Source organism: Bacillus sp. FJAT-22090 (genome assembly GCF_007676755.1).
Lineage (GTDB): Bacteria > Bacillota > Bacilli > Bacillales_A > Planococcaceae > Psychrobacillus.
This window is the reverse complement of the sequence record NZ_VEBK01000002.1, coordinates 171,139-283,722: the sequence shown is the minus strand read 5'-3', so window position 1 is coordinate 283,722 and position 112,584 is coordinate 171,139. Positions and strand designations below refer to the sequence as shown.

At 33.3% G+C, this 112,584-nt stretch carries 163 protein-coding genes and 1 pseudogene (1 of these 164 only partly in view); 91 read left to right on the top strand and 73 right to left on the bottom strand.

Annotated elements, in window-relative coordinates; genetic code table 11:
- Positions 1-103: 103 nt before the first annotated feature.
- Complete coding sequence (gene mscL, locus FS486_RS04150) at positions 104-481, bottom strand: large conductance mechanosensitive channel protein MscL (RefSeq protein ID WP_144510033.1); 378 nt, start codon at positions 479-481, stop codon at positions 104-106.
- A 197-nt stretch (positions 482-678) separates the two neighbouring features.
- On the opposite strand from mscL, the gene FS486_RS04145 reads away from it, so the two are divergent.
- A complete protein-coding gene (locus tag FS486_RS04145) occupies positions 679-1,377 on the top strand; it encodes a lytic transglycosylase domain-containing protein (RefSeq protein ID WP_144510031.1) in 699 nt (232 codons plus the stop codon).
- Positions 1,378-1,405: 28 nt separating this feature from the next.
- On the opposite strand, the gene FS486_RS04140 is transcribed toward FS486_RS04145, so the two are convergent.
- The 3 genes and pseudogenes from FS486_RS04140 to FS486_RS04130 all read right to left on the bottom strand — a co-directional run.
- Positions 1,406-1,654, bottom strand: a complete 249-nt coding sequence (locus FS486_RS04140) for a GlsB/YeaQ/YmgE family stress response membrane protein (RefSeq protein ID WP_144510030.1) — start codon at positions 1,652-1,654, stop codon at positions 1,406-1,408.
- Positions 1,655-1,747: 93 nt separating this feature from the next.
- Positions 1,748-2,017 (bottom strand): hypothetical protein, encoded by a 270-nt coding sequence (locus tag FS486_RS04135; protein WP_144510028.1) that lies wholly within the window; start codon positions 2,015-2,017, stop codon positions 1,748-1,750.
- A gap of 381 nt (positions 2,018-2,398) precedes the next feature.
- Positions 2,399-2,857 (bottom strand): annotated as a pseudogene (locus FS486_RS04130) (radical SAM/CxCxxxxC motif protein YfkAB); the annotation flags it as partial.
- A gap of 74 nt (positions 2,858-2,931) precedes the next feature.
- On the opposite strand from FS486_RS04130, the gene FS486_RS04125 reads away from it, so the two are divergent.
- Positions 2,932-4,467 carry a recombinase family protein gene (locus tag FS486_RS04125; RefSeq protein ID WP_260858011.1) on the top strand — a complete coding sequence of 512 codons (1,536 nt, stop codon included), beginning with the start codon at positions 2,932-2,934 and terminating at the stop codon, positions 4,465-4,467.
- Between the two features lie 161 nt (positions 4,468-4,628).
- Positions 4,629-4,856 carry a hypothetical protein gene (locus FS486_RS04120; protein WP_144510025.1) on the top strand — a complete coding sequence of 76 codons (228 nt, stop codon included), beginning with the start codon at positions 4,629-4,631 and terminating at the stop codon, positions 4,854-4,856.
- Between the two features lie 128 nt (positions 4,857-4,984).
- Here FS486_RS04120 and FS486_RS04115 read toward each other — a convergent pair whose 3' ends face one another.
- Genes FS486_RS04115 through FS486_RS04105 form a run of 3 tightly spaced genes read right to left on the bottom strand, consistent with a single transcriptional unit; the run spans position 4,985 to position 6,589 of the window.
- The gene (locus FS486_RS04115; protein ID WP_144510023.1) at positions 4,985-5,203 is read right to left on the bottom strand and encodes a hypothetical protein; all 219 of its coding nucleotides are present in this window, start codon (positions 5,201-5,203) and stop codon (positions 4,985-4,987) included.
- 44 nt (positions 5,204-5,247) lie between these two features.
- A complete protein-coding gene (locus tag FS486_RS04110) occupies positions 5,248-5,547 on the bottom strand; it encodes a hypothetical protein (protein ID WP_144510022.1) in 300 nt (99 codons plus the stop codon).
- The gene (locus tag FS486_RS04105; protein ID WP_144510020.1) at positions 5,540-6,589 is read right to left on the bottom strand and encodes a ParM/StbA family protein; all 1,050 of its coding nucleotides are present in this window, start codon (positions 6,587-6,589) and stop codon (positions 5,540-5,542) included. The genes FS486_RS04110 and FS486_RS04105 overlap by 8 nt, the downstream gene beginning before the upstream one ends.
- Positions 6,590-7,036: 447 nt before the next feature.
- Here FS486_RS04105 and FS486_RS04100 point away from each other — a divergent pair, with 447 nt between their 5' ends.
- From FS486_RS04100 to FS486_RS04085, 5 genes are read left to right on the top strand one after another with little or no spacing between them, the layout of a single operon-like run.
- Positions 7,037-7,507 (top strand): hypothetical protein, encoded by a 471-nt coding sequence (locus FS486_RS04100; RefSeq protein ID WP_144510018.1) that lies wholly within the window; start codon positions 7,037-7,039, stop codon positions 7,505-7,507.
- Positions 7,508-7,530: 23 nt separating this feature from the next.
- On the top strand, positions 7,531-7,944 hold the full coding sequence (locus FS486_RS04095) for a hypothetical protein (RefSeq protein ID WP_144510017.1): 414 nt from the start codon (positions 7,531-7,533) through the stop codon (positions 7,942-7,944).
- A 47-nt stretch (positions 7,945-7,991) separates the two neighbouring features.
- Complete coding sequence (locus FS486_RS20050) at positions 7,992-8,144, top strand: hypothetical protein (protein ID WP_186321355.1); 153 nt, start codon at positions 7,992-7,994, stop codon at positions 8,142-8,144.
- Between the two features lie 17 nt (positions 8,145-8,161).
- Positions 8,162-11,059, top strand: a complete 2,898-nt coding sequence (locus FS486_RS04090; protein WP_186321354.1) for a type IV secretory system conjugative DNA transfer family protein — start codon at positions 8,162-8,164, stop codon at positions 11,057-11,059.
- Positions 11,008-11,898 (top strand): replication-relaxation family protein, encoded by an 891-nt coding sequence (locus tag FS486_RS04085; protein ID WP_144510014.1) that lies wholly within the window; start codon positions 11,008-11,010, stop codon positions 11,896-11,898. Before FS486_RS04090 ends, FS486_RS04085 begins: the two co-directional genes overlap by 52 nt.
- A gap of 65 nt (positions 11,899-11,963) precedes the next feature.
- On the opposite strand, the gene FS486_RS04080 is transcribed toward FS486_RS04085, so the two are convergent.
- The 21 genes from FS486_RS04080 to FS486_RS03995 form a co-directional block, all read right to left on the bottom strand.
- On the bottom strand, positions 11,964-13,187 hold the full coding sequence (locus FS486_RS04080) for a zinc-ribbon domain-containing protein (protein WP_186321353.1): 1,224 nt from the start codon (positions 13,185-13,187) through the stop codon (positions 11,964-11,966).
- Positions 13,188-13,393: 206 nt separating this feature from the next.
- A complete protein-coding gene (locus tag FS486_RS04075; RefSeq protein ID WP_144510011.1) occupies positions 13,394-14,581 on the bottom strand; it encodes a hypothetical protein in 1,188 nt (395 codons plus the stop codon).
- Positions 14,582-14,612: 31 nt separating this feature from the next.
- On the bottom strand, positions 14,613-14,795 hold the full coding sequence (locus tag FS486_RS04070; RefSeq protein ID WP_144510009.1) for a DUF5659 domain-containing protein: 183 nt from the start codon (positions 14,793-14,795) through the stop codon (positions 14,613-14,615).
- A gap of 218 nt (positions 14,796-15,013) precedes the next feature.
- The gene (locus tag FS486_RS20395; protein ID WP_260858010.1) at positions 15,014-15,142 is read right to left on the bottom strand and encodes a CD1375 family protein; all 129 of its coding nucleotides are present in this window, start codon (positions 15,140-15,142) and stop codon (positions 15,014-15,016) included.
- A 55-nt stretch (positions 15,143-15,197) separates the two neighbouring features.
- Positions 15,198-15,308: a CD1375 family protein gene (locus FS486_RS20265; protein ID WP_222122574.1), complete on the bottom strand. Its 111-nt coding sequence runs from the start codon at positions 15,306-15,308 to the stop codon at positions 15,198-15,200.
- Between the two features lies 1 nt (position 15,309).
- The gene (locus FS486_RS04065) at positions 15,310-15,495 is read right to left on the bottom strand and encodes a hypothetical protein (protein WP_144510007.1); all 186 of its coding nucleotides are present in this window, start codon (positions 15,493-15,495) and stop codon (positions 15,310-15,312) included.
- Entirely contained in the window at positions 15,495-19,250 is a 3,756-nt protein-coding gene (locus FS486_RS04060) for a BppU family phage baseplate upper protein (RefSeq protein WP_144510005.1), read from the bottom strand. The genes FS486_RS04065 and FS486_RS04060 overlap by 1 nt, the downstream gene beginning before the upstream one ends.
- A gap of 68 nt (positions 19,251-19,318) precedes the next feature.
- Complete coding sequence (locus FS486_RS04055; protein WP_144510004.1) at positions 19,319-19,714, bottom strand: hypothetical protein; 396 nt, start codon at positions 19,712-19,714, stop codon at positions 19,319-19,321.
- Positions 19,707-20,096, bottom strand: coding sequence for a hypothetical protein (locus tag FS486_RS04050; protein ID WP_144510002.1), 390 nt, complete (start codon positions 20,094-20,096; stop codon positions 19,707-19,709). Before FS486_RS04050 ends, FS486_RS04055 begins: the two co-directional genes overlap by 8 nt.
- A 50-nt stretch (positions 20,097-20,146) precedes the next feature.
- A complete protein-coding gene (locus FS486_RS04045) occupies positions 20,147-20,602 on the bottom strand; it encodes a DUF1617 family protein (protein WP_186321352.1) in 456 nt (151 codons plus the stop codon).
- A gap of 36 nt (positions 20,603-20,638) precedes the next feature.
- Positions 20,639-21,553: a peptidoglycan DD-metalloendopeptidase family protein gene (locus tag FS486_RS04040; RefSeq protein ID WP_144509999.1), complete on the bottom strand. Its 915-nt coding sequence runs from the start codon at positions 21,551-21,553 to the stop codon at positions 20,639-20,641.
- The gene (locus FS486_RS04035; protein ID WP_144509997.1) at positions 21,546-21,926 is read right to left on the bottom strand and encodes a hypothetical protein; all 381 of its coding nucleotides are present in this window, start codon (positions 21,924-21,926) and stop codon (positions 21,546-21,548) included. Before FS486_RS04035 ends, FS486_RS04040 begins: the two co-directional genes overlap by 8 nt.
- The gene (locus FS486_RS04030) at positions 21,910-22,209 is read right to left on the bottom strand and encodes a hypothetical protein (protein WP_144509996.1); all 300 of its coding nucleotides are present in this window, start codon (positions 22,207-22,209) and stop codon (positions 21,910-21,912) included. Before FS486_RS04030 ends, FS486_RS04035 begins: the two co-directional genes overlap by 17 nt.
- A 60-nt stretch (positions 22,210-22,269) precedes the next feature.
- Positions 22,270-22,452 (bottom strand): hypothetical protein, encoded by a 183-nt coding sequence (locus tag FS486_RS04025; RefSeq protein WP_144509994.1) that lies wholly within the window; start codon positions 22,450-22,452, stop codon positions 22,270-22,272.
- A 20-nt stretch (positions 22,453-22,472) separates the two neighbouring features.
- Positions 22,473-22,619 (bottom strand): hypothetical protein, encoded by a 147-nt coding sequence (locus tag FS486_RS20045; protein ID WP_186321351.1) that lies wholly within the window; start codon positions 22,617-22,619, stop codon positions 22,473-22,475.
- A 14-nt stretch (positions 22,620-22,633) separates the two neighbouring features.
- Positions 22,634-25,651, bottom strand: coding sequence for a phage tail protein (locus tag FS486_RS04020; protein WP_186321350.1), 3,018 nt, complete (start codon positions 25,649-25,651; stop codon positions 22,634-22,636).
- A gap of 17 nt (positions 25,652-25,668) precedes the next feature.
- Positions 25,669-26,445 (bottom strand): phage tail domain-containing protein, encoded by a 777-nt coding sequence (locus tag FS486_RS04015; protein WP_186321349.1) that lies wholly within the window; start codon positions 26,443-26,445, stop codon positions 25,669-25,671.
- 2 nt (positions 26,446-26,447) lie between these two features.
- Positions 26,448-31,805, bottom strand: a complete 5,358-nt coding sequence (locus FS486_RS20560) for a transglycosylase SLT domain-containing protein (protein ID WP_144509990.1) — start codon at positions 31,803-31,805, stop codon at positions 26,448-26,450.
- Between the two features lie 332 nt (positions 31,806-32,137).
- Positions 32,138-33,766, bottom strand: coding sequence for a phage tail tape measure protein (locus FS486_RS04005; protein WP_186321348.1), 1,629 nt, complete (start codon positions 33,764-33,766; stop codon positions 32,138-32,140).
- A gap of 114 nt (positions 33,767-33,880) precedes the next feature.
- Entirely contained in the window at positions 33,881-35,161 is a 1,281-nt protein-coding gene (locus FS486_RS04000; RefSeq protein ID WP_144509986.1) for a PDDEXK family nuclease, read from the bottom strand.
- On the bottom strand, positions 35,158-35,424 hold the full coding sequence (locus tag FS486_RS03995; protein ID WP_144509985.1) for a hypothetical protein: 267 nt from the start codon (positions 35,422-35,424) through the stop codon (positions 35,158-35,160). Before FS486_RS03995 ends, FS486_RS04000 begins: the two co-directional genes overlap by 4 nt.
- 175 nt (positions 35,425-35,599) lie before the next feature.
- Here FS486_RS03995 and FS486_RS03990 point away from each other — a divergent pair, with 175 nt between their 5' ends.
- Positions 35,600-35,776, top strand: a complete 177-nt coding sequence (locus FS486_RS03990; protein ID WP_144509983.1) for a ribbon-helix-helix domain-containing protein — start codon at positions 35,600-35,602, stop codon at positions 35,774-35,776.
- Between the two features lie 47 nt (positions 35,777-35,823).
- Here FS486_RS03990 and FS486_RS03985 read toward each other — a convergent pair whose 3' ends face one another.
- From FS486_RS03985 to FS486_RS03850, 28 genes are all read right to left on the bottom strand, one after another.
- On the bottom strand, positions 35,824-36,399 hold the full coding sequence (locus FS486_RS03985; RefSeq protein WP_144509981.1) for a hypothetical protein: 576 nt from the start codon (positions 36,397-36,399) through the stop codon (positions 35,824-35,826).
- Between the two features lie 277 nt (positions 36,400-36,676).
- A complete protein-coding gene (locus tag FS486_RS03980; RefSeq protein WP_186321347.1) occupies positions 36,677-37,708 on the bottom strand; it encodes a homing endonuclease associated repeat-containing protein in 1,032 nt (343 codons plus the stop codon).
- On the bottom strand, positions 37,701-38,735 hold the full coding sequence (locus FS486_RS03975) for a tyrosine-type recombinase/integrase (protein WP_260858009.1): 1,035 nt from the start codon (positions 38,733-38,735) through the stop codon (positions 37,701-37,703). The genes FS486_RS03980 and FS486_RS03975 overlap by 8 nt, the downstream gene beginning before the upstream one ends.
- A 60-nt stretch (positions 38,736-38,795) precedes the next feature.
- Positions 38,796-39,266, bottom strand: a complete 471-nt coding sequence (locus FS486_RS03970) for a hypothetical protein (RefSeq protein ID WP_144509978.1) — start codon at positions 39,264-39,266, stop codon at positions 38,796-38,798.
- Complete coding sequence (locus tag FS486_RS03965) at positions 39,259-39,816, bottom strand: hypothetical protein (RefSeq protein ID WP_144509976.1); 558 nt, start codon at positions 39,814-39,816, stop codon at positions 39,259-39,261. The genes FS486_RS03970 and FS486_RS03965 overlap by 8 nt, the downstream gene beginning before the upstream one ends.
- Before the next feature lie 111 nt (positions 39,817-39,927).
- The gene (locus tag FS486_RS03960; protein ID WP_144509975.1) at positions 39,928-41,253 is read right to left on the bottom strand and encodes an HNH endonuclease; all 1,326 of its coding nucleotides are present in this window, start codon (positions 41,251-41,253) and stop codon (positions 39,928-39,930) included.
- Between the two features lie 232 nt (positions 41,254-41,485).
- Positions 41,486-42,220, bottom strand: a complete 735-nt coding sequence (locus FS486_RS03955) for a hypothetical protein (RefSeq protein ID WP_144509973.1) — start codon at positions 42,218-42,220, stop codon at positions 41,486-41,488.
- A gap of 77 nt (positions 42,221-42,297) precedes the next feature.
- Complete coding sequence (locus FS486_RS03950) at positions 42,298-43,035, bottom strand: hypothetical protein (protein ID WP_144509972.1); 738 nt, start codon at positions 43,033-43,035, stop codon at positions 42,298-42,300.
- An 11-nt stretch (positions 43,036-43,046) separates the two neighbouring features.
- Entirely contained in the window at positions 43,047-43,553 is a 507-nt protein-coding gene (locus FS486_RS03945) for a hypothetical protein (protein ID WP_144509970.1), read from the bottom strand.
- Positions 43,553-44,215: a hypothetical protein gene (locus tag FS486_RS03940; protein ID WP_144509968.1), complete on the bottom strand. Its 663-nt coding sequence runs from the start codon at positions 44,213-44,215 to the stop codon at positions 43,553-43,555. Before FS486_RS03940 ends, FS486_RS03945 begins: the two co-directional genes overlap by 1 nt.
- 4 nt (positions 44,216-44,219) lie before the next feature.
- Entirely contained in the window at positions 44,220-44,534 is a 315-nt protein-coding gene (locus FS486_RS03935; protein WP_144509967.1) for a hypothetical protein, read from the bottom strand.
- Complete coding sequence (locus tag FS486_RS03930) at positions 44,531-44,962, bottom strand: hypothetical protein (RefSeq protein WP_144509965.1); 432 nt, start codon at positions 44,960-44,962, stop codon at positions 44,531-44,533. The genes FS486_RS03935 and FS486_RS03930 overlap by 4 nt, the downstream gene beginning before the upstream one ends.
- A gap of 15 nt (positions 44,963-44,977) precedes the next feature.
- Positions 44,978-45,535: a hypothetical protein gene (locus FS486_RS03925; RefSeq protein WP_144509963.1), complete on the bottom strand. Its 558-nt coding sequence runs from the start codon at positions 45,533-45,535 to the stop codon at positions 44,978-44,980.
- A 63-nt stretch (positions 45,536-45,598) separates the two neighbouring features.
- The gene (locus tag FS486_RS03920; RefSeq protein WP_144509962.1) at positions 45,599-46,576 is read right to left on the bottom strand and encodes a hypothetical protein; all 978 of its coding nucleotides are present in this window, start codon (positions 46,574-46,576) and stop codon (positions 45,599-45,601) included.
- 51 nt (positions 46,577-46,627) lie between these two features.
- Positions 46,628-47,086, bottom strand: coding sequence for a hypothetical protein (locus FS486_RS03915; RefSeq protein ID WP_144509960.1), 459 nt, complete (start codon positions 47,084-47,086; stop codon positions 46,628-46,630).
- 29 nt (positions 47,087-47,115) lie between these two features.
- The gene (locus tag FS486_RS03910) at positions 47,116-48,474 is read right to left on the bottom strand and encodes a hypothetical protein (protein WP_144509959.1); all 1,359 of its coding nucleotides are present in this window, start codon (positions 48,472-48,474) and stop codon (positions 47,116-47,118) included.
- 47 nt (positions 48,475-48,521) lie between these two features.
- On the bottom strand, positions 48,522-50,003 hold the full coding sequence (locus tag FS486_RS03905; RefSeq protein ID WP_144509957.1) for a hypothetical protein: 1,482 nt from the start codon (positions 50,001-50,003) through the stop codon (positions 48,522-48,524).
- 44 nt (positions 50,004-50,047) lie between these two features.
- The gene (locus FS486_RS03900; RefSeq protein WP_186321346.1) at positions 50,048-51,838 is read right to left on the bottom strand and encodes a terminase large subunit domain-containing protein; all 1,791 of its coding nucleotides are present in this window, start codon (positions 51,836-51,838) and stop codon (positions 50,048-50,050) included.
- Complete coding sequence (locus tag FS486_RS03895) at positions 51,825-52,718, bottom strand: hypothetical protein (RefSeq protein WP_144509955.1); 894 nt, start codon at positions 52,716-52,718, stop codon at positions 51,825-51,827. The genes FS486_RS03900 and FS486_RS03895 overlap by 14 nt, the downstream gene beginning before the upstream one ends.
- Before the next feature lie 43 nt (positions 52,719-52,761).
- Entirely contained in the window at positions 52,762-53,796 is a 1,035-nt protein-coding gene (locus FS486_RS03890; RefSeq protein ID WP_186321345.1) for a hypothetical protein, read from the bottom strand.
- Positions 53,797-53,988: 192 nt separating this feature from the next.
- Positions 53,989-54,582 (bottom strand): ClpP family protease, encoded by a 594-nt coding sequence (locus tag FS486_RS03885; protein ID WP_144509953.1) that lies wholly within the window; start codon positions 54,580-54,582, stop codon positions 53,989-53,991.
- 165 nt (positions 54,583-54,747) lie between these two features.
- A complete protein-coding gene (locus tag FS486_RS03880; RefSeq protein ID WP_144509952.1) occupies positions 54,748-55,128 on the bottom strand; it encodes a hypothetical protein in 381 nt (126 codons plus the stop codon).
- A 36-nt stretch (positions 55,129-55,164) separates the two neighbouring features.
- Positions 55,165-56,364 carry a metallophosphoesterase gene (locus FS486_RS03875; protein ID WP_144509951.1) on the bottom strand — a complete coding sequence of 400 codons (1,200 nt, stop codon included), beginning with the start codon at positions 56,362-56,364 and terminating at the stop codon, positions 55,165-55,167.
- A gap of 4 nt (positions 56,365-56,368) precedes the next feature.
- Complete coding sequence (locus FS486_RS03870) at positions 56,369-56,563, bottom strand: YonK family protein (protein WP_144509950.1); 195 nt, start codon at positions 56,561-56,563, stop codon at positions 56,369-56,371.
- 381 nt (positions 56,564-56,944) lie between these two features.
- Positions 56,945-57,667, bottom strand: a complete 723-nt coding sequence (locus FS486_RS03865; protein ID WP_186321344.1) for a PhoH family protein — start codon at positions 57,665-57,667, stop codon at positions 56,945-56,947.
- A gap of 134 nt (positions 57,668-57,801) precedes the next feature.
- Positions 57,802-58,113 carry an HU family DNA-binding protein gene (locus FS486_RS03860; protein ID WP_144509948.1) on the bottom strand — a complete coding sequence of 104 codons (312 nt, stop codon included), beginning with the start codon at positions 58,111-58,113 and terminating at the stop codon, positions 57,802-57,804.
- Between the two features lie 142 nt (positions 58,114-58,255).
- A complete protein-coding gene (locus tag FS486_RS03855; RefSeq protein WP_144509947.1) occupies positions 58,256-58,621 on the bottom strand; it encodes a hypothetical protein in 366 nt (121 codons plus the stop codon).
- Positions 58,622-58,681: 60 nt separating this feature from the next.
- Positions 58,682-59,221 (bottom strand): RNA polymerase sigma factor sigma-70 region 4 domain-containing protein, encoded by a 540-nt coding sequence (locus FS486_RS03850; protein WP_144509946.1) that lies wholly within the window; start codon positions 59,219-59,221, stop codon positions 58,682-58,684.
- A gap of 210 nt (positions 59,222-59,431) precedes the next feature.
- Between FS486_RS03850 and FS486_RS03845 the strand changes: the two genes are divergently transcribed.
- The 4 genes from FS486_RS03845 (at position 59,432) to FS486_RS03830 (ending at position 64,452) form a co-directional block, all read left to right on the top strand.
- Positions 59,432-61,720: an AAA family ATPase gene (locus FS486_RS03845; RefSeq protein WP_260858021.1), complete on the top strand. Its 2,289-nt coding sequence runs from the start codon at positions 59,432-59,434 to the stop codon at positions 61,718-61,720.
- Positions 61,721-61,766: 46 nt separating this feature from the next.
- Positions 61,767-62,522, top strand: coding sequence for a hypothetical protein (locus FS486_RS03840; protein ID WP_144509944.1), 756 nt, complete (start codon positions 61,767-61,769; stop codon positions 62,520-62,522).
- 218 nt (positions 62,523-62,740) lie between these two features.
- Positions 62,741-63,289: an excalibur calcium-binding domain-containing protein gene (locus tag FS486_RS20555; RefSeq protein ID WP_313956968.1), complete on the top strand. Its 549-nt coding sequence runs from the start codon at positions 62,741-62,743 to the stop codon at positions 63,287-63,289.
- 29 nt (positions 63,290-63,318) lie between these two features.
- Positions 63,319-64,452 carry a hypothetical protein gene (locus FS486_RS03830; protein WP_144509942.1) on the top strand — a complete coding sequence of 378 codons (1,134 nt, stop codon included), beginning with the start codon at positions 63,319-63,321 and terminating at the stop codon, positions 64,450-64,452.
- A gap of 1,946 nt (positions 64,453-66,398) precedes the next feature.
- On the opposite strand, the gene FS486_RS03825 is transcribed toward FS486_RS03830, so the two are convergent.
- The 16 genes from FS486_RS03825 to FS486_RS03770 form a co-directional block, all read right to left on the bottom strand.
- A complete protein-coding gene (locus FS486_RS03825) occupies positions 66,399-66,614 on the bottom strand; it encodes a hypothetical protein (RefSeq protein ID WP_144509941.1) in 216 nt (71 codons plus the stop codon).
- A 77-nt stretch (positions 66,615-66,691) separates the two neighbouring features.
- Positions 66,692-66,997: a hypothetical protein gene (locus tag FS486_RS03820; RefSeq protein ID WP_144509940.1), complete on the bottom strand. Its 306-nt coding sequence runs from the start codon at positions 66,995-66,997 to the stop codon at positions 66,692-66,694.
- A gap of 68 nt (positions 66,998-67,065) precedes the next feature.
- The gene (locus tag FS486_RS03815) at positions 67,066-67,278 is read right to left on the bottom strand and encodes a hypothetical protein (protein WP_144509939.1); all 213 of its coding nucleotides are present in this window, start codon (positions 67,276-67,278) and stop codon (positions 67,066-67,068) included.
- 103 nt (positions 67,279-67,381) lie between these two features.
- The gene (locus tag FS486_RS03810; RefSeq protein ID WP_144509938.1) at positions 67,382-67,573 is read right to left on the bottom strand and encodes a hypothetical protein; all 192 of its coding nucleotides are present in this window, start codon (positions 67,571-67,573) and stop codon (positions 67,382-67,384) included.
- Between the two features lie 39 nt (positions 67,574-67,612).
- Positions 67,613-68,137, bottom strand: coding sequence for an ADP-ribosyltransferase-containing protein (locus FS486_RS03805; protein ID WP_144509937.1), 525 nt, complete (start codon positions 68,135-68,137; stop codon positions 67,613-67,615).
- Positions 68,138-68,190: 53 nt separating this feature from the next.
- Entirely contained in the window at positions 68,191-68,454 is a 264-nt protein-coding gene (locus tag FS486_RS03800) for a hypothetical protein (protein WP_144509935.1), read from the bottom strand.
- A 144-nt stretch (positions 68,455-68,598) separates the two neighbouring features.
- Positions 68,599-68,769 (bottom strand): hypothetical protein, encoded by a 171-nt coding sequence (locus FS486_RS20035; RefSeq protein WP_186321342.1) that lies wholly within the window; start codon positions 68,767-68,769, stop codon positions 68,599-68,601.
- Between the two features lie 121 nt (positions 68,770-68,890).
- Positions 68,891-69,043, bottom strand: coding sequence for a hypothetical protein (locus tag FS486_RS20030; protein ID WP_186321341.1), 153 nt, complete (start codon positions 69,041-69,043; stop codon positions 68,891-68,893).
- A 2-nt stretch (positions 69,044-69,045) separates the two neighbouring features.
- Complete coding sequence (locus FS486_RS03795; RefSeq protein ID WP_144509934.1) at positions 69,046-69,282, bottom strand: hypothetical protein; 237 nt, start codon at positions 69,280-69,282, stop codon at positions 69,046-69,048.
- Positions 69,283-69,354: 72 nt separating this feature from the next.
- On the bottom strand, positions 69,355-69,516 hold the full coding sequence (locus tag FS486_RS20025; protein ID WP_186321340.1) for a hypothetical protein: 162 nt from the start codon (positions 69,514-69,516) through the stop codon (positions 69,355-69,357).
- Between the two features lie 103 nt (positions 69,517-69,619).
- The gene (locus FS486_RS20380) at positions 69,620-69,745 is read right to left on the bottom strand and encodes a hypothetical protein (RefSeq protein WP_260858008.1); all 126 of its coding nucleotides are present in this window, start codon (positions 69,743-69,745) and stop codon (positions 69,620-69,622) included.
- A gap of 26 nt (positions 69,746-69,771) precedes the next feature.
- The gene (locus FS486_RS03790; protein ID WP_144509933.1) at positions 69,772-69,990 is read right to left on the bottom strand and encodes a hypothetical protein; all 219 of its coding nucleotides are present in this window, start codon (positions 69,988-69,990) and stop codon (positions 69,772-69,774) included.
- Between the two features lie 42 nt (positions 69,991-70,032).
- Entirely contained in the window at positions 70,033-70,251 is a 219-nt protein-coding gene (locus FS486_RS03785; RefSeq protein WP_144509932.1) for a hypothetical protein, read from the bottom strand.
- Positions 70,252-70,291: 40 nt separating this feature from the next.
- Positions 70,292-70,480 carry a hypothetical protein gene (locus FS486_RS03780; protein ID WP_144509931.1) on the bottom strand — a complete coding sequence of 63 codons (189 nt, stop codon included), beginning with the start codon at positions 70,478-70,480 and terminating at the stop codon, positions 70,292-70,294.
- Positions 70,481-70,534: 54 nt separating this feature from the next.
- Positions 70,535-70,720: a hypothetical protein gene (locus tag FS486_RS03775; RefSeq protein ID WP_144509930.1), complete on the bottom strand. Its 186-nt coding sequence runs from the start codon at positions 70,718-70,720 to the stop codon at positions 70,535-70,537.
- A 141-nt stretch (positions 70,721-70,861) separates the two neighbouring features.
- Positions 70,862-71,071, bottom strand: a complete 210-nt coding sequence (locus FS486_RS03770; RefSeq protein ID WP_144509929.1) for a hypothetical protein — start codon at positions 71,069-71,071, stop codon at positions 70,862-70,864.
- A 607-nt stretch (positions 71,072-71,678) separates the two neighbouring features.
- Here FS486_RS03770 and FS486_RS20375 point away from each other — a divergent pair.
- The 41 genes from FS486_RS20375 to FS486_RS03595 all read left to right on the top strand — a co-directional run bounded on the left by FS486_RS20375 (position 71,679) and on the right by FS486_RS03595 (position 91,610).
- Positions 71,679-71,804 carry a hypothetical protein gene (locus FS486_RS20375; RefSeq protein ID WP_260858007.1) on the top strand — a complete coding sequence of 42 codons (126 nt, stop codon included), beginning with the start codon at positions 71,679-71,681 and terminating at the stop codon, positions 71,802-71,804.
- On the top strand, positions 71,783-72,172 hold the full coding sequence (locus FS486_RS20645) for a SprT-like domain-containing protein (protein WP_395940833.1): 390 nt from the start codon (positions 71,783-71,785) through the stop codon (positions 72,170-72,172). The genes FS486_RS20375 and FS486_RS20645 overlap by 22 nt, the downstream gene beginning before the upstream one ends.
- Before the next feature lie 142 nt (positions 72,173-72,314).
- On the top strand, positions 72,315-72,704 hold the full coding sequence (locus FS486_RS03760; RefSeq protein WP_144509928.1) for a hypothetical protein: 390 nt from the start codon (positions 72,315-72,317) through the stop codon (positions 72,702-72,704).
- 15 nt (positions 72,705-72,719) lie between these two features.
- Positions 72,720-72,866 (top strand): hypothetical protein, encoded by a 147-nt coding sequence (locus tag FS486_RS20020; RefSeq protein ID WP_186321339.1) that lies wholly within the window; start codon positions 72,720-72,722, stop codon positions 72,864-72,866.
- A 388-nt stretch (positions 72,867-73,254) separates the two neighbouring features.
- Positions 73,255-73,431 (top strand): hypothetical protein, encoded by a 177-nt coding sequence (locus FS486_RS20015; RefSeq protein WP_186321338.1) that lies wholly within the window; start codon positions 73,255-73,257, stop codon positions 73,429-73,431.
- Positions 73,432-73,502: 71 nt separating this feature from the next.
- A complete protein-coding gene (locus tag FS486_RS03755; protein WP_144509927.1) occupies positions 73,503-74,291 on the top strand; it encodes a hypothetical protein in 789 nt (262 codons plus the stop codon).
- A 402-nt stretch (positions 74,292-74,693) separates the two neighbouring features.
- Positions 74,694-76,154: a DEAD/DEAH box helicase family protein gene (locus FS486_RS03750; protein WP_144509926.1), complete on the top strand. Its 1,461-nt coding sequence runs from the start codon at positions 74,694-74,696 to the stop codon at positions 76,152-76,154.
- A 421-nt stretch (positions 76,155-76,575) separates the two neighbouring features.
- Positions 76,576-76,722 carry a hypothetical protein gene (locus FS486_RS20010; RefSeq protein WP_186321337.1) on the top strand — a complete coding sequence of 49 codons (147 nt, stop codon included), beginning with the start codon at positions 76,576-76,578 and terminating at the stop codon, positions 76,720-76,722.
- Between the two features lie 26 nt (positions 76,723-76,748).
- Positions 76,749-77,003 carry a hypothetical protein gene (locus tag FS486_RS03745; RefSeq protein ID WP_144509925.1) on the top strand — a complete coding sequence of 85 codons (255 nt, stop codon included), beginning with the start codon at positions 76,749-76,751 and terminating at the stop codon, positions 77,001-77,003.
- A 63-nt stretch (positions 77,004-77,066) separates the two neighbouring features.
- On the top strand, positions 77,067-77,267 hold the full coding sequence (locus tag FS486_RS03740) for a hypothetical protein (protein ID WP_144509924.1): 201 nt from the start codon (positions 77,067-77,069) through the stop codon (positions 77,265-77,267).
- A gap of 91 nt (positions 77,268-77,358) precedes the next feature.
- On the top strand, positions 77,359-77,484 hold the full coding sequence (locus FS486_RS20370; protein WP_260858006.1) for a hypothetical protein: 126 nt from the start codon (positions 77,359-77,361) through the stop codon (positions 77,482-77,484).
- 19 nt (positions 77,485-77,503) lie between these two features.
- Positions 77,504-77,704, top strand: a complete 201-nt coding sequence (locus FS486_RS03735) for a hypothetical protein (protein WP_144509923.1) — start codon at positions 77,504-77,506, stop codon at positions 77,702-77,704.
- Between the two features lie 134 nt (positions 77,705-77,838).
- Positions 77,839-78,081 carry a hypothetical protein gene (locus FS486_RS03730; RefSeq protein WP_144509922.1) on the top strand — a complete coding sequence of 81 codons (243 nt, stop codon included), beginning with the start codon at positions 77,839-77,841 and terminating at the stop codon, positions 78,079-78,081.
- A 60-nt stretch (positions 78,082-78,141) separates the two neighbouring features.
- A complete protein-coding gene (locus FS486_RS03725) occupies positions 78,142-78,339 on the top strand; it encodes a hypothetical protein (RefSeq protein WP_144509921.1) in 198 nt (65 codons plus the stop codon).
- 181 nt (positions 78,340-78,520) lie between these two features.
- A complete protein-coding gene (locus FS486_RS03720) occupies positions 78,521-78,778 on the top strand; it encodes a hypothetical protein (RefSeq protein ID WP_144509920.1) in 258 nt (85 codons plus the stop codon).
- A 133-nt stretch (positions 78,779-78,911) separates the two neighbouring features.
- Positions 78,912-79,121: a hypothetical protein gene (locus FS486_RS03715; RefSeq protein WP_144509919.1), complete on the top strand. Its 210-nt coding sequence runs from the start codon at positions 78,912-78,914 to the stop codon at positions 79,119-79,121.
- 43 nt (positions 79,122-79,164) lie between these two features.
- The gene (locus FS486_RS03710; protein ID WP_144509918.1) at positions 79,165-79,542 is read left to right on the top strand and encodes a hypothetical protein; all 378 of its coding nucleotides are present in this window, start codon (positions 79,165-79,167) and stop codon (positions 79,540-79,542) included.
- A gap of 46 nt (positions 79,543-79,588) precedes the next feature.
- Entirely contained in the window at positions 79,589-79,786 is a 198-nt protein-coding gene (locus FS486_RS03705; RefSeq protein WP_144509917.1) for a hypothetical protein, read from the top strand.
- 14 nt (positions 79,787-79,800) lie between these two features.
- Positions 79,801-80,034, top strand: coding sequence for a hypothetical protein (locus tag FS486_RS03700; protein WP_144509916.1), 234 nt, complete (start codon positions 79,801-79,803; stop codon positions 80,032-80,034).
- Between the two features lie 75 nt (positions 80,035-80,109).
- On the top strand, positions 80,110-80,376 hold the full coding sequence (locus FS486_RS03695) for a hypothetical protein (protein WP_144509915.1): 267 nt from the start codon (positions 80,110-80,112) through the stop codon (positions 80,374-80,376).
- 32 nt (positions 80,377-80,408) lie between these two features.
- Positions 80,409-80,555 carry a hypothetical protein gene (locus tag FS486_RS20005; protein WP_186321336.1) on the top strand — a complete coding sequence of 49 codons (147 nt, stop codon included), beginning with the start codon at positions 80,409-80,411 and terminating at the stop codon, positions 80,553-80,555.
- Positions 80,556-80,592: 37 nt separating this feature from the next.
- Positions 80,593-80,886, top strand: coding sequence for a hypothetical protein (locus tag FS486_RS03690; RefSeq protein WP_144509914.1), 294 nt, complete (start codon positions 80,593-80,595; stop codon positions 80,884-80,886).
- 104 nt (positions 80,887-80,990) lie between these two features.
- Positions 80,991-81,221, top strand: coding sequence for a hypothetical protein (locus tag FS486_RS03685; protein WP_144509913.1), 231 nt, complete (start codon positions 80,991-80,993; stop codon positions 81,219-81,221).
- Between the two features lie 109 nt (positions 81,222-81,330).
- A complete protein-coding gene (locus FS486_RS03680) occupies positions 81,331-81,921 on the top strand; it encodes an HNH endonuclease signature motif containing protein (protein WP_144509912.1) in 591 nt (196 codons plus the stop codon).
- Between the two features lie 61 nt (positions 81,922-81,982).
- Positions 81,983-82,222: a hypothetical protein gene (locus FS486_RS03675; RefSeq protein WP_144509911.1), complete on the top strand. Its 240-nt coding sequence runs from the start codon at positions 81,983-81,985 to the stop codon at positions 82,220-82,222.
- A 19-nt stretch (positions 82,223-82,241) separates the two neighbouring features.
- Positions 82,242-82,436: a hypothetical protein gene (locus FS486_RS03670; RefSeq protein ID WP_144509910.1), complete on the top strand. Its 195-nt coding sequence runs from the start codon at positions 82,242-82,244 to the stop codon at positions 82,434-82,436.
- 113 nt (positions 82,437-82,549) lie between these two features.
- The gene (locus FS486_RS03665; RefSeq protein ID WP_144509909.1) at positions 82,550-82,912 is read left to right on the top strand and encodes a hypothetical protein; all 363 of its coding nucleotides are present in this window, start codon (positions 82,550-82,552) and stop codon (positions 82,910-82,912) included.
- Between the two features lie 218 nt (positions 82,913-83,130).
- On the top strand, positions 83,131-83,556 hold the full coding sequence (locus FS486_RS03660; RefSeq protein ID WP_144509908.1) for a Spx/MgsR family RNA polymerase-binding regulatory protein: 426 nt from the start codon (positions 83,131-83,133) through the stop codon (positions 83,554-83,556).
- The gene (locus FS486_RS03655; protein WP_186321335.1) at positions 83,553-83,744 is read left to right on the top strand and encodes a hypothetical protein; all 192 of its coding nucleotides are present in this window, start codon (positions 83,553-83,555) and stop codon (positions 83,742-83,744) included. Before FS486_RS03660 ends, FS486_RS03655 begins: the two co-directional genes overlap by 4 nt.
- A 288-nt stretch (positions 83,745-84,032) precedes the next feature.
- Complete coding sequence (locus FS486_RS03650) at positions 84,033-85,046, top strand: tyrosine-type recombinase/integrase (protein ID WP_144509906.1); 1,014 nt, start codon at positions 84,033-84,035, stop codon at positions 85,044-85,046.
- Positions 85,047-85,221: 175 nt separating this feature from the next.
- Positions 85,222-86,547 (top strand): DNA sulfur modification protein DndB, encoded by a 1,326-nt coding sequence (locus tag FS486_RS03645; protein WP_144509905.1) that lies wholly within the window; start codon positions 85,222-85,224, stop codon positions 86,545-86,547.
- A 68-nt stretch (positions 86,548-86,615) separates the two neighbouring features.
- Positions 86,616-87,620 (top strand): phage lytic cycle repressor MrpR family protein, encoded by a 1,005-nt coding sequence (locus FS486_RS03640; protein ID WP_395940832.1) that lies wholly within the window; start codon positions 86,616-86,618, stop codon positions 87,618-87,620.
- A 283-nt stretch (positions 87,621-87,903) separates the two neighbouring features.
- A complete protein-coding gene (locus tag FS486_RS03635) occupies positions 87,904-88,089 on the top strand; it encodes a hypothetical protein (RefSeq protein ID WP_144509903.1) in 186 nt (61 codons plus the stop codon).
- Between the two features lie 342 nt (positions 88,090-88,431).
- The gene (locus FS486_RS03630) at positions 88,432-88,689 is read left to right on the top strand and encodes a hypothetical protein (protein ID WP_144509902.1); all 258 of its coding nucleotides are present in this window, start codon (positions 88,432-88,434) and stop codon (positions 88,687-88,689) included.
- 285 nt (positions 88,690-88,974) lie between these two features.
- Positions 88,975-89,331, top strand: a complete 357-nt coding sequence (locus FS486_RS03625; protein WP_144509901.1) for a hypothetical protein — start codon at positions 88,975-88,977, stop codon at positions 89,329-89,331.
- 325 nt (positions 89,332-89,656) lie between these two features.
- On the top strand, positions 89,657-90,277 hold the full coding sequence (locus tag FS486_RS03620; protein WP_144509900.1) for an HNH endonuclease signature motif containing protein: 621 nt from the start codon (positions 89,657-89,659) through the stop codon (positions 90,275-90,277).
- Between the two features lie 49 nt (positions 90,278-90,326).
- Positions 90,327-90,557 carry a hypothetical protein gene (locus FS486_RS03615; protein ID WP_144509899.1) on the top strand — a complete coding sequence of 77 codons (231 nt, stop codon included), beginning with the start codon at positions 90,327-90,329 and terminating at the stop codon, positions 90,555-90,557.
- A 34-nt stretch (positions 90,558-90,591) separates the two neighbouring features.
- Positions 90,592-90,840, top strand: coding sequence for a hypothetical protein (locus FS486_RS03610; protein WP_144509898.1), 249 nt, complete (start codon positions 90,592-90,594; stop codon positions 90,838-90,840).
- A 34-nt stretch (positions 90,841-90,874) separates the two neighbouring features.
- Positions 90,875-91,093, top strand: coding sequence for a hypothetical protein (locus FS486_RS03605; RefSeq protein ID WP_144509897.1), 219 nt, complete (start codon positions 90,875-90,877; stop codon positions 91,091-91,093).
- A gap of 30 nt (positions 91,094-91,123) precedes the next feature.
- On the top strand, positions 91,124-91,366 hold the full coding sequence (locus tag FS486_RS03600; protein ID WP_144509896.1) for a hypothetical protein: 243 nt from the start codon (positions 91,124-91,126) through the stop codon (positions 91,364-91,366).
- Positions 91,367-91,391: 25 nt separating this feature from the next.
- Positions 91,392-91,610 carry a hypothetical protein gene (locus FS486_RS03595; protein WP_144509895.1) on the top strand — a complete coding sequence of 73 codons (219 nt, stop codon included), beginning with the start codon at positions 91,392-91,394 and terminating at the stop codon, positions 91,608-91,610.
- A 7-nt stretch (positions 91,611-91,617) separates the two neighbouring features.
- Here the strand turns inward: FS486_RS03595 and FS486_RS03590 are convergent, their stop codons facing one another.
- Entirely contained in the window at positions 91,618-92,043 is a 426-nt protein-coding gene (locus FS486_RS03590; protein WP_144509894.1) for a hypothetical protein, read from the bottom strand.
- A gap of 296 nt (positions 92,044-92,339) precedes the next feature.
- On the opposite strand from FS486_RS03590, the gene FS486_RS03585 reads away from it, so the two are divergent.
- The 37 genes from FS486_RS03585 to FS486_RS03430 all read left to right on the top strand — a co-directional run.
- A complete protein-coding gene (locus FS486_RS03585) occupies positions 92,340-92,579 on the top strand; it encodes a hypothetical protein (RefSeq protein ID WP_144509893.1) in 240 nt (79 codons plus the stop codon).
- A 51-nt stretch (positions 92,580-92,630) separates the two neighbouring features.
- Complete coding sequence (locus tag FS486_RS03580; RefSeq protein WP_144509892.1) at positions 92,631-92,957, top strand: hypothetical protein; 327 nt, start codon at positions 92,631-92,633, stop codon at positions 92,955-92,957.
- Between the two features lie 22 nt (positions 92,958-92,979).
- Positions 92,980-93,411, top strand: a complete 432-nt coding sequence (locus FS486_RS03575) for a hypothetical protein (protein ID WP_144509891.1) — start codon at positions 92,980-92,982, stop codon at positions 93,409-93,411.
- 93 nt (positions 93,412-93,504) lie between these two features.
- A complete protein-coding gene (locus FS486_RS03570) occupies positions 93,505-93,906 on the top strand; it encodes a hypothetical protein (RefSeq protein WP_144509890.1) in 402 nt (133 codons plus the stop codon).
- Between the two features lie 65 nt (positions 93,907-93,971).
- Positions 93,972-94,508: a hypothetical protein gene (locus FS486_RS03565; RefSeq protein WP_144509889.1), complete on the top strand. Its 537-nt coding sequence runs from the start codon at positions 93,972-93,974 to the stop codon at positions 94,506-94,508.
- A gap of 54 nt (positions 94,509-94,562) precedes the next feature.
- A complete protein-coding gene (locus FS486_RS03560; protein ID WP_144509888.1) occupies positions 94,563-94,880 on the top strand; it encodes a hypothetical protein in 318 nt (105 codons plus the stop codon).
- Positions 94,881-94,922: 42 nt separating this feature from the next.
- A complete protein-coding gene (locus tag FS486_RS03555) occupies positions 94,923-95,291 on the top strand; it encodes a hypothetical protein (protein ID WP_144509887.1) in 369 nt (122 codons plus the stop codon).
- A 77-nt stretch (positions 95,292-95,368) separates the two neighbouring features.
- Positions 95,369-95,740 carry a hypothetical protein gene (locus FS486_RS03550; protein ID WP_144509886.1) on the top strand — a complete coding sequence of 124 codons (372 nt, stop codon included), beginning with the start codon at positions 95,369-95,371 and terminating at the stop codon, positions 95,738-95,740.
- Between the two features lie 380 nt (positions 95,741-96,120).
- The gene (locus FS486_RS03545) at positions 96,121-96,747 is read left to right on the top strand and encodes an HNH endonuclease (protein ID WP_144509885.1); all 627 of its coding nucleotides are present in this window, start codon (positions 96,121-96,123) and stop codon (positions 96,745-96,747) included.
- Positions 96,748-96,813: 66 nt separating this feature from the next.
- Positions 96,814-97,158 (top strand): hypothetical protein, encoded by a 345-nt coding sequence (locus FS486_RS03540; protein WP_144509884.1) that lies wholly within the window; start codon positions 96,814-96,816, stop codon positions 97,156-97,158.
- A 46-nt stretch (positions 97,159-97,204) separates the two neighbouring features.
- On the top strand, positions 97,205-97,459 hold the full coding sequence (locus tag FS486_RS03535; RefSeq protein WP_144509883.1) for a hypothetical protein: 255 nt from the start codon (positions 97,205-97,207) through the stop codon (positions 97,457-97,459).
- 47 nt (positions 97,460-97,506) lie between these two features.
- Positions 97,507-97,899, top strand: coding sequence for a hypothetical protein (locus tag FS486_RS03530; RefSeq protein ID WP_144509882.1), 393 nt, complete (start codon positions 97,507-97,509; stop codon positions 97,897-97,899).
- Positions 97,900-97,989: 90 nt separating this feature from the next.
- A complete protein-coding gene (locus FS486_RS03525; protein ID WP_144509881.1) occupies positions 97,990-98,586 on the top strand; it encodes a hypothetical protein in 597 nt (198 codons plus the stop codon).
- An 11-nt stretch (positions 98,587-98,597) separates the two neighbouring features.
- The gene (locus FS486_RS20000) at positions 98,598-98,819 is read left to right on the top strand and encodes a hypothetical protein (protein ID WP_186321334.1); all 222 of its coding nucleotides are present in this window, start codon (positions 98,598-98,600) and stop codon (positions 98,817-98,819) included.
- Entirely contained in the window at positions 98,741-99,070 is a 330-nt protein-coding gene (locus FS486_RS03520) for a hypothetical protein (RefSeq protein ID WP_144509880.1), read from the top strand. Before FS486_RS20000 ends, FS486_RS03520 begins: the two co-directional genes overlap by 79 nt.
- 47 nt (positions 99,071-99,117) lie before the next feature.
- Positions 99,118-99,630 carry a hypothetical protein gene (locus FS486_RS03515; protein WP_144509879.1) on the top strand — a complete coding sequence of 171 codons (513 nt, stop codon included), beginning with the start codon at positions 99,118-99,120 and terminating at the stop codon, positions 99,628-99,630.
- Positions 99,631-99,679: 49 nt separating this feature from the next.
- Entirely contained in the window at positions 99,680-99,892 is a 213-nt protein-coding gene (locus FS486_RS03510) for a DUF5662 family protein (protein WP_144509878.1), read from the top strand.
- Between the two features lie 5 nt (positions 99,893-99,897).
- The gene (locus FS486_RS03505; RefSeq protein ID WP_260858005.1) at positions 99,898-100,137 is read left to right on the top strand and encodes a DUF5662 family protein; all 240 of its coding nucleotides are present in this window, start codon (positions 99,898-99,900) and stop codon (positions 100,135-100,137) included.
- A gap of 39 nt (positions 100,138-100,176) precedes the next feature.
- Positions 100,177-100,335 (top strand): hypothetical protein, encoded by a 159-nt coding sequence (locus tag FS486_RS19995; RefSeq protein ID WP_186321333.1) that lies wholly within the window; start codon positions 100,177-100,179, stop codon positions 100,333-100,335.
- A complete protein-coding gene (locus FS486_RS03500) occupies positions 100,336-100,848 on the top strand; it encodes a crossover junction endodeoxyribonuclease RuvC (RefSeq protein ID WP_144509876.1) in 513 nt (170 codons plus the stop codon).
- Between the two features lie 143 nt (positions 100,849-100,991).
- The gene (locus FS486_RS03495) at positions 100,992-102,164 is read left to right on the top strand and encodes a hypothetical protein (protein ID WP_144509875.1); all 1,173 of its coding nucleotides are present in this window, start codon (positions 100,992-100,994) and stop codon (positions 102,162-102,164) included.
- Positions 102,165-102,229: 65 nt separating this feature from the next.
- Positions 102,230-103,222 carry an ATP-binding protein gene (locus tag FS486_RS03490; protein ID WP_144509874.1) on the top strand — a complete coding sequence of 331 codons (993 nt, stop codon included), beginning with the start codon at positions 102,230-102,232 and terminating at the stop codon, positions 103,220-103,222.
- Between the two features lie 106 nt (positions 103,223-103,328).
- Positions 103,329-103,703, top strand: a complete 375-nt coding sequence (locus FS486_RS03485) for a hypothetical protein (protein WP_144509873.1) — start codon at positions 103,329-103,331, stop codon at positions 103,701-103,703.
- Between the two features lie 12 nt (positions 103,704-103,715).
- A complete protein-coding gene (locus tag FS486_RS03480) occupies positions 103,716-104,189 on the top strand; it encodes a hypothetical protein (protein WP_144509872.1) in 474 nt (157 codons plus the stop codon).
- A complete protein-coding gene (locus FS486_RS03475) occupies positions 104,190-105,227 on the top strand; it encodes a DnaB-like helicase C-terminal domain-containing protein (RefSeq protein WP_144509871.1) in 1,038 nt (345 codons plus the stop codon).
- Positions 105,228-105,388: 161 nt separating this feature from the next.
- Positions 105,389-106,087: a GIY-YIG nuclease family protein gene (locus tag FS486_RS03470; RefSeq protein WP_144509870.1), complete on the top strand. Its 699-nt coding sequence runs from the start codon at positions 105,389-105,391 to the stop codon at positions 106,085-106,087.
- Positions 106,088-106,225: 138 nt separating this feature from the next.
- Positions 106,226-106,831 carry a hypothetical protein gene (locus tag FS486_RS03465; RefSeq protein WP_144509869.1) on the top strand — a complete coding sequence of 202 codons (606 nt, stop codon included), beginning with the start codon at positions 106,226-106,228 and terminating at the stop codon, positions 106,829-106,831.
- 18 nt (positions 106,832-106,849) lie between these two features.
- Complete coding sequence (locus tag FS486_RS03460; protein WP_144509868.1) at positions 106,850-107,968, top strand: hypothetical protein; 1,119 nt, start codon at positions 106,850-106,852, stop codon at positions 107,966-107,968.
- A gap of 12 nt (positions 107,969-107,980) precedes the next feature.
- Positions 107,981-108,148: a hypothetical protein gene (locus FS486_RS19990; protein ID WP_186321332.1), complete on the top strand. Its 168-nt coding sequence runs from the start codon at positions 107,981-107,983 to the stop codon at positions 108,146-108,148.
- Positions 108,149-108,188: 40 nt separating this feature from the next.
- Positions 108,189-108,416: a hypothetical protein gene (locus FS486_RS03455; RefSeq protein WP_144509867.1), complete on the top strand. Its 228-nt coding sequence runs from the start codon at positions 108,189-108,191 to the stop codon at positions 108,414-108,416.
- Positions 108,417-108,448: 32 nt separating this feature from the next.
- A complete protein-coding gene (locus FS486_RS19985) occupies positions 108,449-108,616 on the top strand; it encodes a hypothetical protein (protein ID WP_186321331.1) in 168 nt (55 codons plus the stop codon).
- 46 nt (positions 108,617-108,662) lie between these two features.
- On the top strand, positions 108,663-109,049 hold the full coding sequence (locus FS486_RS03450; protein ID WP_144509866.1) for a hypothetical protein: 387 nt from the start codon (positions 108,663-108,665) through the stop codon (positions 109,047-109,049).
- Positions 109,042-109,215 (top strand): hypothetical protein, encoded by a 174-nt coding sequence (locus FS486_RS19980; RefSeq protein WP_186321330.1) that lies wholly within the window; start codon positions 109,042-109,044, stop codon positions 109,213-109,215. The genes FS486_RS03450 and FS486_RS19980 overlap by 8 nt, the downstream gene beginning before the upstream one ends.
- A 38-nt stretch (positions 109,216-109,253) precedes the next feature.
- Positions 109,254-109,433, top strand: coding sequence for a hypothetical protein (locus tag FS486_RS03445; protein WP_144509865.1), 180 nt, complete (start codon positions 109,254-109,256; stop codon positions 109,431-109,433).
- Positions 109,434-109,478: 45 nt separating this feature from the next.
- Positions 109,479-111,194: a DHH family phosphoesterase gene (locus FS486_RS03440; protein WP_144509864.1), complete on the top strand. Its 1,716-nt coding sequence runs from the start codon at positions 109,479-109,481 to the stop codon at positions 111,192-111,194.
- A 39-nt stretch (positions 111,195-111,233) separates the two neighbouring features.
- Positions 111,234-111,785, top strand: a complete 552-nt coding sequence (locus FS486_RS03435; protein WP_144509863.1) for a hypothetical protein — start codon at positions 111,234-111,236, stop codon at positions 111,783-111,785.
- A gap of 209 nt (positions 111,786-111,994) precedes the next feature.
- Positions 111,995-112,584 carry the 5' end (the start) of a zinc-ribbon domain-containing protein gene (locus FS486_RS03430; protein WP_144509862.1) on the top strand. The gene runs 856 nt beyond the window's last position, so the window shows 590 of its 1,446 coding nt (coding positions 1-590); its start codon is at positions 111,995-111,997; the stop codon falls past the right edge of the window.

Genomic DNA, 112,584 nt, shown 5'->3' with positions numbered 1-112,584 from the left:
GAAAGATTAAAAGTTCAGAACGAAAGAAACAAGAATTACAGGACAGACACGCTGGCCCAAGCACGATGAAGCAGAAATACATGAACATTGAGCATTATATTTTTTATATATTGTTCTGCTTCTTCAATAAATCTCTAATTTCTTCAAGTAGAACCTCCTTAGAATCAACAGGAGGGGCCTCTTTGGTTGCCTCCACAACATCTTTTTTATGTTTAAATTTGGATAACAGACGTATAAACATAAAGATAGAAAAAGCAATAACTAGAAAGTCGAATACGGATTGGATGAAATTTCCGTATAAAATGTCTTTGTAAGCTAATGATGTAAAGTCAACATCGTTTAATAGCAAGCCTATTATTGGCATAATGATATTTTCGACGAGTGAGGAAACAATCTTACTGAATGCGGCTCCAATCACAACTGCTACTGCCAAATCGAGTACATTTCCTTTAAAAGCAAATTCTTTGAAGTCTTTCCACATATATTGTCACCTCCATAGACCATACTACAAAAATACGATTGCATTGTATAGTGCCTATTTACATTTAAGTCTACTGTTTCAAATGAAAATATGCTATGGTGTTCCTATAGGTAGCTTTATCAAAAATACATAGAATATGGCAACCGTTACAAATCCATTAGCAAAAAGTATCGAGTGGAATAGGGGAATACTACAAGATGAAACAGAAAAAGAGCATGTCCTCTAAAACAAAAGTTTGGATAATACTATTATTGCTTCCATTTACCATCACAGTTTATGTATTAGCGATTATTGGGTGGCATGAACTTCAAAAAATACCCGCGGTTAAAGAATGGACTGTAGCTATTCAACAAGGAGCTTATTCCCTTAATAATAAATTAGATATTCCTGATGAATATATTGCTATTTATAAAAAAGCGGAAGAGACATATGGGGTGCCTTGGACATTGCTTGCGGCACATCATCGAATCGAAACAAAATTTTCGACAATGGATCCCCTCCTTTCTCCAGTAGGAGCAGAAGGACATATGCAATTTATGCCTTGTACTTTCGTGGGTTGGTCGCATCCTAGTTGTGGTGGACTAGGAAAAGGAGAAATTTCTAAGGAAGACAAAGTGAATCCAGAAGTGATTGCAAAGTATGGAGGGTATGGAGTAGATGCAAATGAGGACGGAATCGCTGACCCATATGACTTGGAAGATGCTATTTTCAGTGCAGCTAATTATTTAGCTGCGAGTGGAGCTGCAGACGGAGAATTAGAAAAGGCTATTTTTAATTACAATCATAGTGATAAATATGTAAAAGACGTGTTACACTTTTACCATTTATATGAAAGCCAGTTACAAGAAATCCAGGCTGCAGCGGCTTTAGAAACGAAAAAAAAGGAAGGACTCTAATACAGATGTCCTTCCTTTTGTATTCCTATTATTTACGCATGGATTTTAATATTAGGCTTAAAATAAATACTAAAATAATGGCACCGATTAGAGCTGGGATAATTGCCATATCCCAAACAACTGGGCCAAAGTCTGGGAAGATTAATCCACCAATCCAAGCACCAATAATACCCGCTATAATATTACCGATTATCCCGCCTGGAATATCTTTACCTAAAATTAATCCTGCCAACCATCCAATAATACCACCGATTATTAAATATAAAATGAATCCCATTTTTAATTCATCTCCTTAAAATTGTTTTATAACTCTACTCTTTATATAACCATCAAGGAGAAAAGCTAAACATTCATCAATTATTTTTTATTACTAAAGCACCCATTGTGTTAGCGAATTTCCTAAAAACCACTTATGGGCTTCATCCATATTCGGCCTATAATGCACGACTTGGAATATACCGAATACTATGAGTAGAAAATAATTTTGTTTTTCATGCAAAAATATCTGGAAAAAGATCAAATCATTTCTAGACAAATGTAGATTAGTGAGTGATACAATCGCTTGTTCGATTAATTCTTCTGGCTTGCCAGAGGTAAGTGTTAGTTCATTTAAAACAAATATTGACTGTATAATCGCCAACAAGTTAAGCCTTTTTGATTATGTAACATCTACTGTATTCTTTCTTCTCATATGAATAAATGAGAATGAAAATCTACTAAAAATTCAGAAATTAAAGCTCGAAATATTTTGCATTTGAGAAAAAAGAGGAATATAATAAAAAAAAAGGAGTGGAGAATATGGACATTAAAATGACAAAAAAGCTAAATAAGCAAGGGGTATGGTTCGCGATTCTCCATACTATATTCATCTTAAATCTAGCAGCAGATATTTTTTCTATTCACTAGAAAAGAAGCAAACAAATCATGAGCGGCATATAGCCGCTCTTTTTTTCTTTATTTGTCTATAATCCACCATAAAAACAACCAGCCTTAATTATATATTCAGGCTGGTTGTTTTCTTCTATTTGACTGTTCCACTTTCAAAATTATCTTCTGCATAATACATATTTTTCACTAAAATATTAGGGCCTAAGCATTTGACAGCTGGACAATGGCAGTTGAGTGATTTTGAAAGTGGAGAAGCTAACCATTTATCAAATATTAAAGGAAGTGTATCCGTTTGAATATTTCCGAGGCGTGGTGCGTCCCCAAAATCTGTTACAATCACTTCACCTGAAAAAATGTTCACGTTTAATCTAGATCTTCCGTCTGGATCGTTGCGGACGGATACATTTTTGCTATTTTTTAATTTGTTTAAAAGCTGTAGACTTCTTTCATTTTGACTACAAGGATAAAATGGCAATGTACCAAATAGCATCCACGTGTCTTCATCCCGAAAATTTAATATTTTCTCAATCGCATCATGTGTTTCATCTAACGTAAGCGTAGTAAGCGCACTAGCAAAATCGGACGGATACATCCGAAGGTATAAATCTTGTAAGTGGATAAACCTTGTGGTATCATAGGATTTGATTAATTAGGGGAGGTTAAATTGTGAGCAAATCGACGCAAAAACAAAAGAAGCTTGTTATCATCTACGCTCGTAAGTCTAGAATAAAAAATGATGACGCAATGGAGATAGAACGCCAAATAGAACTTTGCACTAAATACGCTAATGCTAACGATTTAGAATATATAATTATATCAGAAGAAGGAAGCTCAGAGGATTGGGAAGGAAGGAAAGAACTTCAACGGATGTTGAGTCTGTTGAGAACTAATTTATATGATGGCGTTCTAGTGACCGATCAGGATAGAATCGCTCGTGATTCAGTTGATTTTGGATTGTTTAAACGACTCTGTAGAGAAGTGGGTCTATATCTTTATACTTTAAACAAAGTGTACAATTTCATGAATGATGATGACGATTTCATTACAGGAATTCAAGCTGAAATAGACAACCAATTTATGCGAGTAACGAAAAGAAAACTAATGCGTGGCAGAGTACAAGCATTAGGAAAAGGAATTTATTTTGGTGTAGCTCCTTATGGATATGATAAAGATAAGGATAAAAAACTAGTTCCTAATCCAGTAGAGTCCAAAGTAGTCCAAACCATATTCGATATGTTAGTAAATAAAGGTAAGAATGCTGTTGAAATATCAGAGACACTAAATCTGATGGGAATGAAAACAAGAGAGAACAAAGAATTCACTAATCGCTCAGTTTATTATATCATAAGTAATATAGTATATACTGGTAAATTGGAATACCAATTAAAAAATCAAGAATTAATAGAAGTATATGATGCACACCCAGCTATTATCACAAAAGATTTATTTAATGCAGCACAAGCAATGAGATTGGAAAGAAGAGTAGTTCCTCAGAATATTAAAAGAGGGAAATATATGCTTTCAAAGCTTGTAAAATGTTCGGAATGTCTAACGACACTATCTTTTTGTTATCACTACACAACCAAAGAGTCAGCACGTAACTTAGACAAAAGTAAGAGACAGTTATATTTTTTGAATTGCTATTCTTCGCTTTCTTCAGTAAAAAAACAACAGCTAAAGAAAGAAAATAGATGTAAATGCACTGGAATAAAAGCCTCTCGAATAGAAGAAGTGGTTTTTAAGGCTCTAGAAAAACAACTCTCAGTATTAGACAACGAAATAGCTATTCTTCTAGAAGATGGAGACGATTTTTTCAACGGAATCAATGATAAAATTCAAGCATATAACACTAGGCTTTCCAAGCTAAGCGAAGAAAAGAAAAAAGTTCAAGAGGGTTGGTCTATTGGAATATTCGACGCAGACGAAGCAAAAGAAAAAATAGATGAGATAAAAAATCAGCAATTATTAGTGGAAACCAAAATAAAAGAGATCGAAAAAATAGATACATCAGTCGAGATAAATAGAAAAAATGAGATGAAGGAAAAAATTCTTGGCTTATTATCAGAAGATACATTAGACGCAGAGAAAACGAACAGCACTCTTAGAGAAGTTATCGAGCAGATATACTACTACAAAGAAGAGTCAGATTTATCCGCCATCAATTATTATCCCGATTTTAAATGCAGTATTATCTTCAAATAATATAAAAGGAGCTAACAAATATGAGGGCAACGTTTGTAGACGCCAGAAAGAAAGATTGGATGAAGTAAGAAATGACAATAAGAAATAAATCATTATTCAATAGGAAGATACAATGTGTACACTGCTTAAAATTTTACAAGAAAAAGCTAGAGAGAGGTAAGGTGAAGTACATTTGCAGTAACTACGATAATTTTGGCAAGTGCGTTCGCATTCCAATTGAAGAAGAATATTTAGTGGAATTAATTGAGAATAGATTAAATGTAAAAGTGGACAGGCAGGCAATAGAGGAACATATAGAATTGATTAAAATTGAAGATGCTCATTTATTTGAAATACTTATCAAAGATCAAGAGTCTATTTTATTCTCTCGGAATGGAATTAGATACTAATTCATTTTAGGGTGACATTATAGAAATGTTGGGAAATTCAATTTGAATAGGAGGGAGGTTGAGTATACATTATAGTTGAATACGCATAAAAAGAAAGGGTGACAGAAAATCACCCTTTTTGTGTTCTTTCAATCATTGTTGACATCAATCTTATTAAACTTTTCTGCTAATAGTTCTCTCGTAAAACCACTAAATGACTCTGATGACATTAAGACTTTCTTTAATAATAACATTTGACGTTCGCTGTCTCGCCTAAAAGTGACGCTTTGAGTGATATACTTTCCTTTACCTTTTTTCATCATTTCTTCTATTAAAGCATCTACTTCTTCTTCTGATCGAATGTACATTAAATAATATCTCACCCCTTTAGTCCATTCTAAATTAATCTATATTAGAAATCTAGGCTATTTAATTTACTATCCAAGTCTATCTCGGTATCCTCTATTCCTTCTTCCGTTGGTGGAGGTGGGGATATATCCAATGGCGCAATATTTGACTTTGGTTTGACTTCAGTTAGTAATTCATTTGACTTCGGTTTGTCTTCTAATTGTAATTCATTTGAAGTTGCCCATAGACCGCTTATTATTAGCTTGCGTATAAATCTCGCTCTATCTTTAGTTGGCACTTCCATCAGTATATCATCGAGCCATTTAGTTTCTCTAGTAGTACGAAAAGTATATTGTTTAGCCAAATTTACGCACTCCCCATTTATGATACCCATTAACTACTGCCCATTGAGCATCATCTAAAAGTTCGATGTTTGGGAATTGTGGCAGAATATACGGAGCTAGAGCTATCCCTCCACCGCCAGCTAAGAGGATATGGTCAATCTCATGAATAGCCTTCCATTTGTTTGTCAACTCAGCTAGAAATTGTGTAGCAGTATTTTTATAAGCCCAATCAATTGTTTGCTGCATAGGGTAAACTTTGCCTTTATTTCTAAAATATTTAGTCTGTACAATATGCTCAATAGAGTGAAGAGGTAGTAGTATTCCATAGCGCTCCTCTATTACATTGGAAATAAGATTATATGAATGATTCATAGCTGTTTTAGTAGAAAATGTTAACTTTTCTACTGGAGACAATGAACTAGCAACATATACATCTGTAGTTCCGAATCCTGGATCTATGACAGCCACAGTCTTACCTGCAAGTGTTTTATCTTGTATAGAGCCATCATTGGCTAATACTCGATCCAGTAATGCTCCGAATGGCTGAGGTAAGAAAGTACCCTCATTGATTCTAACGCCTCCTTTGATTAATATTCCATTGTTATGAACCTCATAATTGTGAGTTTTACCTAGAAAGAGACTGCTAATGTTATCTTTGTATACATCGTAATGACTTACAGGTAATCCTGATACCACTTTAGTATCTACGAAGTCTTGACCTAAGCCTAATGCAAACGCTGTTTTAACAAGTACCTCTGTAGCTTCACTACTAAACCTATTATCCTCTAAAGAATGTATAACGATGTCAGATTGGTCAATTGCTAAATCTGATACGAAGTATTCTTGCATCCCAACTCTAGACTGAAGACGGTCTGTATTCTCTTTCTTAAATCCCATGTCCAGGTCAGCGAACCTTTGCTTTTTTGCATTGCCAACTACAGACTTCATTATTATACGTTTTCCATTAATAATAGCCTTTGTATAAAGAAAACCTAAATCAATTGCAGAAATTGTCTCCTTACATCCTTCTGATGTTTGGTTTCTTAGTAATTCTACACTCATCACTTCATCTCCTTTTAATTTTTAAGATTTCTTTTGAATAATTCATAATATGCTCCAAAACAAATTAAATTACAGCTAACAAATGGGATGAATGGCTTCTACTATTGAATAGCAACCTAATATTCTTTTTTATTTTGAATTAATCTTAAATGTTTTGAATCGTTTTGGAATATCCTTAATATAACCCACATATGATGCGTTATACAAGTAAAAAGTTAAGAAGTATTCAAAAGTATTAAGAAGTATTTTTAAATAATGCAGTGACAATCCGAAAGTGAGATGAATCACCAATATGCGAAATATCAGTCTTTGCTATTCCTATTAAGTGTCCAAATGGGTGTCTAAATAATAGTTAGGACACTTAAAACATGACAAAGCCAACCACATCAATAACCTACAGAAATTCCAATTTGCCGATTTTATATTTATAAAAGGAGTGAACGTATAATGAGGTTTAAATTAATTGATGGAAAAATGGTTCAAGTAGATGAGAAAGTTAAAGTCGAGATTCCAACTTGGACTTTTCCTACTGAGCCTACAGTTCAAAGTAAAAGAAAGATGAAAAACATTCCATTTGCTACTTTGAATAAACCAATCAGCAAAGGTTTCTATGCTAAAAGTTCTTTGGTGGCTGGATTAGGAAGTTTTTCAATAGCTGCTATTAATCCTCAAAACGGAATCTTTTGGGAAACTTTTATGATTTATCTATTCCCGTGGATGATTGATATCGCAAACTGTTACTGTATTTTGCGTATCGCACAAGCGTTCTATCAAGAAAATAGAGGTGGCAGTGATAAAGGGACTTCTATAAATGCGGTAGTGACTCATGGGAAATGGTTATTGCTATTCCACTTAATTCCATTCTTTGTCAAATTCATTGATCAATTAGGATTGAAAATGGTTAAAGATTTAGGATAAGAATACAAAAAGGAGTGTAATAAATGACAAATGTAATCACATGGTCGCCGCTACTATTTGCTAATCCTATCAATAAGAACTACAACACTAGAGAAGAATTAGAAGAAATAAGTAAGCAAATTGAGAAGTCTCAGGATGTGGGATTTATAGAAAGCACACAAAACTTTATGACTTTTATATATGACATTAAAGCAAGAGGATTATCCTATGCTCTATACGACAAACCATTTTCACAAGTATTAGCAGATACTTTTACAGAAATTGCTCGTGCGCTAGGAATATTCATTTTAGGTAATGGAGACTTGTTTTTCTTGATGCCAGCTTTGGCTGCAATGCTAGGAACATTTATAATAGGAAGGAATAAATTTACAAAATTTATAATTCCCTTGTGGTTTACGTATTTTTTATCTAGGGTGTTTTTTAGAATGTTGTTGTAGTTGAAAAGCATAAGGTAAACAAAAGACATTTAAAAGGAGAGAGTAATATGGAATATGAATTATTAGCTAAGGTTGGATTTGCTATTAGTCTAATAGTTAAAGGCGGATACGCTTTTGCTGGAAGTTACATTGTTAGAATAGGAATTAAATATGTTGGCGACTATAAAAATGCTATAGCTAATGAAAAAGGAGCGAGATAATGACTTCCTCTCCTATCGTGTGGAGCTTTCCTAACACTAACCAACCAACTAAAGAAATTGAATATCAATATCCAGCTATAATTGAAACTCCAATTGATGATGCACAAGATAATAAAAAGACTATCACATGGAAGTTTCCTAGTTTTCCTAAGAAAGATGAGTACTATCGAATTGAAGCTGTAAGAGAACCTGTTACTACCTTCTGTATCACGCCAAACAACTCACCCGAAGTCAGATATGATAGTGGATATCCTAATCGTTCTCGTAATGGATTTAATGAACACATGAGTAATAATGGTAAAAATAACAGAAATGAAACTGATTTAATACTTAATACAATTCATGGCTTATTTCAAAATTTTTATCCACCAGAACGCATTAGATTCGATAAGGATGAACTTAGAATAAAAATGAATGATGTCGTGTCTTTTAAAGTCGGCATAGAAGATGGAGTTATGAAGTTCTATTTAACAGTCCCTAAGAAGTGGTCAAAGAATTTCATTTCAGCAATTCGTCAGGATTGGGGTCAAGTCGATATCACTGAAGTAGATAATAGAGTTGTAGACTTTGATAGAACTAAAGCACAAGCAATGGAAGTACATCTACGACATCATTACGCTTTATCATTAAAACATGACAAGTTTCAAAATGACTCCTTCCTCTCTTCTATCTCCTCACTGGCTTCTACTATGAGTAAAGGAGATAAGTTGTTAATTGATTACAACATTGAGCCTACAAATGATAGTTGGAAGAACAAAGCTAATAATAAAATGAGATTATTTAAGAGTGGAAAAGTAGCTAGTAGAGACGATACTTTTACGCTAGGTGGAGTACTTGGAAAAGTATTTGATATGTTTAATGTAATATTAGATGAATTTGTTTTAGCTATTGAGGAAATTATGGGTGCAGAAAAGGAGAAAGGAAAAGCTAAAAAAGAGGAGCAACTATTCGATTTAAGATATAGCGATGAAAAATTACATGCTAACTCTAAAGGATATAAAGTTCAAATTCGTGTTATTGGTCAATCAGAAGATGAGAAAAAAGTTAAACATGCTTTTAGAAACCTAGAAACTTCTTATGGTCTGCTTGATGGAGATAACAAATATACTGTTACAAATGTTAAATCAAAGAAAAGAATCGAGAAGTTAATTAACGCTGTTGAGAAGAATGAACCGCTTTTAGGTAAGACCACTGATGTTTATTTTGAGAAGGAACTAAAAAATATTATTAAGTTGCCATCAAAAGAGACATTAAAAGAATACAATAAGGTGATTATACAGGACAGTTTCACACGAACAGAAATTGATGATGACTTTTTCAGAGATGAAGATGGTGCTATTCCATTTGGCTATACACTAGATAAAGAGCCTAAGAAGCTATTCATGGGAGGATACAAACGTGGAGATTGGTCTGAAAAAGGACGATATGTAAAGGACAAACAAGCATTAGATGATAAATCTACTTCTGTGTTGTGCTTTGGAGGAATGGGATCGGGGAAAACTAGCTTGAGTGAGAACCAAGCATTATATACATTTGGTGCTCATCTTACAGATAAAGAACAATGGAAGCGTGAGTCTAAATCTGTGGTAGTTTTCGATGTTGCAGATGGAGCAATGATTAAAAATATATATAATCATGTTCCAGATTGGCAAAAGGATAGAGTAATCGTGTTAAACCATAGTAATTTTAAGAATCCGATTGCTGTTAACAATGCCGATTTAGCTGAATTCAATACTGAAGTAATGCAAGATGATGACTATTCTTACACATTAGCTGAAATGGAATCCAAGTTGGTGTTAGAGATTTTGGGAAGTGATAAGACTATTTCGATGGATCGCTGGTTCACCTCTTCTCTTCAAGCTGTGAAGGCTGTCAATAAAGATTGGGGATATATAGAAGCTATGAGAGTGTTAACCGATGACGATTTTCGACAGGAGGAGGTTCTACCCCATCTTACGAATAAACGGCTTCAACTTGAATTAAAAAGTTACAACCAACTTGCTATGAATGGCTCAGCTAAATCAATAATTGAAACAATACAAAATCGTTTTAGTCAATTGGAAAGAGATCAAAAATTATGGGATTGTATTGCTCAAAAACCTATCAGGAATGAAGATGGAAAAGTTAAATTAAACTTCCGTCAGATGATGGATGGAGACGAAGACGGAGCTTATATGATACTGATTTATATACCAAAATCAGGTGTTTCGCAAATGTACAGGAAGTTTATATTCGCTCATTATTTCACTAAAGTATGGAATGTTTTGTTGTCAAGAGAAGTAGGATTTGGTGGGCGTGAATATCGTCCTGAGACATTAATTATTGTAGATGAAGTGCATCAAATAATTGATATTCCTATTATTGGTAAGTTATTTATTGATATATTTAAAGAAAATAGGAAGTATTCAGGTAAATTTTTCATGAGTTTGCACGGATGGTCTTCCCTTGCTAAAGCTGGGCGAGGATTAGAAGGAGACATAAAACAGTCTATTCTTGATAACGGGGCAAATTTAATATTTCTTCGTGGAGGGGCTGACGCTTTTAAATCGCTGAATAGCTTCTTGTATCCTATGACTCCAGAGGACTTTGATAATTTAATGAACATGGACTATTGTGGAATATTTGCAATCCGATGGAAGAATAAAAATCATGTGCTCCAGGCACGAATGCTTACAAGTGTAGACAATAAGGATTCAGATTTCACTAGATACCGCAATGTTGACTCAGATTTTCTTACAGAATACTGCTCTCCTTACGGGTTGAATAGAGAAGAAGTGAGAGATGATAATTTGAATAGAAGCTACAAGATGATTGAGCAAAGCATTATGAGTGGATTTGAGCAAGGCAAAGTTGGTGATGACACTTGGAGCGAAATCGAGAACATTGGTATGAAAGAACCGAGGTCAAAAAAATAACTGCTGATTGGGTTAAATTAAATTGTAAACTTACTGAACGAGAACAAGAATTATTACAATTGGTGTATGATAGGAAATTAGTTAGACGTGATCATTTAGAAACCATCAGTCCCTCTTATCGCAAATTAGGAGTAAGTAAAACAAGGTTATTGAATAGAGCGATTAAAAAACTGTACAAAAATATGGTGTTGGATAAAGCCCATGAGAAACAGGATATAGGAAAAGGAAATAATCCATGCATTGTTGCAATTGATAGAGCAGGTAGTTTGATGTTAGGAGTGACACATAAAAGGAGAATCATTCACAAAGCATCTAAACATAAGGGAAAGGAGTACATTTCTAGATATCTTCCCTCCAATGTTCAGCATATAAATGGAGTAAATCAAATTGAGGTAGAAACTATAATATTCTGTGAGGAAAATGAATATGAAATACTAGAGTGGCAATTGGAACAATCAAGAGTGTTTAATTACAATGATGAGAAGATTATATTGATACCTGATGTGTTAATGATTTTGGATATCAAGGGGAAACGATTGGCAGTATTCATTGAATATGATACAGGATCAGAGGGGCTGAGAGAAAAGAAACCTAAAATTGTTAAGGAAAAGTTGATTAAGTATAAACGCTATCGGTCATCAAATTTATGGGAAAATGAAGAATGGCAGAAACATTTTGAGGCTAAGGTGTTCCCTTTGCTATTATTTGTTACATCTGATTACAAAAGAGTAGAGTATTGGAACAAAACGAGTAAGGAACTGGGAGTTAAAAGTGTTGCTATGTATATAGACAAATATGTTGATGTGTTGAGCAAATTAGTCGAGGTTGTAGGTAGATGAAAACAAGAAAAATCCCCTAGACAAATGGATTGCTCCAAATGAATAGGGGATTTTTTCATTTATTATTAGCTAACTATTTCGCCAAATTGTTCTTCATAATCTTCTTTATACATCCATTTGAACCCATATGATGTTTTTCTTTTTCCTTTGCAGCAAGTTGATATATGTTTTGAACTTATACTATTACCTCTTCCTGCTTCACATGTGGAATCCCATACAGCAACAAACTCATTGGATGTTGTCAATTGAACCACACTTCTTTTTGGGATGAGAGAACTGTTTGCTTTTGCTATCTCAACATTATAGCCACAAATATTCATCTCAGCCCCTCTCTTTAAATAATTCGTTATAGCATTTCTACTTATACCAAAGTGTTCAGAAATTTTTAATGTGCTTTTCTCTTGTGTGTTCCAATAGTTACATACTTCCACAAGAAGTGACTTAGATGACTTTAGAAAGACCTCTTCCCAGCAAATATTTGAAATATCTATAATTTTATTTAAGCCACTTTGCAATATTCTAGTAGTGTACACCTCTAGAGATGTATCACTAGCATCAATTTCTATATAATTTGAGATGTTGTTGTTGATTGCTATCTCTCTTTTATATTTGTCATTTTCTTGCTCTTCTTCTAGGGTTCTGCCGCCCATACTTTCAAACCCGCCTTCTTTGTGTTGTTCTCCATGAGTTTCGATTATTGTATCATAATCAAACAGGTAAAAATCGTATCTCTTCCCTTCAGACCATTTAAAACTCATTTCTTTTTTGAATGAAATTTTTAAAGTTTTCAGTGTGTTGTAAATAACTTTTTCAGGAAATGACATCCCATCTGAACAAGACTGGCATCTTAATCCATTGCTCACCGAGTTAGGAGATTTATTTATTATAATAGTATTGCATTCAAGGCATTTCCAATCTACCTTTTCATTGCTCATTTGAGTATATTTATAGCCATCTTGTGGATTGGCTAGCAATGAAGCTAATTGAGGATTAGTAGTCCACATATCATTGTAACCTATAAGAATCTTTTTTCCATTACAATATGGACAACCTGAACCACTGCTTCTACTATTTATGCTCACTTTCCATCTATGACTCTCACATTTAGAACAAATCCAGTACACTTCTCTTGTCATACCCTTAGTCATCTCATAAACGTCATACCCAATTTCACTATTCTTCTCAAAATCCCATTCCCAAAATAGTTCAGGTCTCACTTTTAGCATAGCATTATCTTTTAATACTTTACTTTCATCGAGTACTCTACCATTTCCATTAACATTACACATATACAATTCCTCCGTTAGATGTTTTTGTAGAACACAAAAAAGACCACGCATAGTTGCGTAGCCTGAATGTTTTTATATTTAATTCGTTATTTTATAAGTTTATTTTTGATGTGAAAGTTGTCACTGGATTTTCTAATATTAGAAATCTGCCTATTTGAACATCCTATTTACTTACACTATAAGGAGTATTCAAATAGGCAGAAATATTAGTTGATCTCCGAGAAAGGTAATTGGTCTAATATATAGGATTCGAATTCCTCTTGTTCAATTTGCTTAACTGGCTTATCTTTAGCAGCCTCTTTTAAAACTTTTAGGTTTTCAACGTTATGGATATCAATCAAGTTGTGGTTTAATGTCCCGATATTGCTTAAATATGACTCGCTCGCTCTTGATATTTGTTTAGGATTTCTTATAAAAGGATTTAGAAGTAAAGATTTTTGCTGTCTATTCTTTGCGTTGTCTAATACTCTATCTTGCACTCCGTTATTTACAATTCTTTTAGTTGAGGTTAATTTAAATTCTTCTAGTGAAGATTCCTGTTCCTTTAATAGTCTATTATGGTTAATGTGTATCTTGTGTGCTTTATATGAACGTTTAATGTTTAATTCGCTGAATAACCTTTTAGATAGCTCTTTATAATATTTTTTAATTAAGCCTTTGAGATACACTTCTTGGACAGATTTACACTCGTACTCATCAAGGATTTCGCCTTCAATTTCAAGTATTAGCTTTACTTCTTTATCCGAAGCCTCTCTTACTGTTGTAGTTGGTTTGACACTTCTCTCAATAAAGATGTCTCTTTCAGCATCATACTCCATTAAATCTGATGCTTTTGCAAATCCAGTAGGGGTAGTTTGAATATTGGTTTCCACAAAGACAACCATTACCACAATCTCATGTGTTATCATTTTCTTATTCTCTAATTTTCTTAGTAAAGTTTGAAGATGTCCTTTAAATGAAGCATTTGTCGCATCATACCAGTCAGCAATATGACTCAAATCCATTTCTAACAAGCTAGAGAGCAGTTCTTTATTAGAAAAATATTCATAATAGTTGCTATTAATCATACACAAATCACGTAGAAGACTACTGTTAGACTTAATCATTTTATTTCCATTACTAAGGAGTAGGTCAATCAATAGCATTTCTAGTTCATTTGAGAATGGAAGATGGTCTCTTGATCCTCCAACTTTTACAGATTCTTTGATAGGGTTAATGTGCAATTTTTCAATTACAAATGAATGTCCCTTCTTTGAATACTCTACAAATCGCTCAATCTCTTTTAGTTGGGAAACTTTTGAGTCCCCACTTGTTTTTGCTTTTATCTCTAAAGCTTCGCATAACGCCTTATAATTTTTATAAATGTCTCCAACTTTAATATTTTCGATGTTCATTACGAATTCCTCCATTTGATATTTTAATAGTTTACTTATGATATTGTTTTTTGAATTCTTCGATTGCAGCTAGTAGCTCATCTGACTCATTGAATATAAAAATATTCTTAATTGAGTTAGGTTTGTTTGATTTATCTAATCGCTTGAGGACAAATTTCCTCATCATCAAATAGCCTGCAAGTGTTTGTGAAAATACAATATAGTCTTTTTTCATCTCGTTTTCTCCTTCATTAGATATTTTTGCAAAACAAAAAGACCTCACAAATAAATGTGAAGTCTCTTCTCATATGTATAAAAAGAGAGCCACAAAATCGTAGCTCTCTAAATATGCTCTCATCTTATTAAATTTCATAACACATATTTGATATTTCCATACTAAATCATCTGAATAATATCAAATACTTAACAAAATAATCGAATAAAAACCATCTTTTATTCAGTAATTAACTCTTCAGCTTCAAGCTCTCTTAAAACTTCAGCTACTTGAGGCTTGATAACATTTGGTACTTGTGCAAAGGTTTTATATCCTTTAACAATTAATGTTGCATATACTACTGCCATTTGTTCCACCTCCCTAAAAATTAATCTAATAACTAAAAAAGTGAAGTTTAGTCGATTAATTAGATTTTTCATCTAAAATCGCCTGAACTTCACTTCTGATTACTGTTGGAACTTCCTCTATAGTTTTGAGTCCTTTTTGAATCAATGTAGCGTAAATCCTTGCCATATTATTTTCCTCCTAAAACAATTTCGTATAGTTCAGTTAGTCCGACCATTGTATTTGCATTCTCTTGTTCGAGTTTTATATTAGTCTCAAACATTTCTGTCATTGCTATCATATTAGAAAGGTTTTCTTTTTCTAGTTCCGCAATGCGTTTCTCTTCCTTCGTAGGAATTTTAAATTTCCTTTCCATCAAGCAATCCCTCCCAATATTCTAGTAACTGCATCATTTTCTCCACCACTTGTTGACGCTCTACTCAATTCTAATCGTAATTTAATTGGTGCTTCTGTATCTAGTTGCTTCGTAAATTGATATTCACTATCGACTAACTCTGCATCTGCTAGCACGTCATTTACATATGTTTGAACGGTAGTTGCTCCTATTTTCTTGACGAATGCACCTACAAAATCTGTGGAAGGTAAGTCGTAAACGGCTTTAGCTGTCAAAGTTGGTGTTTCAAAAGGTTCTTGCCATGTTCCGTAGAAGCCTACTTTATTAACTTCTTTATTATTGTATATAAATAGAGGGTCGGTAAAATCAAGTCTTGAATCATACAACGCACTGGGACTTCCAATAGAGGGGCTACTAGCTTTGCTACTCGTTATATCTTTTATGTCCCCCCATATATCATCCTTATTAGTTACACTACGAATGTTTCTAGTAGATGAACTAATTGCTGAAATACCTTCAAACACAACAGTAATTTCATTTTTTGAATTTGCAGTTATACTTGGACTATGACTTGATGTTGAAGCGGAAGTGAGTTTAACCATAGAAGACCACGACACGCCACCATCATCCGAAAAAGATATCATGATATTATCATTATACTTGTGAGTTACATCTCGACCAATCCACACAACCCAAATTCGACCATTCGCTAATCCGTTTACGCTTTTCGGTACAAACATTATAGAAGGAGTAGCTTGAGCGTATCCTCCACCTGCGTATATGAACTCATTAGAAATCCAATCAGCTCCATTTTTATAAAAACATTGTACTCTGTTTTGCGTAGAGAGCGACTGTATATAGACAATTACAGGATCGTTTTTATGGTCAAGAGCAAGCGAAGGAGATATATAGTCTGTGCCTGTTGTTTGTGATTTTGTCATTTGTTCCACAGCAGACCACGTAACACTACCATCTACTTGACTAATTACACCTTTTGCATATCTGATATTGAAACTGTTAGGATATGTTGCATTTTTACTCGACCATGCCGCGTGTAGTTCTGTTCCTTCTGAATTGATGGTTAGGGATACGTTGCCTATTTCCGTTTGAGCACTATCTAGATTTGCAGCGGCGATTGACGTTCCATCTTCTTTATATCCTTGAAGGTTTAAGTATTTACTCGAATTATTGATAGTCGCTAATACATAAATGAACGCACCATTCGTTTCTATAGCTACATCGTATAAATTAGTCCAAGAAGTATTTGATTTGAAAAGTTCTTTCGTAGTCCAATTATCAGTAGTTTTATAAATGTGATACCCAGTTGGGAGTTTTACAACTGCATACTGATTACCACTCTTCAACCGAACCAACTTACGTCCACCATTACCACTAGTATCGTAAGCACTTGCAACTACTGTAGTGTCTGTTTTTGTGACTGTATTGTACGTTGCATTAATCATAAGCATCTTACCGTCACGAATAACGATATTTTGACTATTCGCTTCATCTAGCGTCATGTTGATAATGTTGCCGTTCATATCGTGAGCGATTACTGTACCACCATCTATACGGTCGGAAGCATCTTGTAAGAGTTTCAGATACGATACTTCTCGCATTAAACCAGTAGATTGTTTATACAACGAATTTATTTGGCGAACTAATTCTGTTGTGTCGCCACCAGTTGGTTTAGCATTTACTTCATTTATCGCTTTTACTAAATCCGTAGTATTAACGGTCTCAAGGGCACTCATATCTCCAATATTGTCCAATAAAATTCCTGTTTTATTGTCTACATAAGTTTCTGTTGCAAGTCCTGTGATAGCACCTGTTGCTCCGTTTACACTTGTAATTGTGTTCTTTTGAGCGCCAGTTTCGATACCATTTAATTTTGTTTTATCTGCCGATGTCATTAATCCGTTTGCAGATGTGGTAGCTGCGGATGTGGACGCTTTGTCATTCCAATTAGATATTTGGGTATCTGTTACAAAGCGATTACTTGCATCCTGCGTAATGATGGAAGGGGGGTGATTTGCAGGGTGTGTGTAGTTATTTGCATTAGTGGCTATACCTGATAATTTAGTTTTTTCAGCATCTGTCATAAACCTATTAGTAGCATCCTGTACAATGATACTTGGAGGGTGTGTAGCTGGATGGGAATAATTATTTGCATTTGTCGCTATACCATTCAATTTGGTTTTTTCTGCTGTTGTGTAGTCTTCAGCGGAAAGTCCTTTGCCATCAATTTTATCAACTTTCATTGCAAGCTTAGAATTCGAATCTGTAACTGTTTCCAATCCAGTAATTGATCCTACTTGTCCGTTTACACTAGTTACTGATCCTACTGTTGTTCCCTTATATTTAAGCTGTCCTGCATCGTCTGTTAAATCATCTAGTACAGTTTTATTGGTATGAGTTGTGACATTGCCTATCTGATCAGGCAAGAAGCCATCAACCATTCTGATTGAGTCACCTAAATCAAGTGTTACATTGCCGTTCACATCGGGGAATATGTCATTCACGCTAACCACACTACCTGTACCATCAACTCCCCGCTGAGCTACTAATCTCCACCAAGTATTTTCCGTTGATGGTAATGTGGGAAGGGGATTCACTTGAGTATCTAATAGCGCTATCCAAGTAGACCCATTATCTAAAACCAAATTATTTTTCTTGTATGCTTTTCCCAGTACGAACAATCCTGCTGAGCCTGTGTTATTGGCAATTGCTTGAGCATTAGTTGCAGAATCATTTGCGTTTTTAGTAGCGTTTACTGCATTTGTAGTAGCTATTATGACTTCATCTCTAGCTTCGTTGGCTGAATTAGCGGCTTTGTTGGCATTTGTAGTAGCGGTTTCAGTTAATTGTTTTGCTGCTAGTGCATCAGTGGTAGCTTTGTTAGCATTTGTAGTAGCGGTTTCAGTGGCTAAGGTGGCTTGATTGGCATTGTTTTTAGCAATATTGGCGCCGTTTGTTGCTGCGATTGCGTCTGTTTTTGCTTGATTCGCTCCTGTAGTAGCAGTTTCTGCTAAGGCAGTTGCTATATTAGCTTTGTTAGTTGCTACGTTAGCTGCGTCTTTGGCTACATTCGCTTCTTGCTTAGCGATGTTTGCGGAGTCAGTTGCTTGTTTTGCTAATACAGTTTGCTCTGTTGCACTTGTGGTAGCAATTTCAGCTAGTTGTGCTTTTTCGTTAGCGTTTCTAGCAGCCTCATTTGCTAATGTCGCATTTTCAGTGGCTAGGTTCACAGCAGATGTTGCATCTAAAATAGCTTGATTAGCAGAAACTACAGCACTGTTTGCACTATCTATTGCTTGATTAGCATTATCTACCACAGCTCCGATGTTTTCTAGTGTGTCTTCGACTCTAATGATCATCTCTTGAAGAACACCGTATTCTTCTGTCGCTCCGATGGCATCACGGATATCTGCCACAATGTTTATTTTAAAAGGTAAGATTGAAACTCTTGTAGAATCAGAGAAAATAGTAAGAGCTGTCTGAGCAAATCCTGATTTAGCCATCTCATTCCCTAAGTATTCATAGCGAATTTGCTGATTGATGCCGCTTCCTTCAATATGAGCTTTCCCTATGACAACGTTTCCGTCTTTTCTTTCGGTTGTAACCTCTGCGCTCGTGAAACTAGACAAATCATATGGTCTACCATTGTTAAAGATTTTGAATATTAATGTAGCTGTATCATTTTGTACAAAAGTAGGAACTACCGCTGTGAATTTTCTTTTAATATCTACATTTAGTATATATTCATTTTTAAACATTCGCTCACTCCTTTATTTAATTCCATGAAAAAAGAGACATGCATTTGCACATCTCCAAGTTAATTATTTTAAATTTTCCCACTTGCCCAGAATCCTAGAACAGTAGCAAGTATCCCAGCTAAAACTTGAGCAATGGACACTATAAATTGTTTTTTAGAATCGCTTCTTTTATCAGAGTTAATAAACTCATCAATTTTTTTGTGCTGTTCACTAATCTTTTTATCAATTTGACCATTCTGTGTAGTAATCATTCCAACAAACTCCTTCATCATACCTCTCATATCATTTACGGCTTCTTTGACGTATTGCATGGACAAGTTAACTTCATTAGTCACTCGTGTGGTTTGATTGAGTTTTTCTTCTAGTTCTTTTAGTTCTTCTTTAGTGTTAAGTTTGTTGTCCTTAAATTCTTTCTGCAATTGACGTATTTGCTCTGCTAAAACGGCATTAGTTGGCTCATTCATCTGATAACACTTCCTTGCTAGTCCATAGGCTCATTACTGCAATACCACTATAAACAATGAAACCAGTAGTGAGGGAGATATGTCCCGCAGAGATTAAAAATCCCGTAGCAATAACTATCCAAAAAACAGTAGACATCACAAGTCCAACCCACCTTATACGTTTATGCTGCAACACAATTCCAACTATCTTTACTAGGGCACAGGCTAAAGCAATTACTCCTAACAGCCATTCGTATGAAGCAATCTCGCCAATAATCATCCAATTGCTACTTGTTTCAAAAAGATTTGGCGATGTGAAAAGTACATAAGCCCATCCAAGTGATATATAAGTTAAGACTATCTCAACCACTGTAACAGGCTTTAATTTTCTTTCTTCCATCATTTAATTCACCTCTAAATTTGAGTAAGCAACCAGATGAGATAGACAATATATCACCCAGATGCTTCATTTAAATCATGTAGTGCTAATATTTGTTCTAGTTGTTCACAGATATTGTCATATATCAAAGCTTCATTTTGATTCAATTCGACTTCTTCATTTAGAAATAATTGAGCAACTGTCAACATCATATCTACTGTGGCTTCATTTATTTCTAGAACTACTTCTTCGTTGCACAAAGTTTCATATTCTCTGTAATAGTCATCTTTAGTTTGCATGTCTAGCTGAATGCTTTTCTTTTCATTATCTGCATAAACTAATTGACCACTCTCATCATGTAAAGCGTATTCACTAACCAATGCTTCATTAGCTTCGTTTAAATCATTCATATAATTTTGTAATACTTTGAATAGACGAGTTCTCATACGTGACTTTTTCCCGCCTAATTTCATTTCATAGAGGATGTAAGCGAATGTCTCTAGTTCGTAATTCTTGATTTTTAAATTCAAATGAAAATCTCCTTTTATCCGATTTATTTTTATAGTTTATTTATAAAATTCTCCTGCTTGCTTCAGTAATGATTTTGAAGGTGTTTCATATTTAATGTAACCACTCATTTTAGTAACCCACATTCCTCCGCCTACATCGTATTGACCACCGTGCAATTCACGATAACCGTAAACTCGATATTCTTCTGATGGATTTAGAACACGTTCCATTGTTAATTTTCCATTTACATCTTTCCATAGATTAATCGGTTTTAGAATAGTTAGCTTGCCAATCTGACCTTTTTTGAATTCTGTTTTGCCCCACATTAGTTTTGTAGGAGTAGGATTGTAGACTGAGCCCACTTGATTTAAAAAAGCTTTGAGTTTTGCTATTGTATTTGCACCTGCTATTCCATCAGCAGCTAAACCATTTTTTTGCTGGAAACTTTTTATTGTCTTTGTAGTCGACTCACCTGAGATACCGTCCTCAGTTAATTTATAGCCACTCTTGTTTAAAAGCTGCTGAACTGCCAACACTTCCTCGTCGAACATATAAAGAAGGGGGTCTACCGCAGTGTTTGCAGTGTAGAGTCTGTTTCCACCTTTATGAATCTCAAAATGAAGATGCTTGCTTGTTGAACTTCCTGTATTTCCTTTAATACCAATCTGTTGTCCTTGTATAACCGTTTGTCCAGTTCTAACTTTTAAAGAACTTAGATGTGCATATATCGTTGTATACATCTGCCCTCGGATATTGTGACTAAGAATAATAAAGTTTCCAAATCCGCCTAATGATCCTTCGTGAATGGTACGGATAACAGTTCCACTTGCTGATGCACGAATTGCATCATCTGAATGACCACTAAAATCAATTCCGTAGTGCATTTTACCTTTGACTCCTGTTATGGGATGTGTTCTAGCTCCAAAGTGACTGGTATATGGAGCTGTATTTGGTTTAATAAAATCAGCCAATATTAACTCTCCCTTCAATGCTTACTCTTGTTTTATTAACTGTTTCTACTATAGCTTTATTAGTTTCGAGCATTTTTCTTACTTCAATTAGTGCTTCATCAACCAACTTAGAAAAGGTTTCAAAACTCATGAAGTAGGCAATCCATCGGAATTTTGTCAGAAAAGCATCATAAACTAATCGCAATTTTAATTGCCCAGTCTTTTCTCCCAATGTTTTCTCAGCTTCCAAGCACGCATAAATCAACCATTGTTTAATTTGTTCAATCTGTTTTTTACTTGGCTTCTTCACAAAATAAAAAATTCCAGTTCCCAAGAGAGAAACTAGAGCAAGAACTGCAACAATAACTTGCCAATATTCAATTATTAAACTCATTGATATCATCTCCTATTTCACTTGTTGTAACTCCGTATTGATTTTCCAATTTGATTGTGTTTTCTTTTCTAGCCTTCCAATAATAAAAACTTGTGCCAACAGAAATTTCTGTAAATAAACCACCAAGTAAAGTATTCAAACTAGATGAATCACCTACGTAGTTTCCTGTAATCATTAGATAGATCATTGCCATTGCGAACAAAATAATAATTATCGCAATAAAAAAAGTCACATATAAAATTTTCTTAGAAAATTCCATAGGCTCTTTATTTGTTTTAGTCACTGAAGAACCCCCTCCTAGAAAATATTCTTTAACCTAATAACTTATTTATATTGCAATAAATCAATCAACTATTTTTGCCTCTTCTTTCCATGATGCAAGATTATTCTTCTGAAAACCACCATTTCCTACAGCGATAAATTGAGTTAGCTGATTGTTCAGTTTCGTTTCAAATTCTAATGAGTTAAAACCTTCAATGGAAGCTTTAATTTCGTCCCCATTGTTGAGTTTAAAAATTATATTCATTTAAATTCCTCCTAGTAGTTTTACTTTACGGCAAAGTGTTGGTTTACCCATGCAACTATGTCATATTTTTGTTTTGCGCTATACGTTGATATAGAATTTATATTGTAGTCTACTATCTCAATTTTTTGATTTCTGTCTAACATTAAAGATATTAGAATTTTTGGCATTGCTGTTCCTCCTATTATTTAGCCACAAAGTTTAATCTGACCCAATCATAGATTGAGTTGGCTTTTGTATTTATCGCACTATTCATTTCAGAAGTGGTGACACGTCCACTTACTTGACTGTTTACATAGGTTGTTGTTGCGTAGTTATATAATTGACTTCCCACCCATTGTTGTGTGGCGACCAAGTATCCGCCAGAATACAGAGTTGTTGCTTTTAAAGTTGAGTTGACTGTAACTTCTGTGTTAAATTGGGATACGCCACCTTCAACTCGGAAACCGCTACCGGCAACCAATGGAGAATAGGGCACATAAACACCATAATACCCGCTTGCTCTTAGTGATAAAGAATTACTAGATTGAATAGCCATTCCTGCCGAGTCGCTTGAACTTAAAACGTGTGCTCCATATGTGGATGTGAGTGTCATGGTTGACCCAGTACCATAGCCAACCGTGAAAGATGAGCCTCTAAACTGATCCGCATTGATTGTTCCTGTATATAATCCTCCAAACGTACCCGTAGCTCCATTTAAAGCTCCACTAAAGCTACCACTAGCAGCGTTTAAAGTACCGCTAAAGCTTCCTGTAGCTGCATTTAGGCTACCTGAAAAAGTTCCAGTTGCAGCTTGAAGTGAGCCTGAAAATGTTCCACTCGTTGCATTAATGTGACCATTTATTGTTGCAGAAGTAGCTGTTAGATTTCCGTTTGTATCTACATAAAAGGTTCTAGTTCCTCCTGAATTGTAGGCACTGATTCCTAAACCGTTAAATGCAACCCCGCTATTAGTAGTAGCACTAGTTCTAATATCTAAAGCTCCACCTTGAATGTATAGTCCACGATAATCCATTCGTGCAAACTTAGATGGACTACCTGTAACTGTTGCTGTTATACCTTCACCATTTAGAGTTAAGTTGGTAGGAAGGGGAGCTGTCAATCTTAAATCAGCTCGAACTCCATTAGCTTCTTGCAATTTATCTTTGATGCTCTGATTAAGTTGGTTTTCAGTCAATCCACCGACAATTTCAAGAGAACCGCTGTCAATTCTCATACCGTATTTGTTGTCTGCGTATTTGCCAATTGCTACTTTTACATTCCCGTTTTGGTCAAATATTTCTTGAAGCGATCCAGATAATCGAATGACGCCATTGTCATCTTCAATTATCATTCTATTAGACATCACTAATTTACCAATGAGACGATCTGCAATTATTCCGTCAGCAGTTATAGCGTGTTTCCATGTATTCATTCCGTCGTTTGAAATAGCTAACATTCCACTTTGAATTACTAGCACATCTAAAGGATTTTCAGGGGACTTAATTACAATTCCACGCTCTCCAATTATGATGTCCTGCTTATATCCAGCAACAATGTTATTCTTTACAGCATCCCAATTGCTATTGAGCAGTTGACTTACTAAGTTGTTCGCCTCTTCAATCATGTCCCATTTGTATTTATCCATGTTGACAATAGTAGAAGTATTAGAAGCGCTGTACAGCTTTGCTAAAAGTCTAGCATCGCTATCTCTGATTTCTTTCTCGTTTGCAATTGTTAAATTGATTTTATTGTCATCAAAAATATGAGATATTCCTATTATTTTTGCTGTAATTAATAGTCTGAGCTGCTTGGATTCTAATGCTACTGTGTCACCTAATCCTAATTTGTCCCAATCATTTTGTGCCTCAACAACAGACAAGAAGTTCGCTAAATCTAAAGTTAAATTCACTTTAGGTTCACGCATGGCAATGAAGGCTTCAATTCCTTCTTTTAATAAATCTTCATCGTCAATAATAGTGTCATTGGTGTATTCTTCTGTGATTACATATGACTCATTTAGCTCCAGCAATTGATCTCTGGTTAGATATGTCTCCATACTTGCTGAAGTTCTAAGTGTAGATAGCTGAGTGTTTAAAGAAGTAATATTACCATTTACAGTATTAATTTCATTTTGCTTAATGGTCATTTGATTTTCTTTTGCAGATATCTTGTTTAAAACTGTTGTATGTTCAGGAGTGCCACTTTTACCTTCTCTGTTAAGGACATCGCTTTCATCTACCAATATTTTTAATTCAGTTTCTAAAACTGATAGCTCTTGAGTTTTCTGCTGTAACTCATCTTGCTTTGTTTTCAACTGAGAAGTAAGTAAATCAAATTGCCCCTGTAGCCCATCTAATGCATTATTATAATCTTCTAAAGCGATACACAGTTCGTCACTCATGTATTTAGATTTTTGAATTACATTTCCATTTTCATCACGTTCAAAAGGATAAGTGTAATAGCTGTAGTCCTCAATGTAATTCATTCCAGTTGGAGTCAATCGTCTTATGCTTAATCCCTCTGAGCCATAAAGCTTTAAACGAGTAGGCATATCATCTGAATTAGAATTGTAATCAAAGGATTCAAGATATTTACCTTCTTTTAATTTAAATCCTTTATTCATTCCTATATTTTGAGGCTTATAAAAGTTTATTTTTAAGTTTATAGTGTCCCAAACAATTAAAGCGTTAAATTTTTCAGCTAAGTCGTAAATAGCTTGAAGTGCATTTTGATTCGGTACTTCAAACTGTCTAGCTTTTAAATCAAAATCAGCGTCAACATATCCTATTGACCAGTTAGTCTCCTTTAAAATATCTGTGGCAATATAAGATAAAGACTTTGATTCAGCTTGATAGTCTCTGATCTTGTGACCTTTTAACATATAACCTGTACTATAGGAAGTATAAGTTGCATATTTGTCGCTATCTGAGCCTACTTTATTTTGTTGGAAATGAACAAAGTATTCTGTGAGATTGTTATAAATAACTTTGATTAGATATCTGTGTCTAATTTCATCTATTAGAGGATTATCCACCAATTGATGCTTTCTCTCAATTTGAGTAGGAACAGTAAAAACAACTTCATTTACTTTCCCTAGATTGATATTTAATTGCACATTGTAAATATCTTTTAGCGGTCTAATTACTTGTTTATTGGGCTTGCATAAATACAACTCTGGTTTAGAAGGTTTTTTGTTAATGTCTATTTGTCCTAAGCGCATCATTTACCTCCTTTCTTCTATTCAGCTAGGTATACGAATTCATATTCTAAATCAAGTTGGAAATCTCCAGTCAGTTCTAAGGTATTTTCTCCGTTACTCTCGTCATCTATAATCATTTCTAGCCAAGTACCATTGTGATTTCCATACCTATATACATTTAAATACTGCAAGGAAGAGACAATCTCCTCATTTTCAAAATCTATATAAATCTCCTCATCTAGCTGAATATCAGTTAGTTTAAAAGTTTGATTACTAGTGATATTTTTAATTTCAATATCGCCTTTTGAAACGGTTTTCTTAATTCTAGCTCTAGGTTTTATTGTCAAGTCGCCCTCATTATAAAAATGATATATTCCTACTGATGACTGGATTGTAACTTCGTCAATAGGCGAATAAGAGAAGGGGGAGTTGCATCTAACATTTAATTCGATATATCCGTCTTTGCAGCCATTGTGTATTAGAGATGAGCTACCTTCGATGATGGCATAGTAAATATGCTCGGGATTGGTATCGAACCATAATGGCTTATAATAATCTTGAAAAAGCCATCTTGAAATCTGTCTTAAATTGTCTCTGTCACGCCACTCTTCAATAAAAAAAGTCAAAGAAAAAGAGAGTGGATCAGTTTCCACTCCCTGAAAATATCTCTTGTCTTTTCCTCTAATACTTGTTTCTAATAACCTCCTAGTTGGGAGAAAGTTTTCTTGGAAAAGTCCTCCGTTTGGAGAGGCAATTACTACTCCCATATCCTCTGAGGATCTATTGTTAAATGTAAAATGCAATGCCTCGCGCAATTTTACCATCCTCCTTTAAAGCGATTCATTTTCTCTTCAAGTCGCTTACCAAAATCATCTACTTCTTTTTCATTTGCATACATTTTGTCTACGTAGAAGTGGATTGGCGTGCTACTAATGTTGTTTGAGTTACTCGCAAGTTGTGGTTGCTTAATAGGTTGCATTCTAATTGGATTAATCAAGCGATTTAAGTTAGCGAACAAGTCAGCCATCTTCAGAGCTTCTTTGGTCATGCCTTTATTCAATACAAACTCTTCAGGATGAAGCATTGACCAACCTTGTTGATTGCCTGTAAATCCGCCTTTTTCAAACTTGGCATACTTAATATACCCTGGCATATCAGTAATCCACATACCACCACCAACATCATACTGTTTACCAAAGCTGTTGGCTCTTGTCTCTTCACCGTAAACAGGATACTTTTCACCTGGCTTTAGAATACGTTCGAATTTCATTTCGTCGCTGCCCCGTTGTCGTTTCCATAGATTAATTGGTTTTACTATCTCAATTGTTCCATTTCCTTTTTGACCTCCTGCTGATGGAGTAGTAGGGGAGGCTGGCTTAGATGGAGTGGTATTAGTTTTATCAGATTCAAATTGGTTGCCAAGAGAAGGGGAGGAAGCTGTGTTTTTACCAAGCTGACTCATCAAGTCTATCGCTTCTTTTAGATTATCAATCATATTCTGACGAATACTTGTCCCAACTGCTTGCATAGTACCATCTAATGTATTTTCTAAGTCAGGCATTGTTTCCTTGAAATAATCTAATATTTCACCAAACTCTGCTTTGATTGCATCAGTATTGCCTGCGACTATATCTTCTCTTAGTTTTGCAAATTTACGCTCGTCGTTGAGCAAATTGTTATAGTATTGCTCCCAATCTTCTTTTTGCTTATCAATCAATTCTTTTTCATGCTCGTATCGCTCATCTTCTAAATCTTGACGATTTTTCACTTCTTCTTCTTTTTTGTCTAATAAATCGTTCAGATTCTCTTTTCGGAGTTCAATCTCTCTATCATGACGTTTCTCTGCAATTTGCTCTTCAGTGGCATTCAATTTTTCCGTAAGATTAGCGGTTTCTTTGCGTGCTTCAAAACTGTCATCTAGCGATAAAAGGTTTATTTTATCTAATATCTCTAAACGCTCTTTTTCAAGCGTATCAATCTCTTTGTTGTAATCACGTTCAGATTCTTCTTTATCAAGCATGTCTAATTTTGCTTGTATTATTTTCTTGTATGCTTCTAACTCTTTTGATAGATTGTCAGATACTTGCTTATGACGTTTCTCTTCAGCTTTCATTTCTGCATCAAGAGTCTTCATATGTGCATTTTTGCGCTCTTCTGTGTAATTTTTGTAAGAGTCGATTAGCTTGTCTGCGACTTCATTTGCCATTCTTTCATTTGCTTCTTTGAGTGATTCAGTTGAGGACTTGATACCATTGCCTAGACTGTAATAAGCGATGGTTAAATCTTCAATTTTCTCTTTTAAGTCTTTAGTCGCTTGAACACCAAGTTTCTTAGTTGCTAAGTCGTTTTTATGCTCATCAATTTGGGTACGTATCATACGTTGCTGTTTCTGCATAGTTGCAATTTGATCTTTAGCCGCTTTATTATATTCTTCGCTACCCTCTGTTAAAGAGTTCATATATTCGCCTGTTAAGTCAACCAAATATTGCAAATCGTCTTGTGACTCATCAAAGGCTGCCATACGAGAAGTAATTTTTTCAAAGTTTGCATCCTCAATTGCTGTACCAAGTTGTAACATTTCAGTTTTTAACGCTTTAACTTTTTCTTTCATTTCGTTCATAGCTAAAGCAGACAACTTACCATTTGCGATTAAATCTTCTAGATATTTTATTTCTTTTTGATTCGCAGATTGCTGACCATTCATTGCAGTGATTTGTTTATCTATGGATGCTCGATACTCTTTGCCTGTTTTAGAGATAGCTTCTTGCTTAGCCGATTCATAGTCAAGAGTGTGCTGATATAGTTTGCGAGTGTTGTCAAATTCTGAGATTTGAGAATTGATGATTTCTAATTCTAACTTTGCAATTGTTTCTTGGGATTGAAGAATGCTACTTTGTAATCCTAGTAGGTCAGACTTTGCTTGGTCGATTGCTTGTTGAGCTTGTGCAACTTCCTTGGAGGCATTAGAAGTATCTGTTGTAGTAGTTGTTCCAGAACCGCCACTGTAGGAAGCATAGTTAGCAGAGACTTTTTTAACATAATTCTGAGTCTCTTTAAAAGGAGGAATGCCACCATATTTTCTAACATTTCCGGGACCCGCATTGTAAGCAGCTAAAGCTTTTTCAAGATTTCCACCAAATGCTTTGAGTTGGTCAGCAATGTACTTTGTTCCACCCATAATATTCTGAGCTGCATTAAATGAATCTTTAACTCCTAGTCCACTCGCAGTACCTGGCATTAACTGCATTAAACCTCTAGCACCAGCAGATGATACTGCTTTTGCGTTGAAGCCTGATTCTTGTTTGATAATAGCAGCGATTAAATTAGGGTCAACTCCATACTTAGAAGCTGCTGAATTGATTTCAGATGAATATTTACCACTGTATGATTTAGACCCAGTAGATGAAGTAGTGGTTGAACCAGATGAAGTTGTGACTATTCCAGTTTGATTAATCTTACCTGATTTGATTTGTTTCTCGATAGAGGCAGCTTGATCTTGCATAAGTTTCGTTTTTTGCTTCTCTAAATTTATTTCTTGTTGTAGAGAGTCACGATACTGCTTACTAAAATCAGTCATACCTGAACGGAGTTTTTGCTGTTTCTCTTGTTCTAGGTTGACAGCTTCTAATGATTTTTTGTATTGGTCAGTAACGTAGATTGAGTTTTCGGTTGCTTTAGTGGAATCTTTTGTGGATTTAGTTGATTTGTCAGTTGATTTGTTATAGGCTTCTTGATACCCTGTAGAGCTTTTTAGAATTCCTGTAGAAGTGTTTAGCTCTGCGATATAGCCATCTAGCTCTGCGGCTTTTGTCTTGTATGGAGTTTTATTCATTTCGAAATTTCTAGCTTTTAAAGCTTTAATATACGCTTCTTCTGCATCCATATCACCACTGATATCTTTACTTGAATCAGCCAATCTCTGTGCTTCTGCCATATAAGAGTTAAAAAGAGTAAGCATTGCTTCCAATTCTTTTTTGATATTATCGATTCTAGCTTTAGTTCCTAGAGCAGAACTTAAAGTCATATCTTCTTCTGCTTTAAGTTTTCCTTCTTTAGATAGCTTGACTGAATTTAATAAAATCTCCTGAGCTTCTTTTTCTTTTTTGATGCTATCAATACGTAGCAATCCAAATTTAGAGAGTTCTGGATATAAGGCTTTTAGTTTTTCTTCAGCATCTTTTAACAGAAAAGTTTGGTTTGCTGTTAAATTGGTTTGAGTTGATAGTGCCTCATACATATAAATTAAATCATCTACTGCATTAATCTGATTCTGAGAAACACCAACCATTTGCTCTTCAACCGAATTTTTTTCTCGAAGCTTATCAACATATTCAGCAACTTTATCACCTGCATCTTCAAAAGCCCCGCCTTGTTCGTCTAACATAGCTGTAGCGTTTCTAGCTGCATCTATGGATACACCGTTAGCATCAGCATAGTCTCTTACAGCTTGTTCGCTTAGAATCACTTTATCAATATAAGACTGTATAGATTTCTCTGCATTCTTAAATTCCTCAGAATTCTCGCTAATTGCATTTCCTTTTGAATCTTTCATATTAGAAGTTAAAGCTTCTTTTAATACGTCGGCATATTCTAATAACTCGGCTTTTTGGGACTTAAACTCTTCTGAGGTTGAACTAGTAAACCTTTTTATATGATTGGAAGCTTCAGTTAATGTTTTTTGAAACGAGCCATCTCCGAATACATTCGCAATACTCTCTGCTTCAGTGCTTGATTCAGCCATAACTGAAAAGTCATTTAGCATATTCTTAGCTAATTCCTTGGTGACGTCTGAAATTGCTGTGCTTTCACTAATTACCGTTTCAGCAGATTCAATTGCCTTTTGAGCTACGTAAAATTGAGCAGTATCGGCTTCAGCAATAAATCTTTCATAAGTGTTCATTTCTTTTTGTAAGGTGTCTGCAATCTTGCTCATTTTTGCAGAAATTCCTTTTTGACCCTGTTCTGCATAGTAGACTCTTTGTTCTTCAAAGTGTTTAATTGCGGCTTCCATATCCTGAAGATTCTTTATCCCACCTTCTGGATTGTAAGCATACATGTCAGCACCCATAAAGCTGCCGTTTGCTTTTTCATTGAAATATTTAAGTTGGGTTTCAGCCTTTGACGATTTATCTTTTGCAAGTCTTTCATTTTCTCTTAATAGCTCTTCGTCCGCAGCTTCTTGTTGTATTTTTTGAAGCCTTTCTTGTACCTCTATCTGTTTTTCTAGCATTCCAATTTTACTATTAATATTAGTACTAGTGTCAATTATCTTATTTCCATAAGAGTCTTCATAACGTACAAGATTGGGCATTAATTCTGCAATTTGGTTTTGAACGTCATAATATCTTTTCTGTGTCTCAGTAGAAGGTTCAGATTTGTTCATCGCACCTTCTAGTTTGGCATACTCGACTGTAAGGTCTTGTATGGTCTGTCTGTTAGCCGTATAAGAATCTACAAGTTGTCGGTTAGATTGAGCTATTTCTTCTTGTAGTTCTCTTTGTTTGGTCATGTGACCCAATAAACCTTCAATGACAACTCCAACACCTACTAAAGCCAATCCGACTCCTGTTGAAGCTAATAAGCCTTTAAATGCCACACTTAATCCTCTCACAGCACCAGAAGCAAGGCTTGAAGCCGTTGCAGATGCAGTTGCTGCGCCTCTAAATCCTAATAGAGAAGTGACAGAGGTTCCAACTGCGCCTGATAATGTCCTAAAGCGACTAGATAGTAAAAATACTGCAACTCCTGTAGTTCCCAGCAAGGCTGGTAAGACACCAAATTTATCTACAAATTTAGTGATTGTCCCTAAAAAGTCTCCAAATAATTCAATACCAGTAATCATGGACTCGGTTAGAAAAGCATCCCCCATCGCAAGAGCTAGCTTCTCAACTTCAACCCTAGCAAGATTGATTCTAGCTTGAAGAGATTTCATAAACTTTTCATTTTCTCTCTCTGCTGATCCTGCCGAGTTGACTGATGAATCATAAATTTTACGATACATTGAATCAACTGAACCTAAATCGTTGAGTAATACCTGAAGTCTTGTTTGGTGATACGTGCCTCCTAAGCCTTTAACAACTGCTACTTGCTCAGCTTCGGAAATTCCTTTCATCTTCTCTGCTACTTCTGTATAAACATCAATTACATTACGAAGTCTTCCGTCGTCTGTTTCCAAGGCAACGCCTAATGAGTCGAGAGTGTCTCTACCTACTCCGACTAATCTAGGTAAAACTGCTTTTACAAAGTTCCTTGATACCCTCGGTTTCCCGATATTTAGATAGGGGAGTAGACTATACCATTAGCTTGTGTCGTACAAGCTATGCGTTGGTAGTCGTTGAGAGCTTACCTTATTCTAAATAGAACTTAGGTCTATCTCTGCTGATTGTCCAATCCTTTATATTTTTAGATATCATATAAATTTCTAAATATGATTACTAATAAAGGCTCTAAGGAGTTTCCAGCATATTCCGCATTATTCAATACACATCACTGTGTAAGGGGGCTAATTTAACCCACTTCGTTCCCTGATTGACGAGTCGCGGCTGTTACTGTTCCGATGATTCCATTTAACTCGTTAAAATCTAATCCCATGGCTCTCGCTGTACTTGCTGCGCGAGCATTTCCTTGACTAAGCTTTTCTACAGTGGTTGCATAATTGTTAGAAATTTCATTGAAACTGTCAATTATTTCCATTGCATCCTTCGCATCCATCTTCCACTGTATGAGACTGGCAGTTAAATATTCACTAGCTTTTTGTACAGTAATTTCTCCGACGTTTGCTGCGACAAGTCCAGCATCAGTTAAAATACCTAATTCGTTTCCAGAAAAACCCTGTCTAGCGAACTCTGCCATGGCATCAAGACTGGCGGAGATAGACTGTCCAAACTTCTCCGCACTAGCAGCTCCTCTATCAAACACCTCTTCTATATTCACATCGTCTGATAAAACTTTAGCTAAGTTGGTCATTTTTGTATCTATATCAACAATTATTGAACCAAATTCTCTTGCACTTCTGATTACACCATAGAAAAGCGTACTACTAGCCATCCATATGGGAAATTTTTCCATTGCAACTTTAAAACTATCGATTAAACCAATATTGCTTCTAGTAGCTTCAGTGGCATTGGTTTTCATTTCTTTTAATGCTGATTGATTTTGCTTTAAAGAAGTACTAAAACTTTTTGAATGTACGTCTAATGCCTTAGTGTCTTCTATTAGCTTTCTCGCCGCACCTGAATCAATATTTTTACTTTGTGATTTCATTGCTCTTTCTATATCTAAAACTAAATTTTTTCGTTTTATTTCATTTTCAATAATTTGTCTTTGTAAGGTTTCTTGTCTTTTTAGCTCGGCTTCTTGTTCCTTTTGAGCTTTCACTTGATCACGTACAGCTTGTTCAGCCTTTTTATTATTAGCAACAAAATGATCTAGTTGTGCATTTAAACCTTTAATACCGCCATGTTTATCAATGTTGGCAATGCTGCCAGTTAATTTTTCAAATTGTTCATTTGTTATTTTTCCTTCAGTTAGTAGCTTGTTCATATTTTTTACAAGCTCATTAACACTTTTAGCTGCTTTGGAATTTGCTGTGTCTAGTTCGGTTACCTGTTTTAGTTGCCAAGCATTACCACTTTTATCGCCATAGACCTGCCCAAATTCTAACATCTGCTTTTTGCCATCTTGTTGTATAGTAGCTATTACTTTCTGTGCTTCTTTAACTCCATCTTTAACATCAAATTTAACCTTAATATCGGGATTAAGACCTTTAAGAGCTTTTTCTACTTCTTTTACATTAGTGAATATTTCTTTTTTGAATACTTTTGAAAGGTCTGAGCTTAATTCGGCACTGGCTTTTTTACCAGCCTTCTCATATTCTTGTTGTATTTTATTTGCAGACTGTTTCGTTTCCTTATTTATTTTATCAACTGCTTGACTAAAATTAGAGGAGAGTTTACTAAAATCCATAGTAGTTAGCTTCTCTAAATTACTAATTACTTTTGGGTCTAGCTTAATGTCAACCTTTAACCCTTCTAACTTTCTGCCTAGCTCTGAAACTTGCGATTGCAAGTCAGTCTTATTGGAGGTGTCGATTCCCAATTTCACCAATAATTCTAGCGAGTTATTTGTGTTAGCCATCATTTCGCTCCTTTCTTAAATATTGCCAATAAAAAAGAAGCGTCTATTTAAAGACACTTCTTACAATTGGATGACTTATAGATTACTCGAAACTGCACTCTTAAATTAACCTATTTATATAGTTTGATGTTTAGTGTTTGCCCTCATAAAATATGGCAGTATTATATTGTCATTTATTTTTAATGTTTCATTTTCAAGTTTGTAGTTAAAGCTATTATAATCTTTTAATTTTCCATTTGCTTCTACATAATTTAATATTAATTCTTCGCAGATATCAATATTATTGTTTATATCATACTCCCATAAATACAGCACTTTTATATTATGATACTTATCCAAATACGTCTTTTTGGATTTATCCCTTTTTATATCTTTTTTCTGAATATCATGAAGAGAGTCGTAATTGTCATATTTCAAAGGTGAACCATGCCAATAGTCTCCCATTACCTCAATTGCAAGATTACTGTTTTCACTATAAAAATCTAGCACATAATATTTAAATTGAATTTCTTCTTTAAAAGGCACGTTTAATTTTTCTATCAATCTTCTTATTTTTATTTGAATAGATGTATTAGTCTGAGGAAACTCACCATTTGCTATTCTACTTGATGTAACAATACTCATTTGTTCTCTTTGTTCTAATGTTTTCTTTGAGCCGAACTGTGGATGTTTTTCTCCTATATAGTGCTTGGCTCTAAAATCGTAATAACATTCCTTTGAACAAAATATATTTTTTCTATTTTCAAGATAATATTCAGTTACTTTTGTTTCTGAGCCACAAGTATCACATTCTTTGATTATTCCTTGATAGTTATAAATCTTATCCCCGACTAAATTTTCTGATCGATAACTCGAATAACATTCTCTTGAGCAAAAATGCCATTTATTCTTTAAACTTACTGATTCATGAACTTTGTATGATTTTCCACATAAGTCACATTTAACTTCAATTTTTTCTTTTTTAGGATTGAGGTCGTTAGTTGCGTTTCTGTGTTTTGCCATACAACTCCTAGAACAATAATGTTCGCCATGTCCAGTAAATTCAGATGGTTTCTTTTGTATATTTTTATTACAACACTTGCAGTGCGTCAATATTCTATTTACTCTTTTCTGATGTATTGATTTTGCATCTTCTGATTCTTTTAGCCATTTACCATAACAAGACGTATTGCAAAAATGATTTCCATCTAAAGCTATATCGGTTCTTCTTTTTAGCTTCTCGTTATTGCACCAATCACATATAATTTTAACTTTTACATGAGACTTTTCCGATAAATGGCATACAGGTATTTTTATCACATCGCCCAACTTAGTGTAAATATAGCCGTGTGACTCCAATGTTTTTCTATTAGATCCATGCCATTTAATCTCAACCAACTGATTTTGTACTATCATCTAATTTCCTCCTCTCTATGATTCTCTTTCCTATTTTCATCTATGTCGTCCTCGATAAACATACCAGGCTGTCTAACCTCCCAGTCTATTACCTTCAATTTAATTTCGTCACCATTGCTCATTCTTAAATTGACTTCTATGTCCTCAATCAGAAGATTAGTATAGAAGTATGTATCATTGTTGAATATTGAAGCTATGTCTTTTCCTTCTATATCTTTCTCAAAAACTATCGTTATAGCACCCATTGCATTCACCTTAATCATTTCCATTCCTCCCAATATTGTAAGTTAGTTGTTATGTTTTTCCTTTGTTAAACTTATAATATCAGAAAGTTCTAGAACAATCTATAGTTTTCTAGAAAGTTATTAAAATAATTTTATTTTTATTATACACTAGTGTATAATGTATTATAATAGAAGAGTTGAAGGGGAGAGTTGAATGAGCAAACGTGAATCATTTGGGAGTACAATGGATGCAGAATTGCTATGCGAGCTAAGAGAGCTTTCTAGTCAGACTGGAATTCCCATTTCAAAACTAATTGATAGAGCTGTTAAATTACTTATTAATGATATGAATGAAGCTTCGATACCTAGAGACATGAATATAAGACAATAATAAAAACGACTCCTTTAAATAGACAGGGGTCGTTTCTTATTTATTTTTTATTTGCTAAATAAATCATATTTCTCTAGTGTATTTAACATTGCAGAATAAGATGTTTTTATTGTGTTTATATACTGTGAAGCATTTTTAGCGTGATAAGTGTCTCCTGTATTAACAAACTCTTTAACTTCTTTCAAATATAGTGATTCCGTATAGATAATGTCACTAAAATTGTCATTAATCTCAAAGTCTACTTTCGTACTAGGTATAATGTGAAAACTTTTATTAAAAATTTCATACTCACTTATAGCAGCTAAATAGTCATTTTTAAATGTTGCATCATCGAGTAGGGTGTAATCATTATTAGATTTTAACTGAAGCTCTGTTATTCTTGTTCCAAATTGTTCAAATTCATTAATGTATCTAAACACTTCTAAATAGACATCCTCTGAAACAGTTCCATTCTTTACGTTTTCAGGTTTTAAGCTTTCAATTTTATCTTCTGTTGATTGAGTATCTGAAGACGATGATTCGACAGCAGTATCAATATCAGCTTCACCAACTACTTCCTCGCAACCAACCAATAACACTCCAGCAATAAACAATAATCCAATCCACTTTAATCTCCCATTCATATCCATTCTCCTTTTAAGTTTATTGTGCATATTATATCATGATTTTAATTTCAGAATATTTGACTATCTCTGACTATCATAACACAGTATATGACAAACTCAAAAGGAAGTATACATAAAATTTTGAATTATTTTTAAATATTATTAATTGTTAAGAATTTTTCGTCGTTTGAATTATTGCGAAAGGGGAGGAAGTGGTTGAATAAAAGGACAGTTTCAAATGAGTATTAAATCACTCAAATGATACTCCGATTTAACAGAGTATCCAATCAATGATTTAACTTTTTCTTAATGAATTGTAATGACTTAGGCTATCTTGTAAATTTTTATCAGGATTGATTCCAACCATACGATAAGCGTTTGTAAACGAGCCAAAGCTTCTTTGAAAGTAGCTTCGACCTTTACACTTATTACTACAGTCAATTAACGTGTCACTAACGAATCCATTTTCATCATAAATTTCTTTTAGGCAAGCAAGTGCTTCTAGTTGTTCAAGATGTTTAACTGTTTCTTTGTCGTAGCCAAATTGCTCTTTAATTTCTTCCAGTCCATTTTTAAAAACCTTTTTGATAGAAGAGTAGCTATACAAATTATTTTCAGGAGTCATTTCTCTAGCCTCTGGAAAGTAGTGGTTTTTATCTACAAAAGAACCAATAGAAGAAAGTATGCTTTCCCTCGTGATTTTTCCTTTGTCGAAGCCACTTCCTTTAGTGAAGGAATATATATCAGCCTTTATGAGAGCTCCTTGTAAGCCGCCAAATCTATTTAAACACGCAGATGGATAATTGTTTTCTGAACTATCTAAATCTCTAATGGTAGGAACTCTTCCTTCCATATAATAGAATTCTTGTAGATAAGAGATTAATTCATCATCTGAGTATTTTTTAGTGTTCTCACTGATTCTTTCTCTGACCTCTTTGGAGTGAGTAAATGAGGTAGCATCTTGATTTGGAATCGTCTTATTGTAACCAAACAAAGAATCGTAGCTATTGTAATAGAGCACCCACTTATTCTCACAAGAATACAAATCACTAATGGAACAGTATTCAATGATTTCAAATATAAAACACTTAGCTCCATATCTGTTCCATGATTTTTGAAGATGGCTATTTGAATGATTATTTTTTAATAATTCGTTTTTGTGAGTAACTATTCTTTTAAAAATATCTCTACTTTGACCGATATAAACTTTTCCATTTTCAAGGTTTTCTATTTTATAGATACCAGCAAAATCATCTTCACTATACTCAAAGAAAGGACATTCTTGCAGCATTTTAAAAGATTTGGAATTTGTCCAACTGTTATTCATTGGCATTTTTATTCTTATCTTTCTGATCTTGTTTCTGTTTTCTAAGTTCAGCCAACTTCTCTCTCATTTCAGTCTTGCTCTGTGGTCTAATATAACTCTGTTTAGTGGTGTCCAAACTGTTGTGGTTTGCATATTCCGAAGCGAGAGAAAGGTCTCCAGTAGACTCGTATATCTGATTTAGGGTTGTTTTCCTAATGGAATGGCTTCTAAAATCATCGATACCTAAAATGTGTCCAATCTTCTTAACTCTGCTTTGAATTGTCCCCTTGGTCATTGGACGATATTCACCATTCATTTTAGTAATGAATAATGCATCTACTTCTAGATTGTCCATGTCCTTTCTTAATTCAAGCCACTCTTCAAGTAGTTGTTTTGTATCTTCTTCAAATACAACTTCAACCATTTTCCCACGTTTCTCTCGGATATCCTCAAATACCATGTTATCTAGGTCAAGAGAGGACAGTGTTAATTTAGAAATAGCACCTACTCGATTCGCTGAATCATACATAATACCCCAAATTAATCTATCTTGAATATCATACTTTTTGTCAGTTTTCAATTCTTCTGTAATGAAGGTAGTCTGTTCTTCATCCAAATAGTGGGATGCTATAATTTTTTCATCATTAGCACCTTTCATTCTGTCTAACTGCTTATCAAATGGATGTTTATCCACAAGCTTTCGTTTTAAGCTCCACACAAAAAAGCTAGAAACAGTGGAAAGCTTAGTGTTAATCACTTTTTTGTTATTGTAGAGTTTGTCTTGACAAAATCCAATGTAGCCCTCCATTATGTCTACTGCATTGTCTATAAACTCTTCACTATAGAGATGGATGTTTTCCCAGTCTTCCATTAAATAAACCATAAAATGATCCATGTAATTACGATATACTTTATATGTGGTCTCCTTAACATCTCTGTTCTTAATAATTTGACTTTGAAGATATTTATCATACGCACGCCTATTCTCAGGATTAATCATAGCTTTCTTTTCATTTGTGAAATACTTTACTCGTTTAATCTTGCTCAATCATTATTACCTCCTGTATATTCTAGCTGTTAATTACAATAATTTATTTATAATTGCTATTTACTTAACCTTGAATCCCTTGGCTAACAATCCACTTTTAAATGCGTTTATCAGTTCTTGAGGATTCTCACGTAAGCGTCTAGAAGCTTCACCAATGAAGTCTCTTGGCTCTGACCAAACACCATTCGGATTATTCCAGTCTGATTTTCTGCCTTCAACAATCGTATCTGTGATGAATTTGCCTTGCATCGAATCTTCACCTTCAGTTAAGTTCTCAAATGTGATGAATACACTTCCATCAGGCTTAATTCCAAAATCGCCTATACCGACATTACGTGGATCTGACAAGCCATCGTTATCCATTCGTCTTTCATATTGAGTAGGGGAGTAGGCTGCATAAACCACATCTATAACTGCTTGGCTCATGACTTCTGCGACTACACGTTCTACGTCAGCAGACCTAGAAAGGATCTGCATAGCGTTCTTTTGAAGATAGGCTTCTAGAGATGCTAAATCCTTAAACTTAGGCATTGTTCATTCCTTCTTCTAGCTTCTTCTTCATGAGTGGATGCTGAACACTCTCTAACGCTTTCTGACGTTCCTCTTTTTCCTTCTCAGTCATTTGATTAGCTAGTAATGCAAAGTTGCCCACACGTTCTAAAACTTTTGATACTTCTTCTGGCAAAAAAACATTCTCCATCAACTCGTGAAACAGTCCAATTGCTTCTATTTGATTAAACAGTCTTGATTTTTCTTCAAGGTTGCCAACTATCTCATTCTTAAGTTCTGTCATATGTTTAATTATTAAGAAGTAGATGTATTTAATAAATTTCATATCTCCGCTTACATCGCCTACATCTTTAAACGTATTCAGCCCATTTTCCTCAGCGTAAACAACATCCTCATAAGCTTCCTTTATTAGTTCTTGAATACGAGTCTCATCAAACACTTCGTAATATCTAATTACTTTATTTTCTTTCTCGTTTAAAATGTGAGTTTTATATGTGTTTACTTTTTTATATTGCTTCTGAATATCGGTTAATTTAATATTCTTTTGTCTAGGTTTTTTCGGTTGTGTCATTTTGAATCCTCCTTATTTTCATTTGCAATGCTAGGTGCAGCACTGCTATGTATTTTTTTTGAATATAAAAAGAAGTCGATTAAATAAAGCGATCGACTTCTAATAATTTATTTATGCTGTTTTTAATTTTGACTCATTTATTATATCTTCAATGTATTCCTGTAATTGTTCATATGAGTTGTAAGTGAAACCATATGCCATATGAAAGTCTACATGACATGTTTCACATAATGTTATTCCATTATCTATGTCTAATCTTAATTCTGGGTAATCTGAATGATTTAAAATATGATGTGCATTTAGATTATGCCCATTGTTGTCTCCACAGCACTGGCAAGTGTAACTATCTCTTTCATAAACTGAATTTCTCCACTGTTTATATTCAGGATATTTTCTACTGTTTAATCTTTCTTCTTCTGTTAATTCTGAATTCCATCCATGATGGTTTTTGCCTTTAGGAATACTTGAAACAGTACAATTACGACATAGAGGATGATATTGAAATGTGTTGAATGTTCGACTATATGTTTCTCCACAAGAGCACTTATATTTCATTGGCGACTTAGAATCAATATACTCAGTCTCTAGCAATTCACAATCTCTATCTTTATAATATTGAACTACTTCATCATATTTCCAAAATCTTTTCGAAGAGCAGTCTGGACATCTTTCTCCGCTAAGTAATCTATGATATCTTCCAACAGATTCATTCCCGCACTCACACTCATACATAAATACTTCATTAGTATTGATAAAACCTGTTAAATATTTTATTCCTACTTTCGCCAATGAGCTAGAAATGCTTTCCTCTGTGTGTTTATTGATATATCCTCTACATGTTGGACACCCACTTGCCTTCTTTAATTCAGAATAACTAGTAGTTCTTTCGTGTCCTTCAGAGCAAATAAATGTACGTTTGTCACGTATGTTTTTAACTGGATCTCCTGATATGGTATAACCCCACTCTGAAACGTTTTGAGCAAATTCTTTCATGGTTTTCTTTCTAGTCGAACTATATCCCTCTTTGGTGCATCGTTTACAACTTCCTCCACCTCTAGATTCTTCTCTATTAAATTCACGGTAGTTAGTATCATAAACATGCCCTCTATCACATTGAACACTAAATAGCGTTCCCTTATTTGAGTCTCCACCTAAAAAATCAACGATTTCATATCCAAACTCTTTGACATGTTGGGCTAGTTCGTCTTTTGTTATTTTAATTCCATTCTTTCCACATGCAGGACAACTCTGCCCCGAAGATTTGATTGCGTTAAATGTCTTATTAAAGCTATATTCACAAATATCACATTTAAAATTTAAAGGCAGTCCATTGCTAACATAAGTATCACTAAGCAGTTCCATGTCCATCTTATTTTCTTTAATGTAAGCTTTCACTTCTTCTATAGTATATTTAATGTTCCTTGGTTGTGTCGTCATTTTAATTACCCCTCTCAAAAGTATCTCTCATATGTAAATCAACAAAGAGAAGGAAGAATGAGAGTTTCTTCTTTTTGACTGGGCTCATGACTTCTCAATCTATCTCTTTGCAAAACTCTTTCTATTTACTAGGAGTACAATAACTATTTATAGCACTAGTAAATAGAAAGAGAAGTAGAATTAACTACTTCTTCTTTTACTATATATTATTACAATAATTTATGTTTGTAAACTATTCACGAACTTTTTCGATATACTGACCCATAACATCTGACCCAATAGGGTTAGTAACAGAGAAGTTAATTTCTGGTGTGTAAACTTGACCATTTTGTAAAGACATATCGAATGCACCTGATGGAATACATTCTTCAAAAATGTAATAAATATCAGCATGAACCGTAGCGTCTGTTACGTCGTAAGAAATTGTGCGGTACTCAACACGGAATTTAGATGCGAACTTAGAAGAGTTAAGCTCGATAGAACGCCCTGTAATTTCTTCTTTGTATAGTATTTGAACAGTATCTCCTGCTTTTGCTGCCGACAAAGCTGGAATAGTTGCTACACCTGTTGCAACTGCAACTTGTTCTTGAGAGTCATCCTTGTCAACGAACACTGCTGTAGTAAGACCAGTAGGAGCATTTGGAATTGTTGCTTCTAAATTGCCAGCATTGTCTACTAATTTTACATTTACTGATTTAGTAACAATTGCTTTCCCAGCTTCATCAATTGAAACCCCTTGAGACATAGCGAAGAATTCTGCATCAAACGTGGCAGAAGTAATATTTAAGTCAATTTCCTTGTCTGAGCGAAGAAGGAAGATAGTTTTATTTCCAATTCCTCCCTTAATTTTTTCTTCATTAATTTGTTGAGAGATGCCTGTAATTTGAGCTTCCCCAATCATTACTACTTTACCTGTGTCTAAGTTAGTTACTAAAACTTCAGCAACATCTTGTACGATTGTTTTCATATTATTGTTTTCCTCCTAATAATTTCTTTTATATACAAAACAAAAAACATATTCTAATGAAGCTCGTAAGAGTCCAACTAAAATATGTTTCCAAATTTCTTATCAAATTCTGATTTCTCCATGCCGTCTTTTTCTTTCTCCCATAAGTCAATGTGAGCCGACCATGATTCAATCTCTACCTTTTCAGCAACTGTAGCAAATAGTGTACTTGTGTTATAGCTTTGAAATCTAGATATTCTATAATAAGTAGAGTAAACCTGTAGAACAGTCATATGAGCTACGTCTTGTGGTAGAATTCCTGCACCGACTACAATAGATGAGACAATGTCTCCAAAGGATTGTTTGTCTTTGCTAGAGTTTTGTTTAACTCGTCTACTACGTTCAATGCCTTTTTGAATTTCAGGATTAGGCGAGACTAGGCTTTCGGTCATCATATTCATGTCTAGTATTAGCTTTCTAAACTTCATGAATAATTGCTCATCACTAAATATCACATCTATTATTTCTTTGTTACCAATCACTAAATCAAATATCTTTTGATAATCGCTTTTAAGTTCTTTATTCTCTTTTACTATATTGTATAGAGATTCTTTTTTTAAAGCTTCAAGGGATTCTTCTATTTGTGCTTTTAGATGCTCGTCTAGCTTAATGCTGTCGTAGTGATTCTTATACTGATAATATATATGCAACACATTTTGACTCATAGCAGACAACTCAGTTAAATTGTGTAAATACTCCACATATGTCAGAAATCTAACTTCACCAAATTCTGTTTCTACTGGTTCACCAAATATATAAAAATCCTTCTCATCCATATAGCATCACATCATTTCTTGCCTGTCGAATAGCTAAAAGTATGTTCATAGCGCTTATATCCAATCGGTGCAACCCTTGGATTGCCTCCAGCATACTCAAACATTCCTATTGAACCGTCTAATCGTTCTAAAGCAAGTAGCTCATTCAATCTATCGCCAATCCATTCAGTGCGACCGTCTAATTCATAATCCTCGTGTACAAACACGTTTATCACAATTTCTTGAGTAGCAAGTAAGTAATTATTAAACACAGGTCTGCGTCTACCACTGGATATATACAATCGACATAAAGGGTCGGCTTCTAAATCGTCTACTTTTTCAGCCAACATAATTCTCTGATTCACTATATCCCAATAGTTAGCTAAACTTTTCACGTCTAGAAGTGTTGAACTCATTGGGTCAGTCCCAGTCACATCTTCAGGCAAGTACCATAATGATCTCAATAATTCCTCATCATTAATTAGGATGTCATTGACACTTTTAATCACTTCACGCATAGAGCCTTTCTTAATTACCATTAAGCTTCAACTCCAGTCGTTCTTTGCAATCTAATCTCAACAAATCCAATTTCATTAATCACATTTTCATATGAAACATTTGTTACTTTATAAGGACTTCCTCTATGAGTGAACGAGTAATTAATTTTAGGTATTTGGTCTTTAATGTAGGGGATGCGGATTATCATAGCTCCATCAGGTAGAGGAATAGAGGAGTTTTCGACTGTGCTTGGTATCTTATTTGTCATCACACAAGGGATGTTTAATTCTGTAGCACCAATATCACGATAAATAGGGCGTCCAAAGTCATTCTTTCCAATTTCCACTCTTGTAGCATCTATTTTAAATTTAAACATATCATTGCACAGCTCACCTATAAGTTGAGGGTATAGCTCATCCTTTTCTTGGTCTACTGCTAAATAAGTAGCATCGTCTTGATGAACGTAATCTCCAACTTTGATGTCTGTATCAGGAATAAATAAAAATATCCTTTTATGGAATGTTTCCTTATCAGATACGATCACAGGAGTTAAATCTTGATTATCATTCAAACGAACGAAACTTCTAGTAGGTGAATTCATGATATTATTGATTGCTTGTCTTTTAGTTGTCGCCTTTACAGCATCCTGCATAGATTCTCCATTAGGTGACACTCTAGCTTTATATGCATCAAGATAGTTCATGTTTTCACACTCCTTTCAGTTCATCTATTTGTTTGTCAATCAAGCTTGTTATTTTAAATGTTTCTTTTTTAATCTTCTTATGTTGATCTAATAGCACTTCTTCTTTTAATTGCTCTAAAATCGCTAAAACTCTATCATGCCAAACTCTACTCGGTAAGCTCCCGATAATCTTCTTAATCCCTTTGACTTCAGTGCAAACACTATCTATATAATCCACCAGATGTTCATTCTTCTCCTCATATAAGGGAAGTATCTTCCATACTAAAGGGATTAGTACAATCAAGTATTCTCGATATTCTTTTTCTGTAATTTGACTCATTTGAAGAAGTCCTTTAAGCGATGAATATTGTATGAATATCTTGACATAAGTGTATTTGCTTCAGAGTTGATTTTGGATTTAAGGTCAATTAGAGCTTTGATTTGGTTAGCAGGGGAGTACATACGATAATCTTTAGAGTTAAGCGATTGTTTCATTAAATCTTCTTTTATTAGATGAGTATCTAAATAGACAACAACCATAAATTTAGAAAGAATTTGTTTTTCTAGATGATTCAAGTCAACATTGAATTGATTTAGGCTTAAGTCGAAATCGCTCAAGTCGTGTTTACAATTGGAAAAGAACCCGATTGAGCTCATTAACCACAATTGCAAATTATCTTCTAACGCAACTTCATCCATTACTGCTAACTCATAATCTGTAACTTGAGAAAGGAAGAGGGGATATACTTCATTAAAAGGTGTTGCCATTTAAAACACCCTTTCTTAGTCAAGAATCTTGACATTAAAATTATTCTCAATTGCTCTAATTACGTGGAGATTAGACAAAGTACCATCTTTGTATTTTCGTTTTCCAACTGAAATAACTGTTTCACGCATAGCTAACGGCATCTTATCAGCAACTTTATTAAGTTTTTCTACATCAGAGAGTAGTTCTTCAACACCATCAGAGTCTAATACATTCTCATAAAGCTTAGTGTAGTTTAATTCCTCTACAGCTTCTTCGTCTAAAATAATAATGAAAGCATCTTCTAGATGACGTTTCTGAGATCCTGAGCGCATAGCTTGTAACTCACCAAATGGAACATCAGTCACATCGCCATACTCTTCTAATTCAAATGAATAGCCTGAGCGTCCGATATAACCGTAACGACCTGTAGTGTTATTCATCACAGGAATTTTGTCGTCTTTTGATAGCTTTACTTTTTCTTTAGACTTTTCTACTTTATTTTCCACTTTTTCTACGTCAGTCGTTTTAGTCTCGACCTTGGTTGTGGTTTTACGTGTAGGTGTTTTACGTGTGCTTGTTTTTTGTTCTGCCATTTTTATATTCCTCCTTAGAATCATCGAGGGTGAGTTAACACCCTCATCATTTTAATAATTTACTTACGTGAAACGTACGATACCAAACTTCTCAGTGATAGAAAGACCTACACCAGCTTTTTGAATAAAATAATGCTCAATAGACATATCACCTTGCATGTTTTGAACATCTTCAATAATTGCTGTGCCTTCTGTAACGATTTTTACAATTTTCTCAGATGAAGATGGTAGAATTAATAAATCTGTATTAGAAAGATTAAATTCATAAGTGTTAGGCTTGAATGATTGAACAAGAGCCACTGTATCATAGCCACGGAAAGTACCAATATAACCCAGTGCATTATAACGAGCTTTATCAGCGTCTCCAACATAATCAGGTTTGATTTTAGCTAAAGCAGCTTTAGTTCCAACTACCATTGCGTTACCATATAGTGCTTCAACATTTTGTAAAACACGTAGTAATTCATCTTCTGAGAATGTTCCAGAATATTTGAACGCAGCGTCAATGCTGTTGTAAGATCCGTAGATTGCAGAGTTAACAGATTCAGCGATACGTTTTTCATATGATTTAGCTACTTTAGCAACTAATGTTCCCCAGTCAGTGCGTCCAGCTAAGAAGCGGTAGAACTCATCATAAATAGCAATTCCGTAAGTTTTTAAATCAACAGTCATCTTACCGTTATCGATACGTTGTTTCATTAAGTTGCCAGTACCGTCAGCGATTACAGAAACCTCAAACAGCTCAGGATTCTCAATATCAAATACTAATGAATCTCCCCATCCAACATTACGGACTTCAGCAAAGCGTCCCATAACTTCTTCTAAACGGTCATTGATGATAGGAGCAATAGTTTCTTGTAGGATTTGGAAAATTTTATATTTATTTTGACGGTAAGTGTTATAATCAATTGCATCTGTACCGATTTCTTCTAAAAACGCACCACGAATCATTTCATTTGCGTCTGTGTTCGAGTAATTTGTTACTTGTCCTTTTGCAAGCTCTTTAGAAAGATTAAAAGCTACCTTTGTTAGTTCGTTCATTATTTGTTTCCTCCTGAATATATATTATTTTATTTTTATAAATTATTTTTGTTAAACAGTTAATACACGTAATAGAGCCATTGGACGTTGGTCATAACCAAACTTCGTCAAACGTTCTACTACAAATGTTGTTCTTGAGTCTGCATTTACTTTATAGCCATACGTAGCATTTCCAGTTACTACATCGCCTTCATTTGGTACAGCATCAAATAAAGATTGCTCAACCTGAAATTTATCTCCTTCTGTTAGGTGATATGCACGAACAGCTTTTCCTGCTGGTGTTGCATAATCTAATTGGTCTAACGATTGATTAGGCTTTACTTCTGGTGCAGCTACTAAAAGTAATTCTGCTGTGTCAGTTGGAGCTACTGCATTTACCAACTCTCGCTCACCTGCTACTGCTGTTCCAAGTGCCACCAATGCACCATTGTTTAGTGATACAGTACCAACCACTGATTCGATATTTCCGTTTGATTTAGCTTGAAGCTTGTCTAAATTAACTTTTGTCATTATTGTTTTCCTCCTAGAATTTTCTTAATTTATTTTTTAAATTTCTCAAATAACATGTCGTAAGGGGATGAAGTGCTGTCTTCCACTTGCGACACTGCCAATTTAACTTTATTAACTTGTGTATCTGATTTTGTAGATGAGATAGAGAAGTTTTTCTTGCCATATAAAGCAAATAACTTATCTTCTACATCTTGAATATCAGCATCTTTCATAGATTCAAAGACTTGAGCAAATTCTTCTTCTGATAATTTATCAGTAAATTTAGCTTTAATATCTAACTCTTCACGTTGACGTTTGTAAGTAGACAGTTCATCCAACTGAGATTGAAGTTGTGTAAATTGTTCTTGCAAGTCATTGTACTTAGCTTCGAAATCTGTTGGTTCATCTTCCTTAGCGTCTTCTTCGTCTTTAGGTTCTGCGTTCTCGCCAACAGCGATTGAATCACGTTTAGCAAGAGCTTCTTCTTCTGATTCGTTGATAGCGATATCTTTAGTAGATTCTTCTTCAGATTGCTCTGTAGCATCCTCAGTTGAATCTGGAGCGTCTTTAGAAGAGGAGTCGGATTGTTCTTCATCTTTCTCTAAGTCTTCTGTAACTTTATCCAAGTTCGTTTCTGGTTGTTCAAGTGTATCTGATGAATCTAGTAGGTCGAAGTCTTGTTCAACTGTTTCAGTTGTTTCTTCTTGCTTAATATTTGTTTTATTGTCTTCCATTTTTGTACCTCCTTCTTTAATACTGAACTTCAATTCAGCAATCATTTGATTGAATTGTGATTTGAAGCCCTCTTTATCTAGTGAATATGTTGTAATCTGAGCGCTTTCAAATGCAGGTTCAACATGACCTTCTCCATCTTTATCAATTCCAAGAATGCATAAAGCTGAGAATAGGAAGTTGTCCACTCTGAATGTTTCTATGTTGTCTATCTTTGAGAAGCTTCCATCTATAATTTCGATTTCCATCGACTGATTAAATTTTTCTTCTTCAAGTAGTGTATTTAATTCAGAGTATCTACCTGTCCACAAGTAAGCACCATCAATTGTTAAATATTCATTTATCGTCCCATCTGACTCTTTAACGTTTTCCCAATATACTTGTGCAGATTCAGGGACAACTCCGTATGGTTTTGTGCTATAAACTAGCTTGATATCATTATCTTTAAATTCAATTGAAGCCCCGTGACCACCAAAGTTATCAGTTTCTTCAATGTACTCGCCAATAATTGGAATATTGTAAATTGATCCTATACTCGATTCTACGGACTCCTTTGAAAAATAACTTCCATTTCTGTTGTGTCCCGTATATAAAACACGTATAGTTGCACGACTGAAGAGAGGATTGATTTTTTCAATACTTTGTATCTCTGAATTAAATCTAAGAGCTTTTTCCATTATTCATATTTCACCACCCCTCAAAATAAAGTGATAATTTACTTATGTTAATCATCTAAATTGTCTAAATCGACTTGGCGACTTTCTGAAATGTCATTTTCGTTCTTTTTTGGTGCTCCAGCTTTATTTGAATCTGTCTGGGTATGGCTGCTTTGCAATGGTATAAATAGGTCATGTAATTTAAATATTTCATTCTCTAATGTCGTTTTATTCAAAATTTCAAGGGGGCTTAGACCAAGGCTTGCAACCATTTCCATTTTTACAGGAGCTCCGAATTGTGCAGCTTTTAGGTAGCGATTAAATACTTCTTCACGACTAAAATTGGTTAGTTGCAAGAAACGAATATAAAACTTAATTGTTCCTGACTGTTTCTTTAGCTTCCTATTAACCCATCGCTCGATTTGAGTTAAAATACTAAATAAAAATTGTTCATCAGTTATAATTGATTTTGTTATGCCAGCAGAAGTATTCTTGTCTGAATTAAATAGATATTGAGATAAGCCTGCGTCTGTATATGTTTCCCGAATTGCCTCTGATACTGAATCATTATCTGATTTAGATTTTTCTAACTTAATAGCTTCAATTTCCATAGGTGTTGTTGCAAGACCAATTCCTTCACCAAGTGATTCTGACAACTGATTGTGGAATTGCATAGCTAAATCTAAGCTAATTTTAAATACATCAACATCTTGTGACTTATCATCCATTGGAATTAGCTGAGTAAGCAATAAAAAGTTGTCCATTTTCGCTTTCGCTTTTTTAATTTTCTTATATTCATCTTGATCGAAAATAGATTCAAATACAGTGTTGAAAGGGGGGAGTGCATAGTCTGTTATATCAGAATTAATTTTGATGCAAATGGTTTTATCAGAATCTAATTCAAGCCATCTATTTGTCTGTTTGTTCAAATTGTATATCTGATATTTAACTTTAAATTCATCGGGAAATAATTCTATAGAATCCTTGAACTTATCGAAGTAGCTAAAGTCATAAGCAAAATTAAAAACCCCATCTTCAATAGAGGAAATCTGACAATAATCAGCATCCAATTTTTGAATGAAGTAGGAGTCTTTAGATTCGTGCTCATATCCATAAAAAACATCTTCTTTAAATGCAACTTTTAATACTTCCGACATTTCATCTTTTAAATTTAACTTATCAACATACTGAGCTGCTTTCTGGTACGCTTTTGTAATTTTGTCAGCATTTATTTTAGTAGGCATTTCAACAATATTAAGCGTGTAATCATATGTTGGCAGTGTAGCAAAGTGACGAACAATTTGACGATACTGAGCATTGACGTTATATAAATAATTAGATAACTGTCGCAATTGTTTCTCATGTTTTTGAGGATTCTGTAAGAAGTTGGCTACTTGTTTAGAATCGAAGCGTGATAAAACAGATGGGGAAGAAGTTAATGCCTTGTTAAGATGTTTAGTATTCATCTTACGTATTGAAGCGTAATGATGATTTAATAGTGCTTGTTTCTGTTGCTCAAGTGTCAGGTCGAATTGGGATTTATTTGACATGAAATTCCTCCTTTCGTTGTTAGTTATTTTATAATTTACTTTTGTTAATATAATTTAGGTTTTTTAAACATGAACATTTGAGAAGGTAGTACATCTTGCTTTTTCTTCCGATTTTTAGGCTCTAAATAGTCTGTAACAAAGTAGTTTAGATAGGACAAACTAGAATATCTATCTTTCCTTGCTGAGCCGACTTCTTTTAGGGTTACTTCTTTGTTGTCATTATAAGTGGCTTCAAGGTTTATAGTTTCATTAATAAATAGAGTTGTTTGTATAAAGGGCATCTTAAATTTTATTTTTATGCTTTCTGGTAAATTTTCATATCCTTTTAAGTTGGTAAGAATTTCTTCTGCATCATTTTCATGAATCATCAGCTTCAACTTTTTATTTCTTAAAGCATTTCTCATAGCAACAGCAATCTTATTGTTAAGTTTAGAGCTACCTTGAATAGAATAAATAGCTTTAGGTGCGTCTGTGTAAACGCATCTCTTAGCTAAGTCGTCGTCATTAAAACATTTAAGAGGTGGGTAAACTTGACCATTTCTAGGGTCTATTTGCTCTTGTCCTAAGACATCAAGAAGGAATATTCCTGCATTCATCGTATCTAATACGATATAATCAGATGAAAATTCATGATATAATTGTTTAATTCTCATGCTTTGATCACTAACAATACCACCATCCATTGTTTCTGAATAAACAACTTGTCTCTCATATCCATTGTGAGTAGGTATTAGTCTAACGCAAAAAATAGCCGTAGCGTCATTGGCGTTTCCACCTTTAGCTGCAATATCGGCTGATACCACTCTTATTTCTTTAGCTTCTTTTTTAATTGTAAGCTTCTTATCGTTTATGTGTTCTGCAACTTCGGACGGGTAGAAGGCTTTAGCGACTTTTCGGTTCACATTTAAATCTTCGAAGCTAAAATAAGACTTCTCATTCTCGCCAAACCATAGTGCTTGCATCTCCATTTCCCAACCGATCGGGTCAAAATCAGCCTCAGACATTTCATCTAATACCTGATCCCTCATTAATAGGTTTTCTTTAATAGCTAGTTGATAGGGAAGACTGCATATGAAGTATTTCTTACCTTGAGCCATAGCCTTAAAGTAGGTTTGAGCTCTCTCCCATGACCAATGAGATTTGTAATAGCAACTACTTAAGTAAATTTCTTTATTACGCTCTTGTAAATGCGCAAATTCTGGGTTACTATGGTAGCCAGCTTGTCTAGGTGTCGTAAGAAATTTTCTCAATACTTTAGAAATGACTTGAATATCAACCATACGGAACTCATCCACTAGAATTATGTGCGCTCGAGCAGAGCGAGCATTATCATTGGAAGTTACTACTGTAATTATTGAGCCGTTGTGAAATTGACACGCTGCATTATTACTTCCTGTTTTAATATCTAATATTTCTCGTCTCAAGTTTGGAGAATCTGGCATCATCTGTTCTATCTTCTTTAATACTGCGGTGGCTTGCCCTTTAGTCCCGCTGGCTATTACTACAATTGTTCCAGGGTAAAGAATACAACGAGATACTGCGTATATAGCTGAAAGGAATGATTTCCCTTGTCCCCTTGATGCCAAATACATGAAGAAATGATTATTTTGCATTGCGTAAATTAAGATGATTTGGAAAAGCTTTAATTGAATTCCTAAATAATCCTTTACGAATAAATCCATTCTAAATCTATAATAGGACGCCCACACATTTATACCATTCATCAATCGTTCTGACTTGGTTTCTTTTTTTCGATTGTTTTTACCAATCTTAAATATATTCATGCCCTTAGTAGATTTATTTCTATCTACCTGAAAGTTTTTAATTCCTGCCATCTGCGTCACCTTCAGTATTCTCTTCGGAGTCATCAGTAGCTACAGTATATTTATTAATTTCTTCAAAGTACTCTTGCTCGTCTTTATTCTCTAAGCTGAACATTCTCATTAAATGTCCTGTAAACCAAACTTTAAGATACTTGCCAATCGAGTCATGCTTTTTCCATTCTGAATCATCTTGAATAGGTCGAGTGTCTTCCCATTTTTTAATAAGAGTACCAAACGACTCTTGATCCACTGACTGAGCACCTGTTTCTTGAACAGGCTTAAGATTCGCTGCTGTTAATAGTTCATTCAATGTTTTTATTTGTTTATCAACATCTTGTCCAATTTCACGTCTAGTTCTAATATCAAGTCTTGTTAGACATATTTCAGTAATTAAGTCTTCTAGGGTTTTACTATCAACTTCATATTTTGAAAGATATCCACCGAACTCAGTATTTAGCCAAATGTAATCACGTTCTTTTTTCCCAATGCCCCAAAAGTCTTCACTTTCTTTTAGATCTTCTTCAGATAGCTCAGTAGGTTTTGCTCGTTTAATGCTGCTTACATCAATCAATTGCGCTAGAGTATCTGATTGGGTGAATCCGACATTTTTATATTGAGGCATCGAATTGAGCATCCTAACGTAGTCTCCAGTATCGCCTTTATATAGGTCTTGATAAAAAGGCTTGTTAATCATTCTAAGCAAGCCTAATAAACCATCATGTCCGTTTTCTTCTACTATTTGTAGAGCACAATCTTTGCAAATATGGAGTTTCCCCGAAGGAAAAAACATTTTGTCACCATTATAAAATTCACTAGTAGCTTTTAGCTTTTCACACTTCTCGCATACTTTTTTATTTGGAGGTGATTTAGTTTTAGGTTTAGTTGTAGTCATTTCATTTCTCCTTTCTTTTAATATTTAATATATAATAATTTACTTATGTTAATATTTCGCTAAATTCTTCATTTTTAAATCGCTGTTTAAATTCTTCAAATTGTTCTTTAGTGTTATTTCCGTATCCATAAACGGTATGAAATAACAAGTGAATATCATGTCTTAAACATACACCTATATTTTCACTGTGTATTCTCACGCACTCTTTTCTTGTTAACTCTAGCTCTGAAGCTGTGTAATCGCTTATTGCGTTTTTTAAATTTAACCCTGTAATTCTTAAAGTGTCTTTCAAAATGTTATCGAAGCCGTAAAGATGATGAATATCATTAAAAACATCTCCAGTTATTACACACTTATAGTTTGATTGTTTCATACTTTCTTTTTTCCAGTCCAATATAAATGATCTTAGATGTTCTGATAAACTTGATATGCCACCATTCCAATTCCAATGATTCTCATCGCTATTATTTTCAAGGTAGCAGCTTTTACAAATAAATAATGCATCTCTTAGACTGTCATAAGTAGTGTATTTTACTCCTTCATTGATATGTTTTTTACATAAATATGGCAGGTGTTGTTTTGCATTTTTATAGAATTCAGCCTCAAACTCTGGAATTAATCCTTTCTCCATAAATGCTTCTAATACCACTTTGCTATTCATTCTATACTCAACAGACTTTTTCTCATCTGCGCACTGTTTACATTTATATTTTGAAGCTTTTATATTCTGAATTGTTGTGGAATACAAATGTTCGTTTGGACATTTTACTTTTATCTCGCTTACTCTATTCACGTAATTTGAGTCGTCAGATAAAAGCTCAAATCCATGTTGTTCTATACTTATCTTAATCTCATCAAAGTTTGTTCTTTGTATTAGTCTGCTTTTATCATAAAAACACTGTTTGCATCTTTTGCCATTTTTATAGTTTTTAAAACTAATAGAGCACTCATGATTATTGTCACAAATCATGTCTAACTTGTCAGTGTGTCTGACATATTCTGTACTGACTAATGTATAGCCGTAATTACTTAAATACTCTTTTACTTCCTTGTAAGTGTGAGGTTTTCTTCCTCCCATATCTAACATCTCCATTTTCTGTTTTCATCTCCAAATACAAATAAGATTGCGAAGAGGGGAGATGTTTCCTCATTCTGATGGGTAATTAAGCCACCAGTCGCAATCTACAAGTATTTAATTTAGTTACAATAATTCACTTATGTTTAATTAACTTAACCGAACACTCTCCAAAGAAAGTGCTCAATAAATTAACTAAATCAATACGTCATACATTCCATACTTCTTAGCTATTTTTGCATCAATGTACCAATCCGATACCTTTTCTTGATGATCGTCTAGAACTTCTTGAGTAACGCTACTATGATTGATGATATAATCATCATAAACCTTTTGAAGTCTATCATATTCTTTATCTAATCGCTTCACTTCTTGTCTTGTGCCATTTGCTCCACCACGCAATTCATGATACAAAAGTGTTGCATACTTGCCCATAAAACGCTTATGACCTGCTAAGAACAAAGGAAGTCCCATACTCATTGCATATCCAGTACAGTAAGTATGAACAGGTGTGATTGAATTTTCGATTTCGCTGAGCACAGAAAATCCGTCGTATGCGCTCCCGCCAGCACTAGTAATATGCAATTCTATTGGTTTTCGCTCTTCTGGTTTAATGTTTTTCTTATTATCTTGAACATTGATGTGTTTAATCAGAGGAACAATATTATCAATGGTATATCCGCTAATATCCTCATTTAAGTAAATCACTCGTTCGTTGAATAAATCTTTTTGCACCTTATCTAACAGGGGAGACTTTTCATCCATTGCTTCTAATAGTAATTCACTCATCCAACTTCCTCCTCATTCTCAACGAACCATATTTGATTCTATTAACTTCGTTCTTTTATCTTCTCATTTTGTAGAAATATCCAATTCTCAGCTTTACTTCTATATTCTTCTAACTTGATAAACCAAATCACATAGGCTAACAATATCCTATCATCTAACCTGTTTCTAATTATTTTTAATGATTCTTTGAATTTCATCATCGCTGTCCTCATCAGATAATGTAATCTCATATTCTTGTCCTTCATTATCAAAATCATTTAACTCATCTTCAGCTATTTTGCTTGACATGTAATCATGAACGCTGTCCAATGCTTTCTGTGATTGCTCTACGCCAAACATTATTCCATCATGAAATCCAATACCATAGCTCTCATCTAATAAATCACTTAAAAACTCTTCATCCTTAGTTAGAGCAACGTCAAGAATATGTCGTAAAGCATTTTCCCAATGAACGCCATCTTTAATCATTAGTCCAAACTCTTCAGTTAATGAACATGTAATACACTTATCATCTGTACATTTTTCTTGCTCGTTATAGTCGTTCATAGGATTCTCCTTTTAGTCAATTGTTTATATAATAGTTTATTTATCGAAACGTAAGTAAAATGTAGCTTTTCTACCGTTCTCATCTAGCCATAGTAGTTTTTGATGTGCTTTAGAGGTTAACCTAGCATCTTTAGCGTAATCATCTGTTCCACCGAATGAGCCGTTCATTATAATGTCTACACCATGAATTTCATTCTCGTAGTTACGATGAAAGTGTCCTAAAAATACAGCAGTAGGGAAACAACGTGTCATCATTGTTAAGTCTTGTACTACTTTACCTAAACCATCTAAATGTCCATGAACCGCAAAATAATTTTTTCCTAGAATGCTTGCTACAATGATTTCACTATCGATATTGTTATCATGGAAAATAACGTTCGTATGTTTTTCTAGTCGAACTTTCATATACCATACAATAAAACTGTGGAAGCTTTCTGTCTTAACTTCTTCTTCCTTACGAGCTGCAACTCTATCATGGTTGCCTTTTACATTATAGTAATGAACTCTTTCAAATGTGTTAGCTAACACTGATAGTAATTCAGCTAATGCTTCTGCAACTTTCTGTGTTGATTCCACTGCATTTTCTGTTTCAGATAGCTTAGTCATTCTGTGGATTACGCCACTTATTGCATCTCCAAGATCGAAAACGTGAATTTCATTTACGTTTGTAAGTTCACGATATTTCAAAACTTCTTGCGTAAGCTGATTTAATCGCTCATAAAACACTTCATTGTTGAATTTATTCCAGTGATTATCCGTTACCATGCCTTTGTGTAAATCACTTAGCAGTAAGGTTAATGCGCCATTACTACTGTTATTACTAACTGGCTTAGCCCATTCTAAAGGTTTCTTTGTGTTAATTTCTTCTTTGATGGAATCAAGCATTGTCTTAAGTAGATGATCTAATCGACCTTCATGACGTAGATAGTGTTTATATTCACGCTTTTGGTCTTGATATTGAATCTTAGCGATTTCTAGCTCTTTTTTCTTAGAATCTAGTTCAGCTAACAACTCATTTTCCATTGACTCAATTGTTGATACTTCTTGATTGTCCAACATTTCTTTCCATGCATATGAAAGTTTTCTCAAATGGTCTGGACTGCAATTTAATCCCAATAGTTCAATAAGCTCTAGCCAATCTAAATCATGTTCTTTATTTAACTTAGCTACACATAGTCGAACTTTATAGTCAAAATCTGATTCATTCTTTTTGCGTTTAATAATTGAATTGTTCATTCAATCACACTCCACTAACAGGCTCAATATCTAATTCTTCTTTACCACTGATTGATAAAGTTCTTCCTACGTATTGAGTCATCTTAGCAGTTAAATCAAATGTTTCTTCTGAATCCTTTTTAATTTCTGTAATGTAAAAACGACCATCGTCATATCCTAGTTCACCTTTAAATGAAAATCCTGAATTTTCTTTAGCCATCTATAATCAATCTCCTTTTTCTCATTAGTCTCAAATGTGTAATTTATATTCAGCGTCACACATCAGACGCTTTCCTCTATGTACTCAAGCATTTTCTTTAGGGAAGAAATAGCAAGCAAAGAACCACACTTTTCATTCAGAAGAAGGTAAGGCGAACCCTAGTAGTTTAATCCACTCTGACATGGACTCGAGTAGGACTACCATTCCTACAGAGGAGTGTCCAGCCACCTTAATTGGCAAGGTAGAAAGACATTTTATATTTGTGTATCCTCTAACCCCCCAAAGTTGGATACGGATGATCAGTCCACTTTTTGCCACGCTAGCTGTGACTTTGTATTGTAGGAGGTAATGTATAAAATTGTAGTTTTACTTATAATTTACTTATGTTTTTTCAATTAAATTTATTGTTTGTTGAATTTCATCTGACCAATTTGAGAATTGACCACGATAATTAGTAATTAATTTGTGCTGTACGCTAAGATGTCCTTCAAAATGTTTCATGTAGACTTCGAAAGGTGAATAACCTTTAATCATTCCTAGTTTCTTCACGTTGTCAATTTGTCGAGTAGAGCCAATTACAACAACTTTACAGCTATCATGAATACGTGTTAGAACTGTTTGCAGCTCGTTTAAGTCTAAATTTTGCGCTTCGTCAATTATTACAAAAGCATTCTTAAAATTAACACCTCTAAGGTAGGAGGTAGATGTCATAACAATTTTCTTATGCTCATCATCGTTTTCATACCAACTTGAATATCCATCGTGATGTAGATTGAGAAGAGCATCAAATAATGGCGCAAAGTAAACATATTCTTTTTCAGTTACAGAACCAGGTAAGAAGCCTTGATCTCGAACAGCTACTGCATTACGAACATAAATTATTTTGTCATATGTTCCTTTTTCAATCTCATAAACGCCAGCAGCAACAGCCAATGTGGTTTTACCAGTACCAGCTTTAGCATCTACAAAAACTGATTGAACTACATCAGTGGAAGCCCACAAGCTCTGCATGTAAGCATATTGATGCTTATCTCCAAGAACGCTATATCCTTTTTCTTCAAGCCATTTCCAACGAATATCTTTATCTTGATATTTAGTAGCCATCAGCATAGTCTCCATTTATAAGACCGAAGAGCACAGAATACAGAGGGGAGAGTAAGGTAAGATGATATGATGGTATACCTCTGTATTGTCTATTAAACTTCTACACTCTTCGTCATCTTTTATTTTTGAATCTGTTATCCTTGTACTGGAATTTCAGCTAATTCTTTTTTAAATGATTTTGATGGAGCAAACTTATGACCGTAATGTGCAGACTTAGGAATTTTATCTCCTTTTGGGTCTTGTGGATTCGTATGTTCACGAGCAGGTTTTAATTCAACCTTCAGTGTTCCAAACTCGCCTAATTTAACGCTTTTTTGTTGAGTAATAACTACGTCTTCTAATACTGCAAAAACTCTATCGTAAATTTCAATCGCAGCTGTTTGTGTTGTTTCAAATTCCTCAGCCAATAGTTTCTTTAGTTCGTCTCTTTTAAATAATTCCGTCATATTAAAAATCCCCTTTTTCTCATTGTTTTCTTGTCATTTTTATAGGAAAATGAACAAAACCATTAATTTTTAATACTATTTGGCTAAATTAATAGCCAAAAATAGAGTATTTATTTACAACTATTATGATAATTTACTTATATTAACCGCAATAATCATCAGTATCTACAACACCAATCGCTACTTGATTGTCATAACCCATTCCAGAGAATGTTGTGTGACGATTTGATCCTTTAATCATTTCTTTCTGTTTCCCATTTGATAAAACATCTCTATCTTCGCCTTCAGCATTATTCTTTGTTAAATAGTAACCGATGACATCCAAAGAAATTTTAGTTGGTTGTTTGTCCCAAGTGAATCTAAAATATTCTTCTACAGACATAATATCGTTTTCATTGTCTTGTAACCCTGTTGACTCCTCAAGTAACTTATAGATTTCTTCATTTCTTTCAGTGAATCCTAATGAAGTATCTAAAGTCGCCTCACGATGTGGCAAGTATAATTTCATTTTAAATAACTCCTTCTATATGACTAGTTAGACTTCTAAGCATTAAATGGTACGTTTTCTTTACTTTTCTTTAAAACACGATTTACATTGACTATGAAAACCGTCTTCGCTATCATTTTTGCTATAATAAAATTCATCAGTTGCAGGCAGTTCATCCTTACATTTACTACATTTCTTCATTTTCAAATCCAATGTATTTTTATAATTGACTTTTCTCCAATTCCACAAATTCTGCTTCACAACTTCTTTGCATATGGTGTTTATTCTTTTCTTGATATTTTCCTTTGAACCCATTCCAAGCTCAATTGCAATTTCTTGATGAGTAAGCCCATGTTCGTATAGTTCAATGATTTTCATTTGTTCTTCACTCAAGTTGCATTCTTTAATTGTTTCATCTAATGCTGCATATGTAAGTAGCATTTCTGTATTTACACCTTGCACTTCACCAGCGACATCAAATGCATTGTTCGATACGCTGTACAAGTAATTATCATATTTATATCTAAACTCTATTAATAGCCGAACAACATTGACATCTGATATTGTCAAATCTCTATAGAATAAATCCTTGCTATTTAAATCTAACTTCATTCCAGACAATGCATAACCCCCAAACCCTTCAATAATCACAAGGAAATGTCTTAACTATTCCCTATACTTCTACTATAGTCTCTTTTTTCGTTTTTATAAACTAGTATTTTAATATTTTTATAATTTATTTATGTTGACAAAACTAAACTATAAAACTATAGTATATTATAAGTGGGTATTCCACTTACTACACACAAATGGGGAGAGATGAAATTGACAGTGAAACAATATGAGCTTGAAGTATCCATACAAAGACAAGTGTATTATGACGAATCGAAAATGTTCGGTATTTTTGCATGTGACACGGTTGAATATAATAGAGAAGTAGTCAAAAACAAGTATGGCAACTTTTCCATACAAGGGAATACACGACCTTTGACAGAAGGGGAGAAGTATACTATTAAATTTGAAGGTGCTTACAGTCATCCTAAATATGGTGAGTACTACAAAATAATTGAGGTTGAAATGGATAAGTTAGACACATTGGATGCACAGGACAAGTTTCTAAAAGAAGTCATATCAGAGAAACATTTTAATGTGCTAAAGAAAACATATCCACATGAGAAATTAGTAGATTTCATTCTAGCTGATAAAGTAAACGTGCAATTGACTAAAGGAATCAAGCAACCAACTTTAAATAAGATTAAACAGAATATACAGGACAATATGAAACTAGCTAATCTGATTGCTAAGTTAAGTGAATTAGATATTTCAACAAGCAAGCTTTACAAAATACTAGAACACTTTCAAACACCTGATGTAGCACTCACTGCAATTGAAACTGAAATATATCAACTATGTGATATTAAAACGTTTGGCTTCAAAACTGTAGATGAAATTGCAATGAGAAGAGGAGATAGTCCCGAAAGCAAGAAACGTATTGAAGCTTGCATCAAATATCAACTGAAGCAAGATACAAATGAAGGACATACTTGGTCGGTTAAAAGCCTATTGCTAACCGAATGTAGCGACTTATTAAATCTTCCAATGGGATTAGTTGAGTCAACTTTAGCTAATATGCATAAAGCAATTGTATTTCAAAACGACAATCAAGTTGCTTTAGCCTCCATAAGAAAACTGGAGTATGAGGTATTCAACCATTTGAAACGTATATCCGAAAATTACACCCCGCCTAAGATTGAAAATATCGAACATAAGTTGAAAGAAACAGAAGAATATCAAGGATTTGAATTTACAGATGAACAGCGAAAGGCAATCATAGAGGGATCACAATATGGAGTCATGATTCTAAATGGGGTAGCTGGTAGTGGTAAATCAGCAAATGTAAAAGGTTTGATCGATTCTCTTGGAACTAGCAATTACATGACATGTGCATTATCAGGGAAAGCCGTGAATGTGCTATCTCAACGTGGAATAGAAGCTTCTACAATTCATCGTATGTTAGGATTCCAAGATGGAGCTTTCATCTTCAACGAACACTCACCATTGCCTTATAGTGTTGTTGTAATTGATGAGGTTTCCATGATTAATGTACAGTTAATTCATAGTGTCATATCAGCAGTTCCAAATGGTGCAAAGTTAATCATAGTTGGAGATAGTGGTCAGCTTCCTGCAATTGGCTATGGAGACGTACTACGTGATTTATTAGCTACTTCATTGTTTCCTAAGTTTGAATTAACAAAGGTGCATCGACAAGCCGCCAAGAGTGGAATCCTAAGTTTAGCTAACAGTATTCGTAATGGCAATCAAGTATTCAACTATGACACAGCAGGACAAGAAACTTTTGGTGAGCTACAAGATCAAACTGTAATTGCTTATCACAATAAAGAATCCATCATAAATGACTTATTGGAAATATCTAAAGCATATAAGAGTAGAATATACACACCTGAAGATTTATATGAGTTCCAAGTTATTGTAGCAAACAGAGAGCGAGGAAGTCTTAGCGTGAAGAATTTGAACATCGAGCTTCAAGCGATATTTAATGACATGAATAAAACTTCACTGAACAGAAACGGATATGACTACAGAGAAGGCGATAAGATTATTACACAAGGAAACGCCTATAAGAAGTTGAAGTTTCATGATACACATGAGTACCATAGTAAGATGGCTCAAGCTAGCTTCATGGAAGATGATGAAGCCGAATATTTTTTAAAGCCTTACAGATTTGATTTGTTCAACGGTACATTAGGATATATTGATTCATTTGATAAGACAAATAAGCTAGTATTTATTAGGCTTGATGGATATGATGGAGTAGTAGCATTGAATGAAACTGAATTGGATAAGATTGAGATGGCATATGCAGCTACGGTGCATAAATTACAAGGATCTAGTATTAAGAATGTTATATTCGCTTTGGATTACGGAGCATACAAGCTGTTGAGTAAACAATTAGTATATACAGCTATGACACGTACATCGTTAAAAGGAGTAGCATTAGTTGAAAATAACGCATTATATGCTGCAATTAAGAATGATGCCTCTGGGATGCGTCGAACCTTCCTTGGTGAAATCATTAATTCTCAATCTCAACATAAATAAGTTATTATAATATAAATATATAAAGAAACGGAATAGAGGTGACATTTTGGCTGAACAACATTTTGAAAGACCAGTAGCAATGCCAAATAAGATTTATGCTGATATGAAACAATGGCTTGATGAAGGGGAGTTAAAGTCTCCTCAGCATCAAGAGTTTTTGTATTGTTTCTATTGGGTGATTGCTTACCTTTGGGGATTTGCCAAGTATGGAGAAAAAGGATTTACAATGAGCGATATTAAACAGATACTAGGCTACAATCCAAATGAGAAGCGTGTTAACTATATCATTAAGCAAGATGGATTGTTAGATCAAAAGGGATATACCGATACAGTAAACGATTATCCTGTGTTATGGCATATGAAAGATGGAGAAGATATTAGCTTTACTATGCTTAGCGATTATGATGAATTAGATAGAGAATTGGTAAATAAATTTAAAACGCCTAAGCCATTTGTGAAAGCTCCATTGTTATCAATAGGTGAAGATAATGATGGATTGTATTGGAATGCTGAGAACAGTCATATTGTCAGAGGTGAAATAGTGGTTGCATGTATGGCTAATGAAAAATTGAAATGCGCTGGCATTTATTTATATGGAATATTACTGATGATGCGAGATAAGAATTTACACTTTCATGATACAGATGAATTCCAATGTTCCAATAGCACATTAGAAAAGCTAACTAGGTGGAGTAATCAGAAGGTGATAAAAGTGGTAAAAGGATTAGTGGAAGCTGATCTAATTGAGAAGAATCAGAAGGTGAAAAAGAAGGGAGAAGTCAATGTTTATAAGATTAAATAGATTATGTTGTGTGATAACGTAACTAGGGGTGAGGTTACGTTTTTATAACTCTATAATAAAAGAGTTTATATAATATAATATATATAATTAATATATAGAGTTTATTATAGAGAGGTGAAAACGTAACCTCATATGATTTTAATTAAAATTAGTAAAAATGATATAGACTAAATCTCCTCCTATCTGTATGATATTAGTAAATGATGGGAGGAAAAGAAATGCTTACTAAATTTATTAGAGTTATGTTATTAGTAGTATTAGTTTTCGGAGTCAATGTTTTTAATTCAGCTTCAAGTAATGCAGCAAGTGTAATGTGGGGTAAAACTGAACTTAAAGAAGGACAGATTGGTAAGGTTACGATTCTTAAGTCAACAGAACTAGTTAAACTTGAAAGCAATGGATCACTATCTACAGTAAGAAAGTTGAAAGTTGGAGATGAGTTTAGAGTCTACAGCTTTAAGAGTCAACATGGTGGTCTTTACGGTGTAGGTGGTAGAAGCTACGTGAGGAAGAATGAGCTAGCAAAATACGAAACACCATCTAAATCCAAGCTAGCTCAACTAGAAGAAGCAATCAATAATCCGACACCTGTAACAACAGTTCCTGAAGTAGAAGAAGGATTAGAAGTGGTAAAGGGTGCTCCATCAGTATTTAAAAACTGTACAGCGTTAAAAGAGTATTATCCTAATGGAGTTATGAAGGGTCATCCTGCATATGCCTCTAAACACGATAGAGACAAGGATGGATGGGCTTGCGAGCCTAATTAATGCTTCATAATCAAAATTAGGAGTTGTATATGATGAACAAAAGGATGATAAAGTTTCTTCTAGTCACAGTATTATCAATAAGCGTTGTCGTATTTCACAATGAAACTGCTAGTGCAGACACATTGGCTAATAAAGTCATGTGGGGTAAGACAGAGCTAAAGTTAGGTCAGATAGGGAAAGTAACAATTAAATCCCCAACAGCTTTATTTAAACTTGAAAAGAATGGAACTCTAAGTAAAGTTCGCAACTTGCAAGCTGGAGAAGAATTTCGTGTATACAGCTATAAAAATCTAGATGGCTATATGTATGGAGTAGGTGGAGGCAACTTCATTTATGATATTCAAGTAGTTAAATATGAGACACCTTCTAAGTCTAAATTGGCTTTATTGAATGGGAAAGTGAATGAGACTCCAATTGTTTCAGTGCCGAATCCAACAAATCCTAAGTCGACTCCTGTAGTAGTTAAAGACAAGAGTACAATTTATAAAGAAAAGTTGAATGCCATTAAGAATACAAAATATAACAACTATAAGGACTATGCTAGCGCTATTTACAAAGAACAGTTTGAATTAGCGAAAGATGAGTATCATTTGCAACATGAGTCAATTGAAGCATACTATCATTATGGAATTGAAGTAAATGAAGTTGTACTTTCATTTAGTGATGGCAAGAAACTTTTGACAGAGAAACGTCCACAGCCTGTAGCTAACGCACTAAACAATAGAGTAGTGACACTATACAACGGGGAATATCATCTCTCTATCCCACTATTAGAACACATATTAAGTGTATCAAGAGAAACTTATTGGTATGACGATTCACCAAGAAGTGTAGGGTACGATGGATTGTTTTCTGGTGCTACAACAGCTCAGCCTTCAACACAGTATGAGGATGAATCAAATAAGCAATTAGGATTCTATAACGTGGTGACTTTAGAGGAAATTGTAGGAGATAGGAAGATTACCTTTTCTGAAAAAGAATATCCATTTGTTAGTGGAGGAGGCTTATTAACAGGATCAAATTATATTAATCCTTATAGCAACAATGAGATTAAACAGATATTGAATGTAGATTTTGATATGACATATGACAAAGCTAATAAGAGAATCACAATCCTTTTTGATAAACCATTGAAAGAGAAACCAGTTTTTCCTAATTATTAATTGAGGGAGGTAGCTAAATGCTATCTCTTTTTTTTATGTCTGAAATATATCCCCCCTCTACATAGGTAAATTATTAGGATAGATTATAGCATCCATTTAAATGATCATTTTGATTGATTGTAGACGTTTTAAAATTTGACAGGGAAATGTTCATCTTAGTCATTAAAGTGGCTCTAGGATAATCAGAGAACGTTAGAGACGCATGTGAGAGGTTGGGTGAACTGAGATTGAAATGCGAAGGAATGAATAGATGAAAAGTGGATGGTTGACTCAGGTTGAAATAGACACATTGAATTTAATTAAAAATATGCGATTCTAAGTGAGCTAACATAAGAATGAACATTTAGTCATGAGAAGGATTAAAGTGGCTACAGATTCACTATAGAACCTTACAGAGCTATGTGAGTAATTTGCTAAGATTAAATCCAACAAACGTCATTGAGAGTGATTCAGTGCCAATTGTTGGATAGGTTAAATTAATTTGATTACTGATGTATGAGAATGATTGTAATTGGATAGAATGGAATTGGGTTAGTAAAGTTGTGTCAGATAGAAGATAGCTGAATCCTAAGTTTAGTGTACTGCAACATGGAAATGTGAACAGAGAAGTCTGAGTGTCAATGTCAGAAATGGCTAATTTGATACTTGGGCTTTTTTGTGTTGAGTCGGGTTGAATGATGAGTAAATATGAAATGGAAACAATTGGATAAATTTATTAAGAAATTAATTTAGGGTGACTGATTTTGATGGAAACAGGATGAAAAGTTACAAAAGGATAGGAATATTAAGGATAAACGAGTGATTAGGGTGACATTTTGAATGGGAATAGATGGATAAATTTATATGACTCGAAGATGAAATGTGTCCGATTAAGATGAAAATGAGCTGCGAGATGGATACGAGATGATTAGTTGGAAAGGGTGAATGAAGGTAGGAAAATTGGGATGTGAGAGGTGATTTGATTCGAGTGATACAGATGATGAAATGAGTCGAGGATGGACTGTCTCGGATGAAGGTGGGATTTATAAGGGTTGAGAGGGGATAAATGGAGTGAATATGATGAGATTGAGTGAAAATGGGAAAATGGAGGGTGATGGAAAGGTGGGAAAACTTAGGGTTGACTCGGAGCGTTACGAGAGGGAAATCGAGTGGGAATTGGGGGGAGATTGAGGATGTAGTAGGACTATTGGATTAGGAGAGAGGATTGAGTGAAAATTTGATTGAGAGGATGAGATGAGAGGAGGATGAAAAATAAGTAGAGTGTGTGAAAGTACCAGGTAGGGGTATAATTAAGAACAATTGTTCCCTAATATCTGTAAATACCGCCCCACCTTAAAAGCCTTATAAATTACGGTATTATAATAGTCATTATACAACCTTTTTCATTATCTGCCGTTCTCAGTCCAATAATATCAAGTTTTTATCTAATCAATAAGTAATCATCCATAAATCACAAACTAAACGTATAATCAGATCACAATAGGGAATACAGCAACCACCAATCAAATTTTCCTATATAACTATATCAGCGTTCGATATATAACAGGCAACAAACTTGTCAGCACTTATTGTAACTATCATGGTTACATCCAATCTATACTGTATCATTTCATCTTCTCATTTATAATCCACAACACTCATATTATCCTTATATTCCTATCATCCTAACTGTATCAACTGTATCATTCCATTAGACTAATACACATATAATTACTGTATCAATCTGTTACATTCATATCCTATAATACAGATTCTAAATATCATAATCAGAATACCATATTCCCATTCTCACATACTCATACCAGTCATACGATCAATCCTATTCCATTCATTCACATACGCCAGCACATAATAAAAAACTAGCATACCATACAATCATACTGTATGATACACTAGCTACTATTTACGTCTATTCTATTCAATTGTATCATACTATCTATTCCATTCTATCTAACTCTACAAGTCCAGTCACCACATGATATAGTATGTTTACCTCTCAGTATAGGCAAGTCAATCTTCCCTAGTGTAGTAGCAAACTTTGTCATTAATCCATTTTCCATACAATATGCAGACTTGACAGCCGTTAATGGATCACATGTATAAATCATTTCCTCACCTGTTAATAGGTTTAATACGTTTACTCTTTTAGTTAGATTAATCATTCTCATCATTCCTTTTCATATAGTTTTATAATCTACTCATGTAATATCAATCAGTGACATATTCAATTCAATCCAACTCACTCAACCAATTCAATCCGTTCAAATTCATCCTCATATTCTCCCCAAACTACACCAATCTTATCACCAACATTAACATTAAACTCTAACTCATCTTTATATAAGAATATGCCTTGATTATCCTCACTCACTCTATTCAATGCTATTCCATGTATCTCATTATCTTCTATACTTGTGATCTCATACTCATATGCCAATCCATTGCCTACATTATTTGTCACACTGTCATACTCTACTACTGGTACATTGTTCAATCCTAATGTATTCATAATCATTAACATCAATCCTATTAGTGTTGTATTCATCCTATTCACCATTCCTATTCATATAGTTTATTGTAATAACTCATTCATGTATCATTCATCCAGTCACTTTACACCTTCACAACTAACATTCTATATCCTTCATATTCCATGCATACACTGTTTCCCATATATCCATGTATCAACTCTTTTTCTGTTCCATACTTATCTCTAATACATCTAACTTCATTATCAATACTGGATACATCCTTCATATACTCAAGCATCCGTTCCCAAGTCTGTAATATGTCATTACATTCTATTTCCTTGTATACCACAATCATATTTACATAGTCACCAACTTAATTGTATTAAATATTATCCATATGATACACAAGCACATAAACAATATGAGATAGCTATATTCATTCCATAGTTGTCTAATCATTATTGTTGTTGATCCATTCTCATGTTTAATTTATCATAGCTACAAGTGTAAACTCTTACATCATAGTCAAGTGTTCTGAATGTAATTTCTTGCTTATTGTTATCCAATTTAATCAATTGATTATTATTATCTTTCATAAATTGCACTACTTTGTTTTCCCATTCAATTGTATTCTTCATTAAATTAATCATTTATATTCCACCTTTTTATTATGATAATTTACTTTTGTTCTAATTAATTTCGTCAATGCTTACGATATTGAAACAATCATTAGTTAACGCTACAACTATAGTTTGATTTCCCCAACTAGCTTCTTTTATAATAATATGGTCATATCCAAGTAGTGTATAAACAGTGTTCAAAACGTCTTCACTATTTCCATATGCATTAGTAATAGATCCGATTAAGTCAGCATCGTTATCAGTTCCATAGTAGTCTATTTCTACAGCTTCATTAGTAACCTTTTCTATTCCATCCCAAGCCACGTCACCAAAATTAGATAAATATTCACCTTTTCGATCCAACTCTTTTACAAGTTGTCTATATTCATTTTCTGTTATTCTTTTATCAGTGTAGCCTAAAGCCTTCTTACCATGAAAATCAATTGTATATAAATAACCGTTTCCAGCGTATCCTTTAGCTATGTTATAGTTATTTGTAAAGTAAAAGCCTTTTCCTTCACTTGTTCCATTCAAGCCAATAAACGATAAGTCAAAGCGATTGAATTTACTTTTTGATCCATGGTACAATTCCATTTGTATTCCACCTTTTATTTTTATAATTTATTTATGTCGTAAAAAATAATCAATCACAATAATCCTTCATATTCATTTTCATATTGTGCTTCATCATAAGCATTTTCAAAACTGTTATATCTAACATGAGAACACTGCAAGCCTTCTTCTATTTCTTCATATGGCTTCACTACAATGTATTCAGTACTGATATAATCTTTGCCGTCTTGCACTTCAATAGCACAATCCAAATTGAAATACATATTGTCATGAATGATATATACCTGTAATACCGAATACTTGTTGTTGTCATTCTTATATGTTTCATATTTACTCATCCTAATTCCTCCTAATAATTTATTTATGTTATGTATTGTATTACACTGGACGGATACTAATGATCTTTTCTAGTCTCATCAGAAGTAGTATTACTACTTGACGTTCCCAATAGAAGAAGGAGGGAAGGGAACGTTTCGACTTGTTTAATATTCAAATATTTCAGTATCAACTAGTTGATCATTTTCCCAAGTTTCTACTACCATTGTATATTTCTCATTTCCAGTAAAAGAATATGCTTTTTCTTTATCAATTCCAGCATATTTAATTTTACTTGTGTTATTGCCGAATATTACTGATACTACGTAAACTTTCATTTGTTTTAATCTCCTTTTGATAACTTATTTCTTAACCTATATTTATTGTATCATACTTCTATTTATTATACAACCATTATTATAATAATTTATTCATGTTATTTAAAACGAAAGATGTAATTTATTCGATATTGTTACTATCTTCTAATAGAATCTTTAGTAGTTCTTCTTTGTTGTAAAGAATCCATTCTAGAGTATCTTCTAAATCATAAATATAGTTAGTTCTCTGTATCAATTCTTTTAGTTTTTCTTCCATTTCCTCAACTCCATTCAATTTTATTCTTCTATTCCATACTCTTTATATATTTCCTCTTTCATGCTATGCCCTTGTATTTTTTCTTCTTTACTAATCTCGCTAAAAGTCATTGTAAATTCATCAATTAATTTAAATTCGATTGTTCCAAAACCTTCATCGTCAATTAAATCATACATCTCTTTGATTGTGTATGTTACTAAACCTTTTAAACCGTCAACGTCAACGTCTAATATCCTTTTGATTGTTTGCTCTGTCATCTTTTATCCGTCCTTTTATAATTTATTTTTGTGATCTTATCAATCGAATACAATTTACTTTTTATCGGTTAATTAATTGATACTTACTAACTCGAATACTTCACTATTCCTTAACATGCTAACAAACATATGAGCATTTTCTTTTGTTCTAGTATTAAACATTGAATACCCATTATCATTTTTAGAAATATGAACAATATCGTTTGCTATATTTACATTTGTGTCAATTAACATTCTGCCTACTATAAGATCAAATTTCCTTGGTATTTTGTTGTTTTTCATTTTAATTATTCCCCATTCTATTTATAATTTAGTTTTGTCATATAAATTACTGTTTTTATTGATTGTTATTTTTTGCTTTGTACTCTTTAATCGCTTCATCAATTATTTCATTAGCTTCATTGCTTGTATATCCTTTTAAAACCAATTGGCAATACCATATTAAACGTTCTTTAGCATCCATTTTCATTCTCCTTTTTTAAATTTGTATTATTCGTTTATTAATGTATAGCCATTTCTAATTGCATTAACTAATAAGTCTAAAGGTTGTTCCTGTAAGCATTCCATTTCATCTTTAAAGATTATATCTTTACGGTTATATACTTCGATTAAATCACTAATTGCATTTTCAACATTATTGTCCCAACTACTTAATACTATTTGTATAGCTTTTTCAGTATTCTTGTTTATTTCTACTTTTAATGTCATTTCAATACTCCTTTATAATAGGTTATTTTGTTCTGATGTTTATTAAGATAGTTGCAAGTACGCTTCTTTCCATGTATCGAAATATTCAAAACTAAGATGATCCATTTCTTGTTTGTATTCTTTTGGATTGCCTTTTATAATACCTACTATAACTTTTTTCTGTTCCATAGAATAGCCTTGTAATCTGTATTGTGGATTATTTGTTAATAAGTCATAATATTTATTTTCCTCTGTGATTTTCTCTTTTAATTCTTTTCTCATTTTATTTTCTCCTTTTAATAGTTTATTTTTATTAAGTAACTTAAAACACTACATTTGTTTCTATTTCATCTTTGCAATTCTCACATGAGCAAGTATCATTTGTTTCTGTATCAATAAAAATTGGTGTAGCTTCATTCGTATTGAAATTTAATTTGTCTGCACATGATGGACAAATAGTTATACATTCATTTACCACATAACCAGTTAGCTCATAATTTGAATATCCCATTTTGTCATTCTCCTTTTAATATCTTATTTTGGTTAATCCTATAAAATAGTATTTTTAATCGATTTCTATTTCTAAGATATTTCTAAAGCTTTTTATTTCTTTAATGATGTTTTCTTTTGAATGGTCTTTAATTTCATTGTTTAGATATTCTTTAAGATGTTTCCATTGCCTCTCGTTTGCATTGGTTCTAATCGTTAATACTTCTTGATTTTCTACCTCAAAATAATAAGTGTTTTCCATTTTTCATTCTCCTTTTTAATAAGTTATTTTTGTTTAATCTTTCGTTTCCTTACCTGTTAAATCTATTGTAGCATATTTATTTTTATTATACAATACATTTTAATAACTTATTTATGTTATTTTCAATTTGTTTTTAATTCCTTAATATCCTACTGTATCGTCAAATATGATATGAATTGTTCTATCATCATATACTAATACACGTTTGCTTACTTCTTTGTATTTGATCTTGTTAGGCTTGCCAAATTCCCTAACCGCTATATCTTGCATGATTTTCATATCATATCTGTTTACACGCTTGTAAAGTAGCATACGTCCATTTTCTTCAATGTATAAAGTTGTTTCACCCATTTTGTTTTCCTCCTTGTTTGTAACTCTTAATCTTATTATACAACTAATATACGCAATTGCAATACCTAATATACATTATTATAAAACTTTATTCATGTATCTGTTTAATTGTTTTCTTTTAATAGGAAGAAACTTAAAACAGTAAGCATAATACCATAGCAAAAACATTGCTGTATCAAGCGTTGATTTATATCTACTGGAATGTATCTCACTATGCTTTTTAGTGTTTCTTCCTATTATAAGCAATAAAAAGTATATGGCATTCTATTCATTATCCTAATACGATCATTATCAGACCGTCTAGGCTACTATACACATACATCATATATAGAGGTTGCCTCATATCTCAAACTCATATAACAGCAATCAAAAAATCGAGCTGGCTATAACAGCAAAAATTTTTTCGAGCTGGGACTTTTTCAACTCTTCATGCAGTAACCAATCAGATACAGAAGGGGGAGGGCACAATCACGTTTAACTCATCAACATTTAAAAATATATATTTTACATTATAATAGTTGACTTATGTTAATTGTTAAGCTAATATGAAATTAAGCCAAACCAAACTACATAAACAACAATATGAAGTAGAAGGGAAGAGATAAGAATGGTAAGCAAAGTGGATAATGAATTACAAATGGATCATGAACAAATTGAAAAATATGCAAGAAGGTTTCTAAGGAGAGCGTATCAAATGGAGCTAATCATCCAATTGCTATCAATTCACGATTAAGCAGCACATTAGGAGTATTCTTCTATAATAAGAACAACATGCGACCAGTGAAATTAGAGTTCTCTAAAAAGTTTTTGCAGTACGGCAAGTTGGATGATATAAAGAAGACGATCAAACATGAATGTATTCATTATGCCTTATTTATGAAAAAGAAGCCATACAGGGATGGAGAAGAACACTTTGAATCAGAAATAATAAAACATAACGCCGTATCGACCAACAAAATAGATTTCAGGATAGAAAGAAACGTTAGAGTGTATCAATGCAATTGTAACGAGTATGTATACCTACAGACAATCACTCCTAAATACTGCACACGATGTAAACATAATCTAACTTATGTAGGCAGAAGAAAGCAATTAGTCTAATCATAAATAAATTATTAAATATCTATTAAATAATATACAATGGAGGTTCTAGAAGACTTCCTACATACATAAACTATAATATAAACTAAAGAGATACACTAAGCATCAATCAAACTAACTTAGCTAAAAGGAGAATACGCTAATGGTAACTATCCAGCACAATCAATACACATCTAAACATGCACACAGTCAGGCTACACATTTAAACGCTCATACACGCACTAATACGTCACCTTGTAGCTTCGATTCATACGATGAAGCTACACAGCATATAATGGATCATCTACTCAATCAATCAAACCTATTCAACGCTTTGCAGCTTGCACATCAAATTAACATACTCAATGGTTTTCAAGCGGTATCACAATATCATTTTGCAGAAATCAAAAGTTACTTTAGACGTAAGCACATTTCAAATATCAAAACTTCTCATATACAAAGTCAAAATAACAAAAACGGAAATCCACAAAGCAAAAGTAGCAATTTCCAAAGGGAATATAAGAAAGCATATATGAAACTAATATCAAACTAAAAGGAGCAATCACAAATGAAACTAATCAGAAAATCCATCTACAATATCGAATACTACTTCATTTCAGACAATCCAGAAGAAATATGCACATCTGATCGCATATGGTTTTATGTTCCTTATAGCCTTGCAACGTTGATAACACTAGCTGTCACGCTGTTTTAATAAGCATTCAGCAACAATTCATAAATAAACTATCATAATACAATCATATTAGTTGCACACCAAACATATACATGTTATTATAAAGACAGATAAGAAATACAAACGATTTAAACAACTAAATCATAAGCAACATACATTCGAGTACTGAGACTACTACAAACACGAAAACTGTTTTTGGACTCATTCATATTATTATAAAAAGACTACACTAAGTGTAGCAATCGATCAGTTTGTACGGAATGAGCACTCGAATGTAACTAGAGGTAGCAATCGGTTACCTCACTATACATAAGAAATACAATATTATCGCAGTCGAATGTTTAAACTGGTATTGAATCGATTTCAATGGTAGCAGAAGCATTTGAACGGAGAGTAGGAGGAGTCTTATATGATAATTGTTAATGAAGCTAAAGTAGATAACAACAAAGAAGCCATAAAGCAATCCATTAGACATGATATGGATATCATTATGACAGCTTTTAGGATTTATGAAGCTAATGGTATCATAAAGGCAATCAATCACGATCCATTCAATTTGCAAAACAACATGAATAAATTATCATAATAATATAAAGTAGTATGTAAACGCTTCTTACAAGTTGCGATTCATAAATATATTAAAAAGGGTATGAGAAAATGGTTAAAAAAGAGAACAAAGACCAATTAGTAGCACAAGTAACAGAAAGCAATGAAATGGTACTTATCGAAAGTAGAACAATGAGAGATCAAAACGTTTATCGTGATGATGTACTAGAAAAGGTTAAGACAATTTCATTATTAGGAAGTCAATTTGAAGCTACTACAGAAATGGCAGCAGAATACTATAATGTACCAGCAGACACAATCAGAACAATTGTAAAACGACACAGAGATGAATTTAACGAGTATGAGGAAATGAGAGTTTTAAAAGGCAAGGTGTTAAGTGAGTTTAAGACAGAGGTTCAAGGTGAACTTCTGTATAAAGGAGTTAATTCTTTAGCCTTATTAAACCGTAGAGGTCTATTACGACTAGGAATGTTGCTAACTGAATCAGAAGTAGCTAGAAGCATACGCAACTACTTATTAAATGTAGAAGAAGTATCAGACAAGAAGCAGCGTGAATGGGCAGTAGAAAGAGAGCTGTCTAAACGTGAGCGCAGACGTTTGACTGATTCAATCCAGCAATTCTTTAAAGGTGATATGAAAGGTTTTGAATATCCTACTTTCACCAACCTGGTGTATAAAACTTTATTTGATTGCACAGCAGCACAAATGAGAGTCATTTACGGATTGGAGAAGAAGGATCAGCTTAGAGATTCTTTGACTACAGAAGACTTACGTAAAGTGGTAGAAGTTGAAACGGTTATGGCTTCACTTTTGCGAATTGGCAAAGAATATGATGAAATTAAACAGGAGCTACTATCAAACAAAGAACGATTCCAATAAGATGAGTAAATTATCATTATTATGTTATCAGTTAACAACAATTTGACCAAACATTAATAAATTATAAGAATAACTAAAATGTTTGTTGATAAAAATGGCTTTTGAGACTATAGTATAAGTATAGGGATAATTCTGTCCTTATACTTTTTTGCATGTTTGGACTAATGTTAAATGGAAGGGAATAATTACAATGCAAAAAGAAAATGATGTTTTTTACTGTTATAGCAGCAAGCTTAGAAAGTACCTTAATGATAACAATGTTAGATGGTTTGATAAGGGAGTAAATAAAACGAGTGGATATCCTTATTGGGTATATGAAAAAAATGAATTACTAGGCAGGCATCTTAAATCTTATAAGGTGTCTGATAAATAAACTATAAAAAATATTAAGGAAGTGTGTTAATGAAGGTGTCAGAGTTAATTACGTCCAAAGACATTAAGTTTTGGAACAATGGTGATGTTATTACTGTAAAAGCAGGAACAGGTAAAGGGAAGAGTTATTTCATTAAGAATGGTTTATATGAGATAGCTAAAGAAGAAGGAAAGAAAATCCTCATGCTGATTCATAGAAAGAACTGTGTATCACAATTCAATATGGAAATTGAAGGAGACGAAAAGACAGATGTAATTGAAATTAAGACTTATCAATACATTGGCACTCAAAACAAAGATAAGAATAAAGTTGATTTTGATTTTAGCGAATACTCGTATATTGTGTGTGATGAATTTCATCATTTCTTCGATGATAGTTGGACTAAGTTTACTGATATTTCTCTTAATGCAATATTAGAACAAAAGGACAAAGTAAGAATATTCATGTCAGCTACAGGCGACAACATGAAGAAGTATTTAAACAAGCATAAGCACATACAAACAATTGATTATGAACTACCATTAGAATTTGATTTCATTAAACATATGGAGTTTTACCGCTATGAAGAAACACTAGAGCATTACATGAATATGGCTATAACAAGAAACAAAAAAGCGATATTCTTTATCAATGATACTGCACTAGCTTTCAAGTTGCACAACAGATACAAGGATCGGACGTTATTCAATTGTAGTAAGAGCAACAAGTATTATAGCTTTGTAGACGAAGAGAAAATTAATACAATGCTAAAGAATGAACGTTTTGAAGAAACGGTTTTAATTACTACTACTGTTTTTGAAGCTGGGGTAAACATACATGATGATGAGCTAGGAATAATACTTTGTGACAATATAAGAGACACAGGCACGCTATTACAATGTATCGGACGAAAGCGATTGAAGGAAAATGAAAAGATAACTCTAGTTTTAAAGCTGTTTAGCAATCAGTCTCTAGGTGGAGAAGAAACGAAAATAAGTAAGAAGATAGAAGAAGCTAACCTATTCAGAGAACTAGGGGCTACGGTATATACAGACAAGTATTACAGAATGGATAATAAAAATGCTTCTGGGATTATTTATAATGAATCAATAGGAAGTGAGAGCGAAGTGGAATTAAAGCTTAATGAAGTCATGTTCTTCAAAATGGTTACACAGTTACAGGAGTTGATTAAAATGAAAGACTACAATAACAAAGATAATTATCGTACGTACATGGAGGATGTTCTGAATGTAAAAGCAAGCATAGTTTACGAAGATTTAGTATCAAAGGAAACGCTAGAGAGCTATCTTGCAAGCTTAGTCGGGAAAAGACTTTATAAAGCAGAACAGAATGAATTAATAGGTAAGATTGATCTTAGAGTAGATGGGAAGCAGCAAAGAGGATACAAAAAGCTAAATGGTGGACTAGAAATGATTGGATTGCAGTATATTATTTTGCCTAAAAGAAGTAACAGTGAACGTTATTGGGAGATACATCAAATTGATAAGTGACAATTTTTCCGTCAAGCTTAATAGATAGGTATACGCAGTATTTGTCACCAACGGAAACATGTTTCCTTTTGCATTCACAAAAGCTAAAGCGTTTGTTCATGTAACATCTAATTTAATATTATAATCTAGAGCACCTATTTGATGTTTACAATTAACATAAGTAAATTATCAAATAGGTGTTTACTTTTTAGTTTAAGGTGGTATAATAAGTAGTAATAGCACATACAATACATTAAGAAGCAAAGGAGTTGAAACACGATAATTCCAGTCGTATATATAGAAGGAAACAAATTAAAAATAAACATAAATAAATTATTAAAATATTAAAAATAATTGTTGCAATTAAATGTGGTTGGTGTATAATAAAGATAATAGATAAGTGAGTTATTAAAATAAAACAAACAGAAGGAGAATGATTAGAATGAACAAAAGAGAAAAACTAATTAATTACTATGAAAAACAATTGGAAAAAGTAATCAGCTTTTATGAAAACGATTGGAGAAAAGAAGATTATATCAAGCAAGCAAAAGAAAATTTAGAAGCAGTGAAAAACGGTAGAGAGTGGTAATGATTAAACAAAAGGGGACATGAAAGATGAATAACCTAAACATTAATGAATTGAACATCACTGAAGAGCAAAAGAAAATTGTAGAAGGAAATTTAAAGTTCTCAAAATTAATTCCTGTATCTTTACACAAAGATGAAAATGGGTATTTATATACTACTGGGATTAATAAAGCAGGCAAACAAATTACAAGTAGAAATTTCAAGTGTGGATATTGGGATTCACAATTTAAACAAGGTAATTGCAACTTGAATAAACTTGAATTGCTTTACAGTTTCAATTAAGAATATTAAGTAATATTAAGTTTTAGATCGAAATACAAAGTAGACAAAAAAGGAGTCAGGAAAATGAATGTAAAATTAGAATGTGTAGATACAGTTAAAATTAAAACATCTTTATATGAAGAGGATTATTCAGAAATAAATATTGGTGAGGTTGTAGAAGCTCATTTCAGTCAGTTTGGTGTCAAGTTCTTAGTCAATAATGGATGGACGCTACATTTCGAATACGGAGTGGCAAATAAATGGTTTAAGGTTTATGGACAGTGAATAATCATATAACAGATCGAGAAAAATCGAGCTGAGAATTAAATATAAATGACAACAAACACTAGACAAAAACTATACATCAAAAAGGAGAATGAATTTGGACGCAAAAGAACGTTTAATATGGTATTGCCAGTTAATGCTACATGGTTATACAAGTAAAGAAGCTAATCAAATTATAGATGATGCAATTGAAAAGTATAAAGCTGAACACAAATAATGTTAGGAGCACATTAAAGATGGAATATGAAAAAGACATAATACTAAAAGATTTTGAATTCACAGGAGAGGGATACACTGAACAAGGAAAGAAAGTGGTAATCAAATTTAGCACCAGCAATATTCTTATTGATAGAGATCAAGCACAACCGCCATTAATTACTATTACGCCATTGTATAACGAAGATGCAGAGTCATTCATTCAAGTGGCAATCGATTAAAACAAAAAGCAAAATCGAGCTGAACATAATCGAATAAATACGATATTTTATTGCAATATGAGTGCCTGAAAACATAGGAAAACCAAGGGTTTACAGAATCGAATAAAACAAAAATTAGAATGGGGATAATTAAAATGAAATTTAATAAGCTTACTTACTTGCATACAGAATCTTTTGAGGACGAAGGTTTAGAAGAAATTAAGTTTTCGGCAGACTTTAAAGATAGCGAGCTTGAAAATAACACTATTGAAATATGGAAAAGTGAAAATGGCACAGATGTTTTAATGGTATGCAATGAAACAAATTACACTTCATATTTAAGCAGTGAAGAAGAAGCGTTTGTTCTAAAATATGCATTAGAGAACAACTTGCTATAAAATTCATCTTATGTATTAAGACTATAACAAAAATAAATTATTGAAATGGAGAGTATTAAAATGAAAATATTAATCGCACATACAGGAGAAGAGAATATTTTTGGAGTTGCAATTACAGCAGGAAAGACTTATCCAGTGTTTAGAGATGAGGAAAAAGACTTCGTAATTATTACTGACGCTAATAGAGAAATGTCATTTGCTAAAGAAATAAATCGTAATGGACTTTCGTACAAAGACTGGTTTGATCTGGTTGAATAATTACTAATATAAGAATCTGGAACTAATGGAAAGTGAACCGATTAAATGGGTATTAAAACAACGGATTTAAGAGATAATGAAGAGCGACAAACATGGGGAAACAAGGTTTAGAGAATAGTATATTATTTTAAAATACTTTATTAGATAAAATATCGAGAAAATATTGAAGGGAAGAGACACTATGGCTTTAAAAGGAAACATATTTATATTTGAAGATGGTCAAAGATGCATGGTTGTCGATAACAAGCTTAACAAAGGTGGCTTTGTCAATGAAAGTGAGTACAAAAGTTGGGATGAGAGTAGGTACTTACTTGTAAATATTGATACAGGAGAAGTTGAATTACACTATCGTTACGGAATACCATACGAACATGGCGAGCCTTATGTTCCCAGCTGGGGTGGAGTGGCAAGAGTGGTTAAAAATATTTCAGAATTGTAGTAATCTGTTAAACTTAAAGAAAGGTTTAAAGAGTCTCTTTTTGCAGATAGTCAGTTACCAAATAATAGATTAGAAAGAACAAAAGAATCAATTAAAAGAACGAATTTATATAAGGATATAGAGGAGAATAAGGATGAACAATTACAATCAAACTGAAGACAATTTTGATTTTCACGAGGAACACATTTATTTAACATTTAAGGATGGAGAAGTGGATGGGGCTTATCATAGTGAGGACTCAGCGTTTTCTCATTGTAGCAGAAATGAATCTAGAGATATATTTGTTGATGATAACAATACAATTAATAGGATATATAAAGCTATTTATGTAAAAAAGTTTTAAATTTAACATCAAGTAAAATAACGGTTTCAATGGAGGGGTGACATTGATAAATAATACACAAGAATCTTATGTATTGAGTGAAATAAATATAGAAGAAACGATAGTACGAATTAATGATTTTTGTAAAAATGGTTTTCAACACACTCATGATTGGATGGACTTTCCAGATAAGATAAGTAAGAATTTTGATGAACTAACTTTCGAAAAATCTTATCAAAGTTATTTATACAATGCTGGTACTGAGTGGGTAATTGCTGAGAACTTAAACAATGATTCAATTATCTATATAGATTCTTCTCAATATGAATACTTACAGCACAAGATTCTTTTAGGTTCAAAATTGATTTTTACTGAGAATGCTATTTATTACATCGAAAAGAATAGAGAGTGGCAAAAGTATGTAGGGAAAATTTACACATGAAATAATGTTTTCATAATATAAATAAATTATAAAAGGAGAATAAACTATGTCGAACAACGGTAAATGGACTTTTGCAAATTTAGATGGTAGGGGCTGGAGCGAACAATCATTTGAAACGAAAGAACAGGCTATTTCTGAAGCAAAGAGGTTATATCAATACAAAGATCATGTGGTTGTAGGGCAAATTGTGGAGTATTTAGGTGCAGGGGAATATATTGAAAATCAAGAATGGATCGATAGATAAAGGAGGTATTATAAATGACTCAACACGCTACAATTGTTTACTATACAAGTTATCACACTAATCCAGAAGCCATACATCTATTGAATATAGATCGTAGGACTTTACAAGAAGCATTCAACACTACTGATATAAATACTATTAAGTGTATTACTTTAGAAAATAACTCATTAGCTTCAAGAAAATATAATACTTTGTTCACTGAATCAGACATTCGAGATTTTTTGAATCAATGGGATATTAAATTTTAATTAAATGAAAGAATGGTTTCATATGAATTTCAAAATTGATATAATAAAATAAAATAAAATTAGGAGGTATTTAAAATGAGTAAAGTTATAGAATTGCCAAGATATTGTTATGCTGAACATCCTGTTACTGAAGAATTGATTCAAATAGTGAAAGGGACTAGCGGTTATTTCCCGATTACGGACGAAAGGAAGAATAAGTCTACTTATGAACTAAATGAAGAAATCGGTGTTTATGATGTAAGAATAATTGAAGCTATGATGTGCGGGAGCATGTTTGGTTGGGACGTTCCTGGAGCTGATCCAAATAGTTATGACGAAAATCTAAACTTGATTGAAGGATGAAATTCTAATTTTATACAGGGAGATGATAGTGAATGATTAAAGCATATAAAGTGATATTTGATAATAATTATTTCAGATATTATGAAGACCTAGATGATGCGTATAAATTTGCAGAAGAAAAAGGCTATATTATTGTAAATGCAGAAGAATGTACCGTAAGAGAAGAATGGGTTTATTGATAAAATGTTGATTTTAACTTAAAAGGAGGGATAACAAATGGCATTCAAGGAGTTAACTAATTGGATTGATGATGAACATTGCTCATATAGAGCGATAAAAGGAACTGACCATACTAATCCAGGAAATAGAGTTGCTTTTATTGAGAAAACACCAAGAGTTAATGTTAATCTGCGATATATGGAGAACACTCAATTAAGAAGGACAATTAAAAAATTCTCTACAAGGGATGGATGGGCTTATGGATGGATAAAGTCATCTGAGGAATATGGTAAGTATGTTCCAGCTAGAAATTGGTGTGATAATTTACTATATTTAATGGGATGGAGATAATAGGGTTACGATAAAATCTATCTTTTATAAGAAGTGCCAACAAGAACGTGATAGGTAAACGTTTGCAGAGGACAAAAAACTAAAATAGAATGGAGAAGATTAAAATGAGCAAGGAGATTAATATTAATGGCAAAAACTTGTTTGAGGTGGAGATTGATAATGTAAATGATCCATTTCATGTGTGCACCATTGAAAATGTAGGAAGAGACGAGTATCATGCTTACAATGATAGAGGAGAAGGTTATTCTATTGTACAGCTAGATACGGTTGACATAGTTGAGTTGTTGACTACTGGTAGAATTGATAGAAACAGTTTAACAATCAAGCATATTTAACTATTTAACTTGCAGATAAAATGAGCATTGCATTCGATAAAGGAGAGGAAGAACCATAAAAAAATTAGAGGAGAGTAAGGTATGCAACAGATGTAAAATTCTAAAGCCTTTGAATGAATTCTATTCACAAAATAAATCAAGTAAATCAAAAGGAAATTATATTTACTACTTTTCAGAATGCAAGGGATGCACAAAAACAAGAGCGTCCAAATGGCAGGCGGAAAATCCAGAGTCATATCGAAAAACACTAAGAAAATATCAAACTTCAGACCATGCTAAAATTAAACAACGTGAAAGAAATAAGAAGATGGTCAGAGAGGGGAAGGTTTTAGAGTGGCAAAGGAATAACAAAGATAAAATTAAAGAATATAATCTTTATAGGTCAGTGAACAAAAGTCATGAGATTACAAAACAGGAGTGGGAAGACTGTAAAAAGTATTTCGATTACTCATGTGCGTATTGTGGTATAAGCGAGGAAGAAGCAAAAGAGAAATACAAGAATAATTTACACAAAGACCACGCAGACCACCAGGGAGCGAATGATTTAAGTAACTGTATTCCAGCATGTAGATCATGCAATAGCAAGAAGCACAATTTTGAACTAGAGTTATGGTTTGTTGCAGCAGATACCTATTCAAAGGAACGTTTACTGAAGATCAATAAATGGTTGAATAAAGATTATAAAATATATTTAACATGAATTAGTTATTAATTTATAATCAAACAAAAGAAGAGATTTATAGGATAAGGAGGCGAGAATAATGACTATTAGTGAAATGAAGAGAGCTAAGACTGTTGGTAAACATGAAATATATGGAGAATTAAAGCACGATCAAATAGGAGAACATTTTTATATTAATCTTACTAATAAAACTGTAACTTATGCATATCCAGATGTAACTAGTGAAAATTTTAATTTTGATTTAGAAATTGACAAGGTGCAAAATGACGATGCATGGGCTTATGACACTTATACTTTTGAAGAATGGGAGAGACTATAATAATACTAGGAGGAATTTCATGAATGATTTTAGATTTGTGTTAAGTGACCAGAATAAAAGAAAAGCATTATATTTACTTGGGAACATGAGATTAAAAGGCTTTGTTTCTGAACATGGAACTGAAGGATTGTATTGGTTTAATACTATTGAAGGACTAGAGGAAAAGAAACGTGACTTACTTGTTTCTTCTACTGATGTAAAAGTATTAGTATAATACACTACTCGAACAAAAAATAACTTTTAATCAACATAAATAAGTTATTATAATAAAGTGTATATAATTAGGGTGACATGAGTAAGCTATAAATGTAGAAAGGAGGTGGAAAGATGAATCAAACATTTATACTCACAGAAGATCATTTAACACTTTTAAGTAATTTGCTTATCACATGGAATCAGACTTCTAACATATATGGTTCTGTTGCCATTGATGGTGCACAACCATATGGAAGCACAGACATTTTAAGCAGCATCTATGAGCTGATAGAAGGTAAGAAGATTGATGCTGATGAATTAATGAGACAACTTAGATTAGATTATGAAGAACTTAGTACAGAGTTATATAAGAAGTACCAAGGAATTCATAGAGAGACAGAAACAGCATTACAGATAGTATTAAATACAAGATCGTTTGAAACAGGAAAATACAACAAAAATTCAGATGGAAATTGGAAAAGAGTAGGTGACTAGAAACAACATAAATAAATTATAAAAATATGATGAATATAGCTTTACTTTTATCTCATACAGTTGTATAATAAGTATTAGATAAAGGTAAGGCATTACATAACACACGCCAAACATAATAGAGGATGAACATTAGTGAATTATTACAATAAATAGTTGATAACATAAATAAGTTATGATAAAATGAATATAATATAACAAACAGAAAAGAGGATGCAATAATGACTGTAAAACTATACACAGCAACTAGTAATACATCTTCAAGAAAATTCAAGAAACACCTTATCGAGAATAAAATACCTTATGTGGAGCAAAACATGGATCATGAGTCTTTGACATGGGAGCAATTGTCTGAAATTCTATTATATACAGAAAATGGTGTAGAGGATATACTTTCTCTAAGATCAAATGCTTACATTGAATTAATACAACAAGGAATTGACTTTGAGGAATTAACACTTACCGAACTTCATGCGCTAGTCATTGAAAATCCTAGACTTATCAAAGCACCTATTGCAGTTGCAAAGAATAATACGCTAATTGGATTCCATGAAGAAAGTGTTGCCATGCTAAAAAGTAAAGCTGAACGCAGAAGTAGTTTTATGGAAATCCTGAAACAATTTGATATGCAGGAGGTTATATGTTGAGTCAGTATCTATATATTCTGAAAAACGATTTAAAGCGACTAGGTAGTGGTGAATCAGTCTATGTGTTTGTAGAGCCAGAAGGAAAAGAAAGTGGTTATGTGATGATTGAATCGAAGTTGCTTGAATTAACTTTTAAAGTTGATAATAATAAGTATCAAGCAATTAAGAAAAGAAACAATGAATGTTAAGACTGCATAACAGTTCACAAAATTTAGAGTAACAAAAATAAACTATAAAAATAAATGATTGTAGGTGAATAAAATAACTTCTATAGCATATAATAGAAGTATCAACAAATCCACTAGCCAATTGATAAATATAAATTATAAAAGCGAAGGTTCACTTTTGAACCTTGCGACAAGAATATAAGCAAAGCAGCATAACACTATTGTATTCTTGTCACAAGGTTCGAAACATCCTTAACAGATTAAACATAACAGAAACTTTAAAATAGAGCTGAAAGGAATTGATTATTCATGGTTGCATTACAATCAAACGTATCACAATTTCAAACTAAAGCGGGGAAAGCAATTGAGGACTTCTTAGTGGAGTACTCTAAAGGATCAGAGGATACTACTGCATCGTATCGAGGAGATATAAATAAATTTTTAGAGGCAATATTTAATAAAAAAATAAATACAATATTAGATGAGGAGCTAGAGCTGCTTGATTACGATTCATTTAAAGCGTTCTTAGACTCGTTATATGGAACATTAGCAAATGGGACAATAAACAGGAACAGTAGTTGCATTAGATCATTATATAAACACCTAAAAGCAAGAAAGATTATTAATATAGATATCAGCTTCTTTGAATTAATTAAATCTCTTCCGAATAAAATGGAAAGTTACGATGTTATGCCAATGGAAGTTGTAGAGCAATACTTATCAGCAATAGAGAAGTTTGAAAAACATAAACAAAGCGAAAAGAAATGGGCAGTAATGATGGCTATAGAACTAGGATTACGAGCTTCAGAGATAATCGATCTCAAGTGGTCTCAGTTTAAGCCAGATGGAAATATAGTTTACGTAAATGGATATGGAAAAGGAAATGTAGAATATATAGAAGTTATAGATAGAGAATTATACAATGAAATGATTTCTGAAATAAGAATTGAGAATCAGAAGAATTTATTTACTTTAAGTAAGAAGAATATTACAGATATGATGACTAGATTAAGAAAACTATTGAAACATGAAGATCGCAATTATGTGTTTCATTCATTCAAAAAGACTTCTGTAAACAATACCTTCAGATTGACTGGAAACATTAGAGATGCACAAGCAAAAGGAAAACATTCTAAAATTGAAACTACACAAATTTATCTTCAGGAAATTGAGACTAAAATGACAGGCTATTTTAGTCTTGAGAAAAATCTTAATCATGATTTATATAAGGAAGTTAATTACAAAACTTTGATTGAAACTCTAAAAACTATGCCTAAGGAACTATTATTTATACTCAATCTTAAACTTAAAGATAATATTTGATATATATTCGACAAAATTCGACAAAAAAGCTTTACAATTAATGAGAAATATAGTTAGATTGATTGGATTTTTGAGATTGTTAGTGATAGAATTAATTTTAGAGAGATTGAAATTGATTCAAAAATATATTATTGATATTATAAAAAATGTGATATTAAAGGGGTTGCTGTAACAGATGAAAAAGAACAAAGCTGAACTTTTAGAAGTAATTAAAGATAAGATTCAATATATATCTGATAATCGAAAAGCAGTTGATGAAATTAAAGATGAGTTAGCTAATTATCGGATTACAGATGGTCGTGTAGAGGAAGTATTAAATAATCCAGATGTGTTAGATGATATGAGAGAATTAGCATTATTTACAGAACAGTTCTATGTTAAGACAGGACTTCAAGATTTCAATCCAGATAACTGGTTTGAAATTCCCGAAATGAAAGAAGCAAGGCAATATGACTATATTTTTGAAAACACTGAAGAAGAAATGGCATTTCCTATAGAATACGATAAGTCACATCCTATCGGTAGAGACGTTTTTTCTACAATTATGAGTTATCAAGAAGTAGCTGAATTAATGAAGAATCAACTTTTAAATTATAACTTTGAAATACAACGTGAAGCCAAACAAATTAAACGTCACGATCACTTTATTATGACTCCAACAATTAATAAGAAAAACGTAAAAGAAATGCGAGACTTAATTCTAAAAGGCGAATTAAAAAATACTATGCTAGCATTTAATGCAGCACCTAGAACGAGTGATTTGGGAGAAGAATTAGACTATGACAATAAGAAGAATATACTTACAATTACAGAAGGAACACGTTTGGATATTCTAGATGGTTTTCATAGATGTTTAGCAAGTCAACAAGCATATGAGATTAATCCAGATTTAGATTTCAATTTTGTAGTTATGGTATCAAATTACACAACTAAAGAAGCACAAAACTATCAGGTTCAGCTATCTAAGGCTACCCCAATACCATTAGCAAGAGCAGTGGAACTGGCTGGCAATCGCTACGCTGACGATGTGGTTAAAATTTTGAAGTCTGACTCAGAGCTGAAAGGAAGAGTTACTTCTGCAAAAGGAAGATTGAATATAACAGCAGGAGATTTAGTGAGCTACACTGTTTTAGCCGATGCAATTAATAGAGAATTCAATATAAAAGTTAAATTAGATGTATATGAAGTTTCAGATTATCTAAAGAAGTTCTTTGAATATTTAATTGGAAATTTCCCAGAAGAATTCTCAGTAGACAGAAATACAAAATCATTAATGGCATATAATAAAATGTTCGCTGGTTATATTGGGTTAGCTGCGGCTATGAAGGAACAAAACATAGAACTAACAGAATTAAAATTGATAATAGAAGATATAGACTTTGATAGAGATAATCCAATTTGGGAAGATGTAACTTTAATCAAAAATAAAGGTGAAATTTCAAATAGAATAGATGAAAGACGTATTGGTCAATATTTTAGAAAGTTGGTAAGTGCTAAATAAAGTATATAAAATAATTTTAAACATATGATAAACAAATAATGCAGACAATGGGAGAGATCAAATTGATTATGGAAATGAAAACTAAATTCTACAACGCAGACATAAAAGAGCGCTACTTTGCAACTATTCAAAATGAAACTACAAGAGAAATTACAGAATATGCATTCAAAAAAGCATCTAAAACTGAGAAGATATTTGGTAAAGATATTTATGAAATGAATATTAATGAATTGGCTGAAGTAATGAAAGGTTTATCAGCTTCAACTCCTTCAAGCGCATATAATCAAACTTTTAAATTTCAGCATTATATAGATTGGGCAACTGAAAATGGACTTAGACAAACAAACATCAACCCTTTAGAAACTGTTGATAAAAAAGAATGGGTAAAGCCTTTTGTTTCTGAGTATAAACAATCTTATTTTACAAGAGAACAGATATTAGATATGTGCAATGAATTAATTAACTATCCAGATAAAGCGATATTACTGGCATTATTTGAAGGAATTTCTGGTGAAGGATATTCAGAATTACTAAATTTAAGAATAAATGATATTAAGAATCTAGATGGAAGATACTTTGCAGCATTAAAAGATAAAAATGATAATCAACGTACTATTGAGATTTCAGAAGAACTAGCGCATTACTTTGATAAAGCAAACTCAGCAACTGAATATTATAATAAAAATGGTTTATCCGATTCAGTGAGATCATCAAGAGGAACACTTGTAGAGTCTTCATATATTTTCAAAAAATCATCTAGAGGAAAACATAAAGAAAAAGATGAGCAATTAGATTTATTTTTCATAAATAGAAAATTTGTGATGTTCAAAGAGATCTTTGGAACTAAGCACCTTAGACCTAAAGAAGTAATTAACAGTGGAATTATGCATATGGCTAATGAAATTTTCATGAGAGATGGAGAACTTGGCTTAGATCAATTAAAAGAGATAGCAGACAGATTTGATACAACTTACTCAAAATATAATGATGAATATTTTAGAAACACTCATGTAATTAAAGAAAGATTAGATAATGATTTTTTTAAGGAAACATATAACATTAAATTAAAATAAAACTCATAATTATACACACTTCACAGTCAACAAATTTTTCTTAAGGGGGAAATTGTTGTTGGCTAGTCACAAGAATAAATTTTTAAAATACGTAACTTGTTTTTCGGACTTCAATGTTGTATTATTAAAAGAATATAATGAATATTTCAAAAATTGAAGCACTAAAAAGAGATTATGTATTAAATCGTATTAAAATTTACTTATAAAAATTTGACAGTTCGTTGAATGTATATTAAAATTAGAATAAATATACGAACGGACGTTCTCGAAAAGGGGTACAGTTATGGGGGAATCTATTTTAAAAATTGTTATTATTGCTACCGTTGAAAAAACGCCAGAAGAATTTTTAAAAACTCACAGTAATATTCTAATTGATGATGTAACAGTCACACTGCATGGAACAAAAAATAACGATCTAAGTCTGGAGGTGGAAGATTTCTATGTTTCAAATATCGAATCAATAGAATAATAGATAGTCAGACAAAAACAAAGTTTTGTAAATTCAGAGGGAAATTGAAAGTTATTGAATGAATTTACAATATTAAGAAACTTATATAACAGCACAGAAAATTTAGAGCTATGGTTTTAGCTGCAATGTATAGCTAAGAGCTGCTAGAACAACACTTGGCTTTCTCAAATAGATTGGACTTGGGGAAGTCAAAACGTGTTTTGTATTGTTTCAATTGAAGGATAGAGGGATTACTTTCCGTCCAATTAATCTTTTATGAATCAACTATAATATTATTTGCAATGTAATGGAAAATAATATATAGTAATACCAATGTCACAATTAACCACAACAGGAGGAAATATGGAGCTTAAAATTGCAAGGAAAATTGAAGAGCATCTAACGCTACTAACACAGGAAAAATGGAATGAACTAATGATCGAACTAGGTGCTTCTAAGCTCCTGATAACAAAAGAACAGTTAATGTTTTCTCGTCATATGTATCAAATAGCATATCAAGAGGGCTGCAAGGACACTCACGAACAGATGAAGGACATATACTTTAATGATCCTGACGAGTTTCAAGAAATGTTTGAGAAAGATGATGAGGAGAACCTATAAAACTATTATTATTCAACTAGAATCGGGGGAAACTAAGATGGAGAAGAATAGAGAAGCAATTAAAGATAGAGTATATTATTGGACAGTAAAGAAGGAAGTCGCCTGGCTGGAGGACTATACATAGTCCCAAATTGAATTGTGCTGTCGATATGATACACAGTAGAATATTTAGCATATGTATGTTTTAATTTTTTATTTAACATTAGTAAATTATTATAATACAACATGTGCTTTTGTTTTGAATTTCATATAACAGAAATCAAAAAATGAAGCGGAGGATTTCAAGTGACAATTAAAATAGGATTAGCTAACGGTGGTAGAGTTTATTATCAAAATGGTGATAAGACGATGGATGATATTACAAAGGCATTAAATGATAATCAGGGGATTGATGTGAATGGTACGACACTTTATCCGAATGACATTGCATTTCTTGCTGATGTAGATTCAGAGGATGTTATAGATGACACATTAAAAACCATACAAACGAAGTCGCATGAGTTAGCGTTCAATAGAGGCAAGTCAACAAAAAACAGCTACATAGTACCCGTATATGTGGCAGTTGAGCTTGATGAAAAAACAGGTACAGTAAAAGATATTCGATTAGACGGTGTTAAGGATTACTTATTGAAACACATATAACAGAACACTAAAATTAGAGCTGCGAAATAAGCTTTGATTGATCAAAAAATCAGCCGACGTATGCAAGTAAAAAGCAAACTATCATGATAAAAGTTAGAATTCCTATAACAGATTTGAAGTATTTGAGCTGAGGTTTTATTATGATTAAGAAAATAGTTGTGAAAAATAGAAGTATGAACATGAACAGCAGAGTAATTTTTAGAGTGAAGTTTAATATCACTTATACACCACCTAACATTTTACAATTAGTATGGGCATGTGGGTGGTATTAGATACATTCATATAAATTGATCCTTTTAATGTGATATGAAAAGAGGTGATTCAAATGAATACTAGAGAGTGCAATATATGTAAAGAAGTCAAAAGCTTAGATGATTATTATAAACAGATTAAAATTAGAGCGAATGGTGAAAAATATTTATACTATCCTCCTTATTGTAAAAGTTGTACGTCTAACAAATCAGCTAATTGGGCAAAGGAAAATCGTGAAAGCAAGTTAGAAAGCGATAGGAAATATTCCAGTAAGCCTGAAAGAAGAAAGTATCAAAAGGACAAACTTAAAGAATATTTTGCTCAAGGCAAGTATCGAGAATGGCAAAGGGAGAACAAAGATAAAGTAAAAGAGTACAACATGCAACATAGAAATCACAATATAACTGAAGATGAATGGCACTTGTGTCTAGAATACTTCAACTTCGCTTGTGCTTATTGCGAAATGCCTGAAGATAAACATTTAGAAGTATTTAACCAACAACTTCACAGAGATCACGTTTACCATGATGGGAATAACTACTATGACAATTGCGTACCTGCATGTCGAACATGCAATTCGAGTAAGAGAGATTATAACTTCACTGATTGGTATGCATCAAATAATAGTAATTACACAGCTAAAAGGTTTCATAGAATAGTTAAATGGATGACGGTTATTTCAATAGCAAATTAATGGTGTCGAATAAATGAATCGATTTATTAAGAAATGAGGAGTTGAGTAAATGGACTTGTTGAAAAGTATAAATGAGTGGATACAGAAGGGGTTTGAAATTAACTATTACATCGTTAATCAAGCTGAGAATGGATATATAGAGGACGTTTTAAATGGCGACAAGCCCAATTTCACTTACACATTTTCAATACATGAAATGGATGAAGAGTTGTTTATTTTGTCGGTGGATGATTTAGAAGAGGGTTTTATCGAAGTATTGAAATTTTTAGAGAATAAATAAACCAGTCATTTTAAATTAAATTGGAGGTGCTAAATTGTCAGAATTCCTTAATGAGTTAATAGGATTGCACCCAGAATTATATGCATTCTATGACTCTCAACAATATAAACTATCCAAAACTTTAATTGAACACATGGTTGCGAATCATTTAACAGAAGAACAAATTTGCAATTCCCTTGATATTGAAACGAACTATTTGGCTCGTCTAACAAGCGGAGATAATACTATTGATGCTTCTGAATACAATTATTTAATAAATAAATTACATGAGATAACCAAGTAAAACAAATATTTCATCGGGAAAAGGAGAGATATAAATGATATATAAACAAATGATGGGTGCTGGATCACCAATTGACTTTGACTATGTGAACTGGAAAGGCGAAAAAAGTCATCGCAGAGCATTAATTAAAGGTTTTTATTTTGGAAATACAGAATATCATAAAGAAAATCAGTGGCTATTAGAAGCGTTTGACATTTATAAAAATGAAGACAGAGTATTTGCAATGAAAGATATGAGTAATGTAGAAAGATAAATAAATTATTTAATGAAAAGGAGATATGACATGAAGGGTATTGTAAACGAAGATTTCAAATTTATAAGTGTAATAGAGAATGAAATAAAAAAGGGACTGTCAACCTTTGAGGATGAGGATGTATTTGGCTTTAACGAAGGTGATGAAATTGAAATTCTGAAAACTATTGAAAGTGATAATTTTCTAAGTAGGATTGCTTATGTGGTTTACGATTCAAAGACTGCTGAAAGTATAACAATAGATTCAGCGTTTGTAACTTTAATTGCAGAATGAAATGAATCTTTCATGAGGTGATAAAGTGGAGTATGAGTATAAAAAAGAAATAGAAATTAGCATTTACGATTATGACAATGATCTAATTGACAGGATTATAGTTGATACAGAGCGAGAGAAAGAAGAGATACTTGTAAAATTATACCATAACAATGAAGATGCAAGATTTTATGATTTAGAAGTAATAGAAAAACATAGTTGTAGTGTTTACAAAAATGAACTACTATTACAATTCAAGTGTTAAAACATAATTAAATATGTTTCCAAGTTCTGCGCAACACAATATCAGATATAGTTGGACGTTTAACTCCATACTCGTCAGCAAGCATGTATTGAGCTTCTGATTTTGTGAATGTTCCTAATAGGCGAGTATACTCTTCACGTATCTTAATAACATCAGCTTCACTTAATTTTGCTTGGTGATTATGTTCTCCAATTTTAGTTTGACGAATTTTCTCTTTGTATTCATTTGTAGAACGTAAAGCGAAAGATTTTTCTTTCGAACGAACACTAAAAGTATTATGAAGAATATCCCTTACTGATTGATAGCTGCAATTTAATTCATTGCATACTTTTCGTATCGAATATTTCTTAACATAATAAAGATAAACAACTTTCATTTCAAGATTGATGAATTTTAAATTAAGCTCTTTTTCAACAGTTTCAAAATCAAACATTGTAGAATACCCCTTTTAGATGAGTATACCAAATTTATTGTGAGGTGTAATAAATGAAATACTATTTTGTTAGTTATCAATATCATTTTAATAGTGCGAAACAAGAAATACTTAATAGTGTATTAGATATCCATCCGATTGAATGGTTATTAAGTAAAAATAGCGATGGTAAATCAAAGTATACAATTATATTTTATGACGAAATAACAGAAGAGCAGTATAGAAACAGTAATTATAAATTATGATAAAAGTCACGATTTATTTCATAAATAAATTATAAAAAGGAAGTGTTTTAAATGAACGTGCAACCTGGATATCAGTTAGATGAAATGTTAGAGATAAGAACTTTAAAAATGAATTTAAAAGCAAGGATTACCAAACGGACATTTGAAGGGAACTATGACACAGGAAAAGTAGTGTTCTTTTATGATTTCATACACGTAACTCATATCGACAAACCTTGGAGCTGGAGTAAGGTTAGCGAAGAGTCTCTAGAAGACATGATTTGGGAAGCAAAACAAGCTGTAGTTGAATGAAATATGGTTTTCATATAACAGATCAAACAAATTAGAGCTGGAGGTTATAGAATGTGCAAGGGTACATCGAACGGAGAAGAGGTTCATATTATAAATGTTGATAAAATACCTAACGAGACATTTGAAAGACTGAATAAAGGATGGATTACTAATCATGGCGGAATCCCTGTAGACAAATGCATAGGTGAAGAAGTTGAATACTTGGTTGTCAATGGAGTTGTTACACTTGGAAGTTGTTGTGGTCATGGTGAATATCAATCTCACATTTTAGCAGATAAATCTGAAAAAGATAAACTGTTAGAATTAGGATATGAATCGAAACCATTCAGATGGGAAATGATTATAGCGAATTTGAAATCAGGAACACAGACAAAATAAAGATTGTATTGGAGGAACTAGAATGATATTGAGTGATTTAAGACTGAAAGAATACGACTTGAGAACGCAAGCCGATAAAATTTATAATGAAATTGATCAAATTTTAGAGAAGCCAGTTGTATATAAAGGAATTAAATGCATTGTAACTGATTTTGATTTAGAGGCAAACTATATTAATATATATCCAATGGATGGAGAAACTCCATTAGTCAACGGCAACAGAAATCTGGATATTACTTTTGAAAGTTATGATGAACTGTTTAAAAAATATAAATATAAAATACATTTTTACAAGGGAATGGAAGCATTTGGGCAAGTTTTGGAACACTTCAAAACTGTAGAAGTTGAACTTGAGAGTAAACCAACTTCTGACAATGAAGTAATAACAGAAGGCTTAAAAATAATTGGCTCTTACCCGAAGTCATACACAGCTAAAGTATATGAAATTAAATAAATGGACTTTAGCGTCGTTATAGTTGACATTAATAAACTATTATAATATTATTAACTTATAAGAAAAATACAATAATGAAACGGAGAGATAAAAATGCAAACTAAGTTGGCTTTATCAAAAGGAATTTACCGTCTATACACTGCAACCGTTAATGGAAATGAAAACACAACACATCGTCAAACGATATTGAAGATGAAAAGAAATATACAGTTGGCACATCAAAGTGAACGACCAGATGGAAGCATTCATTATAAGTATGGCAGCTTACATTTTATCGTAGCTAATGGACGAGTGGTTTGGATGCAAAACAACTGTAAACCTGAAAAGGGCTGGAAACGTGACGATCATTTATATCTGAAACTGAATAAAGAACTAGGAATTGAAGAAGATGTAACACTTTTTGACTTAAAAGTACGAAATATAAAATGTAACCTAAAATACAACTTAAATAAGCTAAAGTGGAAAATTCGACTTCAATTAAACCCAGTAAAATAAGGCATCTAGAGGTATGCATAATCAAATAAAAATCAGAGTTTATTTGATGATTTGGAGATGAAGATGTGAAAAATAAATATGAAATAAGAGAAGATGTAACAGCTATTTTCCTCAGCAATAAAAAAGGAGAAGAGTATGAAACTCTAATCGACACAGAGGACTTAGCTAAAGTGAGAGAACAAAACTTATCGTGGCACTTAAAATGGGATAAGGTTTTAGAACAGTACTATTGTAAGGCTACAAAATATCTTGGGGTAGTTGAAGGGAAATATAAATACCAGACAATTCATTTACATGCATTAGTGGTTGACTTTAAGATGCAGCATATTGATCATAAGAACCACAATACATTAGATAATAGAAAGAGCAATTTAATTGACACAACTGCACAAAAGAACTTATTTAATAGGATAGGGGCAAATAAAAATACATCAACAGGAGTTAGGAATGTTTCCTTCTGTAAAACAACAGGGAAATATCTTGTACAGTTACAAATAAATAGAAAGAATGTATTGTTTGGACGCTTTAAAGAGCTAGAAGATGCGATACTGTGCGCAGAGGAAAATAGAGCAAAGTATTACACAAATGAAAAGTACTTATAAATAAACTTTTATAATCAAACAAAAGTGGAGCTTTATTTAAGGAGGATAATGCCAATGAACTTAACAAACCTTGAAAAACTATTGAGCTATTCAAAATATGGGGACGAAGACGGACTAAAGCCTAATCTAACAAGTGATGAAATTGCTACCCTAGAGTGGGCGGTAGGAACGATTCAAAAACAAGAAGAAACAATTCAGAAATATGTTGAGTTACAATTTAATGTCAGAGAAGAAAACAATGAATTACGAGATGCTTTGGAGTTCTACGCTAATAAGGAAAACCATTTAAACGAATACCACGATTTAATGGGTGAACTACCTTGTATAGTTCAAATGGATAGCGGTAGAGTAGCACGTATTGCATTGAAATAATCAAACGAAAGAATTATTTTAATCCAAGAAAGGGGAATTATTATGCAACATCAGTGGATTCCAGCTAAGAAAAATGACATAATCAAGAAAGTTGAAAGTCATTATTATTCAGAATTGGAGAATGGCGAACATTTTGTAGTGCTAGATGTGTTCAATGGAGACAATACGGCTATAGTGTTAGGTAAGGATGGGGAACTAAAATCGCTAAGCTATCCAGAAGAATATGAGGTAGTAGGTAGAACACGAGACTTAGTGGACGAAATGCATATGAAAATGCGAAAAGAAAGTGATGAGTACGAAGCTAAAATTGCAGAGCAGAAAGCGAATGGTACTTATATCGATCCTGTGAAATGGCTAGAAAAGCAATTTGGAATGAATAAAGTAGATAACTCAAAAGAGCAACATGAATAAACTATTATAATAATTAAGATAGTTATAAAAGATAAATTTTATATGATAGTAGAAACACCAAGGGAAGGAGATAGCGTATGGAAAGAATATATCCAGACACATTTTATATGACAGTTTACGAAAAGTTAAAACAGAAAGATGGATCTGATTCCTTCTACAGCAGAATCATGTTCAACCCTTCCGATTGGGATATCGGTGGTTCTATTTATGAGAAAAACATCCTGAAGGAAAGAGTGGAGAAAAGGTTATCGAATGTCGTTGACTTGGATGACTTCACTATAACGGAAACCAAATATGGTTGGAAATATGAACGGTTTATAAAATGGATAGACGAAGACAAAGGTATATATGAACTCGTTGAAGAAGGACAACACACTGATCACGAATTATATACAGTTGATATTTCTTATTACGAAGATGTGTCAGATATTTTGAAGCGGCTACGCTAATATCGAGTTAGATGAAACTATTATTTTATTAGGAGGAAGTTAAATGAGTAACACGGTTGAAACGATTTATAGAATGTCAGAAGGTTTTGCAGCTAGATACGGAATTTTACCTAACAGCGTATTCTTGGGTGAAGATTAGTATGAAGAACTATTAAATTATTGTGGCATGTCTCCAATAACAGAAAGCACAGTTCCTAATTCTGAAAGAAAAGACAAAATAGGAACGTTTGTGGGACTAGAAGTAACTCAAGTTTCTATTAACGATTACTTGCGAGTTGGATTAGTAGAATAAAACGAATTTTTTATCTAACATAACATAAATAAGTTATTAAATATATTTATATGATAGATGAAAAGGAAGTGAGGTGTTAATTAGTAAAATGGAAAGTAAAGAGTGTAAGTGGTGTGGCGAAACAAAATCAATAGTTGAATTTTACAGCACCAAAAAGTTCTCAAAAACAAAAGGAGAGTACATTTACTATAATCCAGAATGTAAGAAGTGCCGAATAGAAGCGTCAACTAAATGGAGAAAAGACCCTAAAAACAGAGAGTCATTTCTTCAGTCCCAAATAAAAAGAAATCGACACCCTGACCACTTAATCGAAAGAGAAAACGCTTATAAAAGAAGGAAAGAAGAAGGTTACTTCAAAAATTATTACAATGAAAACAAAGACATGTTCAAGAAATATAGCATGATGCATAGAAACCACGATATTACAAAAGAGGAGTGGGAAGATTGTAAAAAGTACTTTGATTACTCGTGTGCCTATTGCGGGATTGCTGAAGATGATGCAGTGGATAAATATGGACAAAAACTTCACAAAGAGCACGTTGATCATGATGGAGCGAATGATGTAAGCAATTGCATTCCAGCTTGTAAATCATGCAATAGTAGAAAGTGGATTCACAAAATAGATGATTGGTACAATTTTGACAATGAGATATATAGCTATTACAGACACTTTAAAATAATTAAATGGTTGGATTATGACTATAAGATTAGCTAGTTACCCAATCAAACACTTGTTTTATTATAAGACGTAAAAGACTCAAATTGCGAAGGAGAATGAAGAATGAATATAGAACGTAGTGACAGTATCAGATTCGGTGAACAGTATTGTGAAGAGCATCATAGATCTCATTTAGCAGGAAAGACAGTTAAACTTACTCCACAATACTTCGAAGAAGATAATGGATTGTACTGCTATGAAGTTGAAGAACCAGGAATTTGTGAACCAAACTCTGACGAACCTGACAGTATTTATCATCTTTTCGGGAACAATTTTGAAAATTTTATGGACTGTTCGTTAATAAAAGGCACTGAGCAAGACAAAGCTGAATATCAGAAAATAATAGATGATATGAGAAACGATGTAGGTGAGTATTGGGAAGAATTTGCAAAGTCGAATAATCTTTAATGTCACATTTCGTAGAAAGCACAAAACAAAAAGGGAGATGGACGAGATGAGAACTTGGCAAGTAGTGTTAAAAGAGTCAATCGACATACAGAATGACACAAAACTATTAGAGCTAGAGCAAGACTATCTATTACTATCCTTAAATGATGCTATCGAAGAGAATGATTTACAAGAGAAAGACAAGCTTATTGAATCATTGCATACAATTCAAAATCAAATAAGCTCAAACAATACAAGAAGAAAAGCACTTAAAAATGAATATGAAGCAATCAATTTAACTTCTAAACCAAAACAGAGGTAGTAGCCTTAACACAAGGCTCAATAATATAAATGGAGGAATCATACAACATGAAAAACACAAAGAAAGTATTATTGGTAGTAGCATTATTATTAGTATTTTTAGTGGGAGGGTTATTTGCTGGATCGAAAATTGGAGCTAATTCATCATGGACGAATGAAATTGTCACGTTAGCCAATAAACAGATTAGTGCAGCAGGATTTGCTAAGAAGGAAGAATTAAAGCAGCGAGACCTTACCGACAATATGAAACAAATGCTTGATCCTAAGATTGCAGAAGAACAAGCAGAGCTTGAGCGTTTGCTTGAGGAGTACTATCGTTTGAAATTGGAAGGTTTAGAGGATTCACCTGAATTCAAGAAAGTCGAGTCAGATATCGAAAAAATTCGGACGAATGTGTTTAATCGTTATAAGGAGGAATTGGATTTATTGTTTGCGAAATAAAAAACTTCTTTTATATGATGACAGATTTTTTGATTATACAACATAAGTAAATTATTATAATAAATTATATATAATAGAGGAGGGCATGAATTGAACAAGAAAGTTAAAGTGACACCAGAACAAGCTAGAGCAATCAAGCTAACAAAAAACTGCAACAATGAAAAAACTGTACTAAAATATATTACCCAAGATAAGCAAATACCAAATGAGCGTTTTAGAGCGTTAAGCGAATTATCACTAAATGATTTAATGAATGCATTCACCAATGGCTATGAAATTGAACCACAGTTTAAAGTAGGGGATTGGGTAAGGCAAGATGTAGGCGATGGTTATAGAGTTGGTAAAGTTACTGAATATAATTCAAGTAATCGGATATTAGTTGGATTTGTAGAATATAAGAGTCTATTTAACGCCTATACTGAAACGTTCGATCCTAGCGAAATAGCTCTTGCGACTTCCGAAGAAATTGATGAAGAGATAGAACGACAGCTTTGGACGAAATTAGGTCGTGAAGCTGGAGAGTTTCAAGAAGGCGATGTCGTAGTAAGAAATCATGGATGTGGCGACAGAGCCATGAGTATTGTTGACTTATTTGGTGAAGGTATTACAGCTTCCGAAGCAAGGGCTGCTTACAGCAATAATGAGCTAGAAGGAATGTTTCCCAAAGAATTATTCATCAAGTTTTAAAAGGAGCATCTATGAATATATCAGATGAACAACTAGAATACTATGCAGACTATTATATCAATGAAAACAAAGAAGAGAAAACTGGATTACAATTCCATGAGTATCTACATGCAATGATCATATTAAATAGAGTGGTAGAAAGGGTGGATGCAACTTGGCAGAAGGAACAGCAGAAAAAGAAGAGTATCAAGTATTATTATCAGCGGATTATGCGATTGATACGGACAAGCTGAACATTGTTCTGAAGGAAAAGTTCGGCAAGAGGGAGTCAAAATCAAAACATGCAGCATTGACTGGTGAATATGGATGGAGAGACTTGGGATACTTTCGTAATTTGACTCATGTAGCTGATTATATTGTGAAACATGAACTGATGAAAGAGCATGAAATTGGTGAGTTGAGAGATATTGCTGAACGGATTGAAGCAGTGAGAGATGATATTGTTGACCATATTACAGAACGGATAACTATCACAAAAGCGTAAAGGAAATTCATTTTGGGTGATGACCTACATTAGAGGAGAAATTAATAATGACAATTAACCATTCTATTAAAACACTTGAACAAGAAGAAAGAACACTTATGGACGATTTAGATGTACTCAACTCCGTTAATGCGAGAGACGAACTCAAACAAGAAACAATTACAAAGCTTAGAAATGTAAGAGCATCTATTGTTGTGTTAAATGAAAAGGCAGATAGTATCAACCGATACACTGAAGAAGGTGGCATCTTCCTATCAAATGATGGAGGTATTTTGATTACTGGTAAGATTACTATTAAATCTAATCAAGATTTATCCAAACCTAAAACTAAAGAAGAGGCTCTAAAATATCTTAAAGAATACAATGAGAACGTAAAACCAGAACACGCTATTACAAGACTTCGATATAACAACGGGAAGAATTATGTGCAGGACTTGTCATATTTCACTCACCCAGCTTATATGAGTAAAGGATTGCTTGAAGCGTTGCAGAACGGGCAAACACTGACCGACGACTTAGAAAAAGAATTTAATAGCTTTATTATGGAAAAGTCAGTTTAAAAGGAAAGTTTTATACGATACAGACTACATTTAGAAAGGGAGAATGAAAATGAGTTATTCAACGGAAGATTGTATTACAGACACAAGAAATCATATTTTTGAAGTCAGAAGACAGTTGCAACGTGTTATTACTGAACTAGAAGAAAGAGGGCGTGTTCATGACTTGTCTAAATTGCAATCACCAGAGCTAGAAATCTTTACTGAATTCACTCCTAAGCTTCGTGGTAGCACATATGGTTCTGAAGAGTATGCTGAAATTTAAAAGGGATGCAAGTAGCCTTGAAACATCACTACGAGAATAATAGTCATCATCCCGAATATCATCAAGATGGAATTAGAGGGATGGATTTACTAGATGTTGTAGAAATGTTTTGTGATTGGAAAGCTGCAACAATGCGACATGCCGATGGAGACATAAACAAATCAATTGAAATCAATAAGGAGAGGTTCGGTTATTCTGATGAATTGGCACAGATATTCAAAAACAGTGTGAAAATATTCGAATGATAGATTGGTTTTATCGGACAGCGAAAGAGGTGAGCAAGTATGGATATCAATAAAGAAGAGATTTTCAACAAAGCGATGGAAGAAGCTTCTAATGTTCTGGGTGCAGATCCAGCTTATTTTGGAGAAGAAGGAACAGAAGAGGTTGAACGACAACTAAAGAAAATGGGATATAGTTTGGAATACTTAAAAGAAAAGTAGGTGAGAGATATACGTTTCGTAGGAATCGACCCAAGTCTAACATCTACTGGAATAGTAATCCTAGATGAGAGTGGTAATGTAGCGGAACAGTTATCAATAAAAGCTGGCAAAGAAGATGATCCATTGCGATTTATGAAGCTGACTGAAAAAGTTAAGAAACATCTTAATCCTAGTACAGATAAGGTAATAATAGAAGGATTTAGCTTTGGGAGTAAAGGTTCTGGTGTATCTAAGATGTACGGAATAGGATGGACACTGAGGATTATGCTAGAGGAAGATGTATTTGCGTGGACAGAGGCAACTCCTTCAGCAGTTAAAAAGTTTGGCAGTAATAAAGGAAATGCTAAGAAAGAGGATTTGGTGCTACCAGTCTATAAGAAGTGGGGATTTGAAAGCAGCGTTAATGATATAACAGACGCTTACATTATGGCTCGTATTGCCTATAGCATGTACAATCATGATGGATTACTAGAGTATGAGAAAGATGTGTTGAGAAAGATTAAAAAGATATAACAAAAATAAATTACAAAAATATTAAAATTCTAGTTTATAAAAACGAGATTTGAGACTATAGTAGAAGTGAGAGACAAATTTTTAAAACTCTCACATAAGTAAATTATAAAAATAAAACTAACGAGAAAAAGGGGAAATCACACATGACAGAAACAACTAAAAAAGAACTTAAAGAAGGATTCAATAAAGTAACGGTGGTTGGAACATTAGTAGAGAAGAATTTTGAGGATACTTTCTTCACTAACCAGCAAGGTGAAAGAGTTGATCAGATTAAAGGTACAATCAGTATTCGAACTGGTGAAAATGAAGTTCATCAAGTAAAACTTGAATCAAATAAATTAAACAAAGAAGGCAAAGAAAACGGCTTAGCTAAGGGCTACAATACAGTTCGAACAGAATTTGTAAGCGTAGCAGACGTTGCGGAAGGAACTAATAAACTAGCCAAATTAAATGGTGTTAAAGATGATTCAGGAGAAGGTCTTGTCTACTCTTATGATGAAGCAGTCAAAGTGCTAAATAAGCAATCATTCGATACTAAATTTGTAGCTAATCCTACAGATAAAATTGATGTACTAGAAAAGGATGGACTGTTTACTTATAAAGTGCAATATGTAAAGAATGATGAGAATAATCAACCGTTGTACAGAATTACAATTGAAGCTTCTCAAGTTTCAGTAGATGGAAGCCTAATAACAAATGAATATTATGGACAAGACGGTCAACTTAAACAGTATCAACAGATTAAAGGACGATTTGTTAACCGTTTAAGAGAAACAGACGACAAGACGCCTAAAGCTCAATTCGAAATCGACATTTTTGTTGATAAAGTAAGACCTGAAATGAAAGATGGAGAGGAAACAGGACGAGCTATTGTAGAAGCATGGGTTCCAACTTATAGTTTAATTTTCCCTTATAAGTTTGTAGTAGTAGAAGAGGGTAGCGATTTCTTCTTGAATAGTCTTGAACGTGGTCAAACCCTAAAAGTATACGGGAATAACCTAAACGTTAGAAAAGAAACTATTAAGCTAGTGGAAGCCGCATTTGGCAGCCCAATCGAAGAAAAGACTGTAACATACGTTTCAGAATCATTGATCAATAACGCTAAAGTGCCATACGAAGAGGATTCAGCCAATTCATTCAAGCCTGAATTGGTGAAAGAGCGATTAACTAAACGTGAGATTAGACTAGAGCAACAAAAAACTAAAAAGCAAGGTGGAGCGTCTAAATCAGATAATCGCCCTAACGCTTTTGGTACACCTTCCAATACAGCACCTAAAAAGGAAGATCCAAAGGTTGATATCAGCAAGTACTTCTAAGTCTTTATTTTTTTTGAAATTAACATAAGTAAATTATTATAAAATGAATGGAGAATGATTTATAAATGACAATTGATATTTTTGGATTAGAGGAAACAAAAATTAGCAGAGATTTACGTGAGAAGATTATTACTATTTACGGGAATCCAAAAACTGGAAAAACTACAATTGCAACACAATTTCCAAAGTCAATCCTTTTGGCAGCAGAAAAGGGCTACAATGCCTTAGCTGGTATTAAAGCACAGCCGATTCATAAGTGGGCTGATTTTAAGAAAGTACTGAAACAATTAGAGAAACCAGAAGCGCATGACTACTTCGAGACTATTATACTGGATACGGTTGATTTATTCTACGATATGGCTGAGAAATACATCTGTGGTCGTGAAGGTGTAGATTTAATTGGAGATATTCCATACGGTGGCGGCTATAAGATGTTAAAACAAGAGTTTAATGATGCTTTACGCTCTATCCCAATGCTTAACTTTGGACTCGTAATGATATCACATAGTCAAACTAAGACAGTTAGCGATTCAGAAGGCACTGAATACAGTCGCACAATGCCAACTTTAGCTGATCGTCCACGATTAATCGTATTGGGAATGTCAGACATCATCGGTTACGCTGAAGGATTCTTAAAAGATGGTGAGCAAAAAACAGTGTTACACTTAAGAGAAACAGCACGTTTTGAAGCTGGGTCACGCTTTAAATATACTCCTAACGTAATTCGCTTTGATTATGATTCATTAGTTGCTGCAATTGCTGATGCTATTGAAAAAGAAGCAGAAGAAAAAGGCGCTAAATCGGTAACAGATGTTGCACAAAACGTGTATGAAGCACCAAAAGAAGTTCCATTTGAAGATGTTAAAAAAGAGATCGATGTAACCATTACCGAATTAATGAAAGACAAGACAGAAGAAGAACAAAACATAATCGCACCTAAAATTAAAAAGACTATTGAAGCACATCTAGGAAAAGGTAAAATGTTAAAAGATACGACAGAAGATCAACGTGACCATATTGAATTAGTACTTGGTGACTTGAAAGAGCTTCTTTCTTAATTAACATAAGTAAATTATTATAATAAACAATAAATAAATATATGCGTAGTATCCTCCCAAGATGCTACGCAATTCTTTTAAACAATCGAGCAGAAGAGGTGAGAACATGAAGCGCAACTTTAGCAATCACAACAAGCCACCTAATAATTCAATTATAACTGAAGCAAATAGAATTGTAACGAATCATTTAGCAAATACATTCTTGGATGAAGTGGATTATTACATGGACATCTCAGAAATTGGCGATCAGCACATAGTTTTTCAGAAAAAACGTGTAATTTGCGTCTTCGATAGCAGTTTTGATAGGACTTCTGAATCACTAATTGAGAAATTTTGTTATTTATTTTCAAGTAAAACGGATATTTTAATCGACGTAAAATGTGTGGATGAAAATGTTATAGCACCACTTTTAAAGCTTACATTACAAAGTGGAGAAATTTATTATATTCAAGATTTCTCGCTGAATTATTTCAAAATTTAAGGAGGTCGGGAGATGGCAAGGCTTCCAAAGTGTCCTGTATGCGAGTGCCAAGTAGATAAAGATACACAAGCACATGTTAAACATTCAAGTAAAACATATCATGAACACTGTTTTCAGCAATTTGAATTAAGAAAGCAGCACAGAAACGACTTACATAATTACATTTGTGAGTTGTATGAAATAGATTTCCCAAATACATTTATGCTCAAACAAATCAAGGAATTTCAACTTCCTCCATATAAATTTACAGTCAAAGGAATTGAGTATGCATTAAGATACTTCCATGAAATTGAGGGAAATAACCCAGATGCACAGGGAATAGGAATTGTCGAGTACGTATACAAAAAGGCTCGTGATTATTACGTTAACTTAAGCACTGTAAATCAGCACAATATGAATATCGAATATGACAACACAGTTGAAACTATATATGTAGCACCACCTAGAGATAGAAAATTAAAGTTAATAGATTTGGAGGAAATTTGATTGGCAAAACAGATATTACAAGACAAGAAATCAATCATTCATGTACTAGCTGGCTTAATGGCTAAACCTGAATTATTAAAGAATACAAGAGAGTACAAAATAACAATCGCAGACTTTCCAGAGCGTTTTCATAAGTTAGTCTTCGGTGCAATTAACAATTTATTTGAACAAGGAATAGAACAAATTACACCTGTTTCAATTGATGGCTACCTTTCAAATATGCCAGCACAGTATTTAACGTTTAATGATAACGGTGGTCTTGATTATTTATATAAGATGGAAGAAATCGGTGAACCAAGCAATTTTGACATGTATTACAACCAAGTTAAGAAGTATTCATTTTTAAGATCATGCGCTGCAAATGGCATAGATGTTTCAGACTTATATGATACCACTTTAGTTGATATCAAAGAAACGGAAAAACAGCAAGAAGTTTTTGATTCAATTACATTGGAAGAAATGATGAATCATATTGAAAGCAAGCTAGTGGATATTAAAGATGATTTCTTATCTGATAAAGATAATAAGGGAAGTCACATGTCTGATAATTTGAAAGCAATAGTACAGCAGAAGATGGAGAAGCCAACATATGGAGCTGGGCTTGCTAGTGGCTATTATAATGCAGTAACTAGAGCTGCCAGACTGCGAAAGGTGTACTTAGTATCAGGATCATCTGGGAGTGGAAAATCACGCTTTGCACTAGCAAACATGTTAGCAATTTGTGTTCCTGAGAAGTGGAATAGTAAGACTAAACAGTGGGAGAAAACAGGAGCAAGAGGGCGTTGCCTGTTTGTATCAACTGAGCTAGAAGAAGATGAAATTAAGATTCCAGCACTTTGCTACATTGCAGATGTTAGTGAGTATAAGTTACAAAATGCAAAATTAGATGACGAAGAAAAAGAGAGATTAATGAAAGCAATTGAAGTATTAGAGAAGACACCGTTTTGGTTTGAAGAATTACATGACTTTGATTTAGCAGACATTGAACATGTAATTAGTAAAAACGTAACTAAGAACGGTGTGCAGTATATAGCGTAGACAAAAGTTGTGCGCTTAGAGTTCTTTCCACTAATCAGTGGGGTCAATTATTAAATTGGCTAACGAGGAAACCTAAACTATTAAAGAAATATTTTAATAGCATGGCAATCTCGTGGGAAGCTTTGGTTTTCCCTCACCTTTCTGTAAAGGAGGTGTTGTAAGTGGCTACTATATATAAATTCACCAACAAAGTAAACGGTAAATCATATGTAGGGCAAACTATTAATCCTCGGCAGAGATTCAATGCTCATAAGTCGTCAGCGTTCAATCCTAACTCGCCTGAATATCATAAGCGCTTTTATCGAGACATTAGGCAGTATGGTTGGGATAATTTTATTTATGAAATTCTAGAAGAGTGCGAAGACACTGAATCAAAAGATAGAGAAGACTTCTACATTAAAGCACTTAACACTGTTGAAGAAGGTTACAATTTATTTTATTCGGGAGAAAATCCATCATGGTCTGAAGAGACAAAGAAATTTGCGTCAGAGAGAGCACAATTTAAAAATGCTGTTTTAGACTTCGAAGATATTGTCTATATAAGACGAGCATATTTAAATGGCAAAATGCCTTCTGAAATCTATGAAGAGTATAAAGAAATTCTTACTCATTACTACTCATTCATGAATATCTGGTGCGGGTCAAGATATGGATATATTATGCCTGAAGTTTTTGAAATTAGACCCAACAGAGTTAAGTTAGACTTTGAAAAAGCCGAGGAAATAAGAGCCTTATACAAAGAGATTCCTTCTTATGCTAAAATCTCTAAGATTTACAATATTGGTGTAGCTACGGTTCGAGATGTTATAAAATATCGAACATGGAAACCTAAAGAACCTGTATCGACTATCTCAGGTTAGACTGAGAGTAGGGCTACTATTGATACGTAGCTCGAAACGGACTCCTCTCAATTATGAGAGTAAGAAATAGTCAGTGCCATTGGAAACAGTGGATAACATGATGATTATATTCATACATCAATGAAGATATTTTCCTCTATGGCAAAAGCAGGGGCAAGGAATCTTCAAGAGCATCAAATCCTATTACAGATGTCTATCAGATTAAAAGAGTTAGCCAACAAGTACAATGTTTTCCTAACTACTTCCACTCAGCTAAACAACAACATCAAAGAAGAAGGAAACATGGACGACTCATCACTTTCTGGTGCGAAATCAATTGCTCAAAAAGTAGATATTGGAGCTATTATGATTCCAATTAATAAACAAGATGAAGCAATTATTGAAACGATCATGAGCAACAATTCTGGAAGCAAAGAATCCTTTGGACTAATGCCAACTCACTCGATCAATTTTTATAAAAACCGAGGCAATCCTTGGAAAAATGTTCGTATCTTCATTCATTTTAATATGGATAATTTGCAAGTAACAGACCTATTTGTAACGGATTACAAAGGAAATCTTATACCGAACATTAAACCTCTTGACGTTAAGTTTGACGACATTGAAAAAGATGAAATAGAAGAGCTAGCAAAAGTTGAAGAAAGTGTTGAAGAATACGATGAACTTCCAGAATCATTTGATGAAGAAACTAAAGAAGAGTTACCCAATGCATTCAAATCACAAAGCAGTGGTTATAGCTTCTAAGAAAGGAGCGATAATTCTGTGAGACATGATGCTGATGAACTAAAAGAGAGCCTTTCTGTTGATGACATCAAGTTGTTGCTTACAGAATTAGGCGCAGAACATATCCATTACAATGTAAACAGAGATGAATTAATCACAAACACAATTTGTCACAATCATAGCGGTGGCAGTCACAAGCTTTACTATAAGCCTTCTAAATATTCATTCCATTGCTTTACGGAGTGTGGCTGTAGTTTTAATATTTATAACCTAGTCGAGAAGGTATTTAATCTAAGAGGAAAAGAAATACGATTTCCTCAAATCATTGAATTTGTAGCTAGTAAAACAGGTAAAAGTAAGAACATATTTGGACAGGGTTTCTTGATTCCAGATGAGCCTAAACGCAATGAAGAGCTTGATTGGATGAATAAATTATCAAAAAGGAAGAAAGTAGAACTGTCTGAGCCAACTTTTCATAGCGATAAGATACTTGAAGTGTTCAGCAAAAGACATCATGAAAGTTTTTACAACGATGGGATAAGTCTTGAGGTATTAAATGCATATGAGGTTAAGTTTTACGATAAAGAAAATGCAGTAATCGTTCCGCATCGTTTTCATTCGAATGGAAAAATTGTAGGAATCAAGATGCGTAACTTAGATGCTTGGAAGATTGAAAATGGATATAAATATATTCCTGTAAAAGTGCAAGATACGCTTTATAATCACCCTTCTTACAGCAATTTGTATGGCTTATATCAGAACAAAGAGAACATAAAACGGATGAAAAAGGTAGCAATATTTGAGTCTGAGAAGTCAGTAATGCAGTGTGCTACCATGTTTGGACATGAAAACAATTTTACAACAGCTTTAAGTGGTAAGAATATTAGTCAGAATCAGATTGATATGTTGCTAGAATTGGATATAGATGAAGTTATTATCTGTATGGACAAGATGTACGAAGACCCTAAAAGTGATGAAGCTTTGAGATACGCAGCTAAAATTTTAGAAATGGGAAGACGATTTAGTAAGTATGTGAGAGTGTTCACTACATGGGACTTACATGGACTGATTGGCTATAAGGAATCTCCAAGTGATCGAGGTAAAGAAGTGTTGATGCGTCTTATGAAAGAGAAACAAGAGATATTAAATATAGAATAGGAGAATGATAATATGAACGGATGGTTTTTAGCAATAGTTATTTTAGGAGTTTTGAATGTAGGAGTCAACTTAGCGAAACATGGACAACCGAAAGAAGACAATTATAGTTTCTGGTCAGCGTTGTTCGGTGTGCTGATTACAATTGGATTGGCTTATATGGCAATTAAGATTGGATTTTAAAATAAGAACTGAACCCAATCCCAAAAGGAGAGAAAAACAAATGGATAAACAAAGGCTGAAGCATTTGAAAGCAATTATTAACACGGATTTCAGAGACAGACATGATATTCCTCAGTGTCATTTTAGTATCAGTGAACTTAAGTGGTTAATAGAGCAAGCAGAAGATATTGAAAGTATAAAAACATTTATGGTCGATTGTGATGCAGACGAAAGAGTCGTTCAACCTTATGAAGTCTTAGGTAGAATAAGTAGTTTTAACATCGAATAAAAAATGAATTTTACACGAAAAGGAGTGTTTTCATGAAATATGTTGATTTAGCCTTTGCTCTCTGGTTTTTGTTCATGTTTTCAGTTACTGCTTTTGGAGTCCTAGAGCCAACAGTGTTTCAACAGTGTATTGGAATGATATTTGCAGCTAGTTACTTTTTTATAGAGTTTATGAAAAACAAGGAAAACAAGAACGGATAAAACGAACATTTTAAACGATAATAAATTATTTAAATGGAGGTAGTATATGAAATTCTTATATAAGTTCTATTGGGATTGCGGAAGAAGCGGAGATTTAAAAGGTCTGTTTGTAGCCACAGAAGAAGAAGTAGCTAAAGCAATTGGTAGTGAAGCTTATTTTGGCGAGGTCTTAGGCAAGCATAGCGAAGTATACGGAACAATAGATGACGGAGATATCCAAAAATTAGACATTTCCTCTGAAGCGATAGAAGAAGTATCTCAGCATCTAGGCGAAACATGGAGTGGATTCAATCCTCTATATTATTTAAAAACAACTTGTGATCAATGCGAAGAGAGTTACAGAGCAGACGAATGGGACGTTGATTACAGAGAAGAGTTCGAAATGGAAATGTGCGATGAGTGTTATGAAGAAAGGAAGAATGAAAATGAATAGTGTTCAATTAGGTGGAATTAAGTTTGAAGGTAAGTATTCGAGAGCTGATTCAAAAGTTTTAACAGTGACAAATGTGCCGAAAGAGTATGAGAAAGAGAAGTTAGATATGCTGTTTGATTTAGCACGTTTTAAGAATATACCTGTGATCAGCTATTTAGATATATAACATAAATCAATTATTATAATAAAAGGGAGTGACATTAAATGACGATGTTTATCAGTATTATTTTAGGATTAGCTCTAGGAATGTTTTTAGGAATGTTAATAGTCCAATATGTATTCAATAATGGGGAGCGCCCTACTACTTTCATAGAAGACGAACAAGAAGTAGAACAAGAAATAAAAGCAGCAAGCACTAGCGAAAGCATTAACATTAAAATTTAAAACAGCTTTATAAATAAATTATTATAATTAAAAAGGGGAGATTATTTGTACAAGCTAATAAATAAAGAGAATGTAAACGTGTTTAAGCCAATTAAAACAATCTTCTCAAACAGAAATATTAGTCCAGAAGATATTGAGTGGTTTATCAAGCCCACTAAGTATGAATATTCACCATTACAACTGGGCGACATAGAAAAAGCTATTGAATTATTACTGAAGCATGTCAATAAAGGTTGGCACATTCATGTTCAGATAGATAAAGATTTAGACGGATTTACATCGTCTGCTATTCTAATAAACTATTTGAAGCGAGTCTTTCCTAATATCAGCATTAGTTGGTCAAATCATACACCTAAGAAGAAACATGGAATTGACGTGGATTTAATTCCTGATGATACAGCTTTATTTATTGTTCCAGATGCAGGAAGTAATGAGTACGAAATCCACCAAGCTCTACATGAAAAGGGAATTGACTTGCTCATATTAGATCACCATGAAGCACCACAGTATTCAGAACATGCTGTTACAGTTAATAATCAATTAGATGAATACCCGAACAAATGGTTAAGTGGTGCTGGAATTGTGTTCAAATTCATTCAAGTACTAGATAAAAAGCTAGGATTAAATTATGCAGATGACTATTTGGATTTAGTAGCTTTTGGAATGGTTGGAGACGCTATGCAGTTATCATCTAAAGAAACTAAATGGTTAATCACAAAAGGGTTAAGTAATGTTAAAAATGAATTCCTCCATGAAATCATTAAAGAAAATGTAGATGATGGTGTTGAATTAACTCCTAGTGTTCTATCATTCAAGTGTAATCCTAAGATAAACGCCTACTTGAGAATGGCTTCAACAGAGGAATTAGATGAATTATTTATGGCTTTGTTAGGACATCAAGAGGTTACTATCAACCCAAAACTTCGCAAAGCTGATAAGTCTGAGAGTTGGGCAAGACGGATTACAAGAATATGCAACAACATGTACGCTAAACAAAGACGGATAAAAGAAAAGCTGATTCCAGAGTTAAGCGAGAAGATAGAAAATGAAAAGCTGTATGAGAACACGTTTATGATTCTTGAAATCGAAGGCGACTTTGAAATGAATATGAGTGGTTATATCGCATCGTTTCTTGTTGGAAAGTATAAGAAGCCCACATTAATTCTTAGAAAGAATGAAGATGATCACAAGCAACTAGTTGGATCAATGCGTGGATATGATAGATTAATGGAGAATACGAAGGATTTCCTTCAAGGCTTGCAGTTGTTTGAAGCAGTTGAAGGACATCAAGGTGCTTCTGGATTAAAGATTGATATAAAAAACTTCACACTACTTGATGAAAGCATTAACGAAGCATTAAAAGATGTAGAAGTAGATGAAAATTATCTAGTTGATTTAATATTGCCTGGGAAATCGCTTACTAGTAGCTTTGTGAATGACATAGAACGCTATTCTCATATATGGGGGAAAGGGATTGAGCCTCCTACATTTGCTGTAGAGAAGTTAGAAATCAACTTAGGCGATTCTACATTAATGGGCAAGGAACAGACGATGATTAAGTTCAGCCATTCAGGTGTTTCTTATGCAATGTTCAATGATGCAGAGGAATTGATTCAATTAAGGTCAAAAAATAAAACAGCGATTTTAAACGTTGTTGGACGTACTGGTATCAACAGTTATAGAGGGAATACAGAACCACAGTTTATAATTGAAGCGTTTGAAGTGGTTGAGGTTAAGGATACTGCTAGGTTTGTATTTTAAAATATAACATAAATGAATTATTAAAATGGGGGATAAATAATGAAGTCAAACGCATTAGCAGGAAATAAGAACACTGGACAACGGGAAGCGAACGACTTTTACGCAACTCCTTCTCATGCAGTATTATCATTATTAGAGAAAGAAAGCTTTACAGGTAACGTTTGGGAATGTGCTTGTGGCGATGGAGCAATAAGTAAAGTATTAAAAGAAAACGGATTTGAAGTATACTCTACTGATAAAATTGATCGTGGCTATGGAGAGGGTACATTAGATTTTATCAGTGATCACAATATTAAAGCTGAAAATATTATTACAAATCCACCATATAATCAGGCACTTGAATTTGTAGAAAAGGGACTAGAATCATCAAGTGGAAAAGTAGCTCTATTATTGAAGCTTAACTTCCTAGAAGGACAAAAACGTAAAGTGTTTTTTGAAAAGTATCCACCTAAGAACGTTTATGTGTTCTCTAAAAGACTTACTTTTTATGAACCAGATTCAGATAAAAAAGGAAAAAGTGGAGTATTGGCGTTTGCATGGTTCGTATGGGAAAAGGGGAATACAGATAAACCAACCATTGATTGGATTTAGCATAATAAATATATAATAAACTGTATATAAACAATCATTTATACATGAATAAAGTATTAATATACACTAATTATCGAATGAAATTTAGGTTTTATCGAATGAAAGAATGCTAGTCAGATTGATTGACATAAGTAAATTATTAGAATATTATTAGAGTATGAACAAGTGAAATTGTTTGTGCTCTTTTTACTATATAAGGAGGAGAGAGAATGTGTGAGAAAGAGAGACCTGTGTTTGATGAGAGTGTTGTACTGAAAGATAACGCAATGCTTAGACATCGACCAGATTTGTTTGAAGAATGGGATTTTGAAAAGAATGAAAAGTTGGGACTGGATGTTTATCAGGTTACTAAGGGAAGTGGCAAAAGGGTTTGGTGGGTTTGTAGTATGGATCATAAACACAAATGGTGTACAGCTATATATTGCAGAGTGGGAAGCGAAATGAAAAAAGGGAACAACTGTCCTTATTGCAATGGAAGAGTTACTACTGACAAAAACTCTTTAGCTATGAATAACCCAGAACTGGCAGCACAGTGGCATCCAACATTAAATGGTGAACTTACTCCAAACAATACGGCTGTTAATAGCAACAAAAAAGTTTGGTGGCAATGTAGCAAGTTCTCTGACCACGGATGGAAAGCCAGTGTAAATAGTAGGAATGGGCACGGTTCTGGCTGTGCTATATGCAATGGAAGTGAAGTATTGGCAGGTTTCAACGACATGTGGACTACTAATCCAGAAAAGGCAAAACTGTTGCTATTTAAAGTAGATGGATATAAATATACTCAATGGAGTACTAA

Coding starts and splice junctions, on each gene's coding strand:
- mscL (WP_144510033.1), bottom strand. CDS start 481: ATGTGGAAAGACTTCAAAGAATTTGCTTTTAAAGGAAATGTACTCGAT.
- FS486_RS04145 (WP_144510031.1), top strand. CDS start 679: ATGAAACAGAAAAAGAGCATGTCCTCTAAAACAAAAGTTTGGATAATA.
- FS486_RS04140 (WP_144510030.1), bottom strand. CDS start 1,654: ATGGGATTCATTTTATATTTAATAATCGGTGGTATTATTGGATGGTTG.
- FS486_RS04115 (WP_144510023.1), bottom strand. CDS start 5,203: ATGTACATTCGATCAGAAGAAGAAGTAGATGCTTTAATAGAAGAAATG.
- FS486_RS04105 (WP_144510020.1), bottom strand. CDS start 6,589: ATGAGTGTAGAATTACTAAGAAACCAAACATCAGAAGGATGTAAGGAG.
- FS486_RS04100 (WP_144510018.1), top strand. CDS start 7,037: ATGAGGTTTAAATTAATTGATGGAAAAATGGTTCAAGTAGATGAGAAA.
- FS486_RS04095 (WP_144510017.1), top strand. CDS start 7,531: ATGACAAATGTAATCACATGGTCGCCGCTACTATTTGCTAATCCTATC.
- FS486_RS20050 (WP_186321355.1), top strand. CDS start 7,992: ATGGAATATGAATTATTAGCTAAGGTTGGATTTGCTATTAGTCTAATA.
- FS486_RS04080 (WP_186321353.1), bottom strand. CDS start 13,187: ATGTGTAATGTTAATGGAAATGGTAGAGTACTCGATGAAAGTAAAGTA.
- FS486_RS04075 (WP_144510011.1), bottom strand. CDS start 14,581: ATGAACATCGAAAATATTAAAGTTGGAGACATTTATAAAAATTATAAG.
- FS486_RS04070 (WP_144510009.1), bottom strand. CDS start 14,795: ATGAAAAAAGACTATATTGTATTTTCACAAACACTTGCAGGCTATTTG.
- FS486_RS20395 (WP_260858010.1), bottom strand. CDS start 15,142: ATGGCAGTAGTATATGCAACATTAATTGTTAAAGGATATAAAACCTTT.
- FS486_RS20265 (WP_222122574.1), bottom strand. CDS start 15,308: ATGGCAAGGATTTACGCTACATTGATTCAAAAAGGACTCAAAACTATA.
- FS486_RS04065 (WP_144510007.1), bottom strand. CDS start 15,495: ATGGAAAGGAAATTTAAAATTCCTACGAAGGAAGAGAAACGCATTGCG.
- FS486_RS04060 (WP_144510005.1), bottom strand. CDS start 19,250: ATGTTTAAAAATGAATATATACTAAATGTAGATATTAAAAGAAAATTC.
- FS486_RS04055 (WP_144510004.1), bottom strand. CDS start 19,714: ATGAATGAGCCAACTAATGCCGTTTTAGCAGAGCAAATACGTCAATTG.
- FS486_RS04050 (WP_144510002.1), bottom strand. CDS start 20,096: ATGATGGAAGAAAGAAAATTAAAGCCTGTTACAGTGGTTGAGATAGTC.
- FS486_RS04035 (WP_144509997.1), bottom strand. CDS start 21,926: ATGAGTTTAATAATTGAATATTGGCAAGTTATTGTTGCAGTTCTTGCT.
- FS486_RS04025 (WP_144509994.1), bottom strand. CDS start 22,452: ATGAATATAATTTTTAAACTCAACAATGGGGACGAAATTAAAGCTTCC.
- FS486_RS20045 (WP_186321351.1), bottom strand. CDS start 22,619: ATGCCAAAAATTCTAATATCTTTAATGTTAGACAGAAATCAAAAAATT.
- FS486_RS04020 (WP_186321350.1), bottom strand. CDS start 25,651: ATGCGCTTAGGACAAATAGACATTAACAAAAAACCTTCTAAACCAGAG.
- FS486_RS04005 (WP_186321348.1), bottom strand. CDS start 33,766: ATGGCTAACACAAATAACTCGCTAGAATTATTGGTGAAATTGGGAATC.
- FS486_RS04000 (WP_144509986.1), bottom strand. CDS start 35,161: ATGATAGTACAAAATCAGTTGGTTGAGATTAAATGGCATGGATCTAAT.
- FS486_RS03995 (WP_144509985.1), bottom strand. CDS start 35,424: ATGATTAAGGTGAATGCAATGGGTGCTATAACGATAGTTTTTGAGAAA.
- FS486_RS03990 (WP_144509983.1), top strand. CDS start 35,600: ATGAGCAAACGTGAATCATTTGGGAGTACAATGGATGCAGAATTGCTA.
- FS486_RS03985 (WP_144509981.1), bottom strand. CDS start 36,399: ATGAATGGGAGATTAAAGTGGATTGGATTATTGTTTATTGCTGGAGTG.
- FS486_RS03980 (WP_186321347.1), bottom strand. CDS start 37,708: ATGAATAACAGTTGGACAAATTCCAAATCTTTTAAAATGCTGCAAGAA.
- FS486_RS03970 (WP_144509978.1), bottom strand. CDS start 39,266: ATGCCTAAGTTTAAGGATTTAGCATCTCTAGAAGCCTATCTTCAAAAG.
- FS486_RS03965 (WP_144509976.1), bottom strand. CDS start 39,816: ATGACACAACCGAAAAAACCTAGACAAAAGAATATTAAATTAACCGAT.
- FS486_RS03960 (WP_144509975.1), bottom strand. CDS start 41,253: ATGACGACACAACCAAGGAACATTAAATATACTATAGAAGAAGTGAAA.
- FS486_RS03955 (WP_144509973.1), bottom strand. CDS start 42,220: ATGAAAACAATCGTACAAGATGTTGCTGAAGTTTTAGTAACTAACTTA.
- FS486_RS03950 (WP_144509972.1), bottom strand. CDS start 43,035: ATGGATGAGAAGGATTTTTATATATTTGGTGAACCAGTAGAAACAGAA.
- FS486_RS03945 (WP_144509970.1), bottom strand. CDS start 43,553: ATGGTAATTAAGAAAGGCTCTATGCGTGAAGTGATTAAAAGTGTCAAT.
- FS486_RS03940 (WP_144509968.1), bottom strand. CDS start 44,215: ATGAACTATCTTGATGCATATAAAGCTAGAGTGTCACCTAATGGAGAA.
- FS486_RS03935 (WP_144509967.1), bottom strand. CDS start 44,534: ATGAGTCAAATTACAGAAAAAGAATATCGAGAATACTTGATTGTACTA.
- FS486_RS03930 (WP_144509965.1), bottom strand. CDS start 44,962: ATGGCAACACCTTTTAATGAAGTATATCCCCTCTTCCTTTCTCAAGTT.
- FS486_RS03925 (WP_144509963.1), bottom strand. CDS start 45,535: ATGGCAGAACAAAAAACAAGCACACGTAAAACACCTACACGTAAAACC.
- FS486_RS03920 (WP_144509962.1), bottom strand. CDS start 46,576: ATGAACGAACTAACAAAGGTAGCTTTTAATCTTTCTAAAGAGCTTGCA.
- FS486_RS03915 (WP_144509960.1), bottom strand. CDS start 47,086: ATGACAAAAGTTAATTTAGACAAGCTTCAAGCTAAATCAAACGGAAAT.
- FS486_RS03910 (WP_144509959.1), bottom strand. CDS start 48,474: ATGGAAAAAGCTCTTAGATTTAATTCAGAGATACAAAGTATTGAAAAA.
- FS486_RS03905 (WP_144509957.1), bottom strand. CDS start 50,003: ATGTCAAATAAATCCCAATTCGACCTGACACTTGAGCAACAGAAACAA.
- FS486_RS03900 (WP_186321346.1), bottom strand. CDS start 51,838: ATGGCAGGAATTAAAAACTTTCAGGTAGATAGAAATAAATCTACTAAG.
- FS486_RS03895 (WP_144509955.1), bottom strand. CDS start 52,718: ATGACTACAACTAAACCTAAAACTAAATCACCTCCAAATAAAAAAGTA.
- FS486_RS03890 (WP_186321345.1), bottom strand. CDS start 53,796: ATGGGAGGAAGAAAACCTCACACTTACAAGGAAGTAAAAGAGTATTTA.
- FS486_RS03885 (WP_144509953.1), bottom strand. CDS start 54,582: ATGAGTGAATTACTATTAGAAGCAATGGATGAAAAGTCTCCCCTGTTA.
- FS486_RS03880 (WP_144509952.1), bottom strand. CDS start 55,128: ATGAACGACTATAACGAGCAAGAAAAATGTACAGATGATAAGTGTATT.
- FS486_RS03875 (WP_144509951.1), bottom strand. CDS start 56,364: ATGAACAATTCAATTATTAAACGCAAAAAGAATGAATCAGATTTTGAC.
- FS486_RS03870 (WP_144509950.1), bottom strand. CDS start 56,563: ATGGCTAAAGAAAATTCAGGATTTTCATTTAAAGGTGAACTAGGATAT.
- FS486_RS03865 (WP_186321344.1), bottom strand. CDS start 57,667: ATGGCTACTAAATATCAAGATAAAGATATTCGTTGGAAATGGCTTGAA.
- FS486_RS03860 (WP_144509948.1), bottom strand. CDS start 58,113: ATGACGGAATTATTTAAAAGAGACGAACTAAAGAAACTATTGGCTGAG.
- FS486_RS03855 (WP_144509947.1), bottom strand. CDS start 58,621: ATGAAATTATACTTGCCACATCGTGAGGCGACTTTAGATACTTCATTA.
- FS486_RS20555 (WP_313956968.1), top strand. CDS start 62,741: ATGCTTACTAAATTTATTAGAGTTATGTTATTAGTAGTATTAGTTTTC.
- FS486_RS03830 (WP_144509942.1), top strand. CDS start 63,319: ATGATGAACAAAAGGATGATAAAGTTTCTTCTAGTCACAGTATTATCA.
- FS486_RS03825 (WP_144509941.1), bottom strand. CDS start 66,614: ATGATTAATCTAACTAAAAGAGTAAACGTATTAAACCTATTAACAGGT.
- FS486_RS03820 (WP_144509940.1), bottom strand. CDS start 66,997: ATGAATACAACACTAATAGGATTGATGTTAATGATTATGAATACATTA.
- FS486_RS03815 (WP_144509939.1), bottom strand. CDS start 67,278: ATGATTGTGGTATACAAGGAAATAGAATGTAATGACATATTACAGACT.
- FS486_RS03810 (WP_144509938.1), bottom strand. CDS start 67,573: ATGATTAATTTAATGAAGAATACAATTGAATGGGAAAACAAAGTAGTG.
- FS486_RS03805 (WP_144509937.1), bottom strand. CDS start 68,137: ATGGAATTGTACCATGGATCAAAAAGTAAATTCAATCGCTTTGACTTA.
- FS486_RS03800 (WP_144509935.1), bottom strand. CDS start 68,454: ATGAGTAAATATGAAACATATAAGAATGACAACAACAAGTATTCGGTA.
- FS486_RS20035 (WP_186321342.1), bottom strand. CDS start 68,769: ATGAAAGTTTACGTAGTATCAGTAATATTCGGCAATAACACAAGTAAA.
- FS486_RS03795 (WP_144509934.1), bottom strand. CDS start 69,282: ATGACAGAGCAAACAATCAAAAGGATATTAGACGTTGACGTTGACGGT.
- FS486_RS20025 (WP_186321340.1), bottom strand. CDS start 69,516: ATGTTAATTGACACAAATGTAAATATAGCAAACGATATTGTTCATATT.
- FS486_RS20380 (WP_260858008.1), bottom strand. CDS start 69,745: ATGGATGCTAAAGAACGTTTAATATGGTATTGCCAATTGGTTTTAAAA.
- FS486_RS03790 (WP_144509933.1), bottom strand. CDS start 69,990: ATGACATTAAAAGTAGAAATAAACAAGAATACTGAAAAAGCTATACAA.
- FS486_RS03785 (WP_144509932.1), bottom strand. CDS start 70,251: ATGAGAAAAGAATTAAAAGAGAAAATCACAGAGGAAAATAAATATTAT.
- FS486_RS03780 (WP_144509931.1), bottom strand. CDS start 70,480: ATGGGATATTCAAATTATGAGCTAACTGGTTATGTGGTAAATGAATGT.
- FS486_RS03775 (WP_144509930.1), bottom strand. CDS start 70,720: ATGGAAAACACTTATTATTTTGAGGTAGAAAATCAAGAAGTATTAACG.
- FS486_RS03770 (WP_144509929.1), bottom strand. CDS start 71,071: ATGGGTGAAACAACTTTATACATTGAAGAAAATGGACGTATGCTACTT.
- FS486_RS20375 (WP_260858007.1), top strand. CDS start 71,679: ATGGTAAGCAAAGTGGATAATGAATTACAAATGGATCATGAACAAATT.
- FS486_RS03760 (WP_144509928.1), top strand. CDS start 72,315: ATGGTAACTATCCAGCACAATCAATACACATCTAAACATGCACACAGT.
- FS486_RS20020 (WP_186321339.1), top strand. CDS start 72,720: ATGAAACTAATCAGAAAATCCATCTACAATATCGAATACTACTTCATT.
- FS486_RS20015 (WP_186321338.1), top strand. CDS start 73,255: ATGATAATTGTTAATGAAGCTAAAGTAGATAACAACAAAGAAGCCATA.
- FS486_RS03755 (WP_144509927.1), top strand. CDS start 73,503: ATGGTTAAAAAAGAGAACAAAGACCAATTAGTAGCACAAGTAACAGAA.
- FS486_RS03750 (WP_144509926.1), top strand. CDS start 74,694: ATGAAGGTGTCAGAGTTAATTACGTCCAAAGACATTAAGTTTTGGAAC.
- FS486_RS20010 (WP_186321337.1), top strand. CDS start 76,576: ATGAACAAAAGAGAAAAACTAATTAATTACTATGAAAAACAATTGGAA.
- FS486_RS03745 (WP_144509925.1), top strand. CDS start 76,749: ATGAATAACCTAAACATTAATGAATTGAACATCACTGAAGAGCAAAAG.
- FS486_RS03740 (WP_144509924.1), top strand. CDS start 77,067: ATGAATGTAAAATTAGAATGTGTAGATACAGTTAAAATTAAAACATCT.
- FS486_RS20370 (WP_260858006.1), top strand. CDS start 77,359: ATGAATTTGGACGCAAAAGAACGTTTAATATGGTATTGCCAGTTAATG.
- FS486_RS03735 (WP_144509923.1), top strand. CDS start 77,504: ATGGAATATGAAAAAGACATAATACTAAAAGATTTTGAATTCACAGGA.
- FS486_RS03730 (WP_144509922.1), top strand. CDS start 77,839: ATGAAATTTAATAAGCTTACTTACTTGCATACAGAATCTTTTGAGGAC.
- FS486_RS03725 (WP_144509921.1), top strand. CDS start 78,142: ATGAAAATATTAATCGCACATACAGGAGAAGAGAATATTTTTGGAGTT.
- FS486_RS03720 (WP_144509920.1), top strand. CDS start 78,521: ATGGCTTTAAAAGGAAACATATTTATATTTGAAGATGGTCAAAGATGC.
- FS486_RS03715 (WP_144509919.1), top strand. CDS start 78,912: ATGAACAATTACAATCAAACTGAAGACAATTTTGATTTTCACGAGGAA.
- FS486_RS03705 (WP_144509917.1), top strand. CDS start 79,589: ATGTCGAACAACGGTAAATGGACTTTTGCAAATTTAGATGGTAGGGGC.
- FS486_RS03700 (WP_144509916.1), top strand. CDS start 79,801: ATGACTCAACACGCTACAATTGTTTACTATACAAGTTATCACACTAAT.
- FS486_RS03695 (WP_144509915.1), top strand. CDS start 80,110: ATGAGTAAAGTTATAGAATTGCCAAGATATTGTTATGCTGAACATCCT.
- FS486_RS20005 (WP_186321336.1), top strand. CDS start 80,409: ATGATTAAAGCATATAAAGTGATATTTGATAATAATTATTTCAGATAT.
- FS486_RS03690 (WP_144509914.1), top strand. CDS start 80,593: ATGGCATTCAAGGAGTTAACTAATTGGATTGATGATGAACATTGCTCA.
- FS486_RS03685 (WP_144509913.1), top strand. CDS start 80,991: ATGAGCAAGGAGATTAATATTAATGGCAAAAACTTGTTTGAGGTGGAG.
- FS486_RS03675 (WP_144509911.1), top strand. CDS start 81,983: ATGACTATTAGTGAAATGAAGAGAGCTAAGACTGTTGGTAAACATGAA.
- FS486_RS03670 (WP_144509910.1), top strand. CDS start 82,242: ATGAATGATTTTAGATTTGTGTTAAGTGACCAGAATAAAAGAAAAGCA.
- FS486_RS03665 (WP_144509909.1), top strand. CDS start 82,550: ATGAATCAAACATTTATACTCACAGAAGATCATTTAACACTTTTAAGT.
- FS486_RS03660 (WP_144509908.1), top strand. CDS start 83,131: ATGACTGTAAAACTATACACAGCAACTAGTAATACATCTTCAAGAAAA.
- FS486_RS03650 (WP_144509906.1), top strand. CDS start 84,033: ATGGTTGCATTACAATCAAACGTATCACAATTTCAAACTAAAGCGGGG.
- FS486_RS03645 (WP_144509905.1), top strand. CDS start 85,222: ATGAAAAAGAACAAAGCTGAACTTTTAGAAGTAATTAAAGATAAGATT.
- FS486_RS03640 (WP_395940832.1), top strand. CDS start 86,616: ATGGAAATGAAAACTAAATTCTACAACGCAGACATAAAAGAGCGCTAC.
- FS486_RS03635 (WP_144509903.1), top strand. CDS start 87,904: ATGGGGGAATCTATTTTAAAAATTGTTATTATTGCTACCGTTGAAAAA.
- FS486_RS03630 (WP_144509902.1), top strand. CDS start 88,432: ATGGAGCTTAAAATTGCAAGGAAAATTGAAGAGCATCTAACGCTACTA.
- FS486_RS03620 (WP_144509900.1), top strand. CDS start 89,657: ATGAATACTAGAGAGTGCAATATATGTAAAGAAGTCAAAAGCTTAGAT.
- FS486_RS03615 (WP_144509899.1), top strand. CDS start 90,327: ATGGACTTGTTGAAAAGTATAAATGAGTGGATACAGAAGGGGTTTGAA.
- FS486_RS03605 (WP_144509897.1), top strand. CDS start 90,875: ATGATATATAAACAAATGATGGGTGCTGGATCACCAATTGACTTTGAC.
- FS486_RS03600 (WP_144509896.1), top strand. CDS start 91,124: ATGAAGGGTATTGTAAACGAAGATTTCAAATTTATAAGTGTAATAGAG.
- FS486_RS03590 (WP_144509894.1), bottom strand. CDS start 92,043: ATGTTTGATTTTGAAACTGTTGAAAAAGAGCTTAATTTAAAATTCATC.
- FS486_RS03585 (WP_144509893.1), top strand. CDS start 92,340: ATGAACGTGCAACCTGGATATCAGTTAGATGAAATGTTAGAGATAAGA.
- FS486_RS03580 (WP_144509892.1), top strand. CDS start 92,631: ATGTGCAAGGGTACATCGAACGGAGAAGAGGTTCATATTATAAATGTT.
- FS486_RS03575 (WP_144509891.1), top strand. CDS start 92,980: ATGATATTGAGTGATTTAAGACTGAAAGAATACGACTTGAGAACGCAA.
- FS486_RS03570 (WP_144509890.1), top strand. CDS start 93,505: ATGCAAACTAAGTTGGCTTTATCAAAAGGAATTTACCGTCTATACACT.
- FS486_RS03560 (WP_144509888.1), top strand. CDS start 94,563: ATGAACTTAACAAACCTTGAAAAACTATTGAGCTATTCAAAATATGGG.
- FS486_RS03555 (WP_144509887.1), top strand. CDS start 94,923: ATGCAACATCAGTGGATTCCAGCTAAGAAAAATGACATAATCAAGAAA.
- FS486_RS03550 (WP_144509886.1), top strand. CDS start 95,369: ATGGAAAGAATATATCCAGACACATTTTATATGACAGTTTACGAAAAG.
- FS486_RS03545 (WP_144509885.1), top strand. CDS start 96,121: ATGGAAAGTAAAGAGTGTAAGTGGTGTGGCGAAACAAAATCAATAGTT.
- FS486_RS03540 (WP_144509884.1), top strand. CDS start 96,814: ATGAATATAGAACGTAGTGACAGTATCAGATTCGGTGAACAGTATTGT.
- FS486_RS03535 (WP_144509883.1), top strand. CDS start 97,205: ATGAGAACTTGGCAAGTAGTGTTAAAAGAGTCAATCGACATACAGAAT.
- FS486_RS03530 (WP_144509882.1), top strand. CDS start 97,507: ATGAAAAACACAAAGAAAGTATTATTGGTAGTAGCATTATTATTAGTA.
- FS486_RS20000 (WP_186321334.1), top strand. CDS start 98,598: ATGAATATATCAGATGAACAACTAGAATACTATGCAGACTATTATATC.
- FS486_RS03515 (WP_144509879.1), top strand. CDS start 99,118: ATGACAATTAACCATTCTATTAAAACACTTGAACAAGAAGAAAGAACA.
- FS486_RS03510 (WP_144509878.1), top strand. CDS start 99,680: ATGAGTTATTCAACGGAAGATTGTATTACAGACACAAGAAATCATATT.
- FS486_RS03505 (WP_260858005.1), top strand. CDS start 99,898: ATGCAAGTAGCCTTGAAACATCACTACGAGAATAATAGTCATCATCCC.
- FS486_RS19995 (WP_186321333.1), top strand. CDS start 100,177: ATGGATATCAATAAAGAAGAGATTTTCAACAAAGCGATGGAAGAAGCT.
- FS486_RS03495 (WP_144509875.1), top strand. CDS start 100,992: ATGACAGAAACAACTAAAAAAGAACTTAAAGAAGGATTCAATAAAGTA.
- FS486_RS03490 (WP_144509874.1), top strand. CDS start 102,230: ATGACAATTGATATTTTTGGATTAGAGGAAACAAAAATTAGCAGAGAT.
- FS486_RS03485 (WP_144509873.1), top strand. CDS start 103,329: ATGAAGCGCAACTTTAGCAATCACAACAAGCCACCTAATAATTCAATT.
- FS486_RS03480 (WP_144509872.1), top strand. CDS start 103,716: ATGGCAAGGCTTCCAAAGTGTCCTGTATGCGAGTGCCAAGTAGATAAA.
- FS486_RS03465 (WP_144509869.1), top strand. CDS start 106,226: ATGGCAAAAGCAGGGGCAAGGAATCTTCAAGAGCATCAAATCCTATTA.
- FS486_RS19990 (WP_186321332.1), top strand. CDS start 107,981: ATGAACGGATGGTTTTTAGCAATAGTTATTTTAGGAGTTTTGAATGTA.
- FS486_RS03455 (WP_144509867.1), top strand. CDS start 108,189: ATGGATAAACAAAGGCTGAAGCATTTGAAAGCAATTATTAACACGGAT.
- FS486_RS19985 (WP_186321331.1), top strand. CDS start 108,449: ATGAAATATGTTGATTTAGCCTTTGCTCTCTGGTTTTTGTTCATGTTT.
- FS486_RS03450 (WP_144509866.1), top strand. CDS start 108,663: ATGAAATTCTTATATAAGTTCTATTGGGATTGCGGAAGAAGCGGAGAT.
- FS486_RS19980 (WP_186321330.1), top strand. CDS start 109,042: ATGAATAGTGTTCAATTAGGTGGAATTAAGTTTGAAGGTAAGTATTCG.
- FS486_RS03445 (WP_144509865.1), top strand. CDS start 109,254: ATGACGATGTTTATCAGTATTATTTTAGGATTAGCTCTAGGAATGTTT.
- FS486_RS03435 (WP_144509863.1), top strand. CDS start 111,234: ATGAAGTCAAACGCATTAGCAGGAAATAAGAACACTGGACAACGGGAA.